110 protein-coding genes, 1 tRNA gene, 1 other RNA gene and 1 pseudogene (2 of these 113 only partly in view) are annotated in these 112,292 nt (G+C 64.3%); 68 read left to right on the forward strand and 45 right to left on the reverse strand.

What is annotated here, in order from left to right:
* The 7 genes in view from KTQ36_RS06590 to KTQ36_RS06620 are tightly spaced (at most 39 nt apart) and all read right to left on the reverse strand, a layout consistent with a single transcriptional unit that may run on beyond the window.
* Positions 1-536: the 5' portion of a TrmH family RNA methyltransferase gene (locus KTQ36_RS06590; RefSeq protein ID WP_218632908.1), read on the reverse strand. The gene continues 268 nt to the left of window position 1, outside the view; 536 of the gene's 804 nt are visible here — the first part of the coding sequence; its start codon is at positions 534-536; the stop codon falls past the left edge of the window.
* Positions 536-823, reverse strand: a complete 288-nt coding sequence (locus KTQ36_RS06595; protein WP_218632909.1) for an HPr family phosphocarrier protein — start codon at positions 821-823, stop codon at positions 536-538. Before KTQ36_RS06595 ends, KTQ36_RS06590 begins: the two co-directional genes overlap by 1 nt.
* Positions 820-1,227 carry a PTS sugar transporter subunit IIA gene (locus KTQ36_RS06600; protein ID WP_218632910.1) on the reverse strand — a complete coding sequence of 136 codons (408 nt, stop codon included), beginning with the start codon at positions 1,225-1,227 and terminating at the stop codon, positions 820-822. Before KTQ36_RS06600 ends, KTQ36_RS06595 begins: the two co-directional genes overlap by 4 nt.
* Before the next feature lie 39 nt (positions 1,228-1,266).
* Positions 1,267-2,109, reverse strand: a complete 843-nt coding sequence (rapZ, locus tag KTQ36_RS06605; protein WP_218632911.1) for an RNase adapter RapZ — start codon at positions 2,107-2,109, stop codon at positions 1,267-1,269.
* A complete protein-coding gene (locus KTQ36_RS06610) occupies positions 2,106-2,540 on the reverse strand; it encodes an HPr kinase/phosphorylase (protein ID WP_218632912.1) in 435 nt (144 codons plus the stop codon). The genes rapZ and KTQ36_RS06610 overlap by 4 nt, the downstream gene beginning before the upstream one ends.
* Positions 2,537-4,108, reverse strand: a complete 1,572-nt coding sequence (locus KTQ36_RS06615; protein ID WP_218632913.1) for a sensor histidine kinase — start codon at positions 4,106-4,108, stop codon at positions 2,537-2,539. Before KTQ36_RS06615 ends, KTQ36_RS06610 begins: the two co-directional genes overlap by 4 nt.
* Entirely contained in the window at positions 4,077-4,790 is a 714-nt protein-coding gene (locus tag KTQ36_RS06620; protein WP_218632914.1) for a response regulator transcription factor, read from the reverse strand. The genes KTQ36_RS06615 and KTQ36_RS06620 overlap by 32 nt, the downstream gene beginning before the upstream one ends.
* 163 nt (positions 4,791-4,953) lie before the next feature.
* On the opposite strand from KTQ36_RS06620, the gene KTQ36_RS06625 reads away from it, so the two are divergent.
* Together KTQ36_RS06625 and KTQ36_RS06630 are read left to right on the forward strand one after the other, a co-directional pair.
* The gene (locus KTQ36_RS06625) at positions 4,954-6,552 is read left to right on the forward strand and encodes a phosphoenolpyruvate carboxykinase (RefSeq protein ID WP_218633859.1); all 1,599 of its coding nucleotides are present in this window, start codon (positions 4,954-4,956) and stop codon (positions 6,550-6,552) included.
* Positions 6,553-6,640: 88 nt separating this feature from the next.
* Complete coding sequence (locus KTQ36_RS06630) at positions 6,641-7,174, forward strand: lipocalin family protein (RefSeq protein ID WP_218632915.1); 534 nt, start codon at positions 6,641-6,643, stop codon at positions 7,172-7,174.
* On the opposite strand, the gene KTQ36_RS06635 is transcribed toward KTQ36_RS06630, so the two are convergent.
* The 3 genes from KTQ36_RS06635 to KTQ36_RS06645 form a co-directional block, all read right to left on the reverse strand.
* Positions 7,171-7,563, reverse strand: a complete 393-nt coding sequence (locus KTQ36_RS06635; RefSeq protein WP_218632916.1) for a DUF3597 domain-containing protein — start codon at positions 7,561-7,563, stop codon at positions 7,171-7,173. The two genes, KTQ36_RS06630 and KTQ36_RS06635, sit on opposite strands and share 4 nt — an antisense overlap.
* 89 nt (positions 7,564-7,652) lie before the next feature.
* Complete coding sequence (locus tag KTQ36_RS06640; protein ID WP_218632917.1) at positions 7,653-8,117, reverse strand: NfeD family protein; 465 nt, start codon at positions 8,115-8,117, stop codon at positions 7,653-7,655.
* A 6-nt stretch (positions 8,118-8,123) separates the two neighbouring features.
* A complete protein-coding gene (locus tag KTQ36_RS06645; RefSeq protein WP_218632918.1) occupies positions 8,124-9,083 on the reverse strand; it encodes an SPFH domain-containing protein in 960 nt (319 codons plus the stop codon).
* Positions 9,084-9,141: 58 nt separating this feature from the next.
* Between KTQ36_RS06645 and KTQ36_RS06650 the strand changes: the two genes are divergently transcribed.
* The 5 genes from KTQ36_RS06650 to KTQ36_RS06670 are packed head-to-tail and all read left to right on the forward strand — an operon-like array spanning position 9,142 to position 14,656.
* Complete coding sequence (locus KTQ36_RS06650; RefSeq protein WP_345777680.1) at positions 9,142-9,987, forward strand: HpcH/HpaI aldolase/citrate lyase family protein; 846 nt, start codon at positions 9,142-9,144, stop codon at positions 9,985-9,987.
* A 1-nt stretch (position 9,988) separates the two neighbouring features.
* A complete protein-coding gene (locus tag KTQ36_RS06655) occupies positions 9,989-11,482 on the forward strand; it encodes a M28 family metallopeptidase (protein ID WP_218632919.1) in 1,494 nt (497 codons plus the stop codon).
* 43 nt (positions 11,483-11,525) lie between these two features.
* Positions 11,526-12,989 carry an IMP dehydrogenase gene (gene guaB / locus KTQ36_RS06660; protein WP_218632920.1) on the forward strand — a complete coding sequence of 488 codons (1,464 nt, stop codon included), beginning with the start codon at positions 11,526-11,528 and terminating at the stop codon, positions 12,987-12,989.
* A gap of 9 nt (positions 12,990-12,998) precedes the next feature.
* Positions 12,999-14,153, forward strand: coding sequence for an RsmB/NOP family class I SAM-dependent RNA methyltransferase (locus tag KTQ36_RS06665; RefSeq protein ID WP_218632921.1), 1,155 nt, complete (start codon positions 12,999-13,001; stop codon positions 14,151-14,153).
* A 26-nt stretch (positions 14,154-14,179) separates the two neighbouring features.
* Complete coding sequence (locus KTQ36_RS06670; RefSeq protein ID WP_218632922.1) at positions 14,180-14,656, forward strand: hypothetical protein; 477 nt, start codon at positions 14,180-14,182, stop codon at positions 14,654-14,656.
* Here KTQ36_RS06670 and rsmA read toward each other — a convergent pair.
* The 4 genes from rsmA to KTQ36_RS06690 all read right to left on the reverse strand — a co-directional run bounded on the left by rsmA (position 14,653) and on the right by KTQ36_RS06690 (position 20,109).
* The gene (gene rsmA, locus KTQ36_RS06675; protein ID WP_218632923.1) at positions 14,653-15,474 is read right to left on the reverse strand and encodes a 16S rRNA (adenine(1518)-N(6)/adenine(1519)-N(6))-dimethyltransferase RsmA; all 822 of its coding nucleotides are present in this window, start codon (positions 15,472-15,474) and stop codon (positions 14,653-14,655) included. The two genes, KTQ36_RS06670 and rsmA, sit on opposite strands and share 4 nt — an antisense overlap.
* On the reverse strand, positions 15,471-16,502 hold the full coding sequence (gene pdxA, locus KTQ36_RS06680; protein ID WP_218632924.1) for a 4-hydroxythreonine-4-phosphate dehydrogenase PdxA: 1,032 nt from the start codon (positions 16,500-16,502) through the stop codon (positions 15,471-15,473). The genes rsmA and pdxA overlap by 4 nt, the downstream gene beginning before the upstream one ends.
* Positions 16,503-16,511: 9 nt before the next feature.
* On the reverse strand, positions 16,512-17,846 hold the full coding sequence (locus tag KTQ36_RS06685; protein ID WP_218632925.1) for a peptidylprolyl isomerase: 1,335 nt from the start codon (positions 17,844-17,846) through the stop codon (positions 16,512-16,514).
* A gap of 67 nt (positions 17,847-17,913) precedes the next feature.
* The gene (locus tag KTQ36_RS06690; RefSeq protein ID WP_255554404.1) at positions 17,914-20,109 is read right to left on the reverse strand and encodes an LPS-assembly protein LptD; all 2,196 of its coding nucleotides are present in this window, start codon (positions 20,107-20,109) and stop codon (positions 17,914-17,916) included.
* 147 nt (positions 20,110-20,256) lie between these two features.
* Between KTQ36_RS06690 and KTQ36_RS06695 the strand changes: the two genes are divergently transcribed.
* From KTQ36_RS06695 to ndk, 3 genes are all read left to right on the forward strand, one after another.
* Positions 20,257-21,720, forward strand: a complete 1,464-nt coding sequence (locus KTQ36_RS06695) for a leucyl aminopeptidase (RefSeq protein ID WP_218632927.1) — start codon at positions 20,257-20,259, stop codon at positions 21,718-21,720.
* A 12-nt stretch (positions 21,721-21,732) separates the two neighbouring features.
* Positions 21,733-22,164, forward strand: a complete 432-nt coding sequence (locus KTQ36_RS06700; RefSeq protein WP_218632928.1) for a DNA polymerase III subunit chi — start codon at positions 21,733-21,735, stop codon at positions 22,162-22,164.
* Between the two features lie 69 nt (positions 22,165-22,233).
* On the forward strand, positions 22,234-22,656 hold the full coding sequence (gene ndk, locus KTQ36_RS06705; RefSeq protein WP_218632929.1) for a nucleoside-diphosphate kinase: 423 nt from the start codon (positions 22,234-22,236) through the stop codon (positions 22,654-22,656).
* A 91-nt stretch (positions 22,657-22,747) separates the two neighbouring features.
* Here the strand turns inward: ndk and purN are convergent, their stop codons facing one another.
* Together purN and purM are read right to left on the reverse strand one after the other, a co-directional pair.
* On the reverse strand, positions 22,748-23,707 hold the full coding sequence (gene purN, locus KTQ36_RS06710) for a phosphoribosylglycinamide formyltransferase (protein ID WP_218632930.1): 960 nt from the start codon (positions 23,705-23,707) through the stop codon (positions 22,748-22,750).
* Entirely contained in the window at positions 23,697-24,761 is a 1,065-nt protein-coding gene (gene purM / locus KTQ36_RS06715; protein ID WP_218632931.1) for a phosphoribosylformylglycinamidine cyclo-ligase, read from the reverse strand. Before purM ends, purN begins: the two co-directional genes overlap by 11 nt.
* A gap of 67 nt (positions 24,762-24,828) precedes the next feature.
* Here purM and KTQ36_RS06720 point away from each other — a divergent pair, with 67 nt between their 5' ends.
* The 4 genes from KTQ36_RS06720 to KTQ36_RS06735 are packed head-to-tail and all read left to right on the forward strand — an operon-like array spanning position 24,829 to position 30,281.
* The gene (locus tag KTQ36_RS06720; RefSeq protein WP_218632932.1) at positions 24,829-26,061 is read left to right on the forward strand and encodes a heavy-metal-associated domain-containing protein; all 1,233 of its coding nucleotides are present in this window, start codon (positions 24,829-24,831) and stop codon (positions 26,059-26,061) included.
* The gene (locus KTQ36_RS06725) at positions 26,058-26,669 is read left to right on the forward strand and encodes an HdaA/DnaA family protein (RefSeq protein ID WP_218632933.1); all 612 of its coding nucleotides are present in this window, start codon (positions 26,058-26,060) and stop codon (positions 26,667-26,669) included. Before KTQ36_RS06720 ends, KTQ36_RS06725 begins: the two co-directional genes overlap by 4 nt.
* Before the next feature lies 1 nt (position 26,670).
* Positions 26,671-28,815, forward strand: coding sequence for an RNA degradosome polyphosphate kinase (locus KTQ36_RS06730; RefSeq protein WP_218632934.1), 2,145 nt, complete (start codon positions 26,671-26,673; stop codon positions 28,813-28,815).
* Positions 28,815-30,281 (forward strand): Ppx/GppA phosphatase family protein, encoded by a 1,467-nt coding sequence (locus tag KTQ36_RS06735; RefSeq protein ID WP_218632935.1) that lies wholly within the window; start codon positions 28,815-28,817, stop codon positions 30,279-30,281. Before KTQ36_RS06730 ends, KTQ36_RS06735 begins: the two co-directional genes overlap by 1 nt.
* Here KTQ36_RS06735 and KTQ36_RS06740 read toward each other — a convergent pair whose 3' ends face one another.
* Positions 30,282-30,623 carry an I78 family peptidase inhibitor gene (locus KTQ36_RS06740; protein ID WP_218632936.1) on the reverse strand — a complete coding sequence of 114 codons (342 nt, stop codon included), beginning with the start codon at positions 30,621-30,623 and terminating at the stop codon, positions 30,282-30,284.
* A 13-nt stretch (positions 30,624-30,636) separates the two neighbouring features.
* Positions 30,637-31,806 (reverse strand): ribonuclease D, encoded by a 1,170-nt coding sequence (gene rnd / locus KTQ36_RS06745; protein ID WP_218632937.1) that lies wholly within the window; start codon positions 31,804-31,806, stop codon positions 30,637-30,639.
* A 116-nt stretch (positions 31,807-31,922) separates the two neighbouring features.
* On the opposite strand from rnd, the gene aspS reads away from it, so the two are divergent.
* From aspS to KTQ36_RS06760, 3 genes are all read left to right on the forward strand, one after another.
* Positions 31,923-33,737, forward strand: coding sequence for an aspartate--tRNA ligase (aspS, locus tag KTQ36_RS06750; RefSeq protein ID WP_218632938.1), 1,815 nt, complete (start codon positions 31,923-31,925; stop codon positions 33,735-33,737).
* 124 nt (positions 33,738-33,861) lie between these two features.
* Positions 33,862-34,629: a polyphosphate kinase 2 family protein gene (locus KTQ36_RS06755; protein WP_218632939.1), complete on the forward strand. Its 768-nt coding sequence runs from the start codon at positions 33,862-33,864 to the stop codon at positions 34,627-34,629.
* 4 nt (positions 34,630-34,633) lie between these two features.
* Positions 34,634-34,786 carry a DUF2256 domain-containing protein gene (locus KTQ36_RS06760; protein ID WP_218632940.1) on the forward strand — a complete coding sequence of 51 codons (153 nt, stop codon included), beginning with the start codon at positions 34,634-34,636 and terminating at the stop codon, positions 34,784-34,786.
* Here KTQ36_RS06760 and greB read toward each other — a convergent pair.
* Both greB and KTQ36_RS06770 read right to left on the reverse strand, forming a co-directional pair.
* Positions 34,771-35,262, reverse strand: a complete 492-nt coding sequence (gene greB, locus KTQ36_RS06765) for a transcription elongation factor GreB (protein WP_218632941.1) — start codon at positions 35,260-35,262, stop codon at positions 34,771-34,773. The genes KTQ36_RS06760 and greB overlap by 16 nt on opposite strands.
* Positions 35,262-37,256 carry a lytic transglycosylase domain-containing protein gene (locus KTQ36_RS06770; RefSeq protein ID WP_218632942.1) on the reverse strand — a complete coding sequence of 665 codons (1,995 nt, stop codon included), beginning with the start codon at positions 37,254-37,256 and terminating at the stop codon, positions 35,262-35,264. Before KTQ36_RS06770 ends, greB begins: the two co-directional genes overlap by 1 nt.
* A 96-nt stretch (positions 37,257-37,352) precedes the next feature.
* Between KTQ36_RS06770 and dapA the strand changes: the two genes are divergently transcribed.
* From dapA to recA, 7 genes are all read left to right on the forward strand, one after another.
* Entirely contained in the window at positions 37,353-38,231 is an 879-nt protein-coding gene (dapA, locus tag KTQ36_RS06775; RefSeq protein ID WP_218632943.1) for a 4-hydroxy-tetrahydrodipicolinate synthase, read from the forward strand.
* Positions 38,228-38,698, forward strand: a complete 471-nt coding sequence (gene smpB / locus KTQ36_RS06780) for an SsrA-binding protein SmpB (protein ID WP_218632944.1) — start codon at positions 38,228-38,230, stop codon at positions 38,696-38,698. The genes dapA and smpB overlap by 4 nt, the downstream gene beginning before the upstream one ends.
* Positions 38,691-39,245, forward strand: a complete 555-nt coding sequence (locus KTQ36_RS06785; RefSeq protein WP_218632945.1) for a DUF2062 domain-containing protein — start codon at positions 38,691-38,693, stop codon at positions 39,243-39,245. The genes smpB and KTQ36_RS06785 overlap by 8 nt, the downstream gene beginning before the upstream one ends.
* 18 nt (positions 39,246-39,263) lie before the next feature.
* Positions 39,264-41,351: a M13 family metallopeptidase gene (locus tag KTQ36_RS06790; RefSeq protein ID WP_218632946.1), complete on the forward strand. Its 2,088-nt coding sequence runs from the start codon at positions 39,264-39,266 to the stop codon at positions 41,349-41,351.
* A 9-nt stretch (positions 41,352-41,360) separates the two neighbouring features.
* The gene (locus tag KTQ36_RS06795; RefSeq protein WP_218632947.1) at positions 41,361-43,781 is read left to right on the forward strand and encodes a hybrid sensor histidine kinase/response regulator; all 2,421 of its coding nucleotides are present in this window, start codon (positions 41,361-41,363) and stop codon (positions 43,779-43,781) included.
* A gap of 37 nt (positions 43,782-43,818) precedes the next feature.
* Complete coding sequence (locus KTQ36_RS06800) at positions 43,819-44,175, forward strand: response regulator (protein ID WP_218632948.1); 357 nt, start codon at positions 43,819-43,821, stop codon at positions 44,173-44,175.
* 105 nt (positions 44,176-44,280) lie between these two features.
* A complete protein-coding gene (gene recA, locus KTQ36_RS06805) occupies positions 44,281-45,351 on the forward strand; it encodes a recombinase RecA (RefSeq protein ID WP_218632949.1) in 1,071 nt (356 codons plus the stop codon).
* A gap of 73 nt (positions 45,352-45,424) precedes the next feature.
* On the opposite strand, the gene KTQ36_RS06810 is transcribed toward recA, so the two are convergent.
* Complete coding sequence (locus KTQ36_RS06810; RefSeq protein WP_218632950.1) at positions 45,425-46,672, reverse strand: multidrug effflux MFS transporter; 1,248 nt, start codon at positions 46,670-46,672, stop codon at positions 45,425-45,427.
* A gap of 65 nt (positions 46,673-46,737) precedes the next feature.
* Here KTQ36_RS06810 and KTQ36_RS06815 point away from each other — a divergent pair, with 65 nt between their 5' ends.
* Genes KTQ36_RS06815 through KTQ36_RS06830 form a run of 4 tightly spaced genes read left to right on the forward strand, consistent with a single transcriptional unit; the run spans position 46,738 to position 50,782 of the window.
* The gene (locus KTQ36_RS06815) at positions 46,738-48,000 is read left to right on the forward strand and encodes a M24 family metallopeptidase (RefSeq protein ID WP_218632951.1); all 1,263 of its coding nucleotides are present in this window, start codon (positions 46,738-46,740) and stop codon (positions 47,998-48,000) included.
* On the forward strand, positions 47,997-48,614 hold the full coding sequence (locus KTQ36_RS06820) for a glutathione S-transferase family protein (protein WP_218632952.1): 618 nt from the start codon (positions 47,997-47,999) through the stop codon (positions 48,612-48,614). The genes KTQ36_RS06815 and KTQ36_RS06820 overlap by 4 nt, the downstream gene beginning before the upstream one ends.
* 57 nt (positions 48,615-48,671) lie before the next feature.
* On the forward strand, positions 48,672-49,991 hold the full coding sequence (locus tag KTQ36_RS06825) for a dicarboxylate/amino acid:cation symporter (RefSeq protein ID WP_255554405.1): 1,320 nt from the start codon (positions 48,672-48,674) through the stop codon (positions 49,989-49,991).
* Positions 49,991-50,782 carry a TIGR01459 family HAD-type hydrolase gene (locus KTQ36_RS06830; protein ID WP_218632953.1) on the forward strand — a complete coding sequence of 264 codons (792 nt, stop codon included), beginning with the start codon at positions 49,991-49,993 and terminating at the stop codon, positions 50,780-50,782. Before KTQ36_RS06825 ends, KTQ36_RS06830 begins: the two co-directional genes overlap by 1 nt.
* Here the strand turns inward: KTQ36_RS06830 and KTQ36_RS06835 are convergent.
* The 3 genes from KTQ36_RS06835 to KTQ36_RS06845 all read right to left on the reverse strand — a co-directional run bounded on the left by KTQ36_RS06835 (position 50,779) and on the right by KTQ36_RS06845 (position 54,904).
* Positions 50,779-52,827: an elongation factor G gene (locus tag KTQ36_RS06835; protein WP_218632954.1), complete on the reverse strand. Its 2,049-nt coding sequence runs from the start codon at positions 52,825-52,827 to the stop codon at positions 50,779-50,781. The genes KTQ36_RS06830 and KTQ36_RS06835 overlap by 4 nt on opposite strands.
* A gap of 141 nt (positions 52,828-52,968) precedes the next feature.
* On the reverse strand, positions 52,969-53,886 hold the full coding sequence (rpoH, locus tag KTQ36_RS06840; RefSeq protein ID WP_255554407.1) for an RNA polymerase sigma factor RpoH: 918 nt from the start codon (positions 53,884-53,886) through the stop codon (positions 52,969-52,971).
* Between the two features lie 67 nt (positions 53,887-53,953).
* On the reverse strand, positions 53,954-54,904 hold the full coding sequence (locus KTQ36_RS06845) for an RluA family pseudouridine synthase (RefSeq protein ID WP_218632955.1): 951 nt from the start codon (positions 54,902-54,904) through the stop codon (positions 53,954-53,956).
* Between the two features lie 82 nt (positions 54,905-54,986).
* On the opposite strand from KTQ36_RS06845, the gene KTQ36_RS06850 reads away from it, so the two are divergent.
* From KTQ36_RS06850 to KTQ36_RS06890, 9 genes are all read left to right on the forward strand, one after another.
* Complete coding sequence (locus tag KTQ36_RS06850) at positions 54,987-55,637, forward strand: histidine phosphotransferase family protein (protein WP_218632956.1); 651 nt, start codon at positions 54,987-54,989, stop codon at positions 55,635-55,637.
* 80 nt (positions 55,638-55,717) lie between these two features.
* On the forward strand, positions 55,718-58,090 hold the full coding sequence (locus tag KTQ36_RS06855; RefSeq protein ID WP_218632957.1) for a chemotaxis protein CheA: 2,373 nt from the start codon (positions 55,718-55,720) through the stop codon (positions 58,088-58,090).
* The gene (locus KTQ36_RS06860) at positions 58,087-58,530 is read left to right on the forward strand and encodes a chemotaxis protein CheW (protein ID WP_218632958.1); all 444 of its coding nucleotides are present in this window, start codon (positions 58,087-58,089) and stop codon (positions 58,528-58,530) included. Before KTQ36_RS06855 ends, KTQ36_RS06860 begins: the two co-directional genes overlap by 4 nt.
* Before the next feature lie 60 nt (positions 58,531-58,590).
* Positions 58,591-58,956: a response regulator gene (locus KTQ36_RS06865; protein WP_218632959.1), complete on the forward strand. Its 366-nt coding sequence runs from the start codon at positions 58,591-58,593 to the stop codon at positions 58,954-58,956.
* Positions 58,957-58,969: 13 nt separating this feature from the next.
* Positions 58,970-60,070 carry a chemotaxis-specific protein-glutamate methyltransferase CheB gene (gene cheB, locus KTQ36_RS06870; RefSeq protein WP_255554409.1) on the forward strand — a complete coding sequence of 367 codons (1,101 nt, stop codon included), beginning with the start codon at positions 58,970-58,972 and terminating at the stop codon, positions 60,068-60,070.
* Positions 60,071-60,099: 29 nt separating this feature from the next.
* Positions 60,100-60,924: a CheR family methyltransferase gene (locus KTQ36_RS06875; protein ID WP_255554410.1), complete on the forward strand. Its 825-nt coding sequence runs from the start codon at positions 60,100-60,102 to the stop codon at positions 60,922-60,924.
* Between the two features lie 51 nt (positions 60,925-60,975).
* Positions 60,976-61,656, forward strand: a complete 681-nt coding sequence (locus KTQ36_RS06880) for an N-acetylmuramoyl-L-alanine amidase (RefSeq protein ID WP_218632961.1) — start codon at positions 60,976-60,978, stop codon at positions 61,654-61,656.
* Positions 61,657-61,673: 17 nt separating this feature from the next.
* Positions 61,674-62,051: RNase P RNA component class A (gene rnpB / locus KTQ36_RS06885), an RNA gene on the forward strand.
* A 43-nt stretch (positions 62,052-62,094) separates the two neighbouring features.
* Positions 62,095-62,643 carry a J domain-containing protein gene (locus KTQ36_RS06890; RefSeq protein ID WP_218632962.1) on the forward strand — a complete coding sequence of 183 codons (549 nt, stop codon included), beginning with the start codon at positions 62,095-62,097 and terminating at the stop codon, positions 62,641-62,643.
* On the opposite strand, the gene KTQ36_RS06895 is transcribed toward KTQ36_RS06890, so the two are convergent.
* From KTQ36_RS06895 to pspA, 9 genes are read right to left on the reverse strand one after another with little or no spacing between them, the layout of a single operon-like run.
* The gene (locus KTQ36_RS06895; protein WP_345777681.1) at positions 62,640-63,098 is read right to left on the reverse strand and encodes a PaaI family thioesterase; all 459 of its coding nucleotides are present in this window, start codon (positions 63,096-63,098) and stop codon (positions 62,640-62,642) included. The genes KTQ36_RS06890 and KTQ36_RS06895 overlap by 4 nt on opposite strands.
* Positions 63,095-63,505, reverse strand: a complete 411-nt coding sequence (locus KTQ36_RS06900) for a SufE family protein (RefSeq protein ID WP_218632963.1) — start codon at positions 63,503-63,505, stop codon at positions 63,095-63,097. Before KTQ36_RS06900 ends, KTQ36_RS06895 begins: the two co-directional genes overlap by 4 nt.
* Positions 63,465-63,797 carry a hypothetical protein gene (locus KTQ36_RS06905; protein ID WP_218632964.1) on the reverse strand — a complete coding sequence of 111 codons (333 nt, stop codon included), beginning with the start codon at positions 63,795-63,797 and terminating at the stop codon, positions 63,465-63,467. The genes KTQ36_RS06900 and KTQ36_RS06905 overlap by 41 nt, the downstream gene beginning before the upstream one ends.
* 11 nt (positions 63,798-63,808) lie before the next feature.
* Positions 63,809-64,081 (reverse strand): hypothetical protein, encoded by a 273-nt coding sequence (locus tag KTQ36_RS06910; RefSeq protein ID WP_218632965.1) that lies wholly within the window; start codon positions 64,079-64,081, stop codon positions 63,809-63,811.
* A gap of 5 nt (positions 64,082-64,086) precedes the next feature.
* Entirely contained in the window at positions 64,087-64,365 is a 279-nt protein-coding gene (locus KTQ36_RS06915) for a hypothetical protein (protein WP_218632966.1), read from the reverse strand.
* A 14-nt stretch (positions 64,366-64,379) separates the two neighbouring features.
* Positions 64,380-64,697, reverse strand: coding sequence for a hypothetical protein (locus KTQ36_RS06920; RefSeq protein WP_218632967.1), 318 nt, complete (start codon positions 64,695-64,697; stop codon positions 64,380-64,382).
* 27 nt (positions 64,698-64,724) lie between these two features.
* Complete coding sequence (gene pspC / locus KTQ36_RS06925; protein ID WP_218632968.1) at positions 64,725-65,114, reverse strand: envelope stress response membrane protein PspC; 390 nt, start codon at positions 65,112-65,114, stop codon at positions 64,725-64,727.
* A gap of 5 nt (positions 65,115-65,119) precedes the next feature.
* Positions 65,120-65,440 carry an envelope stress response membrane protein PspB gene (pspB, locus tag KTQ36_RS06930; RefSeq protein WP_218632969.1) on the reverse strand — a complete coding sequence of 107 codons (321 nt, stop codon included), beginning with the start codon at positions 65,438-65,440 and terminating at the stop codon, positions 65,120-65,122.
* Positions 65,441-65,471: 31 nt separating this feature from the next.
* The gene (gene pspA / locus KTQ36_RS06935) at positions 65,472-66,143 is read right to left on the reverse strand and encodes a phage shock protein PspA (protein WP_218632970.1); all 672 of its coding nucleotides are present in this window, start codon (positions 66,141-66,143) and stop codon (positions 65,472-65,474) included.
* Positions 66,144-66,298: 155 nt separating this feature from the next.
* Between pspA and pspF the strand changes: the two genes are divergently transcribed.
* Positions 66,299-67,342 (forward strand): phage shock protein operon transcriptional activator, encoded by a 1,044-nt coding sequence (pspF, locus tag KTQ36_RS06940; RefSeq protein WP_218632971.1) that lies wholly within the window; start codon positions 66,299-66,301, stop codon positions 67,340-67,342.
* Positions 67,343-67,432: 90 nt separating this feature from the next.
* Positions 67,433-68,062: a superoxide dismutase gene (locus KTQ36_RS06945; RefSeq protein ID WP_218632972.1), complete on the forward strand. Its 630-nt coding sequence runs from the start codon at positions 67,433-67,435 to the stop codon at positions 68,060-68,062.
* Between the two features lie 48 nt (positions 68,063-68,110).
* Here KTQ36_RS06945 and KTQ36_RS06950 read toward each other — a convergent pair whose 3' ends face one another.
* From KTQ36_RS06950 to dapF, 6 genes are read right to left on the reverse strand one after another with little or no spacing between them, the layout of a single operon-like run.
* Positions 68,111-68,872: an ABC transporter permease gene (locus KTQ36_RS06950; protein WP_218632973.1), complete on the reverse strand. Its 762-nt coding sequence runs from the start codon at positions 68,870-68,872 to the stop codon at positions 68,111-68,113.
* Complete coding sequence (locus KTQ36_RS06955) at positions 68,869-69,798, reverse strand: ABC transporter ATP-binding protein (RefSeq protein WP_218632974.1); 930 nt, start codon at positions 69,796-69,798, stop codon at positions 68,869-68,871. The genes KTQ36_RS06950 and KTQ36_RS06955 overlap by 4 nt, the downstream gene beginning before the upstream one ends.
* Positions 69,795-70,403 (reverse strand): septation protein A, encoded by a 609-nt coding sequence (locus tag KTQ36_RS06960; RefSeq protein ID WP_218632975.1) that lies wholly within the window; start codon positions 70,401-70,403, stop codon positions 69,795-69,797. The genes KTQ36_RS06955 and KTQ36_RS06960 overlap by 4 nt, the downstream gene beginning before the upstream one ends.
* Positions 70,400-71,317, reverse strand: a complete 918-nt coding sequence (gene ftsY / locus KTQ36_RS06965; RefSeq protein ID WP_218632976.1) for a signal recognition particle-docking protein FtsY — start codon at positions 71,315-71,317, stop codon at positions 70,400-70,402. The genes KTQ36_RS06960 and ftsY overlap by 4 nt, the downstream gene beginning before the upstream one ends.
* Entirely contained in the window at positions 71,314-72,525 is a 1,212-nt protein-coding gene (gene mtaB / locus KTQ36_RS06970) for a tRNA (N(6)-L-threonylcarbamoyladenosine(37)-C(2))-methylthiotransferase MtaB (RefSeq protein ID WP_218632977.1), read from the reverse strand. Before mtaB ends, ftsY begins: the two co-directional genes overlap by 4 nt.
* On the reverse strand, positions 72,522-73,322 hold the full coding sequence (gene dapF, locus KTQ36_RS06975; protein WP_218632978.1) for a diaminopimelate epimerase: 801 nt from the start codon (positions 73,320-73,322) through the stop codon (positions 72,522-72,524). Before dapF ends, mtaB begins: the two co-directional genes overlap by 4 nt.
* Positions 73,323-73,374: 52 nt before the next feature.
* Between dapF and KTQ36_RS06980 the strand changes: the two genes are divergently transcribed.
* The 9 genes and pseudogenes from KTQ36_RS06980 to KTQ36_RS07015 all read left to right on the forward strand — a co-directional run bounded on the left by KTQ36_RS06980 (position 73,375) and on the right by KTQ36_RS07015 (position 80,279).
* Complete coding sequence (locus tag KTQ36_RS06980) at positions 73,375-73,863, forward strand: DUF2165 family protein (RefSeq protein WP_218632979.1); 489 nt, start codon at positions 73,375-73,377, stop codon at positions 73,861-73,863.
* Positions 73,864-73,867: 4 nt separating this feature from the next.
* Positions 73,868-74,869 (forward strand): amidohydrolase family protein, encoded by a 1,002-nt coding sequence (locus KTQ36_RS06985; RefSeq protein ID WP_218632980.1) that lies wholly within the window; start codon positions 73,868-73,870, stop codon positions 74,867-74,869.
* On the forward strand, positions 74,866-75,468 hold the full coding sequence (locus tag KTQ36_RS06990; RefSeq protein ID WP_255554413.1) for a DUF924 family protein: 603 nt from the start codon (positions 74,866-74,868) through the stop codon (positions 75,466-75,468). Before KTQ36_RS06985 ends, KTQ36_RS06990 begins: the two co-directional genes overlap by 4 nt.
* Positions 75,469-75,656: 188 nt before the next feature.
* Entirely contained in the window at positions 75,657-77,099 is a 1,443-nt protein-coding gene (gene ffh / locus KTQ36_RS06995) for a signal recognition particle protein (RefSeq protein WP_218632982.1), read from the forward strand.
* 27 nt (positions 77,100-77,126) lie between these two features.
* Positions 77,127-77,663, forward strand: a complete 537-nt coding sequence (gene rpsP / locus KTQ36_RS07000; RefSeq protein WP_218632983.1) for a 30S ribosomal protein S16 — start codon at positions 77,127-77,129, stop codon at positions 77,661-77,663.
* 5 nt (positions 77,664-77,668) lie between these two features.
* Positions 77,669-78,178, forward strand: a complete 510-nt coding sequence (rimM, locus tag KTQ36_RS07005; RefSeq protein ID WP_218632984.1) for a ribosome maturation factor RimM — start codon at positions 77,669-77,671, stop codon at positions 78,176-78,178.
* A gap of 3 nt (positions 78,179-78,181) precedes the next feature.
* A pseudogene (locus KTQ36_RS11385) lies at positions 78,182-78,445 on the forward strand (nitrilase-related carbon-nitrogen hydrolase); the annotation flags it as partial.
* Positions 78,446-78,531: 86 nt separating this feature from the next.
* Positions 78,532-79,134 (forward strand): nitrilase-related carbon-nitrogen hydrolase, encoded by a 603-nt coding sequence (locus KTQ36_RS11390; RefSeq protein ID WP_255554414.1) that lies wholly within the window; start codon positions 78,532-78,534, stop codon positions 79,132-79,134.
* A gap of 86 nt (positions 79,135-79,220) precedes the next feature.
* Positions 79,221-80,279, forward strand: a complete 1,059-nt coding sequence (locus tag KTQ36_RS07015) for an alkane 1-monooxygenase (protein WP_218632985.1) — start codon at positions 79,221-79,223, stop codon at positions 80,277-80,279.
* Positions 80,280-80,300: 21 nt separating this feature from the next.
* Here the strand turns inward: KTQ36_RS07015 and KTQ36_RS07020 are convergent, their stop codons facing one another.
* Positions 80,301-81,233 carry an NAD(P)/FAD-dependent oxidoreductase gene (locus KTQ36_RS07020; protein WP_218632986.1) on the reverse strand — a complete coding sequence of 311 codons (933 nt, stop codon included), beginning with the start codon at positions 81,231-81,233 and terminating at the stop codon, positions 80,301-80,303.
* A gap of 56 nt (positions 81,234-81,289) precedes the next feature.
* Here KTQ36_RS07020 and trmD point away from each other — a divergent pair, with 56 nt between their 5' ends.
* From trmD to KTQ36_RS07035, 3 genes are all read left to right on the forward strand, one after another.
* A complete protein-coding gene (gene trmD, locus KTQ36_RS07025; protein ID WP_218632987.1) occupies positions 81,290-82,024 on the forward strand; it encodes a tRNA (guanosine(37)-N1)-methyltransferase TrmD in 735 nt (244 codons plus the stop codon).
* A gap of 4 nt (positions 82,025-82,028) precedes the next feature.
* Positions 82,029-82,421 carry a 50S ribosomal protein L19 gene (gene rplS, locus KTQ36_RS07030; RefSeq protein WP_218632988.1) on the forward strand — a complete coding sequence of 131 codons (393 nt, stop codon included), beginning with the start codon at positions 82,029-82,031 and terminating at the stop codon, positions 82,419-82,421.
* A 138-nt stretch (positions 82,422-82,559) separates the two neighbouring features.
* A complete protein-coding gene (locus tag KTQ36_RS07035; protein WP_218632989.1) occupies positions 82,560-84,782 on the forward strand; it encodes a S9 family peptidase in 2,223 nt (740 codons plus the stop codon).
* On the opposite strand, the gene KTQ36_RS07040 is transcribed toward KTQ36_RS07035, so the two are convergent.
* Positions 84,779-85,636, reverse strand: a complete 858-nt coding sequence (locus KTQ36_RS07040) for an alpha/beta fold hydrolase (protein ID WP_218632990.1) — start codon at positions 85,634-85,636, stop codon at positions 84,779-84,781. The two genes, KTQ36_RS07035 and KTQ36_RS07040, sit on opposite strands and share 4 nt — an antisense overlap.
* Positions 85,637-85,714: 78 nt before the next feature.
* Between KTQ36_RS07040 and KTQ36_RS07045 the strand changes: the two genes are divergently transcribed.
* The 4 genes from KTQ36_RS07045 to KTQ36_RS07060 all read left to right on the forward strand — a co-directional run bounded on the left by KTQ36_RS07045 (position 85,715) and on the right by KTQ36_RS07060 (position 89,784).
* A complete protein-coding gene (locus tag KTQ36_RS07045) occupies positions 85,715-86,740 on the forward strand; it encodes an aspartate-semialdehyde dehydrogenase (protein ID WP_218632991.1) in 1,026 nt (341 codons plus the stop codon).
* Positions 86,740-87,078, forward strand: a complete 339-nt coding sequence (locus KTQ36_RS07050; protein ID WP_218632992.1) for a hypothetical protein — start codon at positions 86,740-86,742, stop codon at positions 87,076-87,078. The genes KTQ36_RS07045 and KTQ36_RS07050 overlap by 1 nt, the downstream gene beginning before the upstream one ends.
* Positions 87,075-87,839 carry an alpha/beta fold hydrolase gene (locus KTQ36_RS07055; protein ID WP_218632993.1) on the forward strand — a complete coding sequence of 255 codons (765 nt, stop codon included), beginning with the start codon at positions 87,075-87,077 and terminating at the stop codon, positions 87,837-87,839. The genes KTQ36_RS07050 and KTQ36_RS07055 overlap by 4 nt, the downstream gene beginning before the upstream one ends.
* 61 nt (positions 87,840-87,900) lie before the next feature.
* Positions 87,901-89,784 carry a M2 family metallopeptidase gene (locus KTQ36_RS07060; RefSeq protein ID WP_218632994.1) on the forward strand — a complete coding sequence of 628 codons (1,884 nt, stop codon included), beginning with the start codon at positions 87,901-87,903 and terminating at the stop codon, positions 89,782-89,784.
* 79 nt (positions 89,785-89,863) lie between these two features.
* Here KTQ36_RS07060 and KTQ36_RS07065 read toward each other — a convergent pair whose 3' ends face one another.
* Together KTQ36_RS07065 and KTQ36_RS07070 are read right to left on the reverse strand one after the other, a co-directional pair.
* Positions 89,864-90,193: a hypothetical protein gene (locus KTQ36_RS07065; protein ID WP_218632995.1), complete on the reverse strand. Its 330-nt coding sequence runs from the start codon at positions 90,191-90,193 to the stop codon at positions 89,864-89,866.
* Between the two features lie 99 nt (positions 90,194-90,292).
* Positions 90,293-90,772: a peroxiredoxin gene (locus KTQ36_RS07070; RefSeq protein WP_218632996.1), complete on the reverse strand. Its 480-nt coding sequence runs from the start codon at positions 90,770-90,772 to the stop codon at positions 90,293-90,295.
* Positions 90,773-90,868: 96 nt separating this feature from the next.
* Between KTQ36_RS07070 and KTQ36_RS07075 the strand changes: the two genes are divergently transcribed.
* The 7 genes from KTQ36_RS07075 to KTQ36_RS07105 all read left to right on the forward strand — a co-directional run bounded on the left by KTQ36_RS07075 (position 90,869) and on the right by KTQ36_RS07105 (position 100,381).
* Positions 90,869-91,429 carry a YqgE/AlgH family protein gene (locus KTQ36_RS07075; RefSeq protein WP_218633865.1) on the forward strand — a complete coding sequence of 187 codons (561 nt, stop codon included), beginning with the start codon at positions 90,869-90,871 and terminating at the stop codon, positions 91,427-91,429.
* A 62-nt stretch (positions 91,430-91,491) separates the two neighbouring features.
* A complete protein-coding gene (gene ahcY / locus KTQ36_RS07080) occupies positions 91,492-92,889 on the forward strand; it encodes an adenosylhomocysteinase (protein WP_218632997.1) in 1,398 nt (465 codons plus the stop codon).
* Between the two features lie 117 nt (positions 92,890-93,006).
* Positions 93,007-95,343, forward strand: a complete 2,337-nt coding sequence (locus KTQ36_RS07085; RefSeq protein ID WP_218632998.1) for a sensor histidine kinase — start codon at positions 93,007-93,009, stop codon at positions 95,341-95,343.
* Positions 95,340-95,768 (forward strand): tRNA (adenosine(37)-N6)-threonylcarbamoyltransferase complex ATPase subunit type 1 TsaE, encoded by a 429-nt coding sequence (gene tsaE, locus KTQ36_RS07090; protein ID WP_218632999.1) that lies wholly within the window; start codon positions 95,340-95,342, stop codon positions 95,766-95,768. Before KTQ36_RS07085 ends, tsaE begins: the two co-directional genes overlap by 4 nt.
* Entirely contained in the window at positions 95,768-96,751 is a 984-nt protein-coding gene (locus KTQ36_RS07095) for an aminoglycoside phosphotransferase family protein (protein WP_218633866.1), read from the forward strand. Before tsaE ends, KTQ36_RS07095 begins: the two co-directional genes overlap by 1 nt.
* A 2-nt stretch (positions 96,752-96,753) precedes the next feature.
* Complete coding sequence (locus KTQ36_RS07100) at positions 96,754-97,512, forward strand: nucleotidyltransferase family protein (protein WP_218633000.1); 759 nt, start codon at positions 96,754-96,756, stop codon at positions 97,510-97,512.
* Positions 97,505-100,381 carry a PD-(D/E)XK nuclease family protein gene (locus KTQ36_RS07105; protein ID WP_218633001.1) on the forward strand — a complete coding sequence of 959 codons (2,877 nt, stop codon included), beginning with the start codon at positions 97,505-97,507 and terminating at the stop codon, positions 100,379-100,381. The genes KTQ36_RS07100 and KTQ36_RS07105 overlap by 8 nt, the downstream gene beginning before the upstream one ends.
* A 5-nt stretch (positions 100,382-100,386) precedes the next feature.
* Here the strand turns inward: KTQ36_RS07105 and KTQ36_RS07110 are convergent, their stop codons facing one another.
* Positions 100,387-100,533: a hypothetical protein gene (locus tag KTQ36_RS07110; RefSeq protein WP_218633002.1), complete on the reverse strand. Its 147-nt coding sequence runs from the start codon at positions 100,531-100,533 to the stop codon at positions 100,387-100,389.
* Positions 100,534-100,613: 80 nt separating this feature from the next.
* Between KTQ36_RS07110 and addA the strand changes: the two genes are divergently transcribed.
* From addA to KTQ36_RS07135, 5 genes are all read left to right on the forward strand, one after another.
* Entirely contained in the window at positions 100,614-103,982 is a 3,369-nt protein-coding gene (gene addA / locus KTQ36_RS07115; protein WP_218633003.1) for a double-strand break repair helicase AddA, read from the forward strand.
* 58 nt (positions 103,983-104,040) lie between these two features.
* On the forward strand, positions 104,041-104,361 hold the full coding sequence (gene trxA, locus KTQ36_RS07120) for a thioredoxin TrxA (protein WP_218633004.1): 321 nt from the start codon (positions 104,041-104,043) through the stop codon (positions 104,359-104,361).
* Positions 104,362-104,457: 96 nt separating this feature from the next.
* Positions 104,458-107,208, forward strand: coding sequence for a preprotein translocase subunit SecA (gene secA / locus KTQ36_RS07125; RefSeq protein ID WP_218633005.1), 2,751 nt, complete (start codon positions 104,458-104,460; stop codon positions 107,206-107,208).
* An 81-nt stretch (positions 107,209-107,289) separates the two neighbouring features.
* Entirely contained in the window at positions 107,290-110,421 is a 3,132-nt protein-coding gene (gene putA / locus KTQ36_RS07130; protein WP_218633006.1) for a bifunctional proline dehydrogenase/L-glutamate gamma-semialdehyde dehydrogenase PutA, read from the forward strand.
* Positions 110,422-110,484: 63 nt separating this feature from the next.
* Positions 110,485-110,559, forward strand: a tRNA-Asn gene (locus KTQ36_RS07135).
* A gap of 125 nt (positions 110,560-110,684) precedes the next feature.
* Here the strand turns inward: KTQ36_RS07135 and KTQ36_RS07140 are convergent.
* On the reverse strand, positions 110,685-111,461 hold the full coding sequence (locus KTQ36_RS07140) for an NAD kinase (protein ID WP_218633007.1): 777 nt from the start codon (positions 111,459-111,461) through the stop codon (positions 110,685-110,687).
* A gap of 201 nt (positions 111,462-111,662) precedes the next feature.
* Between KTQ36_RS07140 and KTQ36_RS07145 the strand changes: the two genes are divergently transcribed.
* On the forward strand, positions 111,663-112,292 hold the 5' portion of the coding sequence (locus KTQ36_RS07145) for an EAL domain-containing protein (RefSeq protein WP_218633008.1). It continues 138 nt past the right edge of the window; the window shows 630 of its 768 coding nt (coding positions 1-630); the start codon lies at positions 111,663-111,665; the stop codon falls past the right edge of the window.

A 112,292-nucleotide genomic window follows, 5' to 3' on the forward strand; every position in this document is an offset into this window, starting at 1 on the left:
CAGCTTGCCTGCGCGAGCGACTGGGTGAATAGCGCCCCCATTGAGGCGCGAACGGTCTCGACCGCAAACGGATCGGCACTGTCGTCGATCAGGATCAGCCCGCCTGCACCCACTGCATCGCCGGTGCGCAGGATGGTGCCGATATTGCCCGGATCGCGCAGCTTCTCGCCGACGACCCAGAGGTCCGACTTGCCGCGATCGAGCGCGGCGAGCGAAGTGTCGGGCTGCCGGTAGGCGCCGAGCAGCATCTGCGGATTGTCTTTGCCGCTCATCTTCGACAGCAGGTCGGGCGGACATTCGATGCAATCGCCGCCGGCAGCCTCGACCGCCGCGATCATCTCCTGCGCCAGCGGATGCTGCGCGCCCTGGAGCGCGAAGGCGAGAATCTCGGGAAGGCGGCCTTCCTCGCGCGCTTCGGTGAGAATGCGCAGGCCTTCGGCTAGGAAGAGTCCCGACGAGCGGCGCGCTTTCTTGTCGCGCAGCGAACGCAGCAGCTTGACGGTGGAGTTGGAGAAGGCGGTGATCTGCCGGGGCATCACTCTTCCCCGAAACGTGCCTTGATCAGACCGCACAGCTGGTCCAGCGCGTCATTGGTGGCCGCTTCGTCGTCGCTGTCGACATGGACGATGACGCAATCGCCCATCGCGGCGCCGAGCATCATCAGCCCCATGATCGACTGACCGGTGACCTTGTTGCCGTCCTTTTCCACTTCGACGGTGACACCGTCGCCAAGCTCGGTCACGAGGTTGACGAACTTGGCGCTCGCACGCGCGTGGAGTCCGCGGCGGTTGCGGATCTGGATTTTGCGCTGGACGTGGCTCAAGCCGCTGCTTCCCCGAGGATCTCGGAAGCGACCGAGATATATTTGGTGCCCGCTTCGCGTGCGGCGGCGACGGCCTCGGACACGGTCATCGTCTTGCGCGCGCCGTCGAGGCGGATGAGCATGGGCAGGTTGACGCCCGCAATCACTTCGACGTCGCCCTGGTCCATCAGGCTGATGGCAAGGTTCGACGGGGTGCCGCCGAACAGGTCGGTGAGGATGATGACGCCCTGGCCCTGGTCGACCGACTTCATGGCCTTGGCGATATCCTTGCGCCGCGCCTCCATGTCGTCATCGGGGCCGATGCAGACGCAATCGATCGCTTCCTGCGGGCCGACGACATGCTCCATGGCGTGCACGAACTGGGTCGCCAATTGCCCGTGGGTGACCAATACCAAACCGATCATTGACTGCTTTCCGCTCACTGATTCTCTTCTTCGGCCGGATCAATCGACCAGGTCGCGATGGCGGATCGAAATGGTTCGATCCTCCCCCTTCAGTCGTCCCGCCATTTCTTCCGCGGCGGCAACCGAACGGTGCCTTCCCCCCGTGCAACCGAACGCGACCGTTAGAGTATTTTTGCCCGCGGCCCAATAGCGCGGAATAAGCCCTTCCAGCAATGCCTCGATCCGATCGAGCGTCTCGCCATAGGCAGGATCGGCCTCGACATAGGAGCGCACGTCGCGGTCGCGCCCCGTCAGCGAGCGCAAATTTGGCTCCCAATAGGGATTTTTGAGGAAGCGCATGTCGAAGACGAGGTCGGCCGAACGCGGCACGCCGTCGGAAAAACCGAAGCTCAGGAATTGCACCACCGGCGGCTTCTTGTCCGCGCCGTAGCTGGTTTCGAGCCGCTCGCGCAGCTCCGCGGGCGAGCATTCGGTCGTGTCGATGATCGAGTCGCTGACTTCACGTAGAGGCGCCAGCAGTTTGCGCTCGCGCTCGATCCCCGCCTCCGCGTCCGCATCACCGGCAAGCGGGTGACGCCGCCGCGTCGCATCGTATCGCCGGACAATTTCGTCGTCGCTGCAGTCGAGAAAGAGAAGCTCAGGATCCACGCCCTCGATCTCGGCCACGCGCTTGGACAGCTCGTTGGGGTCGAATTCGCGAGTGCGCGAGTCGATGCCGACCGCAAAGGGGCCGTCGCTGCGGGCATGGCCGACGAAATCGGACAGGAGATCGACGGGCAGCTTGTCGACAATCTCCCAGTCCCAGTCCTCGAGCGTATGCAGCACGGTCGAGCGACCTGCGCCCGAAAGGCCGGTGACGATCAGGAGCCGCTTCTTGCTCATTTCTCTTCCAACCCCAGTCGGTCGAGCGCCATGTCGACGCGAATGGCAGCCGAAGGGCTCGACCCCGCCAGCCGGATGCGCGGGATCTCGATCCCGAAGAAGCTCTCGGTCTCGCCTTCGGGCAGGCGCTCCGGCTGCTCACCGAGCGAGACGAACAGGCAGACGGGCACGTTTTCCTTCACCGGCAATTCGACGATGCCGAGACCGCGCACTTCCATCTTGCCGCTGATCGAGGGCGGTGCTGTGGCGATGACCCGGCCTTCGTCGACGCTCAGCAAGGTCTGGTCGTCCGCGACCAGCTTGAAATCGCGGTCGATTAGCTGGAGCGCGAGGTCGGACTTGCCGCTGCCCGACGGGCCGGCGAGCATGACGGCCCTGCCGCTGCGACAGACGGTAGTGGCGTGGACTGTTTCGGAAGAGAGCTGGGTCATCGGCCTTTCAACGCTGGCAACAGGATCGTGAAACAGGCCCCCGAACCTGCGCCCTGACGAGGGGCCACGTCAATCGTTCCGTCATGGCCTTCGACGATCGCGCTGGCGATGGCGAGCCCGAGCCCAGAATGGCGACCGAAATCCTCGCCTTGCGGCCGCAGCGAGTGGAAGCGGTTGAAGATCGTCTCGCGCATGGCCTCGGGGACGCCCGGTCCTTCATCCTGCACCTGGACCCGAACCTTGTCGCCGACGCGCTGCGTCGTGACCTCGACCAGCCCGTTGGCCGGCGAGAAGCTGATCGCATTGTCGAGCAGATTGTCGATCGCGCGGGCGAGGCGCGAACCGTCACCCTCGACCATCACCGTGCCGCTCTTGGGGCGGGCATAAGCGATCCGCGCATTGCCGGTCTCGCGCCGATCCTCCCATGCCGAGACCAGCTGTCCGACCAGCTTGCCCATGTCGACGGGCTCAAACTGGGTACGGGCAAGTTCAGCATCGGTGCGCGCAGCTTCGCTGATCTCGGTGATCAGGCGGTCGAGACGCACGACATCCTGCCGCACCACGTCGAGCAATTGCTTCTTGAGCCCCGGATCGTCGATCCGCTCGAGACTGTCGACCGCGCTGCGCAGCGAGGCGAGGGGATTCTTCAGCTCATGCGCGACGTCGGCCGCGAAGGCCTCGGTCTCGTCGACGCGGCGGCGCAGCGTATGGCTCATGTCGCTGACCGCACGGGCGAGCGTGCCGATCTCGTCGCGGCGGTCGGGAAGCCGCGGCACGTTGATCTCGGGGCTGCGCCCCAGCCGGACACGATGCGCGGCAATGGCGAGATGGCGCAGCGGACGCACGATCGTTTTCGAGAGCAGCGAAGAGAAATAGATCGACAGGACGAGCGCGACCCCGAGCGCAATGGCGAGATTGCCCCGCTGCCTCCGGACGGCACGCGTGTAGCTGCGGTCGTTGATGGTCGCGAGCAGCACCAAATCCTCGCCCGGCACGGGCGTCGCGGCGGAAAAGACCGGCGTGCCGTCGGGCGCATCGCGCGTCTGGGTGACCGACCGGCCCGTGCCCGCCGCATCGACGACTTCCTGCCACGAGGTGCGGTTGTCGGTCTCGGGTTCGACGAAGGGCGCGAACGGGTCTTCGCCGGTAATCGCGTTAAAGCCGCGGTCGATCGCGCGCGCGACCTGTTTCGCGATGCCCTGTGTCTCCGGATCGCGCAGGTCGTAGGTGGCGGGTCCCACGCTCCAGCTGTCCGCGACCCTTGCACCGTCAGACGCATAGAGCCGCAAACGCGGCCCGTCGCTGCCAGCCTGCGCTGCGAGTAGCGCAGCGCGGTCTTCGGCATCGATCGCGGGCAGGGTGGCAGCCGCCGCGCGCGCCTGCGCCGAGAGATGCGCGATCCGCTCGTCGCGCAGCTGATTGCGATAGGCGTCGAGGAACAGGATCGCCGCCGCGAACAGGACAAGCGTGAAGATGTTGACCGCCAGGATGCGGTAGCGGACCGTCCACTTGCCTCGCCATCCGACGGGCGGGAGGTCACTCTTCTCCGAAACGGTATCCGACGCCATAGAGGGTCTCGATCGCATCGAAGTCGGGCGCGATGGCGCGGAACTTGCGACGGATGCGCTTGATGTGGCTGTCGATCGTGCGATCGTCGACATAGACATCGTCATGATAGGCGACGTCGAGCAGCTGGTTGCGCGATTTCACGACGCCCGGACGCTGCGCAAGCGTCTCGAGGATCAGGAATTCCGTGACCGTCAGCGTGACCGGCTTGCCGTCCCATTCGACCTTGTGCCGCGCCGGGTCCATCGTCAGGCGGCCGCGCACCATCTTCTCCTCGCGCGGCGCATCGGCATCGCCGTCGACCGGCTTGCCCGAGGCAAGGTCCTGCCGACGCAGGATGGCGCGGATGCGCGCGATCAGCAGGCGCTGCGAGAAAGGCTTCGCAATATAATCGTCAGCGCCCATCGCCAGGCCCAGCGCCTCGTCCAGCTCATCGTCCTTCGAGGTCAGGAAAATGACGGGAAGCGCGGAAAATTCACGCAGTCGGCGCAGCAACTCCATCCCGTCCATCTGCGGCATCTTGATGTCGAACACGGCGAGGTCGGGCTCGTCGTCCTGAAGCGCCTTCAGTGCCGATTGTCCGTCCGTATAGACGCGGGTGATGAAGCCTTCCGCCTGCAGAGCGATCGACACGCTGGTCAGGATATTCCGGTCGTCGTCGACGAGCGCGATCACATGAGCCATGGATGTCGGCTTGCCGACCCCGTCACCGCTTGGCAAGAAAAGTTTCATGATGTGAGCGTTCACGGCGTTGCCCCGAAGCCCCTCGGGTGCCTATAGGCGCAAGGGAAGGAAGGACGACCCGGAACCGTCCTTTCCAACAGGAGACAATGTTGTGACCGAGCGTATGCCCGCATACGGGCTCGACGATCAGGGTATTTCCACCAAGGCGAAAATTCACTGGAATCTGACCACCGGACCACTGGTAGAAGAGGCCATCCAGCGCGGCGAAGGCAAGCTGGCCAAGAACGGCCCGCTGGTCGTGAAGACCGGCAAGCACACCGGCCGCTCCGCGAAGGACAAGTTCATCGTCAAGGACAGCGTCAGCGACGGCGCGGTCTGGTTCGGCAAGACCAACGTGCCGATGAGCGAAGAGCATTTCGCCGCGCTCAAGGATGATTTCCTGGCGGCGGTCGCGGACAAGGACGAGCTGTTCGTCGCCGACCTCTACGGCGGTTCGCAGCCCGAGCATCGCGTCAAGGTGCGCGTGGTCAACGAATATGCCTGGCACAACCTCTTCATCCGCACGATGCTGGTCCGCCCCGAGGCGCAAGACCTGCCGGGCTTCGAGCCCGAATACACGATCATCGACCTGCCGAGCTTCCGCGCCGATCCCGAGCGCCACGGCACGCGCAGCGAAACGGTCATCGCGGTCAGCCTCAAGGAAAAGATGATCCTGATCGGCGGCACCGAATATGGCGGCGAGATGAAGAAGTCGGTCTTCGGCCTTCTGAACTTCCTGCTCCCCGAAAAGGGCATCATGCCGATGCATTGCTCGGCCAATATCGGCAAGGACGGCGACACGGCGGTCTTCTTCGGCCTGTCCGGCACGGGCAAGACGACGCTGTCGGCCGACCCCAACCGCACGCTCATCGGCGACGACGAGCATGGCTGGTCGGATGAAGCGGTCTTCAACTTCGAGGGGGGCTGCTACGCCAAGATGATCCGCCTGTCGGAAGAGGCCGAGCCGGAGATTTACGGCACGACCCGCAAGTTCGGCACGATCCTCGAGAACGTGGTCATGGACCCCGTGACCCGCGAGCTCGATCTCGACGATAACAGCCTCGCGGAGAATAGCCGCGGTGCCTATCCGATCGACTATATCCCCAACACGAGCGACGAGAATCTGGGCCCGGTACCCAAGACGATCGTGATGCTGACCGCTGACGCCTTCGGTGTGCTGCCTCCGATCGCGCGTCTCACGCCCGACCAGGCGATGTATCACTTCCTCTCGGGCTACACCGCCAAGGTGGCTGGGACCGAGATCGGCGTGACCGAGCCCGAAGCGACCTTCTCGACCTGCTTCGGCGCGCCCTTCATGCCGCGCCACCCGACCGTCTACGGCAACCTGCTCAAGGAACGGATCGCCAAGGGCGGCGTGGACGTCTGGCTGGTCAACACGGGCTGGACCGGCGGCAAATATGGCGTCGGCAACCGCATGCCGATCAAGGCGACGCGCGCGCTCCTCAATGCCGCACTCGATGGCTCGCTCAATGATGCCGAATTCCGCAAGGACCCGAACTTCGGCTTCGAAGTGCCGGTCGCGGTGCCGGGCGTCGACACGGCGATCCTCGATCCGCGCGGCACGTGGGACGACAAGGACGAATATGACCGCACCGCGGCCAAGCTCGTCGACCTTTTCAACGAGAATTTCGCGCAGTTCGCGGAGCATGTCGATCAGGGCGTCCGTGACGCCGCACCGGTCAAGCAGACCGTCGGCGCATAACCACCATGTCACGCAAGGAGGGGCGCTTCCGCAAGGAGGCGCCCCTTTTTCGTGGGAACTGCCCGGGCTCGCGGCGCATTGCGCGAGCATGAGAACCATCGCCTTACTCGTCGCTGCGCTGTCGCTCTCCGGTTGCGCCACAATCTTCGACAAGCACCCGGTCGGCAATCCGGACGTGCCCGAGCCCGCCAAGTCGGTCGACCTCGAACGCTATGTCGGTACCTGGTACGAACTCGCCCGCTACGAGCAGGGATTCCAGAAAGGCTGCGAAGGCGTCACCGCAACCTATACGCTACGCGACGACGGCAAGATCGGGGTGGTCAACCGCTGCCGCGAGCCTGACGGGGACATCGACACCGCAACCGGCAAGGCCAAGGTGGTCGACGCCGCCACCAATGCCAAGCTGAAGGTCAGTTTCTTCGGCCCCTTTTACGGCGACTATTGGGTGCTCGATCGCGGCGACGACTATGACTGGGCGATCGTCGGCGACCCGTCGGGCCGCTATCTCTGGATCCTGTCGCGCTGGCCCGATCCGGGCGAAGACGTCTTCCAGAATCTGAAAGCCCGCGCTGCAGCCTTGGGCTACGACACGGGCTATCTCAGGAAAACGGCGCAGCCTTAGGTGCGCAGTTCGGCAGAAATCCTGCCGCCATTCTTTTCCAGCTCGTCCATGACGCGGCCATGGAGCCAGATATTGTCCTCGGCCGTACCCGAATAATCGCTGCGACCCATTTCGACCGCCAGCTCCTTGCGGTTCTCGTAGCTGGGATCGAGGTCAAGCAGCTTCATCAGGTCGACGATCGACGTTTTGTAGTTGAGGTCCTGGCCGGCGCGTTCGTAACGGTCGGCTAGCACGGCATCGACATCGACGGTGGTCGTCGTGCCGCTGGTCGCACCGCTACCGAACCCTGCACCCGAGGGGGCCTGGTCGCGCTTGAAAATCGTGTCGTTGGTTTCGGCGCGCGCCTTCTTGCCGAAGATGGCGTCCTTGATCTTGCTGAAAATACCCATGCAGTCCTCCTTTTCGCTTGGGGATCAAGCGCATGGGGAGGGGCGGGCGTTCCGGAGCGTCGGACGAACTGTGCCGTTTCGGGGCTGTATCAGTTGCCGGGCAGCGCGGGTGCACGCTCGACGATCAGGCAATTGCCCTGGATGCCCGAGATGACGACCTTTTCGCCGGCCTCCGCAGTAAAGTCGCCGCGCGCATTCCATTCGCTGTCGCCGACCTTCACGCGGCCTTCGCCATCGCCGATGGCGCGCACGACCGTGACCTTGCGCCCGACCAGCTGCGCTGCGCGCTCGTTAAGCAGGCCGTCGCTTTCGTCATGGACCGGGCGTGCGTAAATCTTCTTGCCGATATAGACCGACACCGCGGTGTAGAGCGCGAACAGGCCGAGCTGCGCGGCGAGGCCGAGGTCGAACATCAGCGTGAAGGCACCGGTCGCCAACGCCGCGGCGCCGATGAAGACCAGGAACACGCCGGGCGCCAGCAGCTCGAGCGCGAGCAGCAGGACGCCTGCGATCAGCCACCAGGTTCCGGCATCGAGATCGGCGAATTCGAACATGGCGGCTTAGTCCTTCTTGGTACCCGGAACCGACGAGCCGACCGCGCTCGCCTTCACGACATGGTCGCCGAGCGCTTCCTTGGCGATCTCGCCAATGCCGCCGAGAGAGCCGATCAACTGGGTTGCTTCGACCGGGAAGAGGATAGTCTTGGCATTGGGCGAGGTCGCGAACTTGCCGACCGCCTCGACATATTTCTGGGCGACGAAGTAGTTGATTGCCTGCGCATCGCCCTTGGCAATGGCCTTGCTGACAAGCTCGGTGGCCTTGGCCTCCGCTTCGGCAAGACGTTCGCGCGCCTCGGCTTCGCGGAACGCGGATTCGCGTTCACCCTCGGCCTCGAGGATCGCAGAAGCCTTGTGGCCTTCCGAACGCAGTATTTCCGATGCGCGATGTCCTTCGGCCTCGAGGATCGCGGCGCGCTTTTCGCGCTCGGCCTTCATCTGGCGCGTCATCGCGTTGACGATGTCGGCGGGCGGACGGATGTCAGCCAGCTCGACGCGGGTGATTTTCACGCCCCAGGCCTCGGTCGCATTGTCGACCACGGCGAGCAGGCGGGCGTTGATTTCGTCACGCTTCGACAGCGTTTCGTCGAGGTCCATCGAACCCATCACGGTACGCAGGTTGGTGGTCGAGAGCGCCATGATGGCGCTGTAGAGGTCGGCGACTTCATAGGCGGCTTTCGAGGCGTCGAGCACCTGGAAGAAAACCACACCGTCGACCGACACCATCGCATTGTCCTTGGTGATGATCTCCTGGCCGGGAATGTCGACGACCTGCTCCATCATGTTGATCTTGTGACCGACGCGATAGAAGATTGGCGGAACGAAGTTGAAGCCGGGGGTCGCGGTCCGCGTGAAACGACCGAAATGCTCGATCGTGTAGCGATAACCCTGTCGCACGATCTTGATCGCCGAAACGACGTAGAGGATCGTGAAGAAAACGATGGCGGCGAGTACGTATTCCATGACTAGTCATTCCCCCGGGAGTGAGCTTTATGGGACCATGATGTTCTAAGGAGAGGGTGTGACACAAGCAAAATGCGCCAATCGTGCAGCGCTGTTCGACCGTCCGGCGGCACTTTTCCTCCCCGCGTCACGCCCGGGAGCGATCGAAAAGGCACGCGCGAGCGATGCCGATCTGTGCATTCTCGACCTCGAAGACGCGGTGAAGACCGAGGACAAGGACGAGGCGCGCGAGGCGGCGATCGCGGCCGTCGCGCAGGACTGGTCGATGCCCGTGGGCATTCGCATGAACGCGCCGGGCACGCGCTGGCATGCTGCAGACCTTACTGCGCTCTCCACCTCGGCGGCGGACTTTCTCGTGGTGCCGCTGGTCGGCAGCGCCGAGCAGGTCGATGCGGTGGCGAGCCGTGCGAAACAGCCCGTTGCAGCCATGATCGAAACCGCACGCGGCGTGCTTGCTGCCGACGAGATCGGACGGGTGGCCGCCGCCCTGATCGTCGGCACCAACGACCTTGCCGCCGACCTGCGCCTGCCGGTCGGGGCAGGGCGCGGAGGGATGCGCCACGCCATCGAGCGGGTCGTGCTCGCAGCGCGCGCCTGCGGCATCGCGGCTTATGACGGCGTCTATAACGGGCTCGAGGATGACGAGGGCTTTCGCGCCGAAGCGGCCGAAAGCCACGCGCTCGGCTTCGACGGCAAGACGATCATCCATCCCAAGCATATCGCTTCGTGCAAAGCCGCCTTCGCGCCTGCCGAGGCGGATGTCGAACGCGCGCGCCGCTTGATCGAAGCGTCCGGCGAGACCGACGGGGTGGGTGCTATCAATTTCGAGGGAGAAATGGTCGAGGCGATGCACGTCGCGGCGGCCCGGCGGCTGATCGAGCGCGCTGAACAACAGGGAGAATGACATGACCAAGTTCGCAGCCTTGCTGGCCGCCAGTGCCGTAATTGCGGTGCCCGCCTGGGCCGACCCGGTCGAGGAAGCCGAAATCCGCGAAGTGCTCGAAGTGCTCGCCAGCGACGAGTTCGAAGGTCGCGAACCCGGCACCGAGGGCGGCCGCAAAACCCTACACTATCTCGCGACCCAATGGGCCGAGGCCGGCTTGGTCGGCGGCGCGCGCGATGGCGGGTGGTACGAGCCGGTCATACTCGTTTCCAGCAAACCGACGGTGAGTCCGGTCGCCGCCCGTGACGGCGACAAGCCTGTCGAACTGGCAGGCCGCTCCGCGCTAATCGTGGGCGGCAGCGAACCGACCGCCTTGTCGGATGTCCCGATCGTTTATGGCGGCTATGGGGTCACGCCCGAAGGCGCCCCTTTGCCCGATATAGCAGGCAAGCTCGTCCCGATGCTGGCAGGACCCGCCCCCTTCGAAGGGATCAGCCCGGCAAACAACAATCCGCTCGGCCGTGCGATGGGTCTTCTTGGCGCCGGTGCTAATGCTGTTCTCGCGATCCTCCCGTCCGGAATGCCCTTCGACGGTATCGTGGCCCAGATGTCGGGCGGCCAGCCGCGGCTTGAGGGCACGTCGGGAGGTGGCGGCGGCATGCCTGACGGGGCGGTAATCGGCGTGGCCAATGATGCGTTCGTCGATGCCATCGCCCAACACGCCGGAAGCGACGGCGCGCAATGGGCGGAGGCAGCAGCAACCGAGGACTTCTCCGCCGTCGACACCGGTCTCGTGACTGACATCGAAGCCGCAGCCAGTGCGCCGAGCCGGTCCGTCTATTTCAACGTCGTCGGCAAACTGCCCGGCACCGACCCGTCGCTAGGCGCGATTGCAGTGGGTGGCCACTGGGACGGGTACGGCATTTGCCGCCCCGAGGGAGCCGAGGACCGCATCTGTAACGGCGCGGTCGACAATGCCTCGGGCCTTGCCGCAATGACGGCATTCGCCGATGACCTGGTCGAAGACGGACCCTATCTGCGCGACATCCTCGTTGTCGGCTTCACGATGGAGGAAAAGGGCCTGTGGGGTGCGCGTGGCATGGCCGCAAACCCGCCGCAGGATATCGACCTGCTGTTCAACATCGACACCATCGCCACTACCGACAACACCGACCGCGTCGCAGTGATCGGGCGCGGGGTCTTCGCGATGGACGAGGAGGTGCTGGCCGCGGTCGAACCCCACGGATACACACTCAACGACACGCAGAAATATTCGAACCGGCAGGACGGCCACGCCTTCGTGCAGGCGGGCATCCCGGCCTATGTCGTGTCGGTCAATTGGGGCGATATGGAGAATTTCGACCGCTACGTCGACGAGGGACCTTATCACCAGCCGGGCGACGACATGAGCGAGGTCCGCCTCGGTGCGACGGTCGCCGATGCCAACCTCAACCTTGCGCTCTTGCAGCACTTCGCGGACAAAGCGGCGCTGCCTGAAGGAAAATCGGAGGAGTAGCCAAGGGCTTGGCGAATCGGGGCCGTTTCTGCCAAGGGGCGGGATGGCCCACGATATTCCTCTCGGACTGACGTTCGACGACGTCCTCCTCCAACCGCTCGAATCCTCTGTCCTGCCCAGCCAGGCGGACACGTCGACCCGGCTGACCAACGCGATTTCGCTCAACATCCCGCTGCTCAGCTCGGCGATGGACACGGTCACCGAGGCCGACATGGCGATCGCGCTCGCGCAGATGGGCGGGATCGGCGTGCTCCATCGCAACATGAAGGTGAAGGAGCAGGCTGCCGCAGTTCGCGCGGTCAAGCGGTTCGAAAGCGGCATGGTGGTCGAGCCGATCACGATGCGTCCCGAGCAGACGCTCGCCGAAGCGCTCGAGACGATGAAGGCCAACAAGATTTCGGGCATTCCGATCGTCGATGGCTCGGGCAAGCTGGTTGGCATCCTGACCAATCGCGACGTTCGCTTCGCCGACAATGCGCAGCAGCCCATTTCGGAACTGATGACCTCGGACAATCTTGCCACCGTGTCCGTCGGGACGGGTCAGGAAGAGGCGCGCAAGATCCTGCACCAGCGGCGGATCGAGAAGCTGCTCGTCACCGATCGCGACGGGATGCTGGTCGGACTGATCACGGTCAAGGACATCGAGAAAAGCGTCGCCAGCCCCAACGCGACCAAAGACGAGGGCGGCCGCTTGCGCGTCGCTGCGGCCTCGACCGTTGGGGACAAGGGCTTCGCGCGTGCCGAGGCTTTAATCGATGCTGGCGTCGACTGCGTAGTGATCGACACCGCCCATGGCCACAACAAGGATGTCGGCGCTGCGGTCGAGCGGCTCAAGAAATTGCGCGAAAGCGTTCAGGTCATTGCCGGCAACGTGGCGACCGGCGAGGCCGCGGAAGCGCTCATCGGCTCGGGCGCGGACGGGATCAAGGTCGGTATCGGCCCCGGCTCGATTTGCACCACGCGCGTTATCGCGGGTGTCGGCGTGCCGCAGCTGACTGCGGTCATGCAGGCATCCGAAGCCGCCGACAAGCACGGCATTCCGGTGATCGCCGACGGGGGCATCCGCACCTCGGGTGACATCGCCAAGGCGCTGGCCGGCGGCGCATCGAGCGTCATGGTCGGCTCGCTGCTTGCGGGCACCGAAGAAGCGCCGGGAGAGACGTTCCTGTACCAGGGGCGCGCCTACAAGGCCTATCGCGGCATGGGCAGCGTCGGGGCAATGAGCCGCGGCAGCGCCGACCGCTATTTCCAGCAGGATGTCTCGGACCAGATGAAGCTGGTGCCCGAGGGGATCGAGGGGCAGGTGCCGTACAAGGGGCCAGCGCGCGATATCGTCCACCAGCTGGTCGGCGGCGTGAAGGCGGCGATGGGCTATACCGGGTCGACCACCATCGAAGAGCTCAAGCAGCGTGCGCGCTTCGTGCGCATCACCAACGCCGGGCTCTCCGAAAGCCACGTCCACGACGTCTCGATCACGCGCGAGGCGCCCAACTATCCGACGCGTTAGGGGTTCGTCATGACTCCCGCTGCCCGCGTTCAGGCCGCTATCGAGATCCTCGATGCAGTGATCGCGTCCGCGCGCGACAACGGTCCGCCCGCCGACCAGCTAGTGCGCGACTATTTCCGCACGCGGCGCTACGCGGGCTCGAAGGACCGGCGCGCCGTTCGCGAACATGTGTTTGCCGCGATCCGCATGCTGGGCGAGCGGCCCGAGAACGGGCGCTCGGCGATGCTGGCGCTGGTCGGACCGGACCTCTTCGACGGTAGTCCGCATGGCCCTTCTGTCGTGGGCGAGGGCGAGGCGCCTGCAATCGCTTCATATGTGCCGGCATGGATCGAAAGCCAGCTTTCACCCCTGTTGGGCGAACGTGACGCTCTTCTCGAACGCGCGCCGCTCGATCTGCGCGTCCATGCGATCAAGGGCGATCGTGAGGCGCTTGCGGACGCGCTGGGCGCGGCGCTTACGTCGCATAGTCCCTGGGGCCTGCGGCTCGAGCCCGACACGCGGATTGACGACCATCCCGCCTATCGCTCGGGCGTGGTCGAGGTGCAGGACGAGGGGAGTCAATTGGTCGCGTTGGCCTGCGCGCCCGCCGATGGCGAGACGGTGCTCGACCTGTGCGCAGGGGCAGGGGGCAAATCGCTGGCGCTGGCCGCGATGGCGCCGGGGGCAAGGATCATCGCTTCCGACGTCAACCGGCAGCGCCTTTCTCAATTCGCGCCGCGTGCCGAGCGGGCGGGGGCGGAGATTGAAGCCTTGCTGCTCGATCCGCCGCGCGAACTTGAAGGGTTGATGGATTTGCACGGGCAGTGCGATCTCGTGCTGGTCGATGCGCCGTGCAGCGGTTCGGGAACGTGGCGGCGCAATCCCGAGGGTCGGTGGCGCCTGACGCCCGAACGGCTCGATAAGTTGACTGAATTGCAGGACCGCGTGCTCGATCTCGCTGCGCCCTGCGTGTCACCCGGCGGACGGCTCGTCTTCGCGACCTGCTCCATCCTCACGCGAGAGGGCGCCGACCGCATCGACGCTTTCCTCAGCCGCCATTCAGATTTCGTGAGCGAAGATGCGCTTCCCGATGTCGGTCGCAAGGCGGGGCAGGGGCGCTTGCTCACCCCCGGCCATGACGGGACAGACGGGTTTTTCGTCGCAAGGCTGCGGCGTTCATGCTAGCCGACAGGTCAGCAACGGAGATTTTGATGCGCACGACACCCCTCGCTTTGGCCCTCGGCCTGTTCGCTTCCACCCTTGCGGTGCCCGGCGTGGCGCAGGAACGGGCAATCGATCCGGCATCGATCGCGCTGGTTGAGCAGGGCAAGGCCGCGCTTGAAGCCGGCAATCTCGACGCGGCCGACGACGCGTTCGAAGCTGCGCTTGTCGCGGATCCCGCCAACCGGGCGGCGTTCGTTGCCATGGGCCGCGTGGCGATCGAGCAGGAGCTCTACGGACAGGCGGTCGCCATGACGCGCAAGGCTTTGAAGCTCGAGCCGACCGACCGCGACGCGTTGGCGGTGCAGACCGAAGCGCTGGTGGCGATGGGCGCGATCGAACGCGCCAAGGCCAACCGCGCGAAGCTCGCCAAGCTGTGTCCGACGGGCTGTGCCCAACTGACGGCAAGCGATGAGCGGATCTCGCTGGCAGCAGCAGCGCCTGCGACGGGCGAACGCGCCAACTAGGCGATTGCGCGCGCGAGCGCGACGAATTCATCGACTGAAACCGTCTCGGCGCGACGCGTCTCTTCGATTTCTAGACTTTTAAGTGCTTCAAGCGCTTGAGGCAGGCTCTTGAGAGACTGTCGCAACATCTTTCGCCGTTGGCCGAACGCGGCTGCGGTGACCTTGGAGATGGCTTGTGGCGTTACGCCCGCGGGCGGATCGGGATTGGGCGTGACGTGGACGACGGCCGAAGCGACCTTGGGTGGCGGGACGAAGGCCGAACGCGACAGCGTCATCGCAATCTTTGGCGTCGAGCGCCACTGCGCCAGGACCGCCAGCCGCCCGTAAGCCTTGTCGCCTGGACTGGCGACGATCCGCTCCGCGACCTCCTTCTGGAACATCAGTGTCAGGCTCTTCCAGAATGGTGGCCATTCCTCGCTGTCGAGCCATCGGGTCAGCAGCGCCGTCCCGACATTATAGGGCAGGTTGGCGATGATATGGGCGGGCGCGTTCAGCAGTTTGGGCTCGTCGATCGCCATCGCGTCGCCCTCGATATAGTCGAACTGACCCGGAAATTCGGACTTCAGTTCTTCCAGAACCGGCACGCATCGGCGGTCCATTTCGACCGACGTGAGTGAGACTCCGCGATCGAGGATCGCACGGGTAAGGCCGCCGGGGCCAGGGCCGACTTCATAGGCGACGTCGCCCTCTTCCAACTCGGGAATTGCCGCGATCCTTGCGAGAAGCTGGCGATCGAGAATGAAATTCTGGCCCAGCGCCTTGGAAGCGCTCAGCCCGTGCCGGGCGATGACCTCGCGAAGCGGCTCGGGCCCGCTCACTTGCCGATGGCCATGCCCGTGCGCCCGGCCTGGGCGAGTGCCTTGCGGCAGTTGGCGGCATCGCGCGCGCAAATCAGCGCTGCGGCCATTGCCGTCGGTTCCGCCTGATCGGTGCCCGCAATGTCGAAAGCGGTGCCATGATCGGGGCTGGTGCGCACGATCGGAAGGCCGAGCGTGATGTTCACGCCCTCGTCGAAGTGCAGCGCCTTGAGCGGGATAAGCGCCTGGTCGTGGTACATGGCCAGCGCGGCGTCATATTTGGCGCGGGCACGGTCGTGAAACATCGTGTCGGCGGGAAGGGGGCCCACTACGTCCCAGCCTTCGTCGCGCAGCTGGTCGATCGCAGGCCCGATGATCTCGATTTCCTCGGTGCCGAGCGCGCCATTCTCTCCGGCATGCGGGTTGAGCCCGGTCACTGCGAGGCGCGGCTTCTCGATCCCGAAATTGCGGATCAGGCCGCGAAGCGCGGCGCGACCGCGCGAGGCGACGAGGTCGACGGTTAGTGCCTCACTGGCTTCGGAGAGGGGAATGTGCGTCGTTACGGGCACCGCGCGAAGGCTCGGTCCGGCCAGCATCATGGCAACGTTCGACTTTGACACGCCGCAGCGTTCGGCAACGAACTCGGTCTGCCCTGGGTGTGTGAAGCCGATCTCGTACAGCTGCTTCTTGCTGACGGGCCCGGTGACGACGGCGGCGGCGGCACCTTCGCGGGTAAGTCCGACCGCCATCTCCAGACTGTCATAGGCGCAATGCGCGCCGGCCCCGTCAGGCTGCCCGGGCGTGATTTCGCCGCCCGAACGGATCGGGATGACCGGCAACCCTTCGTCGAAGCGCTCGAACCCGTTTTCCGGACTGTCCACGACCGCGATCGGTCCATCCCAGACGGCTTCGACCGACCTGGGATCGCCAATCGCGACGAAGGCGGGAAGGTCGAGCTCGTGCCTTCCCGCCCAGCATTTCGCGATGACCTCAGGACCGATCCCGGCAGGATCGCCCAGCGAAACCGCAATGGGCCGGGTCGCCGTCATCGTCGCGATTTAGCGATAGTCGATCACGGCATCGCGGCGCAGGTCGCGAAGATAGCGGCGCGCACGCGAGTTGATCCGCTCGGCCCGCTTCTGCTGCTGCACTTCGGCGAAGCTGGGCAGGCCGGGCGTCGCTTCCTCGCGGCCGCACAGGACGAGCACGCGCACGCCTTCCTCAAGCGATCCGAACGGACGCGTGGCCTGGCCGACCTGCATCGGGATCATCATCTGCTGCAGTTCGGGCGGAAGTTCGCGCATCGAGACGTCGTCACGGCTCAGAACCTGGCCTCCAAAGTCGCTCGCAAGCTTCTCCGCGCCGCCACATCCGCCAAGATTGGTCGCGGCCTCGGCAAACCGATCGACGATGGCGTTGGCGGCCTCGACCGAGATCCCCTGCTGCAGCGGGATGGCGACCTGCTTGAGCGACAGCTGCGCATCGCGCGGATCGGCGGTGAGGATCGTGCGACGGTCCTGGACCGCGAGGATCGAATAGCCGCCCGGGATCTTGATCGGGACCGAGACCGAGCCAAGCTGGATTTGCGGGAGTGCCTGCGCCAGTTCGGCAGGCAGCTGTTCGGGCCGGATCCAACCGAGATCGCCGCCGACGGCCGCGTGGCTCGCCTCGCTATACTGACGCGCGACCGCAACGAAGCTTGCACCCTGACGGATCAGGTCGAGCACACGCAGCGCATTTTCGCGAACCTGCTGGTCGTTGGCGGGGGTCGCCGACAGGAAGATCTCGCCAACGCGATATTCGGTCGTCCCCTTGGACGCTTCAAGCTTCGCCAGGACAGCGCGGACTTCGTCATCGTCGACCGACACGAAATTCTCGATCTTGTACTGCTGCAGGCGCGACCAGGCGATCTCGCCACGAATTTGCTGGCGCATCGTTTCGAGCGACGCGCCATTCTGCTCGAGCAGCGCCGCAAGCTCTTCGACCGTACGGCCCGAATCTTCGGCGACGGCTGCAAGGGTGCGCGCAACTTCCTCGTCCGAGATATTGATCTCTTCCGCGGCGGCAGCCTGGATCTGCAACGTCTCGTCGATGAGGTTGGCGAGCACCTGCTGGCGCATGTCGGCGACCTGCTCGGGCGGGATTTGCTGGCCCGACGCGACCAGCATGAAGTTCATCCGCTCATTGATGTCGGTCTGCGTGATCACCGCGCCGTTGACGATCGCAGTGGCTTTGACCACCGGCGGGATTTCGCGGCCGAAGATCGTGATGGTGTCGGGGATATCGAACACGGGGCGCTGCGCCTGGGCGGCGTCCTGCGTCATGGCCGCAGGGGCGGCGGTGACGGCCATCGCGGCGGTGGCGGTGGCGAGGAGGGCGTTCTTCCAGTTCATCGGCAACATGGTCCTTGTCATTCGAATCATTCGGCTTTTTGTAGCATATCGCAGCCTGAACGGCGGCTTAGCGGCCCAACCCCTTCAACGAGAATTGGATGGAGAATGTCGACCCCTTCCGGAAGTCGCCAATCTGCTCATAGTCGCGCTTCCAGCTCGCGCCAAGCTCGATCGAGTCATCTTCGTAGAGAATGCCGATACGGTGCCGCGCCGGCTCGAACCCGTCGGCCAGGGAAAGCGGGTCTTCATCGGTCGACGTGAGGTCGAGAACGGTCGCCCCGAAGATCGAATAATAGCGCGAGAACTTGATTCGCGCCGCGACACGCAGCTCTTCTTTGTCGCGCAAATCTTCGATCGTCGTGTCGATGTCGCGATCGAGGCGCAAATAGCCGATCTGCGCATAGGTCTCGGTCGTCCCGAAGACGAGATCGAGCTCGTTGCGCCGGATCGCGAGGTTGTCCTTGTCCAGCCGGAAGCGGTGGGTGAAGTCGATCATGCGCCCGAAACGAAGGCGCGTGCGGCCAACGAAGTCGGACCACTTGTCGGTCAGCCCGGTACCGTCGGGCAAGATGTCGGGCGCGCGGGTCAGTCGATAGCTCTGACCGATATTGGTCCGAATCGACATGTTCGGACGGTCGAGCAGATATTCGAGCCCGTAGGTGATGCGACTGCCATCCTCCCAGCGGTCATATCCGGGGAAGCGGTTGAGAGCGAACAGGTTGCTGTCCTCGAGGTCGATGGCACGCGCATCCTCGTTGGGGATCTTGAGGTTCTCGGTGTCGGGCGTCACCACTAGCTGGATCCGCGGGACGAGCCGCTGTGTGCCGCCGAAACCTTCGCCGATCAGCGGCATGCGCAGATCGACCGCACCCGCAACGATGGCGCGCGTGTGCCAGCCATCCTCTCCGCGGTAGATGACGGTGTCGGTCAGGGCGGAATCGTTCGTGTGGTAGACGTCGCCGCGCCCATAGGCGGTAAAGGTGATTTCCTGCCCCATCGAGGTCAGCATGCGCCGATCCCAGCGCGCCGAGGCGAAGGCACGCTGCGTATCCTGTCCGTCGATCCTCAGGATGGCGAGGCTGTTCGCCTGGAGCTCGACACGGCCGCCCGCGATTGGATCGTCTAGACGGAGGCGCGCGTCGATCGCGGGCAGGGCGATCGGGATCTCTTCCTGCACATCGTTGACGCGCAGCCCCTGGAATGCCCAGCCGGCGATCGAGACATAGCTGTCTTCGCCGATCCGCTCGGTGCGGATGAAGTTCCGGAGCCGATCGTCGCGGGTAATATCGTAGCGGCGGGTGACGGTCTTATCGGTCGCGACGCGGAAGTTGGCAGTCGTGCGCCACCACGGATCGTGCTGGAAGCGGCCATTGCCTTCAAAATAGCCGCGAATGTCTTCGGACAGCATCTTGTTGGGCGCATCGGGATCGGGATTGTCGATGTCGCCGTAGGTCAGGAAGGCGCCGGCCTGCCACGCCCCGCTTTCGCCCAGATGCCTGTATCGGCCCTCGATGGCGGGCAAGGCTTCGGTATAGACGTGCGGCGTGATGGTGAAATCGCGATTTTCCGCGATCCGCCAATAGTAGGGAAATGCCAGCTCGACCCCGTTAATGCCGCTGATCGAAATGTCGGGGACGAGTGCCCCCGTCGCACCGCCCAGCTGGGTCGGATCGCCCACCTTGAAGGCCGGGAAGAGCGGTACCGAAAGCTTAAAGATGTGCAGCTGCCCGCCCTCGAAGCGGATCGAGCCGGTCTCGTCGTCGCGAACGATGCGTGCGGCGGTAATGCGCCAGCTGGAGGGTTTGGAACAGCCGCCTGGCCCCACCGTGCCACAAGGCGAATAGATCGCGTCCCTGAGTACAAGGTCGCCGTCGACGCGGTTGGCGCTCCGTGCGGCAATCCGGCCACCGCTTTCCAACGCGACGAGCAGATTGTCGATCGCACCGGTGGCGAGGTCCTCGTCCAGCTCGACGCGGTCACCCATGATGCGGTCGCCGACCGGACCGAGGGCAACCACGTTGCCGGTGGCGACGACGATCCCGGTCTTGCGGTTCCAGCTGACCTCGTCGGCCGCCAACCAGTATCCGTCGCGGTTCATGCGTACCTGCCCGCGGGCGGTGACGATTTCGTCTTCCGCCTGATATTCGATCACGTCGGCGCTGAATTCGATGGCGGCGTCTGGGTCTGCAGGCTGGTCCAGGACGACCGCGTCCTGCGCCAGCGCAGGGGCGGCCCATGCCGCGCTTAGCGCGACCCCCGCCATAAGGAAAACCCTTGCTCGCATCGTCCCTCTCACCGGCCCAGCCTATGGCAGTATGGACCCAGTGGGGCAATCCGCCTTTGCATTTTCACATGAGAGGGCCTTAAGAAGCCCCACGACCTATTCACGCCAATTCAAAAAGGTGTTTCCATGAAGATTAAGTTCGCTTCGTCCCGTCCCGAAGGGGATTATGCCCTCGTGCTTCCGGCCGACGGCCCCGATTGCAAGCGGCTCGACAGCCTAACGGGGGATGCGGCGGCCGCGCGCAAGGCGCTCGAGCGCCAGCGTTTTGAGGGGAAGAAGGGAACGGCTGCAGAGACTTATCTCGCGGGCGAAGACGGGCGCCGCCTGCTGGTCGTCGGACGTGGCGACGGCAAGGCGATCGACGCCGAAGCCGCCGGTGCGCGCGTGGCGGCACGCTTGATGATCTCGGGTGAGAACCATGCCGTGATCGACCTGTCGGATGCCGAGTTCGACGCCGAGGGAGCGGCGCGTGCGGCACTGGGCGTGGCGATGCGCGCATGGCGCTTCGACGAGCATCGCACCAAGATGAAGGACAAACAGAAGATCACGCTCAAGAAGGTCACCATCGTCGGTGCCGCCAAGGGCGCGGAGAAGCTGTGGAACGACCGTTACAAGGCGGTCTACGAAGGCACCTGCCTAACCCGCGAACTGGTCACCGAGCCGCCCAACGTCATCTACCCCGCCACCTTCGTCGACCGGGTCAAGAAGTGGAACAAGGGCAACGGCCTCGAGATCGAAGTCCTTGGCCAGAAAGAGATGGAAAAGCTCGGCATGGGCGCGCTGCTGGGCGTTGCGCAGGGCTCGGTGAAAGAACCCAAGCTGCTCGTGATGAAATGGATGGGCGGCAAGAAGGGCGAAAAGCCCACCGTGTTCATCGGCAAGGGCGTGACCTTCGACACGGGCGGCATATCGTTGAAGCCCGGACCCGGCATGGACATGATGAAGTGGGACATGGGCGGTGCCGGTGCGGTCGCGGGTGCGATGCACACGATGGCGCAGCGCAAGGCCAAGGCCAACGTTATCGGCGTGTGCGGCCTGGTCGAGAACATGCCCGACGGCAATGCGATCCGCCCGGGCGACGTGCTCAAGACGATGAGCGGTCAGACGGTCGAAGTGCTCAATACCGACGCCGAAGGTCGCCTCGTCTTGTGCGACGCGATCACCTGGACGCAGGAAAAGCTGAACCCGGCTGCGATGATCGATCTCGCGACACTGACCGGAGCGATGGTCATCACTTTCGGTCACGAGCATGCCGGCATCTTCTCTAACAATGACGATCTCGCCGACAAGCTGCTCGAGGCGGGCAAGGAGACGGGCGACCTGCTCTGGCGCCAGCCCTTGTCGGACGCCTATGACCGACTGATCGACAGCCCCATTGCCGACATGAAGAATATCGGCCCGCGCGAGGCCGGTTCGATCACGGCGGCGCAATATCTCCAGCGTTTCGTTGAGAACGACACGCCGTGGGCGCATCTCGACATTGCCGGCATGGCTTGGTCCGACAAGGACAAGACAACCTTCGGCAAGGGCGCGACCGGCTATGGCGTGCGCCTGCTCGACGAATATATCGCCGACGAAGTCGAAGGCTAGGGACGACCTCCGATGCGGGTGGATTTCTACCAACTGGCCGGCGATCCACCCGCCTCGATCCTTGCAAAACTCGCGGCCAAGCTGCTCGACGATGGTGGACGGCTGCTCGTCGTCAGCGAAGATGAAAAGGCGCTCGCTGCCATCGACCGGCAACTCTGGGACGAGCCGGGCTTTCTCGCCCACGGGCGTGAAGGCGGGGCGGACGACCAGCACCAGCCCATCCTGCTCTCGACGCGCGACGTCGCGGCCAATCGCGCGCGCAATATCGCGATCATCGATGGGAAGTGGCGACCGACCGCATTGAGCTTCGACCGGGCCTTTTTCCTGTTCGACGAAGACCATCTTGATGCAGCGCGCGAGGCCTGGAAGTCGCTCAAGGGCAGCGACGAGGTCGAGCGGCACTACTGGGCGCGCGAAGAAGGGCGCTGGACGCAAAAGGCGTGAGGCTTGCGCTGCCGTCCCGACGGGGTTAGGGGGCGCGGCAAATCCAAACCCCCCACAGGAGCATCCATCATGGCGGTCACCCGCACCTTCTCGATCATCAAGCCCGACGCCACCCGTCGCAACCTGACCGGCGCGGTCACCAAGAAGCTTGAGGAAGCCGGCCTTCGCGTCGTCGCCTCCAAGCGCATCCACATGACCCGCGAACAGGCCGAAGGCTTCTACGCGGTCCACAAGGAACGCCCCTTCTTCGGTGAATTGGTCGAGTTCATGATGAGCGAACCGGTCGTCGTGCAGGTGCTCGAAGGCGAAGACGCTGTGAAGCGCAACCGCAACATCATGGGTGCGACCAACCCGGCCGAAGCCGACGAAGGCACGATCCGCAAGGAATATGCACTCTCGATCGGCGAAAACACGGTCCACGGTTCGGACAGCGACGAGAACGCCAAGATCGAAATCGACTTCTTCTTCGATGAAGACGAAATCGTTGGATAAAACTGTCTGGGAGACAGTTTTGCCGACGATTGGCGGCTAATCGGGTCGATATCGACCAACCGAGGGCGTCCGGAAACGGGCGCCCTTTTCATTAGAACTCCGCGGCCACCTTATGCAGCTTAGCCACTCGCGCCGGCGCGCATTCGATCCAGCTGCGCTGGAGCCAGTGCTCGACATGGTCCCAATCGGTATCGGGGCGATCGAGGCGGATGCCGATCCAGTTGGACGGTCCATAATATTGGGGACGGAAATAGAGGTCGGGGTCGGCTTCGATCAGGCCCGCCATTTCCTCCTGCCCGCTACATTTGACCAGGAGGCCGACATGGTCTTCGCCATGGTGGCGGACCCACATGATCGCGAAAAGCTTGCCCGTGCTTTTGCTGCCGACGCGCCAGGCGGGAGCACCGTGGCTTGTCTTGAACATCGTCTCGGGTAGCGCCAACGCGCGCCTGCCAACTTCCTCCGTGATCCAGTCGGGATCGAGCGCGCGCCCGAGATAGTCGCTGAGCACGCGCGGGTAGAGTTGGTGCTCGGCGATCAGCACACGATCGGCCAGCGTTTCGGGCGTATCGCCCTCGACGATTGCAACCTCGACCTGGCCCAGCACTTCGCCGGAATCGAGTTCGGGAATGACGAGATGCACGGTCGCGCCGGTCACCTTGTCGCCGGCGTCGATCGCCGCCTTGTGCGTGCCGACGCCTTTATATTTGGGGAGCAGGGACGGGTGGATGTTGACGATCCGGCCTTCCCATTTGGCGAGAAAATCGTCGGGGATGATGCGCATGAAGCCGGCGAGCGCGACCATTTCGACCTCGTGCGCGCGCAGTGTCTCGTCCAGCTGCGTCCAGAAATCCTTGGCTTTGCCGTCAAGCTTTGCGGTCGTGACGCCCTCGGCATGCGCCAGAGCAAGGCCCGGCGCATCGGGCTTGTTGCCCGTAACTAGCGCTGGCTCGTAGGGGCAGTCTTCCGCCCTCGATGCATAGATCAGCGCGGCCATGTTCGACCCGCGTCCGGAAATCAGGATGGCGAGGCGGGTGCGCCTAGCCGTCATGGCTCGCCGACCAGCCGTCGCCGATGACGGTGCAGCCCTTGGCGCCTTGCTCGATGCGGCCGATGACCGTCGGGGTTTCGCCGGCGGCGGTCAGAGCGTCGGTTACCTGATCGAGGTCGGTGTTGGAAATGACCAACACCATGCCGATGCCGCAGTTGAAGGTGCGGACCATCTCCTCGTTGGCGACATTGCCGCCTTCGCGCAGCTTGGCGAAGAGGGCCGGGAGTTCCATGTCGCTGACGTCGACGATGGCGCGGGCGCCGTCGGGGAGGACGCGGGGGAGATTTTCGAGCAGTCCGCCGCCGGTAATGTGGCTCAGCGCCTTGACCTTGCCCGACTGGACGAGGGGGAGCAGCGGCTTGACGTAGATGCGGGTCGGTTCGAGCAGCGCCTCGCCGAGCGTGCGCCCGTCCTCGAGCGTATCGGCGAGCGTCCAGCCGGCATGGTCAATGATGCGGCGGACGAGCGAGAAGCCGTTGGAATGGACGCCCGAGCTGGCCAGGCCGACGAGCAGGTCGCCGGGCGCGACCGCATCGCCGGTCAGCACCTTGGCGCGATCGACGGCGCCTACGCAAAAGCCCGCGAGGTCGTAATCGTCCTCGGCGTACATGCCCGGCATCTCAGCGGTTTCGCCGCCGATCAGCGCGCAGCCGGCCTGCTTGCAGCCCTCGGCAATGCCTTTGACCACATCGGTCGCGACCGCATTGTCGAGTTTTCCAGTGGCGTAATAGTCGAGAAAGAAGAGCGGCTCGGCGCCCTGTACGATGAGGTCGTTGACGCACATCGCGACGAGGTCGATGCCGACCGTGTCATGCTTGCCCAGGTCGATGGCAAGCTTGAGCTTGGTCCCGACCCCGTCATTGGCAGCGACGAGCAACGGATCGTCATAACCCGCGGCCTTGAGGTCGAAGAAGCCTCCGAAGCCGCCCAGTTCGGCGTTGGCACCGGGGCGCGCAGTCGACTTGGCGAGCGGTCCGATCGCCTTCACCAGCGCATTGCCGGTATCGATCGACACGCCGGCATCGGCATAGGTGAGGCCCTGATCCTTGGTCATGTCTGGCTTGCTAGTCACAACGCGCTTGGATTTCCACCGAAGAAACGCCAAAAGCGGGTTCGAAACCATGACGCGCATGCTCTTTCCCCTGATTGCCGCGATTCACGTCGGCGCGATGCTGTCGCTTTCCGCCTCGGCGCAAATGGCCGACGGCGACCGTGGTATTCTGCCCATCGACAGCGAAGGCCTGCTGGAAATCACCGGTATCGAAGTCGATGTCGAAGCGGAGAGCGCCGAAGCCGCGCGCTATGCGGGCTGGCAGATCGCGCAGCGCGAAGGGTTCGCCAAGCTATGGGCGCGCAACAAGGGCCGTCCGCAATCGCAGGCGCCACGGCTCAACGATGCGACGCTCAACTCGATGGTCTCAGCGATCGTGATCGAGAACGAGCAGATCGGTCCGACCCGCTATCGCGCGACACTTGGCGTGCTGTTCGATCGCGCGCGGGCGGGATCGCTGGTGGGCCAGTCGAGCGTGGGCCGTCGCTCGCCCCCAATGCTGCTTATCCCGCTGACGGTGAGCGGCGGCACGGTGACCTCGGTCGAGACGCGCAATCCGTGGCAGCGGGCGTGGGCACAGTTCCGCACGTCGGAAAGCCAAATCGATTATGTCCGGCCCTCGGGCCTCGGCGTCGACCCGCTGCTGGTCAACGCAGCAGTCACCCGTCGTCCGGACGCGCGCTGGTGGCGCGGCGTTGCCGACTATTACCAGGCCGCCAATATCCTGATCGCCGAAGTCACGCTCCACCGTGCCTATCCCGGCGGACCGGCACGAGCGCGCTTCGTCGCACGCGCCGGGCGCGACCGCGAAGTGCTGGGCCGGTTCGAGATGACCGCGCCCGACAGTGAGGCGTTGCCCGCGATGATGGAACGGGCGGTTGCGCGGATGGACGAAATTTACGAGCGCGCGTTCCGGCGGGGCGACCTGCGCGGCGACCGCGCGCTGATCATCCGCCGCGCGCGCCCGGTGGTCGAGGAAGTCGCCGAGGCTCCGCTCTCCATGTATCGCGTTCGGCTGATTTCGACCGACGGCGCCGCGCTTTCCGACGGGCTCGACGGCTTGCGCTCGGTGCCGGGTATCGAGGCGGTGGTCGAGAACAGCCTTGCCATTGGCGGTGTGTCGACGGTGACGATCACCTATCGCGGCGACGTCGATGCCTTGCGCCGTGCGCTTTACGCACGCGGTTGGAATGCGGCCTATGCCGGCGGAACGCTGACCATGTCGCGGCGCAATGACGGGCCGCCGCCCAGCGCGCCCGTGACCCAGATCGAGCTGCCGCCGCCGACCCCGCAGGGCCAATGAAGCCCGCACCCCAAATCGCCTTGCCCCTCGATTTCCCGCAGGGGGAAGATCGCTCGCGCTTCATCGCCGGAGACGGCAATGCCGAAGCGCTCGACGTGCTCGAACGCTGGCCTATGTGGCCGGTCAAGGCGGTAATCGTGACCGGTCCGCGCCGGTCGGGCCGCAGCCTGCTCGGCCGAATTTTTGCGCAGAAGACTGGCGGGCGCCTGTTCGACGATGCCGAGCGGCACGACGAAGAGGATCTTTTCCACGCCTGGAACGAAGCGCAGGAGACGGGGTTGCCGCTGGTGATGGTAGCCGACGAAGCGCCCCCCAACTGGCAGCAGGAACTGCCCGACCTGCGCACGCGGCTTGCCGTCACCCCGATCGCGCGGATCGAAGAGCCCGACGATGCGCTGTTCGAGCAATTGCTGACGCTGCATTTCGCGGATCGCGGGCAACATCTTCCCCTGGAAGTGGCGCGCTACATCGCGGCGCGGGTCGAGCGCAGCTACTGGAATGCGGAGCGGATCGTCGACACGATCGATCGTGAAGCGCTGGCTTCACATTCGCGGCTCACCATCCCCACGGCGCGTCGCGCGCTGGGACTGGTCGAGGAGCAGGAGTGAGATGGGCGGCGTGACCCTCAAGTCGATCGCAAAGCGGGGTCCGTCGCGCTTCTTCAACCGCGAGCTGTCGTGGCTGGCCTTCAATCGCCGCGTGCTCGACGAATCGCACAATCCCGCGCACCCCGTGCTAGAACGGTTGCGCTTCCTCTCCATCTCCGGCTCCAACCTCGACGAATTCTTCATGGTGCGCGTCGCCGGCCTCAAGGGCCAGCAGCTGCGCCTGGTCGAGGGGCGATCGACCGATGGGATGACTCCAGGCCAGCAGCTCGACGCCATCGCCAAGGAAGCCGACGAACTGGGCACCGAGCAGCAGGCACGCTGGATCGAATTGCGCGAAGCTCTCGCCGAACAGGGGCTGACCGTGGTTTCGGGCGAGGAGCTGACCGACGACGAGCGAGAATGGCTCGGCCACAAGTTCGAGAGCGAGATCATGCCCGTGCTCACGCCGCAGGCGATCGATCCCGCGCACCCTTTCCCGTTCGTGCCCAACGGCGTGCTGGGTCTCGTCTTCGACCTGAAACACGAGAAGAAGGCCGAGCGGGTCGTCGAACTGTTGCTGATCCCGCCGAGCCTGCCGCGTTATCTAGAGTTGCCGCGCGACAACGGAACGGTCCGCGTGATCCGCATCGAGTCGGTCATCCGCGCCTTTTTCGACCGGCTCTTTCCCGGGTTCGAGACGATCAGCGCGGGCGTGTTCCGCGTGCTGCGCGACAGCGATATCGAGATCGAGGAAGAAGCCGAGGACCTGGTGCGCCACTTCCGCTCGGCCATCCTTCGCCGCCGTCGCGGGCGCGTGATCCGGCTCGAACTGTCGACCGACATGCCCGACGAGCTGATCGCGCAGGTCGTCGACGGGCTCGAGGCGCACGAGGCGCTGACCGTCGAGAGTTCGGGGCTGATCGGGATTGCCGACCTGTCGCAGATCGTCGACATCGACCTGCCCGAATTGAAGTTCGAGCCGTACAGCCCGCGCTTTCCCGAACGGATCGTCGAATATGGCGGCGACGCCTTCGCGGCGATCCGCGCCAAGGATTTCGTGGTCCATCATCCCTATGAGAGTTTCGAGGTTGTGGTCGCCTTCCTGCGCCAGGCCGCCAACGATCCCGATGTCGTCGCGATCAAGCAGACGTTGTACCGCGCGGGCAAGCAGTCGGAGATTATCGACGCGCTGGTCACCGCGGCGGAAAACGGCAAGTCGGTGACGGCGGTGGTCGAGTTGAAAGCGCGGTTCGACGAGGAGCAGAATTTGTTCTGGTCCAACCGGCTCGAACGCGCGGGCGTGCAGGTGGTCTACGGCTTCATCGACTGGAAGACCCACGCGAAAGTGTCGATGGTGGTCCGCCGCGAAGGCGGGCGCATGCGCACATACTGCCATTTCGGCACCGGCAATTATCACCCGACGACGGCGCGCATCTATACCGACCTCAGCTTCTTCACGGCCTCGACGCGCGCCGCGCGGGACGCGAACAAGCTGTTCAATTTCGTCACCGGCTATGTCGAGCCCAAGAAGCTCGAGCTGATCTCGCTGTCGCCGGTCAATATGCGACAGAAGCTCAATCGGCTGATCGATGCGGAGATCGCCAATGCCAAGGAGGGCAAGCCCTCGGCGATCTGGGCGAAGATGAACAGCCTGGTGGACAGCAAGATCATCGACCGCCTCTACCTCGCCAGCCAGCAGGGGGTGTCGATCGACCTTGTGGTGCGCGGGATTTGCTGCCTTCGCCCGGGGATCGCGGGCCTGTCGGAGAATATCCGGGTGAAATCGGTCGTCGGCCGATTCCTCGAACATGCGCGCGTATTCGTGTTCGCCAATGGCGAGCGGCTGCCGCATCGCGGAGCGAAGGTGTTCATCTCGTCGGCCGACTGGATGCCGCGCAATCTCGATCGGCGGGTCGAATATATGATCCCGGTCGAGAATCCAACGGTGCACGCGCAGGTGCTCGACCAGGTGATGATCGCCAACCTGATCGACAACGAGCAGAGCTGGATGCTCGACGGGGACGGCTATTATTACCGGCTCGAACCGGGCAAGCGGCGCTTCAACCTGCACCAATATTTCATGAACAACCCTTCGCTGTCGGGGCGCGGTCAGGCGCTGGCGGGCAAGGCGGTGCCCAAGCTCAAGCTGGTGCAGCGCGGCGGCTGATGGGCAGGGCACCAAATTTCGGTCCGGTCGGCATCATCGACATCGGCTCCAACTCGGTGCGTCTCGTCGCTTATGCTGGTTCGGAGCGGGTACCGAGCGCGCTCTACAACGAGAAAGTGATGGCGGGGCTCGGCCGGACGACGGGCGAGGATGGCGAATTGTCCGAGGAAGCGATGGCCGCCGCGCTCGACACGCTCAAACGCTTTCGCCCGATCATCAAGGAAATGGGGCTGATCCGCGTGCGCGCGGTTGCGACGGCGGCAGTGCGCGATGCGCCCAATGGCGACGAATTCCTCAGGCAGGTGCGCAAGCTGGGGCTCAAGCCGCGCATCCTGTCGGGGGTCGAGGAAGCGACGATGGCGGCGCGCGGCGTGTTGTCGGGCATTCCCTGGGCGAAGGGGGTCGTGGCCGATCTGGGCGGTGGCAGCCTCGAACTGGCCGGCGTCGCGCGCGGCGCGGTGGGCGAGGGGGTGAGCATGCCGCTGGGGGTGCTCAAGGTCGGACCGGAACCCGATCGTGAGAAGTTGCTTGCCGACATCGAGGCGGGGATTGCGGGCACGAGGCTGCACTCTGCGGCGAAGGGGAATACGCTGTACCTGGTCGGCGGTTCGTTCCGTGCGCTGGCGCAGCTGGAGATGGAGCTGATCGAACATCCGCTCCCGATCGCGCACGAATATCGCCTGCATGCCGACCAGCTCGGGCCGCTGGGCGACTATGTCGAGGTGTCCAAGAAGCGCGAGATCAAGGAATATGACCGGGTCTCGAACCAGCGGATTCCGCACTTGCCGGCCGCCATCGCGATCCTCGAGACGCTGATTGAAGTGCTCGAGCCGAAGAAGGTGATCGTGTCGGCCTACGGGCTGCGCGAAGGGCTGCTCTACGCCGATCTCGACGAGCGGGTGCGGGGGCAGGACCCGCTGATGGCGGCGGCGTTCGAGATCGGGCACAAATTGGGGCGGTTCGGCGACCATGGCGCGCTGCTCGACCGCTGGATCGCGCCGCTCTTCCCGGGAGACCCGGCCAAGCTGGCGCGATTGCGGCGGGCGGCGTGCTTGCTCGCGGACATCGCCTGGAATGCGCATCCCGATTTCCGGGCGGAGCGTGCGCTGGACCTGGCGACGCACGGCAATTGGGTCGGGATCAACGCGCGGGGGCGGGCGATCCTCGGGCGCGCATTGTTTATCGCCTTCGGGGGCGATCCGTCGACGCCGAGCCCTTACGACGCGCTGATGAAGGACGGCGATGCCGAGCGCGCGCATCATTGGGGGCGCGCGATCCGCCTGGCGCAGCGTTTTTCTGCGGGAACGGCCAAGCCGCTGCGCAAGTCGGAGCTGTCACTCGAAGACGGGAAGATCGTGATGTCGCTCGCGAAGCGGCGCGAGGCGCTCTACTCGCCAGCGGTCGAGAAGCGTCACCACCAGCTGGCCGACGCGATGGGGATGGAGGCGGACCTCAGGCTCGACTGATCAGCCGCACGTGTGGCTGGTGATGACGTTGTTTTCGTCGAGCTGCACGCGCAGGCGGTCGGGGCGATAGTCCATCGTCACTGCGCTGTCCTTGGGCACCCACTGGAATTTGGTGGCGCCCGAAAGCTGCATCATCTCGCCTGCGAGTTCGGTGCTGGCGGTGCGGCCGACGAAGCCGTCGGCGGCCATCAGCGCGTCCTGGTTGCAGACCCCGCCGTCACCGCCGCGCACGCGGGGTTCTTCCTTGCCGACATTGGCGTAGACCGGGCGACCGTCGGTGCCGACATTCGCCATGCAGGCGGTCAGGACGAGGGGCAGGGCAGTCAGCATCACGATACGCATGTCGGGTCTCCTATCAGGCTTCGATCCGGCTCATCTTGAGTTTGCCATCTTCGGTCGCGAAGGCCAAGCGGCCCTCCACGAGGTCGAGCGCATCGCGCCCGAACTCCTCGAACCGCCAGCCCGAGAGGATGTCGAGATCCTCGCGCACCCCGGCGGCCAGCATCTCGAGATCCGAGGCGCGCGCGATTAGGCGGGGCGCGACACCGGCTTCCTTCGAGCGGATCTTGAGCAGCAATTTGAGCAAGTCGCTGACCAGCGCCGCGTCCTTGGTCAGGCCGGGACGACGCGGCTTTTTCTTGGGCATTTCGTCGGGCGAGAGCGGCTCGGCATTCTCGATCGCCTCCATCAGGCGTGCGCCGATATCATTGTCGCGCCAGCCCTTCGACAGGCCGCGGACCTTGACGAGATCCTCCTGCCGCTTGGGCGGGTGCGAGGCGAGTTCGCCCAGCGTATCGTCCTTGACGATGCGACCGCGGGGCAAATTCTTGCCGCGCGCTTCGACCTCGCGCCACGCGGCGATGGCCTTGAGGCGACCGAGCACGGCGGGATTTCGCGAAGGCTGCTTCAGGCGTTTCCACGCGTCTTCGGGCTCGAAGGCGAAGCTCGACGGATCGGCAAGCCGCGCCATTTCTTCGTCGAGCCAGGCACCGCGCCCCGTCGCTTGTAGTTTTTCCAGCAATTGCGGGAAAATCTCGATCAGGTGGGTGACGTCGGCGATCGCATAGTCAAGCTGGCGCTTGTCAAGCGGGCGGCGCGACCAGTCGGTGAAACGCGCGCCCTTGTCGAGCGTGATGCCGAGCACTGCCTGCACGAGGTTGGCGTAGCCGACCTGTTCACCATATCCCAAGGCCATCGCCGCGATCTGCGTGTCGAATAGCGGGGCCGGGACCTTGTCGGTCAGGTTGTGGAAGATTTCGAGATCCTGCCCGCCGGCATGGAAGATCTTGAGGACTTCACGGTTTTCAACCAGCAAGTCGAGCAAGGGTTCGAGATCGATGCCGTCTGCGAGCGGATCGACCGCCGCGGCTTCCTCGTCGCTCGCGATCTGTACAAGGCACAGCTCGGGCCAATAGGTGTTTTCGCGCATGAACTCGGTATCGACGGCAACCCATTCCTTGGTTGCCAGCCGTTCGCATAATGCTTCGAGTTCGTCGGTTTTCGTAATTAACGGATGAATTTTCATGTGAGGGGCGCCCTAGCGCGTTTCATCGCCTTGACAAAGGGGCTTCGCGTCCTGAAAGCGCGCCCGCACGAATTTTTCTTCCGCACAACATATTCAAGCACACGGGTTTTTCCATCATGCACGCCTATCGTAGCCATCATTGCGCAGCGCTGACCAAGGACAATATCGGCGATACCGTTCGCCTGTCGGGCTGGATCCATCGCAAGCGCGACCATGGCGGCGTGCTGTTCGTCGACCTGCGCGACCATTTCGGCATCACCCAGATCGTCGCCGACGAAGACAGCCCGGCACTGCCGATCTTCGAGAAGCTGCGCGTCGAGAGCGTGGTGACGATCGACGGCGAGGTGAAGGCGCGCGCCGAAGGGACCACCAACGCCAACCTGCCAACCGGCGAAATCGAAGTGTTCGCTCGGTCGGTGAACGTGCAGTCGGAAGCTGCCGAGCTCCCCATGCCGGTCGCGGGCGAGCAGGACTATCCGGAAGAAATCCGCCTCCGCTATCGCTACCTCGATCTTCGTCGCAAGACGATGCACGACAATATCATGCTGCGTTCGGCGGTCATCGCCTCGATCCGCAAGCGCATGATCGAGCAGGGCTTCACCGAATTCCAGACGCCGATCCTGACCGCATCGTCGCCCGAAGGTGCGCGCGATTACCTGGTGCCGAGCCGCGTGCACCCGGGCAAATTCTACGCGCTCCCGCAGGCGCCGCAGATGTTCAAGCAGCTGATGATGGTCGCGGGCTTCGACAAATATTTCCAGATCGCACCCTGCTTCCGCGACGAAGACGCGCGTGCCGACCGCAGCCCCGGTGAATTCTACCAGCTCGACTTCGAGATGAGCTTCGTGACGCAGGACGACGTGTTCAACGCGATCGAGCCCGTGCTCGCCGGCCTGTTCGAGGAATTCGCCAACGGCCGCAAGGTGACGCCCGCGGGTGAATTCCCGCGCATCCCCTACAAGGAAGCGATGCTCAAATACGGGTCGGACAAGCCCGACCTGCGCAATCCGATCATCATTTCCGATGTCGGCAGCCATTTCGAGGGCTCGGGCTTCGGCCTGTTCGCCAAGATCGTCGATGGCGGCGGCGTGGTACGCGCGATCCCCGCGCCGGGGACCGCGGAAAAGAGCCGCAAATTCTTCGACGAGATGAACGATTGGGCGCGCGGCGAAGGCTATGCCGGCCTCGGCTATGCCACCCGCAAGGGCGGCGAGTGGGGCGGTCCCATCGCCAAGAACCATGGTCCCGAGAAGATGGACAAGCTGGCCGACGAACTGGGCCTCGGACCCGATGACGGCCTGTTCTTCGCTGCCGGCAAGGAAGGCGAGGCCGCCAAGCTCGCCGGCGCGGCCCGCACCCGCGTCGCCGAAAAGCTCGATCTGATCGAGGAAGGCGAATTTAAGTTTTGCTGGATCGTCGATTTCCCGATGTTCGAACTGGACGAGGATACGGGCAAGATCGACTTCTCGCACAATCCCTTCTCGATGCCGCAGGGCGAGATGGAAGCGCTGGAGACCAAGGACCCGCTCGACATCCTCGCCTGGCAGTATGACATTGTCTGCAACGGCGTCGAACTCTCCTCGGGCGCGATCCGGAACCACCGTCCGGACATCATGTACAAGGCGTTCGAAATTGCCGGCTATTCCAAGGACGAGGTCGACAGCAACTTCCCCGGCATGATCGGGGCGTTCAAGTTCGGCGCGCCGCCGCACGGTGGCTCGGCCCCGGGCGTCGACCGCATCGTCATGCTGCTCGCCGACGAACCGAATATTCGCGAAGTCATCCTCTTCCCGATGAACCAGAAGGCCGAAGACCTGATGATGAACGCGCCGTCGCCGGTGACCGCTCAGCAGCTCAAGGAGCTGAGCCTCAAGGTGGTCGAGCCGCCCAAGGCGAAGGTCAATCCGGCCGAGGTCGTCGAAAAGAACTGACACTATTAACGAAGATTGCTGTAGATCAACATTCTGCGGCAAGTCTGCAACAGCTAATCGCGAACCAAAGCCCTTTCGTGCCAAAGGGCTAGCGCAATTGGCGACAGGCGGTTAATTCCGCCTTGTGCCGATCGAATTAACCGAGGCCGGACGGGGGGCGCCGTTCACGGGCGATTATGAAGCAGAGCTGTTTGCGCTGCAGACCCGGTTGGCGCGCCTGCAACGCGCGCAGCTTGTCTATCGCCGTCGCGCACTCGTGATCTTCGAAGGTTGGGAAGGCTCGGGGCTCCGCGCCACGCTGAAGCGGCTCGTGGGCGCCCTGGACCCATGCTTCGTCGCCACGCACCATATCGAGGCTGATGACGAGTTCGACCGCGACCGCCACTGGCTCGCGCCCTTCTGGACCAAGCTGCCGAGCGGCGGCAACACGTCGCTTTTCCTGCATAGCTGGCACCGCCAACTGGTCGATGCGAGTGTCGCGGGGCAGGTCGACGAGGACCGTTTTGCGCGCCGCTGCGACGAGGTGAACGAGTTCGAGGCGCAGCAGGGCGATCACGACACGATGGTCATCAAGATGTTCTTCGACGTGACCGAGGAAGTGCAGGCCGACCGCCTTGCCGAGCGTCGTTCGGATCCGTGGAAAGCCTTGCTGACGACCGACGATAACCTCTCGGGCGACGAGCGCGCGGCCTATCGCGAACGGTGGAACGCGCTGTTCCGCCAGACCGATACGCGCTGGGCGCCGTGGCTGCTGATCGACGGCAACGACAAGCGCGGATCGCGCATCGCGGCGCTGACCGCCATCGCCGACACGCTGGAGAAAGCCCTGCCGGGGGAGCCCCCGCGCGCAGAGGATAACGTCGTCGACTTCCCCTCCAGCGCGTCGCGCTGACCCCGTGCGCAAGAAGCGCGACCTCCCGACCAAGGACTGCGCGACCTGCGGGCGCCCGTTCGCATGGCGAAAGAAATGGGCGAAGGTCTGGGACGAGGTAAAATATTGCTCCGAGCGCTGTCGCAAGGAGCGGGGGCGGCGTCAGGCCGACGGGTAGGTGATGTCGATCACTTCGTAAAATTTCTCGCCCGAGGGCAGGCGGACGCCGCGCTCGTCTCCGACGCGGGTGCCGATAAAGGCGCGCGCGATCGGTGCGGACCAGCCGACGCGGCCCTGTCCGGCGTCGGTCTCATCGTCGCCGACGATGGTGATAACGCGTTGCGTATCATCCTCATCGACAAGCGTAACGGTGGCGCCGAAGCGCACTTCGTCGCGCCGCTCGCACCTGGCCGGATCGACGACCTTGGCGTCCTTCATGACCTTCGAAAGATAGCCGATGCGGCGGTCGATCTCGCGCAACTTCTTGCGCCCGTAGATATAGTCGCCATTTTCAGAGCGGTCGCCATTGCCGGCTGCCCAGCTGATCACTTCGACCAGCTTGGGGCGTTCGTCGCCTAACAACTCGTCATATTCCTTGCGGATCGCCGCGAAGCCGTCAGGCGTGATGTAGCGCGGCCGCTTGCTGACGCTCATCAGCCGGGGCGGTTGGACTTGCCGAGATGGCGCGAGACGTGGACCGGGCCGTAGCGCGGGACATACGGGTTGAGCCGGTCGTAGACCGCCGCATTTTCCACCACGCGCTGGACGTAACCGCGGGTTTCGCCGAACGGGATCTGCTCGATCCACTCGAGCGTGTCGACGTTGTTCGTGCGCGGGTCGCCGTAGCGGTTCACCCACTTCTGCACATTGCCCATGCCGCCATTATAGCTTGCCGCCGCCAGCGGGACGTTGCCGTCCCAGTAGCGGATCAGCCAGTCGATATAGGCAGTGCCGATGGTGACGTTGTAAGTCGGGTCCTGCGTCAGGCGCGCGGTGCTGTAGGGCAGGCCGACCTTGCGCGCCCATTCGCGGCCGGTCGAGGGGATGATCTGCATCATCCCGTGCGCGTTGGCGTGGCTGACGACCGAGCGGTCGAACGAGCTTTCCTGGCGCGTAATGCCGTGTGCGACCGACCAGATTTCGCCCCCGCGCACGCCCGCCGGGTGCACCGGGAAGGCTTCGCGATAGTAAAAGGGCGTGCCGGCGTTGCGCGCCGAGCGGGCGATCCAGACGCCGATGTCGGGCCGGTCGATGCGGCGGCCCAGTTCGAAGGCGAGCAGGCGCTCGTCACGCGAATCGAGCGATTCCGACATGGCGCGAACGAACTTGGTCGCGGTGTCGCGATCGTTGACCAGGCGCGGCAGCGCGGCGACGATCGGGCGCGTGTAGAAGGCCTGGCGCGCCTCGGGCGAGACCGTGGCGATGGGCGCGCTCGGCGGCACCGGGATCTCGCGGCCCAGTCGCTCTAGCGCGAGCTGGCCATAAAAGAGGTCGGGATAAGCGGCGGCGCGCTCGAAATAGGCATTGGCGCGTTGCGGCTGTCCAGCTTCGGCAAGTGCGCGGCCGGCCCAATAGAGCCCCTTCGATTCGACCTGGAGCGATCGACCGCCCTGCGAATAGGCGTCGAACATCTTGGCGGCCCAGTCCTTGCGGTCGAGCTTGTCCATCGCGGTTCGCCCGGCGAGCCAGGCGAGCGAGGTGAACTTGTCGCGCACGCCATAAGGCTGGAGCTTGAGATCGGTGCCCAGCGGGTAGGCATCGTCCAGCTGTCGCGAGATGTTGAAAGCAGTGGTCCACGCCCCGCGATCTGCCGCCTCGTTAGCCGCGAGCAGGAGCATTTCGTACCACTTGTCGAGATCGGTCGGCAGGATTTCGAAGCGATGTTCCTGCGCCAGCAACGACTGCGCGGCCATGTTCTGACCTGTCGAGCGCAGGTAGCGCGCGCGGTCCATCATGAGGCCGGCATCGCTGGTCACGCGGTTGCTGACGGCGTTGTAGCGCGACGCATCGCGGCGCTGGAGTGCGACACGGGCTTCGAATACGGCACGGCGCGCGGGCGAGGCCAGGGGGATGAGCCCTTCGGCTCGCGAGACTTCCTTCTGGAACAGTAGGGCGTCGATGCGCTTGTCATGGTCGGCCGAGGTCAGCTGGTTTCCGAATAGCTGACGGACGTCGTTATAGGCGTTGCCGTCGAGATCGGGATGCGCCCAGGCGTTGCGCGCGGCGGACAGCGCCTCGCTTTCGCGTCCCTCGGTGCGATAGGCGCGCGCCAACACGGCCCAACCGTTTGCGGTCTGGGGCGCGCGGATCTTGAAGAAATCGGTGACGAGACGCGGCGGGGTCGAGGTCGTGAACGCGCGCTCGGTCCGCAGACGCAAGCTGTCTCCGCCATTCTCGTTATAGATGCCGGGCCAGTCGGGATAAGCGAGCGCGAACTGCGCTGCGCGCACCGGATCGGAAATGGTCCGCATCTGCGTCCACACGCGCCAGTCGGCGATCGCCCGGTCGATGACACGGGCGTCGGGCGGACGGACGTTGACGACCTGCTGGCTAGCGGCTGTACTGCTAGTGGGCGCAGGCGTGACTTGCGAGGAGACTGCCGTCGAAGACAGCAGCAAGATGGTGGCGGTAGTGAGGGCGCGTCTCATGCTGGACATCCTATGCAACTGGTCCTTATCAGGCGCTGAACGATACCACTTGGCGACGGTTCAATCGCTGAAGTGTTCCATGAGAGGGATGAATTCATGTTTTTCGGCTCGATTCCGGCCCTGGTAACCCCGTTCAAGGACGGTGAGGTCGATGAAGCCGCATTCCGCGATTTTGTCGAGTGGCAAATCGACGAGGGCTCGAACGGGCTGGTTCCGTGCGGGACGACCGGCGAAGTGGCGACCCTGTCGAGCGCGGAGCAGCGCCAGGTCATCGCGGCGACGGTCGAGGTCTCTAACGGCCGTGTTCCCGTCATCGCGGGATGCGGCGGGTATAATACGGCTTCGGTGATCGAAGCGACCAAGGCGGCGGGCGATGTCGGTGCCGATGCCGCGCTATGCGTCGTGCCCTATTACAACAAGCCGAGCCAGGCGGGCCTTGTCGCGCATTATGCGGCAGTCGCTGACGCATCGCCGATCCCGATCGTCGTCTATAACGTGCCGGGCCGGACCGTGGTGGACCTGCAGACCCCCGCGCTGGCGGAGATTGCAAGGCACGAGAAGGTCGTCGCGATCAAGGACGCGACCGGCAATGTCGGACGCGTCACCGAACAGCGCACGGCGTGCGGCGAGGAATTCATCCAACTGTCGGGCGACGATCCAACCGCGCTCGGGTTCAACATTTCGGGCGGCGTTGGGTGCATTTCGGTCACGGCAAACGTCGCGCCCAACTTGTGTTCGCAGTTGCAGGCTGCCATGCGCGATGGCGATTGGGACCGGGCGCGTGACCTGCAAGGGCGGCTCTACGCGCTGCATCTTGCGATGTTCGCCGACGCGTCACCGGGGCCTGCGAAATATGCGCTCTCGAAGGTGCGTCCCGGCTTTTCGACCGAAGTGCGCCTACCGCTGACCGAGCCGTCGGATGCGGCGAAGAAGGCGGTCGATGCCGCGATGGCGACTGCGGGGCTAGCTGGATGAGCAAGGCCTTCAACAAGGTCAAGATCGTCGCCGACAATCGGCGGGCTTTCTACGAGTATGCGGTCGAGGAGCGTTTCGAGGCCGGGATCGAGCTGCGTGGCACCGAGGTAAAATCACTCCGCAATGGCGAGGCGAATATCGCCGAAAGCTATGTCGCGGTCGAGGATGGCGAGGTCTGGCTGATCAACGCGCATGTCCCCGAATATTCGCACGGCAATCGGCTCAATCACGACCCGCGCCGCCGTCGCCGGCTGCTGCTACACGCACGCGAGATCAACAAGCTGTTCGGCGCGGTCGGGCGGCAGGGCCTGACGATCGTGCCGCTATCGATGTATTTCAACGGCGACGGACGCGCCAAGCTCGAGATTGCGCTGGCCAAGGGCAAAAAGGCGCACGACAAGCGGGCAGCGATCAAGGAACGCGACTGGAAGCGGGAGCAGGGACGGTTGTTGCGTAACCATGGATAAGAAGTTCCTGAAATGGGTTCATCGCAACTCTCCCACGCGCCATGAGCTGGCCGAAAGCCGCTGGCTGCGTCCGGTGCGCAAATATATCCTGGCCTCGGAATATTGGCGCTTCACGCGGCGCAGCGTCCCGCGCGCCATCTGGGCGGGTACGTTCATCGGCATCTTCCTGATGATCCCGGGGCTGCAGATGATCGGCGCGACGATGATGTCTATCCCGCTACGCGCCAACATCCCGGTGGCGGCCGCGATCACCTGGATCTCCAACCCCTTCACCACGCCGTTCTTCCTCGTCGCCGCGCTCGAGGTTGGCGGGATGCTCGGTTTTCCGACCGACTTTGCCGCCTTCATGGACCTGTTCGGTGAAGAGGCGAGCGTGCAGCGCTGGATCGACTGGCTCTATTCGGCGGCCGCGCCGTCGATGATCGTCGGCCTCTTCATCATCGCCTTCATCTCGGCTTGGGTGGCCTATTTCCTGTCGTTGGTCGGATGGCGCTTGTGGGTGGCGCGCAAATGGCGTCAACGTCCGGCAAGCGACAATATCGTTTAGAATTTCAAGGAGCTTTCGATGACCCGTTTCCTTCCCGTCCTACTTGCCGGCACTGCGCTAAGTGCCTGCGCCACCACCTATGACAGCGCGACCGCAACGACGGCCGAGATTGAAACGGAAAATGAGGTGGTCGAGCAGTTGTCCGACGATCCGGCAGGGCAGGCGGAGCTGGGCAATTACGGGTTCGATATCGCCGGTATGGACAGCAGCGTCGATGCCGGCGACGACTTCTATGCCTACGCCAACGGCGTCTGGGCGGCGAATACCGAGATCCCCGACGACAAGACCAATTACGGCATGTTCACCGCGCTCTCCGACCTGTCGGAAGAACGCACGCAAGGGATCATCGACGAGATGATCGCCGATCCGTCGAGCCGCGTGGGCATCGCCTACCGCGCCTATGTCGACACCGACACGATCGACGCCAAGGGCCTCGCCCCGATCCAGCCGATCCTCGACAAGATCGACGCGATCGAAAGCTTCGACGACTATGCGCGCGTCATGGCCGAGCTCGACATTATCGGTATCGGCGGCAAGCCGTTCGGCGTATTCGTCGGGCAGGATCGCGGCAATTCCGAGCGCTACCTGACCAGCGTCTACCAGAGCGGCACGAGCCTTCCCGATCGCGACTATTATCTCGACCTCGAGAATGAGCGTTTCGCCAAGGTTCGCGAAGCGCTGGTCGACACGGGCGCGAAGCTGCTGACGATGATTGGCGAAGACAATGCGCGCGCACGCGCCGAGGCCATGCTCGCTTTCGAAACCGAGCTCGCCAAGATCCACTGGGACCGCAACAAGCTGTCCGACAGCGAGGCGACCTACAACCTTTCGAGCTTCGCCGAGCTGAAGGCGCTGGCGCCCGAATTCGACTGGGACACCTATGTCGCGGTCAACATGCCGGGCAAGTCGGTCGACGAGCTCAACATCGGCACGCCGGATTCGATCGCTGCAGGCGTCAAGCTGGCCGCCGAGGCCGATCTCCAGGTGCTCAAGGACAAGGCGCGCCTGTCGGCGATCACCGGCTACTCGTCGGTGCTGCCGACCGAAGTCGACGACACCGTCTTTGCCTTTCAGAGCGTGCTGACCGGTCAGCCGTCGCAGCGCGAGCGCTGGAAGCGCGGCGTCAGCTTCGTCTCGGGTAACCTGCGCGACGATCTGGGCAAGGTTTATGCCGAGCGCTACTTCCCCGCCGAGACCAAGGCCGAGATGCAGAAGCTGGTCGACAATGTCGTCGTCGCGATGCGCGACCGCATCCTCACCGCCGACTGGATGGCCGAGCCGACCAAGGCGCAGGCGATCGACAAGCTCAACCGCTTCACGGTCAAGATCGGCTATCCCGACAAGTGGATGGACTATGACGGGCTGACGATGGTCGAGGGCGACGCGTTCGGCAATGCGGTGCGCGCCAACGAGTGGGGACATTGGGACAGCGTCAACCGCCTCGGCGGTCCAATCCAGCGCTGGCGCTGGGGCATGGCGCCGATGACGGTCAACGCCTACGCGAACTTCGGCATGATGGAGATCGTCTTCCCCGCCTCGATCCTGCAGGCGCCTTTCTTCGACCCCAACGCAGACGCGGCCTACAATTATGGTGGCATCGGCGCGGTGATCGGCCACGAAATCAGCCACCACTTCGACGACCAGGGCGCCAAGTATGACAGCAATGGCAACCTCAACAATTGGTGGACCGAAGAGGATTACGCCAATTTCGAAGCACGCGGCAAAGCGCTGATCGAGCAGTACAACACCTACGAGATCTTCCCCGGCGAATATGTCGACGGTGAATTCACTTTGGGTGAGAATATCGGCGACCTCGCGGGACTCTCGATCGCTTACGATGCCTACAGGGCGTCGCTGGGCGGCGAGGAAGCGCCGGTGCTCGACGGGCTGACCGGCGACCAGCGCTTCTTCCTCGGTTGGGCGCAGGTCTGGCGCCGCAACTATCGCGACGAAGAACTCAAGAACCGGCTCAAGACCGACAGCCATTCGCCCTCGATCCAGCGGACCTGGGTCGTGCGCAACATGGATGCGTGGTACGATGCCTTCAGCGTGGACGCGGACGATGCGATGTATCTCCCGCCCGAAGAGCGCGTCACCGTCTGGTAGGGAGCCTCAATGCTCGAACGGCATACACCGCTTCTCGAAGCTCTGCCCGAAGACGAAGGGTCGCGCTGGCTGGTGCCGGGGCTGACCGCGGCGGCGGTGCTTTCGGGAGCGGTGTTGCTGTTGGCGGCGGGCAAGCCGCTGATTGCGCTCGGCTTCGTCGCCTTCCTGTTGCTCGTGATGGGCATCGCGTGGTGGATCGACCGGCGCGACGATGACGGCTTCGCGCCGTCGAGTGCCGAAGTGCTCCCGCTGACCCTCGGCGCGCCGCCCGACCTGGTGGTTGTGGCGGCGACGATGGCGTTGACCGACGATGCCGCGGCGCTGACCGATGGCGAAGGGCGCGCGGTCTCGCTCAACCCGGCGTGGCGTAAGCGTTTCGGCAGCGATGCCAATGCGTTCGACATCGTCGAGGACGAAAAGGCGCGCGAGAAATTCGTCCGCGCCCGCGACAAGGCGCTGCGCGAAGGCGAGGCGGTGGCGCAGCGGGTCGGCGGCGACGGACCGCCGCTCGACCTCGTCATCCGCCGCGTAGGTGACGGTGCGCCGATGCTGCTGCTGCACGTGCGCGGCGCGACCAAGCCCGACCTTCTGCAAGTGGCTGCCAAGCGCATTGCCGGCGCGACGGGCTCGCGGCTCGCCAATGCCGGTGTGCTGGCAGCCCTGGTCGACGATCGCGGATACTTGCTGGCGGCCAACAAGCCATTTTCGGTGCGTGCGGTGGGCGAGCGCCCGCGCAAGCGCCCCCGCTTTTCCGACCTCGTCAGCACAACCGAAGACGGGCTGATCCGCCTCAATGCCGAGGGCGAGAACGGGTCGCAATTGCGCGCTGTCCATGTGCCGATCGATCCCAGCCAGGATGGCGGGGCGGGCACGCTCCTGATGTTCGAGGGCGGCGAGCAGGCAGGGCTTGCGACCAGCGACAACGTGCAGGTCCTGCTCGAAATGTTGCCGCTCGGTCTCGCCTTGGTCGATCGCGACGGACGCTTCCTGACCATGAACGGCGCGTTTCGGACGGCCGCGGGGATAGGCGAGGAAGGCGCGCCGAGCTATCCCGGCGATCTCGTCGTCAAAGAAGACAAGGGCGCCGTGGCCGATGCGGTGCGGCGCCATGTGCGCGGTCCCTCGATGAGCGCCGACCTCGCGGTGCGCCTGTCGAGCCAGCCCAAAGAGCCGGTCGCGCTGACCGTGGCGGGGCTGCGCGGGATCGGCGATGCGGCGGTGCTGCTGCTGCTCAAGGACAATAGCGAGGAAGCCAAGCTCAAGCGCCAGATCGCGCAGGCGACCAAGATGCAGGCGGTCGGCCAGCTCGCGGGCGGCGTCGCGCACGATTTCAACAATATCCTGACCGCGATCCTGGGTCATTGCGACCTGATGCTGATGCGGCACACGCCCGGCGACAGCGATTATGACGATATCCAGCAGATCAAGTCGAACGCCAATCGCGCTGCCGGCCTGACCCGACAGCTGCTGGCCTTCTCGCGCCAGCAGACGTTGCGGCCCCAAACGCTGCAGCTGCCCGACGTGGTCAGCGAAGTGTCGCATCTCCTGAAGCGCCTGCTGGGCGAGACGGTCGAGCTCAAGGTCAAGCATGGGCGCGAACTGGGGGCGGTTCGGGCCGACCCGGGGCAGCTCGAACAGGTCATCGTCAACCTCTCGGTCAACGCGCGCGACGCAATGGCGGAGAAAGGCGGCGGGACGCTGACCATCCAGACCTATGCCGTGCGCGCCGACCAGGTCGCCGATATCGGCAGCGAGATCCTGCCGGTGGCGGACTATAGCTGCCTGTCGATCGCCGACACCGGATCGGGCATCCCGCCCTCGGTGCTGGGTAAGATTTTCGAGCCTTTCTTCACCACCAAGGAGGTCGGCAAGGGCACCGGGCTCGGCCTGTCGACCGTTTACGGCATCGTCAAGCAGTCGGGTGGCTTCATCTTTGCCGACAGCAAGGTCGGCGAGGGGACGGAGTTCGTCATCTACCTCCCCGTGCACGAAGTGGGCGAGCAGGAAGCCAAGCAGCGCGCGATCAAGGCGCCTGACGAGGATAGCGAATTGTGGGGCTCGGGCACTATCCTGCTGGTCGAGGACGAGCCGATGGTGCGCACCGTGGCGCAGCGCGCGCTCACGCGTCACGGCTACGAAGTGCTTACCGCGACCAATGGCGAAGAGGCGCTCGAGATCATCGACAAGGGCGAGGAGATCGTGCTGCTTGTTTCCGACGTCGTTATGCCGCTGATGGATGGCCCGACCATGGGTCGCAAGGCGCGCGAAACGCGGCCGGGCATGCCGATCCTCTTCATGTCGGGATACGCCGAAGAGCAGCTCAGGAAATCGATCGACATCGACCAGGTCGACTTCCTGCCCAAGCCTTTCTCGGTCCAGGAACTGGCCGAGAAGGTGAGGAGCGTCTTAGCAAAGGATGGTGACGAATAGGGTTGGCGAGACCGGACCGCATGCGTAAGGAGTTCGCATGGCCGGTGAGCGTATCCTGATCGTCGAAGACGAACCGCTAATCGCGATGATGCTCGAGGATTTTCTCGAATCGCTGGGCTACGTCGTGCACGCGACGTGCGAGACGCTCGCCGAGGCGCTGGCCGCGGTCGAAGGCGGCGGGTTCGATCTCGCCGTGCTCGACGTTAATTTGCAGGGCGAAAGCGTGTGGCCCGCGGCCGAGAAACTGCGCGAGCGTGGCGTGCCGTTCCTGCTTGCGAGCGGAGGGCATGTCGATGCGCCTCCGTCCGATTTCGCCAATGCGCCGATGCTCGCCAAACCCTATACGATCGGGCGGGTGAAACCGCTGGTCGAAGAAGTGCTGGCGACCGCCTAGAAACTTTTTTCGTTCCCTACTTGTTCTACGAGAACAGATGCGGTACATACGCATCAGCTCGGGAGGCTTTCGACGAAGCCTTTGATTGACGAAAGGGGACAGAAGATGGCAGCGCAGTTGAAAGTCGTGAAGTCGGACGGAGACAAAGTGAATAGTGATCGCCAGAAGGCATTGGACGCCGCGCTAGCCCAGATCGACCGGGCGTTCGGCAAGGGCTCGGCCATGAAGCTGGGCAGCCGCGAGAAGATCGAGGTCGAAGCCATTTCCACCGGGAGCCTCGGGCTCGACATGGCGCTGGGCGTCGGCGGCCTGCCGCGCGGCCGCGTGATCGAGATTTACGGCCCCGAAAGCTCGGGCAAGACCACGCTCGCGCTCCACGCTATCGCCGAGGCGCAGAAGGAAGGCGGCACCGCTGCCTTCGTCGACGCCGAGCATGCGCTCGATCCCGTCTACGCCAAGAAGCTGGGCGTCGACATTGACGAACTGATCGTGTCGCAGCCCGACACGGGCGAGCAGGCGCTCGAAATTACCGATACGCTGGTCCGTTCCAACGCGGTCGATGTGCTGGTGGTCGACTCGGTCGCGGCGCTGGTGCCGCGCGCGGAAATCGAGGGCGAGATGGGCGACAGCCATGTCGGTCTCCAGGCCCGCCTGATGAGCCAGGCGCTGCGCAAGCTGACCGGCTCGATCAACCGGTCCAAGACCACGGTCATCTTCATCAACCAGGTGCGCATGAAGATTGGCGTGATGTACGGCAATCCCGAAACCACGACCGGCGGTAACGCGCTCAAATTCTACGCCTCGGTCCGCCTCGACATCCGCCGCACGGGCGCGATCAAGGATCGCGACGAGATCGTCGGCAACGCAACCCGCGTGAAGGTCGTGAAGAACAAGGTCGCCCCGCCGTTCCGCCAAGTCGAATTCGACATCATGTATGGCGAAGGCGTCTCGAAGATGGGCGAAATCCTCGATCTCGGCGTCAAGGCCGGCCTCGTGGAGAAGTCGGGCAGCTGGTTCAGCTACGACTCGACCCGAATCGGCCAGGGACGCGAGAACGCCAAGACGTTCCTCAAGGAAAATCCCGAGATCGCGCAGCAGATCGAAGATGCGATCCGCGGTAAGACCGAGGAAGTCGAAGAAGCGATGATGACCGGGCCCGAGCCCGAAGACGCCTGACGGCGTAGCGCCAAGTCCACTTGACGCATTTAACATCAAAGGGCGGTCCGGACGCGGGCCGCCCTTTTTGCATTCAGGCGCTCGCTTCGTCCTGCTCTTCGGGCGGCGTGTGGAACAGCCTCCCGCGTTCGGTCACCAGGACGATGGCCAGCGCCACCATACCGCACGCCGCGCTGGCGGCGATGAAGGGCAGCACGCTTCCGTCATAGGCCTGCCCGATCAGTGCGCCGATGCTCGCGCCGCCGATGGTGCCGATGGTCCCCTGCACCGAGCTGGCGGTACCCGCGATCGGGGCCATGTTGGTCATCGCCAGCGTCCCGAAATTGGCGGCGCTGAAGGCAAACGCCGTCAGCGTCACCGCCATGAAGGCGATGAACGAGGTCAGCGTCGACCCGAACGCGACGTGCCATCCCAGATGCGCGACCGACGAAACGGCAAAGACGAGGATGCCTGTATGCCCGACCCGGCGCAGCCCGAAGCGAGTAACGATGCGGCTGTTTCCCCAGCTGGCAACGCCCATCGGCGCCGCGATCGCGGCAAAAACCCAACCGAGCGCTTCGGGCCGTTCGAACACCTGACCGAGAATTTGCTGGATCGAGGCGAGGTAGCCGATCAACACCGAGAAGACGAAGGTGAGGGCAAGCGTGTAGCCCATCGACAGACGGTCTTTCATCGCCCGCTTGCTCGCGCGCCAGATCGCCCCGGCATCGAGCGCGCGGCGCCATTCGGGGTGGAGCGTTTCAGGTAACCGGACCTGTCCCCACAAAAGGACGAACAGCCCCCACAGGCCGAGGAAAGCGAAGATCCAGCGCCAGCTGCCGACCTGCAGGATCGCGATGCCGACCGTGGGCGCGATGACCGGCACGACCATGAACACCATGAAGGTGAGGCTCATGACCCGTGCCATCTCTTCCTTCTCGAACAGGTCGCGGACGATGGCGATGACCAGCACGCGGCTGACCGCGCCCGCCGCGCCCATCATGAAGCGACTGGCGACCAGCACGTCGAAGTCGCGCGCCAGTGCGCAGGCCATGGCGAACAGGAAGTAGAGCGCGACCCCCCATGCCATTACCGGCTTGCGCCCGAAGCGGTCGGCAAGCGGGCCCCAGAGCATCTGGCTGAAGCCGAAGCCGAACGTGTAGGCGACGATCACCCATTGCCGCTGATTGTCGACCAGCGCGCCCAGATCGTCGCCGATCGCGGGCAGCGCGGGCAGCATCGCGTCGAGCGCGAAGGCATTGATCGCCATAAACGCGGCAAGCAGCGCGACGATCTCGCGGGTGCTGGTTTCACGACGTACGGGAGGGGTGGGTGCGTCCATCGAAGCCTGCTGGCGCAAAGCCAAGTCACATGCAACAAGCGTCTCGACCAACGAAGGGGAACACGATGCACGTCAACAGGCGCGAATGGCTGGCCGGGGCAGGGGCCGGCATGATGGTCGCGACGAACGGGATCGCGTTTGTCGCGCCGACCGCGTCGGCGGGCGATAGCGCATTGCCGCCTCCCATCACCCGGCAAGAGCGCCTGGCGCGGATCGCCAAGGCGCAGGCGTTGATGGCCGAGCACGACATCGGCGCGGTGCTGATCGAATCCGGGCCTAGTCTCGACTATTTTACCGGCGTGCGCTGGGGGCGGTCGGAGCGTCTTACCGGCACGGTCATTCCGGTCGAAGGCGATCCGATTATCGTCACGCCATTCTTCGAGAAGCCGTCGGTCGAGGAAAGCCTCGCCGTTCCCGCCGAGGTGCGGACGTGGCACGAAGATGTCGAGCCGCTCGGCGTCGTCGCCGATTTCCTGCACGAGAAGCGCCTCGCCGACCGCCCGATCGGCATGGAAGAGACCAACCGCTATTTCATCCACGACCGGCTCAAGGCCGAACTGCCCGGTGCCCGGGTCGTCAGCGCCAATCCGGTTGTGCGCGGGTGTCGCATGGTCAAGACTGCGTCCGAGCTAGCGCTGATGCAGGCGGCCAACGACATCACGCTGGCGTCGATCGGCGCGGTCATGGGCAAGGTGCGGCCGGGCATGTCCGAACGCGACGTCAGTGACATGCTCCGTGAGGAGCAAATCAAGCGCGGTGGGAGCGGCCCCTGGGCGCTGGTCCTGTTCGGTGCAGCCGCGGCGCTGCCCCACGGCACCGGCAAGCCGCAGAAGCTCGAGGCCGGGCAGGTCGTGCTGGTCGATACGGGCTGCTCCGTCCACGGGTACCAATCCGACATCAGCCGGACTTGGGTGATGGGCACGCCAACTGCCAAACAACGCGAAGTCTGGAACCATATGGCCGAAGGGCAGCAGGTCGCGCGCCGCGCCTGCATCGTGGGCGCAACCTGTGGCAGCGTCGATGATGCGGTTCGGACTTATTACGAGAGCCTCGGATACGGGCCCGATTACGCGCTTCCCGGCCTCTCCCATCGCACCGGCCACGGGATCGGTATGCAGGGCCACGAACCCGTCAACCTCGTCCGCGGCGAGACCGAACCGCTGGCCCCCGGCATGTGCTTTTCCAACGAACCCGGCCTCTACTTGCCAGGCGAGTTCGGGATCCGTCTGGAAGACTGTTTTCACATGACCGAAGGCGGGCCACGCTGGTTCACGATCCCGCCGACCAGCATCGACGAACCCCTCGGCCGATCGGGAGCAAGCGCATGATTATCATCCACCATCTCAACAACAGCCGTTCGCAGCGCCTGCTCTGGATGCTCGAGGAATTGCAGCTCGACTATGAGATCAAGCGCTACGAGCGCGAAAAGGACATGAGCGCGCCCGCATCGCTGCGCGCCGTCCACCCGCTCGGCAAGTCCCCCGTGCTCGAGGAAGACGCGGTGACCTATGTCGAGAGCGGCGCGATCATGACGCACCTGGCAGACAAGCATGGTCGTTTCGGCCCGCCGGAAGACCCCGAGGGTGCGCGACGCTGGCACCAGTACATGCACTATGCCGAGGGTTCGCTCATGCCGCCCTTGTTCGGCAAACTGATCGTCATGAAGCTCGGCTTTCTGGGCATGCCCGCGCGAAAGCCTGTCCAGTCCCGGCTCGACGATCATTTCCGCTACCTCGACGACGAGCTTTCAGGGCGCGCCTGGTTCTGCGGAGATGAGCTGACCGCAGCCGACATTATGATGAGCTTCCCGCTGGAAGCCGCACAGGCACGCGCCGGGCTCGACGAGCGCTATCCCAACATTCTCGCCTGGCTGAAGCGCTGCCACGACCGCCCCGCCTACGCCCGCGCGCTCGAACGCGGTGGCGAATATGCCTATGCGTAGTTGACGCGGGCGGCTTGGCCCGCAACAGCTAGGCGCGCAACCAAGGGGAGGGACTGAATGGACGTCGCGACGAAGAAAGAGGGCATCCCGCTGTGGGGCCAGATGGCGATCGGCTTTGCCATCGGGCTTGCCTTCGGTCTCTACGCGAACCTGGCCGCCGAGGGCGCCGCGTGGGTCGAATTCCTGCGCACCTATATTACCGGCCCGATCGGCACGATCTTCCTCCGCCTGCTCTTCATGCTCGTTATCCCGCTGCTCTTCTCGGCGCTGGTCGTCGGGGTCGCGGAGATGGGCGATGCCCGCTCTCTCAAGCGCGTGGGCCTGAAGACGCTCGCCTTCACGGTCATCGTCTCGGGTATTGCGGTGGTGCTGGCGCTCACCGTCACCAACCTCTTCAAGCCGGGCGCCGGCGTCGACCGCGCGCTCGCCGACCAGCTGCTGGCCGATGCGGCAGAAGGTGCCGGCGCGATCATCCAGCGCAATGCCGAACAGCCCTCGGGCATCGATGCGCTGATCAACATCATCCCTTCCAACGTCATCACCGCGATGAGCGCCAACGACATCCTCGCGGTCATGTTCTTCGCGCTGATGTTCGGCATCGGACTGCTGTTTACCGACACCAAGGCCGCCGATCACCTGCAGAAGGGGATCGAGGGTATTTTCCACGTTGCGATGAAGCTGATCATGTGGGTCATCCGCCTCGCACCGATCGCCATTGCCTGCTTCATGTTCAACCTTGCCAGCGTGTTCGGATGGGACGTCCTCATCCGCCTCGGCGCCTATGCCGGGGTCGTGCTGCTGGCGCTCGGCGTACACATGTTCATCGTCTATCCGATCGTCCTGCGCGTCGCAGGCGGGGTCAGCCCGATCTGGTTCTTCAAGAACGTCAAGGAGGCCATGCTGATGGCCTTTTCGACCGCCAGCTCGAACGCCACGCTGCCCTACGCGCTCAAGGTCGCCGACGAGAACTTGAAGCTCCCGCGTGCGCCCGCGCGCTTCGTGCTGACCATCGGCGCGACCGCCAACCAAAACGGCACCGCGATTTTCGAGGGCGTGACCGTCCTCTTCCTCGCGCAATTCTTCGGGGTCGAGCTGTCGATCGGCCAGCAGGTCGTGGTGCTTCTCATGTGCATTCTCGGCGGTATCGGCACGGCGGGCGTCCCCGCGGGCTCGCTCCCGGTCGTGGCACTTATCTTGGCGATGGTCGGCGTGCCGCCCGAAGGCATCGGCATCGTGCTGGGCGTCGATCGCTTCCTCGACATGTGCCGCACCACGCTCAACGTGACGGGCGATCTTGCCTGCGCGACCGTGGTTAGCCGCGGCGAGGGCGATGACGAGGTTGCCCAGGGCGAGATCCCCGAACCGCAACCAGCCTAGTGCACAGCCTCGACGACCTACCGGATCGCTACACGACCGTCCTGTGCGACGTGTGGGGCGTCATCCACGATGGTGGCGAGATGTATCCGGGCGTTCGCTCGCGCTTCCGGCGCTGGAAGGACGAAGGGCGGCGCGTCGTCATCCTGACCAACGCCCCGCGCCCCGCCGACCGGGTCGAGCGGGAGCTGCAGCGGCTCGGTCTCGATCCCTCGCTATGGCATGCGCTGACGAGCAGCGGGCAGGCGGGCATCGAGGCGCTGACCCATCCCCCGCGCGCGGTCGGCTTTTGCGGGACAAAGTGGGACTTCGAGGACATGGAAGCGCATGGCGTTCGCTTCGCTGCCGCGCAGGAGCCGCATGACGAAATCTGCATGACCGGGCTCGACGAGTATCGCTCCACGGTTGCCGAATATGAAGCCGACCTCGCGGCGTGGCACGAGCGCGGCATGCTCATCCACTGTCTCAATCCCGACCGGATCGTCGAGCATCGCGGCGACATGGTGGTATGCGCGGGCGCGCTTGCCGACCGTTACGAGGAAATGGGCGGCGAGGTGCGCTGGTACGGAAAGCCCGAAACGCCGATGTTCGAGCATGCGCTCAAGCTCGCCGGCGATCCGCCGCGCGAAAGTGTTATCATGGTGGGCGATGGCCCCGCGACCGACATGGTCGGCGCCAAGCGCATCGGCGTCGATGGTGTGCTGGTCCGCGCGGGCGTTTCCGGACGCGGCGAGATCGAATGGGACGCCGAGCTTGGCGACTGGCGCCCCATCATGATCGTCCCGGGTCTCTAGGCCGTCTCTTCCTCATGTTCGCGCGCGACGATCTTGTCGGCGAGGCTGCCGTTGAGTTCGGCGAGATGGTCGTACTTTGCCTCATAGGTCGCCAGCCCCTGGCTCAGCGCGCGTAACTCGGCCTCCAGCCCGTCCAGCTCGGCAGTGGGCAACATCATGTCGATGCGGTCCCATCCATCCCAGCCATCGCGCGGGACCATGCCGAGCATCTGGCCGCGTCGGCTCGCCAGCGCGCTCGAGACCTTGCTCGAAGCGCTGTTGGGGCAGACGACGGTCAGCTGGTGCATCGGTTCGAGTAGATGCGGACTGGCCTTTTGCAGCGCTTCCTGCATCGCGATCCGGCCTGCCGTCTTGAAGGCGAGTTCGGAGCTGTCGACGCTGTGATAGCTGCCGTCGAGCAACGTCACCGCGACGTCGACCACCGGGAACCCTAATGGTCCCTTGAGCATCGCTTCCTTCACCCCCGCTTCGACCGCGGGGATATATTGCTTGGGAACGTTTCCGCCTTTGACCTTCTCGTCGAACTGGAAGCCCGAGCCGCGCGGGAGGGGGGCGATACGGATGACCACGTCGCCATATTGCCCGTGACCGCCCGACTGCTTCTTGTGCCGACCGCGCACCTCGGCGGGTTTGCGAATACTCTCGCGATAGGCGATCTGCGGACGCTTGGAATTGACCTTCACGCCGAACCGGTTTTCCAGCCGCTGGAGGGCGGTGCGGACATGATCGTCCGACACGCCGGTGAGGCGAATTTCATGCCCGTCCTGTTCCACGCCGAGTCCGGCATCCTCCTCGACCACACGCGCCAGCGCGCTGGTCAGGCGGACATCGTCCTTGCGATCGACCGGTTCGATCGCGAGCGCGGCATTCTTGGCGGGGAACTCGATATCGATGGAGGGCGGGAGCTTGCCCTCGCTGCCGATCCATTCGCCTGCCCGCCAGCCTTCGGTCTTGGCGACGGCGATGATTTGTCCGGGTGCCGCCGACCCGACCTTGTCGGTCTTTTCGCCCTGCACCGTCAGGATCGCGCCGACCTTGATCGGCTTGCCGCGCGCGTTCGCGAGTTCGTCGCCTTCGCTGAAGCTGCCATCGCCCAAGGCCCGCGCATACATGACGCGGCCGACGGCGCTCCCGTTGGTGACCTTGAAGCCATAGAGGGCAGGGGCCTCGACCCCGAGCCGAACTTCGGTGGCTTCGCGCGTCGGCCCGTCATGCCGGAGCGCCTTGAGCAGGCGGCGCACGCCCCACTCGCCTGTCGCCGATCCGAACAGCACCGACACGCCCAGATTGTCCTCGGTCTCGTGGTGCAGGTCGGCGAAGATTCGACTCTCTTCGGGCGTTTCGTCCATCAGCAGCTGTTCGAGCAGCGTATCGTCATGGTCGGCCAGTTGTTCGAGCATGTGCGTACGCGCATCCTGCTCGTCCGCCTTGAGATCATCGGGGATGTCGACCTGGCTGGAGGCCTTGCCGAGCTGATATTCGAAGGCGCGTTCCAGCGCGAGGTCGACGAAGCCAGTCACCTGGTCGCCATCCATGATCGGCAATTGCCGCGCGATCAGCGGCGATACGCTCAGCGGCTGCAAAGCTTCGAGAATCTCCTGGATCGGACCGTGCGCATTGTCGATCCGGTTGACGAAGATGATATGCGGGACGCCCTGCTCGTCGAGCATGCGTAGCGCAGGAGCCGCGAGCGGTGCGCGCGCAGGGTCCGGATCGACGACCGCGATCGCGAGGTCGGCGACGGTCACCGCGCGGGTGGCGTCGGCGGAAAAACCCGTCGTCCCGGGTGCATCGACGATGCTAAAGTCGTCACCCAAATAGTTGAAGTGCATGAGGTTCAGTTCGGTCGATCCGCCGCGTGCCCGCGCCTCGGGGCTGCTGTCGCCCACGGTGTTGCCATCGTCGATCTTACCGAGGCGATTGGTTTCGCCGGCTGCGTGCAGCAGCGCCTCGGCCAGGCTGGTCTTACCCGAACCGGCTGGCCCGACGAGCGCGATCAAGCGATGGCCAGCTTGAGCGCCGGCGGTGGGTTTCCTGTCTGACATGGTGTGAGATCTCCCTGCTCCGTGTGGGCACGAAGCGCGGGAGTCGCGGGTCGAAGAAGCGCGGCTCGGCGCTTCGGCAAAGACGGCAGGGTCTGCCTCCCCGGCCCTTTTGGCAAGGGGTGCGAGGCAAATTTTTTGGGTTTAGTCGTCGCTTGGCGGCAGCAGCCGCTGCTCCTCGGCCATCTTGACCAGCGCGGCCTGCAATTTCTCGAAGGCACGGACCTCGATCTGGCGAATGCGCTCGCGGCTCACGCCATAGACCTGGCTAAGGTCTTCCAGCGTCTTGGGGTCTTCCGAAAGGCGACGCTCGGTCAGGATATGCTTCTCGCGATCGTTTAACGCATCCATCGCCGCCATCAGCAGCTCGTGACGAACCTGCGCTTCCTCATTGTCGGCGATGATCTCGTCCTGCAGCGGTTCGTCCGCCTCGAGCAGGTCCATCCACTGGCTTTCGCCCTCACCGTCGGCTGCGCGCAGCGGCGAATTTAGCGAGCTGTCGCCACCGCGCGCCATGCGGCGGTTCATCGAGATGACGTCGGCTTCGGAAACGCCCAGCTCGGTCGCGATCTTGGTGACGTCCTCGGGCTTGAGGTCGCCCTCTTCGAAGGCTTCGATCTGGTTCTTCATCCGGCGCAGGTTGAAGAACAGCTTCTTCTGCGCGGCGGTGGTGCCCATCTTCACGAGGCTCCACGAGCGCAGGATAAATTCCTGAATCGAAGCACGGATCCACCACATGGCGTAGGTGGCCAAACGGAAGCCGCGTTCGGGCTCGAACTTCTTCACGCCCTGCATCAGGCCGATATTGCCTTCGGAAATGAGTTCGGAAACGGGCAGGCCATAGCCGCGATAACCCATCGCGATCTTGGCGACGAGGCGCAGGTGCGAATTGACCAGCTGCGCGGCGGCGTCAGTGTCCCCATGCTCCTTCCAGCGCGTGGCGAGCATATATTCTTCCTCTGGCGAGAGGATAGGGAACTTCTTGATCTCCGCCAGATAGCGGTTGAGCCCGTCCTCACCCCCGGTTGCGGGGATCGAGAGGGCTCCCTTGGCCTTTGCCATTTGGTCTCCTTTGCTCCCCATGCGGCGAAGGGGAGAATTGCGGTCGGCCTTCATAGCCGCCTAAGTCCTATACTTCCAGTTTTTCCACCAGTTCCGCCATGTCCGACGGAAGGGCGCTAGAAAACGACAAACGGTCCTTAGTGACCGGATGGGTAAAGCCTAGCTCGGCAGCGTGGAGCGCCTGTCGTTCGAAACCCAGTTCTTTCAATAGATTGCGATGCGTCTTTTTTGTTCTTCCGTAAGTCGGATCGCCGACCAGCGGGTGGCCCAGCGACGCCATGTGGACACGAACCTGGTGCGTGCGCCCGGTTTCCAGCCGGCATTCGACCAGGCTCGCATCCTTCAGGTTCGCCAGCTTGGCCCAATGGGTTACAGCGCGCTTGCCTCTGCCTTCGGCCACCACCGCCATCTTCTTGCGGTTTTGCGGGCTGCGGGCAAGCGGGGCGTCCACGGTGCCCTTGCCCTGCAGGATCGTGCCCGAGGCGACTGCCAGATAGCGCCGGTCGATGCTGTGGGCTGCGAATTGCTTCGCGAGCCCTTCATGCGCTACATCGGTCTTTGCGACGACCAGCAGGCCGGACGTGTCCTTGTCGATACGGTGGACGATCCCGGGCCTCGCGACGCCACCGATACCCGATAGCTGGCCCGCGCAATGATGGAGCAGCGCATTGACCAGCGTCCCGTCGGGGTTACCTGCTGCTGGATGCACGACCAGCCCGGCGGGCTTGTCGACGACGAGCAAATGCTCGTCTTCGTGCACGATCGTCAACGGGATATCCTGCGGCGTCGCGTGGTGCGGCGTCGGTTCGGGGACGTCGAGCGTGTAGCGTTCGTCGCCCTTCACCTTGGTCGCGGGATCGCGGACGAGCTCTCCTTGGCCGTCGGTCAATTGGCCGTCCTTGACCAGCTTCTTGATCCGTTCGCGCGAGAGGGTGGGGATGGCCTGCGCGAGCGCACGGTCGAGCCGCCAGCCCGCCTGTGCCGCTTCCAGCGCGACGCTCATCTTCCCCCCACTCATTGCACCGATATAGGGGGGCAATACGGCGCTTCAATGGCTTCGGGGTTGCAACCCGGAATCGCTTGGCCCACTACACGGACCCATGACCGATACCGATTTCGCGAGCCTGCTGTGCAGCCGCCTGTGCCACGACCTCCTGTCGCCTGTTGGCGCCCTCAATAATGGCCTCGAATTGCTCGCCGACGAAGACGATCCGGCGATGCGCGACCAAGTGCTCGAGCTGCTTGCCGACAGCGCGCGTGCGACGGCGGAAAAGCTCAAATTCTTCCGTCTCGCCTTCGGCGCTGCAGGCGGATATGGCGCGATGATCGAGACCGACGAGGCGAAGCAGGCGCTCGCGGGCGTGTTGGCCGAGAAGAAGGTCGATCTGGGCTGGATGGTGGCAGACGCCAAGCTACCCAAGGATGCGGTCAAGTTGCTGCTCAACCTGTCGTTGATCGCGGGCGACGCGCTGGTGCGTGGCGGGCGGCTCGACGTCGGCGCCGAACGCGGTGAGGGCGGCATCGAACTGGCCGTGCGAGCCGAGGGGCCTCGCCTGCTGCTCGACCCGAACCTGCGCGCCATGCTGGTAGACGGTCCCGCGGGCAAGGAAGGCGAAGCGCGCACCGCCGCCGCGCAATTGGCGCACGCACTCGCCGCCTCATCGGACAGCAGCATTCGCCTGTCCGATCCCGACGACGGCCTGCTCGTCATGGGCGTGAGTCTGCCCCAGCCCGATGGCATGATCGGCTAAAAAGCGCACATCGCTAACGCGGCCTTAACCCTTCCGCGTCATGAAGGACCCTGACTGAAACTTGTTTTCGCAGGGGCCTCATGGACGACCTGATTGCAGATTTTGTCGCGGAATGCCGCGAAATGCTCGAAAGCCTGGGGGGCGAGATCGTCGCCTGGGAAGCCGAGCCGCACGACCGCGCGCGCCTCGACAGCATCTTCCGCTTTGTCCACACCGTGAAGGGCAATTGCGGCTTTTTCGACTTTCCGCGCCTCGAAGCGCTGAGCCATGCCGCCGAGGATGCCTTGGCCGATTGCCGCGCCGATCGCCGCAAGGCCGATGCCAAGCTGGTCAGCGCCGTGCTCGCCGTCATCGATCGCATTGGCGAGATGATCGAGCTGATCGACCAAGGCCAGGATATTCCCGACGGCGACGATGGCGACCTGATCCATGCACTCGAGGAAGGCGCCGAGATCATCGTCGAGAACACGCCCGTCTTCGAGAAATCGGACGGTGACAATGCGCCCGCCGCGGTGGGCCATGCCGCGCCGCGCACGATCCGCCTGTCGGTCGACCTGCTTGATCGCGTGATGAGTGGCGTGTCCGACATGGTGCTGGCGCGCAACGAGCTCGCCCGGCGCCTGCGCGAGGCCCCCGAGGACGTTGCCGTCGCCGGCGCCTTCGAGCGACTGTCCGGCATTATCGCCGAGATGCGCGACAGCATCACCCAGACCCGCATGCAGCGGATCGAGAACTTGTTCGTCGCGCTGCCGCGCATGGTGCGCGACCTTTCGAACGACCTCGACAAGCAGGTCATGATCGACATCGATGGCGGAGACGTCGAGCTGGACCGCGAGATGATCGAGATGATCCGGGATCCGCTGACCCACATCATCCGTAATGCGGTCGATCACGGGATCGAGGCGCCCGCCGATCGCCTCACCGCCGGCAAGCGCGAAATCGGCATGCTCAAGGTGTCGGCGCGCCAGTCGGGCAACCAGATCCTCATCGACATCGTCGACGACGGCAAGGGCATCGATCCCAAGAAGCTGGTCGAGAAGGCACTGGCCAACGGCGTCATCGACCGCGCCGAGATGGAAGAGATGACCGAGCGCCAGAAGCTCAACCTGATTTTCGCCGCCGGCCTGTCGACCGCATCTGAAGTGACGTCAGTCTCGGGCCGCGGTGTCGGCATGGATGTCGTTCGCTCCAATATCGAACGCATTGGCGGCGTCGTCGAAGTCGACAGCAAGATCGGCGAGGGCACCCGCATGACGCTGCGGGTGCCGTTGACCCTGACCATTATCCCCGCACTGACCGTATCGATCGGCGACCAGCATTTCGCGATCCCGCGCTCGGCGATCGAGGAAATCGTGCGCGCCAACGGTTCGTCGGTGACCTTCGAACGCGTCGGCGGGGCAGGGGTCGCCACCATCCGCGGCAAGCGCGTGCCCGAAATCGCGCTTGCCGACGTGCTCGAACTGCCGAGCGACCTGCATGACGAGGATCGAACCTTGGTCGTCATCCGTCCGGCGGGCGGCGATACCTATGCGCTCGCGGTGGACAAGATCCACGATCATGAAGAGCTGGTCGTCAAGCCGGCCGCGCCAGCGGTCATGGCCACCGGCCTCTACGCCGGCACGACGCTCGCGGACGATGGCAGCCCGATCCTGTTGTTCGACCCGGCAGGGCTCGCCGAAGTCGGCGGGGTCAAGCTGGGCGAAGTCGATCGCAATGCCGAAGAGGAAGTCGACGCGGCCAACGACGATCATGTCGAAGTGCTGCTGTTCCGCTCGCTCGGTGGCGAACGCCGCGCGATCCGCCTGGGATTGGTCGACCGGATCGAGGAAGTCGATGTCGAGCAATTCGGCGTCTCAGCCGGACAGCTGCGCGTGCAGCTGGGCGAACAGATCCTGCCGCTTGCGGGCATCGACAGCCTCTCGGCACTGCCGAAGTCGGGCAAGGTTCGAGTCTTCCGCCTCGGCGATGGCGAGCGCGAGCTCGGCTATGTCTTCGACGCGGTCGCCGAACTGGCCGCGCTTGACTACGAAATCACGCCTGCCGAAACCCAGGGCGAGGTCGAGGGCGTTACCCTGATCGCGGGCAAGCCCGCCGAGCTGGTCGACGTCCACTGGCTGTTCACCAACCTGCTGCGCGCCACCGCCGGCAAACCGCAGCGTCGTCCGGTCTGCTGCCTGCCGAAGGACGACGTCTGGATGCAGAACATGCTCCGCCCGATCGTCGAGGCCGCGGGTTATCGCGTCGTCGATGTCGGCAGCGAAGAAGAAAAGATCGCCGAACTGGTGGTTGCCACCGAAAATGCCGAATGGCCGCTGCCCAAAGAACCTGGGGATGCCACCATCCTTCGCCTGCGCAACAGCGCCGAGGGCGATGACGAAAGTGTCTACCGTTATGACCGTGCAGGGCTGCTGATGGTGCTCAAGTCGGTCACTGCCGCTGGAGGCGCGAAATGAACGAACTGCTGCTGATCGTGACGATCGCGGGTGACCGCGTCGCCCTGCCTGCCGCTGCCGTCGAGAGCGTGATCGAGCTCGATGCGCTTATTCCCGTTCCGCGCGCGCCCGACCATCTTGCCGGGCTGTCGGCGCTGCGCAGCCGCGTGTTGACCGTGATCGATTGCCAACGCGCGCTGGGCATGGGCGCGACCAGCTTTGGCGACGGGCAGATCCACGAAGCCGCAGTGGTCGAAATGGACGGTCATCATTACGCGCTGAGCGTCGATGCCGTCGAGGACGTGATCGAGGCGCTGAGCGAGCCCAAACAGGTTCGTGCCGCGATGGGCGAGGGCTGGGAGCGCGTGTCGGCCGGCATGGTCGAAACCCAGGAAGGGCCACTGCTGCTCGTATCGATCGAAGCGATTGTCGAGGGCCGCCAGGAAATGGCTGCTGCTTAAGACCTTATTACCTATTTCAAGCTAACAGTTGTCACAGCAACGCAAATTCAAGGGCCGGTTATGAAAACCTGTTTGATCGTCGATGACTCCAAAGTGATCCGCAAGGTTGCGCGTCACATCCTCGAAACGCTCGAATTCAACGTCGAGGAGGCCGGTGACGGTCGCGAGGCGCTGTCGCATTGCGAGAGCGCCATGCCCGACGTCGTCCTGCTCGACTGGAACATGCCGGTCATGAGCGGCATGGAGTTTCTCAAGCTGCTTCGCCAGTCGGGTCATGGCGACCAGCCCAAGGTCGTCTTCTGCACGACCGAGAACGACATGGCGCACATCCGCGCCGCGCTCGAAGCGGGTGCGGACGAATATGTCATGAAGCCGTTCGATCGCGAGACGCTGCACGTCAAGCTCCAACTCGTCGGCGTCGCCTAAGAGGAGCCCGCCCATGGCCGGGCTCGCCCACCAACTTCCGCCGGACACGACCGGAGGCGACCAAGTCACCCGCGTAATGCTGGTCGACGACTCGATGGTCGCGCGCGCCGTGCTCTCGCGCATGATCGAGATGTCGCCCGATTTCGAGGTCGTCGGCGTCGCCGGCACCGCCGAAGACGCGCTCGTCGCGCTTCGCGAGACCAACGTGCCTGTCGACATCGTCATTCTCGATCTCGAGATGCCGGGCATGGGCGGCCTCAAGTCGCTCCCCGAAATTCTGGAAGCCGCCTCCGGCGCGCAAGTATTGGTGGTGTCTTCGCTTGCCGAGGAAGGCGCCGAGGCGACCGTCAAGGCGCTCGCCATGGGCGCGGCGGACACCTTGCCCAAGCCGGGCACGGGGCGCTTTAACGGCAAATTCTCGGATATCCTGCTCGAGCGGCTTCGTGCGCTTGTTCCGGCACCTACGGCTTCGCGCGAAAACGTCGTGCCGCGCAAGTCGACTCCCGCCATTCCGGCCAATCGCGAGATGCCAGATAGCGACATCGGTGTCTTGGCCATCGGATCGAGCACGGGCGGCATTCACGCGCTGGCGAGCTTCTTCGAGACGCTGGAAGGGCCGATCGGTGCGCCGATCCTGGTGACCCAGCACCTCCCGGCAGCTTTCATGACCGTGTTTGCACGCCAGCTGTCGATGGCCTCAGGGCTGCCCGCGTGCGTCGCCGAAGACAATATGCTGCTCAAGCCTGACCATATCTTCGTCGCGCCCGGTGACCGCCACCTGACAGTGAAGGGCCGCAAGAATGGGCTCTATGTCAGACTTCTCGAGGGGCGCCACGCCTCGGGGTGCCTCCCGTCAGTCGATCCGATGTTCGAAACGGCCGCCGAAGCGCTCGGCGATAAGGCGCTGGGCGTCATCCTGACCGGCATGGGGCGCGACGGTCTCGAAGGCTCTCGCACGATGGTCGCAAAGGGCGGCGCTGTCATTGCACAGGACGAAGCGAGCTGTGCCGTCTGGGGCATGCCGCGCGCGGTGGCGGAAGCCGGACTGGCTTGTGCGGCGCTGCCGCCGGCCGACATCGCCCGTCTCGTGGTTGAGCGGGCGCGGGGGAAATAATGCAGGTTTCGGATAGTACGTCGCGTATCTTGGCAGGGCTCCTCGAAGCCCGCACCGGTCAACAGCTCACCTTGTCGCGCCGTTGGCGGATCGAGACCGCATTGTCCGCGCTGCTGCGCGAGCGGCACATCGCGACGATGGACGAGTTGATCACGATCCTGGTCGCCAACAAGGACACCAACCTGTCCGACCAGGTCGTCGAGGCGCTGCTCAACAACGAGACCTATTTCTTCCGTGATCGCACGCCGTTCGACATGCTCGAACAGGAGGTGCTTCCGCGCCTGCATGCCGCGCGCAAGGACCAGCGCCGGCTGCGCGTCTGGTCCGCCGGCTGTTCATCGGGGCAGGAGGCCTATTCGATCGCCATGCTGCTCGCCGAAAATCCGGCCAAGTGGGATGGTTGGACGGTCGACATCATCGGCACCGACGTGTCGCAAGCCGTCGTCGAACGTGCTCGCAAGGCGCATTATTCGCAGTTCGAAGTCCAGCGCGGGCTGGGCATCCAGCAGACCATCCGCTGGTTCCGCGAGAACGAGAATGGCTGGCAGGCGAACGAGGCGCTCAAGCGCAAGGTCCGCTTCGAACAGCGCAACCTGCTCGAACCGGCACCGTCGGGCGGCCCGTTCGACATCGTGTTGTGTCGCAACGTGCTGCTGTATCTCAACAACGAACGCCGTCGCATCGCCTTCGACCGGATCGCCGAGGCGATTGCCGAGGACGGCGCACTGCTGTTGGGTGCTGGCGAGACCGTGATCGGTCAGACCACGCGTTTCGAAGCCGACCCCACGGCCCGTGGCATCTACCGCCCGAGCGGTGTTGCCGAGGGACAGCAACCCGTTAGATTCGGCACCTGATCCGACCACTTGCCCTTGACGGGGCATCCCCGAAAATGGCCAAGAGCGGCCATGGACATGATCGACCTTCCGTCACCCAACCATGACGAGCGTACGCTGCCCGTTTCGGTCATCGTCCTTCACTATACCGGCATGCCCAACGCGCAGGTCGCGCTCGACAAGATGACGAGCAAGGAAGGCGGCGTCTCGGCGCACTATACGGTCGATGAGGACGGCACGGTCTACAAGCATGTCGATGAAGAGCGGCGCGCCTGGCACGCCGGCGTCAGCTACTGGCGCGGCATGACCGATCTTAACAGCGCGAGCGTGGGCATAGAAATCGTCAATCCGGGGCACGAGTTCGGCTATCGCCCGTTTCCCGACGAGCAGATCGCCTCGGTGATCCCGCTGGTGGCCGACATCAAGAACCGTCATGGAATTTCGCGTGGTAATGTCGTCGGCCATTCAGACATCGCGCCGGCACGCAAGGAAGACCCCGGCGAGCTGTTTCCCTGGTGGGAGTTGGCCAAACGACGCCTGGCACTGCCGAGCCCCACGCGCGACCTGATGGACCCGTTCTGGACCGACGCAGGGTTCCTGCTGGCGCTCGAGCGGTTCGGCTATGACGTCAAGGACCCCGAGAAGGCCGTGATCGCCTTCCAGCGCCGTTTCCGCCCCGACATGATTGACGGCATCATCGACGGCGAATGCCGCGCCAAATTGCTCGCCCTCTTGCTACCGCGCCCGCAATAAACCATATCGCTGTCACGCCAGGGGGCCGGGCGACCGCGAGTGCTTCAAACATTCGAGGAAAGTCCGGGCTCCACGGAACGACGGTGCCGGGTAACGCCCGGCCACTCCTTTTCAGGGGTGAGGGACAGTGCCACAGAAAGCATTCCGCCCATCTTCGGGTGGGTCAGGGCGAAAGGGTGCGGTAAGAGCGCACCGCGCGCTCGGCAACGAGGGCGGCACGGTAAACCCCACCGGGAGCAAGACCGAATAGGGGTGTCATTTGGGCCAGTTCCGGCCCGACGCCCGGGTTGGTTGCTCGAGCCGTGAAGCAATTCACGGCCTAGACGAATGGTCGCCTATTCCCCGCGTTTGTTCGTGGGGATGGACAGAACCCGGCTTACAGGCCTCCTGGCGCTTTGATGACTGGAAGTGGCGGCATGCCCCGCCTAAGGGAGTAGAATGCCGCGTCGCCAACGATCCGATGACTGGGGATTCCCCCGCTGGCGTCCCTATGGCGACAAGGGTCGCGAAGCGGCGAAGGTGCGGCTGTGCGACCGCGTGGGTTGCAGCGAGGCTGGCGACAAGCCTGCGCCCAAGTCACCCAACAGCCCCGAACGCTGGATGTTCTGCGAGAAACACGCCGCGGAATATAATCGCAACTGGGACTATTTTGCCGGCCTGTCCGAAGAGGAAAAGGCCAAGCGCAAGGCCGACGAGCAGCGCGATGCCGGCGGCTTTCGTCAGTCGGCGCATTATCAGTGGGCAGGGCCCGGCGACGGCAGCTGGAGCCGCGAGGAAATGCGCGCCTTCGAAATTTTGGGCGTCGATCCCGGCACCGATTTTGCCGAAGTGCGCAAGGCCTTCCGCGCGTTGGCGAAGGAGCTGCACCCGGACGTGAACCCGGGTGACGAGAAAGCAGCGGACGAGTTCAAAAAGGTGCAGGCGGCCTACGACGTGCTCAAGCGCGCGGAATCGATGCGCCAGGCGCTGGGTGACGCCGAGGACTAAGGCCTCAGGATGAAGGTGCCGGTCACGTGCGCGACGGGGCGTTCGGGATCGCCCGTGTGCGCGATGCCGCGCGTAAAGGCGATCGCCTTCGTCATCTTGTAGCATTCGCAGCGGGCCACCAGCGTATCGCCCTTGAAGGCGGGGCGCAGATAATCGAGCCGCAGGTCGATCGTCGCGATCGGCTCGAAACGATCCAGTTTCTGCCAGACGGCCGCGCCGCTGCACGTATCGACAAGGCTGACGATCGCGCCCGAGGCGACGATGCCGTCGGCTGGGACACCGACAAGCTCGTCGCGCGCTTCCATCGTCAACTGCGCCCAATCGGGACCGCTCTGGTCGTAGGCGATGCCCAGCGCCTTGCCGTGTCCGACGGCGCGCGCAATCTGGAAGAAGCGCTCGATGTCGAAACCGTCGCGATTGATCGCGTCGATTTCGGGCGGAACAGGGTCGGTCACTTCAGCCGCTCGGCGGTTTCGCGGATCAGCGCGATCATGTTGGGCACGCCCTGGGTGCGGTTGGACGACAGTTCGCGGGTCAGGTCGAACGGCTCCAGCTTGGCGGCAATGTCCGTCTCGGCGACTTCGGCCGCAGGGCGGTCCTGAACGCTGGCCACGACCAAAGCGACGACACCCTTGGTGATCGCGGCATTGCTGTCCGCGAGCCAGTGGAGTGTTCCTTCATCGGTGATCGTCGGATAGACCCACACGCTTGCCGAACAGCCGCGCACCTTGGTGGCGTCCGTCTTGAGCGCGTCGGGCATGGGTTCGAGTTGCCGACCGAGATCGATCAGCAGGCGATAGCGGTCCTCGCTATCGAGGAATTCATACTCGGTTTCGAGATCGCTGAGGGGCGGTAAGGTCATCGGCGCCGCCATAGCCAAGCTGTTCGGGCTCGCGCAATCGTTCGATTTCGGCGGCCAGGCTGTTGCCGTCCTCGACGGTGATCTTTTCGAGCACCTTCACGCGATCGGTGAGCATGGTCACCTGCTGCCGAAGCTCCTTGATCTGTGCGTCGTCGATCCCGGCGGTATGGCGCTTCTTCCTGTTGGTGCCCATCCGGTCGGCGCCGACGACTGCCGTCAGCAGGTAGCGCAGCATGAACAGGCCGAGCACGATCCAGATCGTGATGAAAATGCTTTCGGTGAAGGCGTCCATGCTAACTGCTCCTAGGCGCGGTCTGCAGTCTTGGTCTTGCCCGCCGACAATTCGTCAAGTGTCGGCCCGCTGCGATCTTCGAGCGCCGCGATTTCCGCGGCGAGGCTATTGCCTTCCTCCACCGTGATGCGCTCGAGCACCCGGACCCGCTCCTTGAGCGCCTCAAACTCTTCCTGCTGGATATTTGGCCCGTCGGCATCCTTCTTCAGGCGCGCAAGCATGTTGATGAGCACCAAGGTGAAGATCATCGAAGCGACGACGATCATGACGATTTCAATGGGCATGGGGCCTAGTCCTGCTTTTCGCGCTGGTCGCTGAGCGTCTTGAGCGCGTCGATTTCCGCCTCGAGGCGAGAGGGCTTGTCGGTCACGATCCGCTCGAGCGTTTCGAGCCGATCGTGCACGGCGGTAAGTTGCTGCGTGAGCTGCTCGTTCTCTTGCGTTAGTTCACGCACGCGCTCGTCTGCCTCTGGCGACCCTGGCGCGGCTTTCTTCTTTCCGAAGATCGCAATCAGGACCTGCGCGAACATCACGATCGCAACGATCGCGACCACGAACGCGAAAATCATTGCGAGGCCCTGCATCAGCTGGTCTCGCGGGTCTTGAAGCGCGGCGTCGAGAGCGCGTCGCTAAGGTCATCTTCGCGAGCATCCTGCAACGCTTCGATCTCGCTGGCGAGCCGGGCGCCCTCGTCGGTCGCAATCCGCTCGAGCACGCGAACACGCTTTTCCAAAGCCTGGATCCGCTTTTCGGTCGCGGGGTCCTCGACCGGCGCGATCTTCTTCATCGTGTCGGTCTCGTCCTCATATTCATAGCCATGCTTGGCCGCGATCCAGCGGTTGATGATCGATGCGGCGGTGCCGATCAGCACCACGCCGACGATCATTTCGAACACACCCAAAGTCCTGCCCCTTCCTAAGACCGCCGTTTAGCGGAGGTCGTCAATCTGTTGTGCCAATACCCGATTTTCGGTCGTGACATAATGTTCGATGTCGGCAAGCCGCCGGTCGATATCGCGAAACTGGCTGTTGATCTGCTTGGTCGAACGCGACGGATTGGCGCGCACGCCCTGCCAGAATTTCTTCTCTTCATCGTCGACCGGGTTGAGGTCGGGCGGACGCTTGGGCGTGATCATCGCCGCGAGGAAGTAGAAGAACAGCATCGCGCCGCCCGACAGGATGACCGAGGCCAGGAACATCAGGCGCACGATCGTGACGTCGAGCCCGGTATAGTCGGCAATGCCGGCATTCACGCCGAAGACCTTGCCGTAATAGGGGTCGCGGTAGAATTTGGTTTTGCTCGATTGGTTCGAAGCCATGGTCCTTAGCGCTCCTTCTTCATCATCCGGTCATGCTTGGCGAGCAGCTCGTCGGTGCGATTGAGAAGGTCTCGATCTTCCTTGTAGTCGAGCTGCGGCCGCGCGGGCATGCACTTCTCTTTCCAGTCCGGATTTTCGGCGGTCATGATGCGTTCGATCGTGCACAGGCGATCGTCTAGTCGACGCGCAGCCTCATGCAGATCGTCTAGCAACTTCTCGTCCGGCTCGGTCAGCGTCGCCTGGCTCTTCCACTTCGTGATGTAGTGAAAGATGATCCATGGCAGCGCCACGAAAATGAAAAATAGCGGAATGACTTCGTCGCCCATACCTTAAAATCCCCTTTGCCGCGTCGTGCGGTCAGTCTTTCTTGCGTTCGGCCATCTTGGCCTTGAGTGCGGCGAGCTCTTCGTCGACCTTGTCGGACGAGCGCAGCTCGTTGAGTTCTTCCTCGAGCCCCTTGGGGCCTTCAAGCGCGAGCGCGTCGGCCTGTCCCTCGGCGAGGTCGGCGCGGCGTTCGAGCATCTCGAAGCGCGAGAAGGCATCTTCGGTGCGATTGCCGTGGAGCAGTTCGCGCGCCTTGGCTCGGCTGACCGCGCTTTCCAGACGCGATGCGATGGCGTTCTGGCGGGCCCGGGCTTCACGCAGCTTGGCCTGCAATTTCGCGATGTCGGCTTCGTAGCTGCGCAGTGTCGCGTCGATCTGCTCGATCTCTTCGCGCAGCCCCTCGGCCATGTCGGTCGCCTTCTGGCGCTCGATCAGCGCCTGCTTGGCGAGGTCCTCGCGATCCTTCGACAGCGCCAGCTCGGCCTTCTCGGTCCAGCTGTTTTGGAGCGCTTCGAGGCGGGAGAGGGCGCGGCGCATCTCTTTCCCGTCCGCGATCGCACGAGCGGCCGAGGCGCGAACCTCGACCAGCGTTTCTTCCATTTCGAGAATGATCATCCGGATCATGCGTGCCGGATCTTCGGCGCGATCCAGGATCTCGGTCATGTTGGCGGCGAAAATGTCCCTGACACGAGAAAATACTGCCATTGAAAACTCCAAACCCGATTCCGTTGCAAAATCCTATGCTAGGATCATGCCAATATGTCCGATAAGTCACTATAGCGGGATTTTCTTCGTTTTTCGACGAAAATCGGTGCGAAAATTCTTGCCAAGTGGTGGGAAATGCCACCAAGGGTTGGCGTATGGAGCGGGCCAATCAATTTGTCGGGTCGAGCCTGGCATTCCTCGACGCGGTCGAGCGAGCGAGCCGGGCTGCGCCGTTAAACCGTCCGGTGCTCGTGATCGGCGAGCGCGGGACGGGCAAGGAACTGATTGCCGAGCGACTGCACCACCTGTCGACCCGCTGGTCGGGTCCGCTGGTGACGATGAACTGCGCCGCATTGCCCGAGACGCTCATCGAGGCCGAGTTGTTCGGCCACGAGGCGGGGAGCTTCACCGGCGCCGCCAAGACCCGCGCCGGCCGCTTCGAGGAGGCCGATGGCGGCACGCTCTTCCTCGACGAGCTTGCGACGCTGAGTTCGCCGGCGCAGGACCGGCTACTGCGCGCCGTCGAATATGGCGAAGTCACGCGGATCGGTGCCTCCAAGCCAATTTCGGTCGACGTGCGCATCGTCGCGGCGACCAACGAACATCTTCCGACCCTTGTCCAACAGGGGCGTTTCCGCGCCGACTTGCTCGACCGGTTGAGCTTCGAGGTCGTGACCCTGCCGCCGCTTCGCGCTCGTGAAGGCGATATCGCGCTGCTCGCGGATCATTTCGGCCGGCGGATGGCGGTCGAGCTCGATTGGCCCAACTGGCCAGGATTTGGCAAGGAAGCGCTGCAACGCCTTGAAAACTATGACTGGCCGGGCAATGTCCGCGAGCTTCGCAATGTCGTCGAACGTGCCGTCTATCGCGCCGAAGATCCCGAGCGCGAAGTGACCAAGATCAACTTCGACCCGTTCCGCTCGCCCTGGTCGCCTTTGTCGGTCAGGCCGGTCAGCGAGGAGCCGCCCGAGGATGACGAACCCGTATCGACCGCGCCGACCGAAACGGTCGAGCCGGCAGTGACGCTGGAGACGGACGACTTCAAGGGCAGTGTCGCGGATTATGAGGCGCAGCTGATCAAGGCCGCTCTCGAGAAAAACCGCTATAACCAGCGCGCGACCGCGGAGGCGCTTGGACTCAGCTACGACCAGCTCCGTCATGCGATGAAGCGGTTGAAGCTCAACGCCGACGCCAGCTAGCCCTCGTTCCGCACCGCGAACGACATTGACTTGCAACGGTCAGCCGTTAGGCGCGTTGGCCAGACGAACCTTCAACAGGAGATACCCCCGATGGCTTTTGAACTTCCCGCCTTGCCCTTCGCCAAGGACGCGCTGGGCGATCACATGTCGGCCGAAACGCTCGATTATCACCATGGCAAGCACCACAACGCCTATGTTCAGAAGACCAATGGCATGCTCGACAATCACGAGCACGACCTGTCGGGCGCCAAGCTCTCCGAAGTGATCAAGCATGCCGCTGACAAGGGCGAGAAGGGCCTGTTCAACAACAGCGCGCAGATCTGGAACCACACCTTCTTCTGGCATGGCCTTGCGCCCGAGGGCTCGACCAAGCCGTCCGAAAAGCTCCAGTCGATGATCGATAGCGATTTCGGGTCGACCGACAAGCTGCTCGATGCGCTGTCGACCGAAAGCGCCAACCACTTCGCCAGCGGATGGGGTTGGCTGATCCTCAACAACGGCAAGCTCGAAGTGACCTCGCTGCACGATGCCGACAGCCCGGTCGCGCACGGCATGACGCCGCTATTCACCGTCGATGTCTGGGAGCATGCTTATTATATCGACTATCGCAACGCGCGCCCCGACTATCTCAAGAGCGTGCTTCACAACATCGTGAACTGGGACTTCGTCAGCCAGAACCTCGATGGCAACGGCGTCGCCCGCGCCGACCAGGACGGCTAGGGCCGGCCGAAGTCGAGAAAATGAGGGCGGTGCCTGCGGGTGCCGCCCTTATTGTTTGAGCTTCTTGCCCGTCTTGAAGATCCAGGCGATCGCGACCAGCGGGATGGCGATGGCGAGGGCCATGGCGAGGATGCTCGTCCACAGCGGCACGTCCTCGACGCCGTAGAAGGTCCAGCGATAGCCCGAGACGAGATACACAATCGGATTGAACAGCGTGACCGTGCGCCAAGGTTCGGCAAGCGCGGAGACGGCGTAGAAGATGCCGCCGAGGAAGGTGAGGGGCGTCACGATCAGCAACGGCGCGAACTGCAGCTGCTCGAAGCTGTTGGCGAGCAGGCCGATGAAGAAGCCGAGCAGGCAGAAGCCGACCGCGATCGCGATCAGGAAGAGAAGCATCATCAGCGGATGTTCGACGCGCACGTCGACGAACAGGGTCGCGGTCGCAAGCGTGATGAGCGCCAGCAGCACCGACTTGGTCACCGCCGCACCGACATAGGCGGTGACGGTCTCGATAGGCGACAAGGGCGCTGAGAGTATTTCGTAGATCGTGCCGGTAAACTTCGGAAAATAGATGCCGAAACTGGCATTGGCGATTGATTGCGTCAGGACCGAGAGCAGGATCAGGCCCGGGACGATGAAGCTGCCATAATCAATGCCTGCCATGTCGCTCATCCGGCTGCCGATCGCACTCCCGAAGACGAGGAAATATAGCGCGGTGGTGATGACCGGCGCCACCACGGACTGCCACAGCGTTCGCTTCCAGCGCGCCATTTCGAAGCGATAGATCGCGCCGACGCCGCGGGGGTTCATGCGCGGCCTCCCTTCACGAGGCTGACGAAAATGTCCTCCAGGCTCGACTGGCGGGTAGTAAGGTCGCGCCAGGCGATCCCAAGCTCGTCGAGCTTGCGCATCAGCTGCGGGATGCCGGTCTCGGCCGCGTAGCTGTCAAAGTCGTAGCAGAGCGTATTGCCGTCATCGTCGAGGCGCAGCGCCCAGCCTTCGAGGCCTGCCGGAACTGCTTCAAGTGGCTGTTCGAGGAAGAGCTTGAAGGTGCGCTGGCCAAGCTGGCTCATCAGCTCGTCTTTCCGGCCCATCGCGACGAGTTCGCCATTGCTGATGACACCGACGCGATCCGCCATTTCCTCGGCTTCCTCGATATAGTGAGTGGTGAGCACGATGGTGGTGCCGTCGCGCTGGAGGTCGCGGACAAGGTCCCACATGTCGCGGCGCAACTCGACGTCGACGCCGGCAGTCGGCTCGTCGAGGAAAAGCAGCTCGGGTTCGTGCGCGAGCGCCTTGGCGATCAACACGCGCCGCTTCATGCCGCCCGACAGCTCCATGATCTTGGCCTTGCGCTTGTCCCACAGTGTCAGGCGCTTCAGCAGCGTCTCGAGATACGCATCGTCGGAAGGTTTTCCGAACAGGCCGCGCGAAAAGCGCACCGTATCCCAGACCGTCTCGAAGGCTTCGGTCGTCAATTCCTGCGGCACCAGTCCGATCATCGAGCGGGCGGCGCGATAGTCGGTCTCGATATCATGTCCTTCGACAGTGACGGTGCCGCCGGTCTTGGTGACGATGCCGCAGACGATCGAGATCAGCGTCGTCTTGCCCGCGCCATTGGGGCCGAGCAGCGCGAAAATCTCGCCTTTGTCGAGCTCCAGACTGACGCCCTTGAGTGCTTCGGTCCCGCCAGCATAGGCCTTCCGGAGGCCGTCAATGGCGAGGATCGCGCTCACTCGCTCTTGTCCGGTTCGGCGTTGAAGCCGTGGCGCATCAGCATCGGCATGTGCGCGAACACGAAGATGAAGGTGACCGGGATGAAGAACCACATCTTGAACGCGATCCAGAAGTCGGTGCTGGTGCTGCGCCAGACCGCCTCGTTGAGGATCGCCTTGAAGGCGAAGAAGAAGACCCAGTTGCGCGTAAAGAGATACCAGCCGCGATCGTCGAGCCCCGGGAAAGCGCTACCGAGCAGAGCCTTCAAAAGATTGCGACCCGTCAGCAGGCCGAATGCCAGGAGGATGCCGGCGAAGGTGTAGAGGATCGTCGGCTTCATCTTGATGAAGGTTTCGTTCTGTAGATAGATGGTCAGCGCGCCCATCACGCCCACCAGGACGGCAGAGAAAATCTGGATGCCGGTCACGTGACGGGTGAGGGCGTAGCTGAACCCCATTGCAGTGAAGATCGCGGCCATGAAGACGCCGGTGGCGACGAAAATGCCCCACTGGCTGTTGGCGACGAAAAAGAGGATCAACGGCCCGAGGTCGAGCAGAAGCTGCATCCCGCCCGAGGGCTTTTTCTTGCCGGTCTGCGGGGTGGGGATGGGCTTTACGTCACTCATGCGGGCGGCAGTCCTGCAATAGCGCGGGCGACCGCGCGGGGGTCGAAGGGGCGGAGGTCGTCGACGCCTTCACCGACGCCGATGGCATGGATGGGCATGCCGAATTTCTCGGCGGCCGCGACGAGGACGCCGCCGCGGGCGGTGCCGTCGAGCTTGGTCATGATCAATCCGGTCACGCCGGCGGTTTCCTGAAACACCTCGATCTGGTTGAGGGCGTTCTGGCCGGTGGTGGCATCCAACACGAGCAGAACGTCGTGGGGGGCTTCCTCGTTGAGTTTGCCCAAGACCCTGCGGACCTTGGTGAGTTCTTCCATGAGGTGCGACTTGTTTTGGAGGCGTCCGGCGGTGTCGACGATGAGAACGTCGATGCCCTGCGCAGTGGCCTGCTTGACGCCGTCCCAGACGAGACCGGCGGCGTCGCTGCCTTCTTTGCCAGCGATGACGGGTGCGCCGATGCGCTGGCCCCAGACCTGAAGCTGTTCGATGGCGGCGGCGCGAAACGTGTCGCCCGCGGCTAGCAGGACGCCATAATCCTGTTCCTGGAGCAGGTGTCCGACTTTGCCGATGGTCGTGGTCTTGCCCGAACCGTTGACGCCGATCACGAGGATGACGTGGGGCCGGGGAAAACCGTAAATATCCAGCGGCTTGGCGACCGGAGCCAAGATCTTCTCGATCTCTTCGGCGAGGATGGTGCGCAGCCCGCGCTCGTCGATCTGCTCGAACTTGCGCGCGGCGATGGCGTCGCGAATGCGCTTGGAGGCTTCGGGGCCGAGATCGGAGGCGATCAGCGCTTCCTCGATATCGTCGAGGGTGGCGGTGTCGAGCGCAGCCTTGGAGGTAAGGCCCGAAAGATTCTCTGCCACCCGGTCGGAGGTCTTGCGAAATCCGCCCGTCAGGCGCTCGAGCCAACTCATGAAGCGATCAATCCCTTTTCATTAGCGTGCGCTACGATCGCTTCGACGTAGGCGCCGCGTGCCGCGCCTTCAACCGTGATCGGCGCGAAAGTGTCGGTATGGCCCTTACCGTGATTTTCGATCAGCGCCCCGACGGTGGTGTCGATGTGCGAGCGGAGCCAGGCGAGGCGCCGCTCGGCAGCCTTTTCGCGAAGGCGCGCGGCACGCTCCTTGATGACGGCGCGGTCGACTTGCGGCATCTTCGCGGCGGGGGTCATTTCGCGTGGGCTGAAGGGGAAGATATGTGCCGCGACGATGTCACAGTCGTCCAACAACTTCAGTGTGTTGAGCGCCATCTCGTCAGTCTCGGTGGGAAACCCAGCGATGAGGTCCGCGCCGATGGTCGCCTCGGGGCGAACCGCGCGGATCTTCTCGACGATCTCGACTGCCTGCGCCCGGCTGTGGCGGCGCTTCATGCGCTTCAGGATCATGTCGTCCCCCGCCTGGAGCGAGAGGTGGAAGTGCGGGAGCATGCGCGGCTCGGAAATGAGTTCGTAGAGCGCGCCGTCAATCTCGATGCTGTCAAGGCTCGAGAGGCGTAGGCGCTTGAGCTCGGGAAGATCGGCAAGCAGCTTCTGCAGCATGTCGCCAAGCTTCATCCCGGCGCGGTCGTAGCTGGTGATGTCGACCCCGGTAATGACGATCTCGCGCGCGCCGCGATCGAGCTCGGCAGTCACCGCGCGCTTGACCTCGTCGTACGCGAGACTGCGGCTATTCCCACGTCCGTAGGGGATGGTGCAAAAGGTGCAGCGATGATCGCAACCATTCTGGACCGCGACGAAACTGCGCACGTTGTTGCCGAAGCCGGCTGCGACCTTTTCGACCTCTGACGTCATGACGTCAGTCGGCAAGCCCTTGGACGCGCTGGTGATTTTTGCGAGCGCCAGCTTGTCGGCATTGCCGAGGATCGCATCCACCTCAGGCATATCCCGGAAGGTTTCGGGTTCGATCTGGGCGGCGCAGCCAGTGACGAGAATGCGCGCCTCGGGGCGGTCGCGGCGGGCGCGGCGGATCTTCTGGCGCGTCTGGCGCACGGCCTCGGATGTCACCGCGCAGCTGTTGACGATGACCGTATCGCCATCGCCGCCTTCGCGCTCGAGCGCGCGCTTCATCGTGGCGCTTTCTGCGAAGTTGAGGCGGCAGCCGAGCGTGATCGTCTCGACGCTCATGCGAGTGTCTCCAGGTCGATCTCGCCCGAGAAGACGTGGGTGGCGGGGCCCTGCATTACGATCGGCTCGCCGGGCGCCCAATCGACCACCAGCGCTCCGCCCGCCATTTCGACGGTGACCGGACTTTTGACGAGCCGACGACGGATCGCAGCGACGGCGGTGGCGCAAGCGCCGGTGCCGCAGGCCTGGGTGAGGCCCGCCCCACGCTCCCAGGTCCGCAGTTTCAGGCCGTTTTCGGTGACCCCGGCGATGTTGACGTTGATGCGATCGGGAAAGGCAGGATCGGTTTCGATGGTCGGGCCGAGCTCGGCCAACGGGACGTCATCGACGTCGTCGACGAAGAAGACGAGGTGAGGATTGCCGACATTGACCGCATCGGGCGCTTCGAGCGCATCCCAGCCCAGCGGCGCAGGTGCGGTGTCCATGGGATCGGCGATCGGGATCTCGTCCCACTGGAACTTGGGCGCGGGCAGCTCGACCCGCACATCGTCATAGTCGCCGCCACCCGTCAGCAAGCCGCCGACCGTCTCGACACTGCCCGCGCCGGTGAGCGCCATGACGCAGCGCGTGGCGTTGCCGCAGGCGCTGGCTGGTTCGCCGTCGGGATTCCAGATGTCCATGCGGATGGCGGCCTTGTCGGACGGGCCGATACGGATGAGCTGGTCGCAGCCGACACCCTCACGCCGATCGCACAGCGCGCGCACCTGTTGCGCAGTCACCTCTACCGGCGCCTCACGTGCGTCGAGCACGACGAAGTCGTTGCCCAGACCGTGCATCTTGTGAAACAGTGTCGCCATTGTTGGTGCGACTTAGGGGCAGGGGCGCAAGAGGGCAACAAACAAGGGGGATATGATGGTTCGCTGGATCAAGATCGCATTGGTGGCGTGCATCGGGCTGCAGGCGCTGTTCTACGTTCTTCATAATCTGGCGAACCTTGGCGCGGCGCATGGCGCGCTATCCTACGTGCTCAGCGGGGCGGATCATGTCGTCTATCCCGACACGGCATTCTTCCATGTCGGCAATTCCACGCTCGCGTGGTTGCCATTAGCAATGGTCTTTGCTGGCGAATTCCTGGTCGGCATCTTCGGGTTGAAAGGCGCAGTCCGCATGTTTCGAGCGCGCAATGCCGAGGCCGAGGTGTTCCATGAGGCCAAACGTGACGGGGTGATCGCGGCGGGGCTGGCGCTGCTCGTCTGGTTCGGGCTGTTCATGACGTTTGGCGCCGCCTTCTTCCAGATGTGGCAGACCGAAGTCGGGGCGGGGTCGATGGAAGGCGCCTTCATGTATGCGGTTGTCAGCGCGGTAGCGATGCTGTTTGTATGCCTGACGGAGGACTGAGGCCATGTTTGAGTTGATTGCGGCCGCCGCGCTGGCAAGCGAGCCGATCCCGATGTTCGACATGCACCTCCATGCCTTCAAGGCGGACGAGAACGGACCGCCGCCCAATCCCTTGTGCCTGCCCGGGGCGGGGAGCATGCCCGCGCCCGACCCCGCCAAGCCATGGCCGCAGCAGTTCATGTCGGCGCCCAGCCTGCCGACCTGCACCGATCGCGAAACGGTGCCGATGGATGACGCGGCGTTGGTCGAGCAGACTGTCGCCATGCTCGAGGCCAACCACGCAGCCGGGGTGGTCGGTGGATACGATCCGCAGCTGATCGCGCGGTTCGTAGAATCGGCCGGCGGTCGGCTGCTTCCTGCCATCCAACTCAACGCCGCTTATGAAGACCCCAATATAGACGAGGTTCGCGCGCTGCTTTCTGACGGCGGCTACGTCATGCTGGGCGAGGTCACAAACCAGTATGGCGGGGTCGCCCCCGCCGACGAACGGATGGCGCCGTGGTGGGCGATGGCCGAAGAGCTGGACGTTCCCGTCCTTTATCACATGGGTGGCGGTCCGCCGGGCACGACCGCCTTCTTTCCCGATTTTCGCGCCGGGCTTGCCGATCCGACCCTGCTCGAACCCGCACTGGCCAAACACCCGCGCTTGCGCATCGCCATCGCGCACATGGCCGAGGGCTATGAGGGGCAGCTGGGCCTGATGCTCTACGCCTATCCGCAGCTCTACGTCGATATTGGCGGGATCATGTGGATGTATGACCGGGCGCATCTCGATCACAAGCTCAAGCGCCTGGTCGACATGGGGTTCGCCAACCGCGTGATGGTCGGGAGCGACCAGATGGTGTGGCCCGGGATGATCGGTCGAGCGCGCAAATTCGTGATGGAAGCCGACTATCTGACCGACGAGCAGAAGCGGATGATCCTGTTTGACAACGCCATGCGCTTCATGAAGCTGGACGGCGAGGAATGGGCGCGGATCGCGCTGGGCGAGAAGGACGAAAATTGAACGACGACCGGGGATTTGGGGCCAGTAGCGGAGCGTTCGCGCCGATCGACAGTGAGATCCGGCAGAAGTCGCAGGACGTGCTCGACTATTGGTTCGACGAGGTCGGGCCGTCGCGATGGTGGAAGAAGGATCCCGAGCTAGACGCCGAGATCAAGGAGAAGTGGGGTGCGCTTCGCCGGGAGGTGCTCAAGTCTGATGGTGATGTCTGGCGCGGAGGGCCGCGGCGCATCCTGGCGGCGGTCATCATGCTTGACCAGTTCTCGCGCAATATCCATCGCGGCAAGGCGAAGGCGTTTGAGGGCGATGCGCTGGCGCGAAGGCTGACCCGGCGCGCCATCGCGAAGGAATGGGACAAGCGCATGACGGTAGAGCAGCGGCGCATGCTCTACATGCCGCTCATGCATAGCGAGGACATGGACGACCAGGACGAGAGCGTGCGGCTGTTCGATGCGCTGTCCGAGGAAAGCCACAGCAAGTTCGCGCATTTGCATCGCCAGCAGATCGAGGACTTCGGACGCTTCCCCGGGCGCAACAAGGCGCTGGGGCGCGAGAGCACGCCCGAGGAACTGATCGCACTCGAGGGTGGGGCGGCCTTCTGAGCTTGACCTAGTCCTCGCTCGCGCGTAGAGGCGCGCACGTCCCAAGGGATGACATATCTGCAAGCGCTGCGGCGCACGCTGGCCGACGAGGTTTCGTCCGCCGGCGTCGTTTGCGTTTTGCAGGTGTCATATCCATTTAGGGCACGCGTCCACGGCTCGGGCGCGGACAAGCATTTGAGGAGAAGTGCGTGTTTGACAGTCTGAGCGATCGCCTGTCCGGCGTTTTCGACAAGCTTCGCGGTCGCGGGGCGCTGTCGGAGGCGGACGTGCGTGCCGCGATGCGCGAAGTGCGCGTCGCGTTGCTCGAGGCTGACGTCGCGCTTCCCGTTGCACGCGAATTCGTCGAGGACGTCACCGAGCGTGCGGTCGGCGAAGAGGTCGTCCGCTCGGTCACGCCGGGGCAGATGGTCGTCAAGATCGTCAACGACGCGCTGGTCGAGCTGCTGGGTGCAGAGAGCGCCGAATTGGAGCTCAACACCGCGCCGCCCGCCGTCATCATGATGGTCGGCCTTCAGGGCTCGGGTAAGACGACGACGACCGCCAAGATCGCCAAGCGGCTGACCGAGAAAGACCGCAAGAAGGTCATGATGGCCAGCCTCGACGTCGCGCGTCCCGCGGCGCAGGAGCAGCTGGCGGTGCTGGGCGAGAAAGCGGGCGTCGACACGCTGCCGATCGTCGCGGGCCAGACGCCAACCGACATTGCCAAGCGCGCGCTGCAGGCGGCCAAGCTCCAGGGCTATGACGTCCTGATGCTCGACACGGCGGGTCGCCTCCACGTCGACACGCAGCTGATGGACGAGATGAAGGCGGTTGCGGGCGCGTCGAACCCGACCGAGACGCTGCTCGTCGTCGACAGCCTGACCGGCCAGGACGCGGTCAACGTCGCCAAGGGGTTCGGCACCGAAGTGCCGCTGACCGGTGTCGTGCTGACGCGGATGGACGGCGATGCGCGCGGTGGTGCTGCGCTGTCGATGCGCAAGGTAACCGGCAAGCCGATCAAGTTCGCCGGCACGGGTGAGGGGCTCGATGCGCTCGAGCCGTTCCATCCCGACCGCGTGGCGGGCCGAATTCTGGGCATGGGCGACGTCGTGTCGCTGGTCGAAAAGGCTGCCGAGACGGTCAAGGTCGAGGACGCCGAAAAGCTCGCCAAGAAGATGGAGAAGGGCAAGTTCGACCTCGACGACCTGCGTCTCCAGATCAAGCAGATGAAAGCGATGGGCGGGCTGGGCGCGCTGGCCAAGATGATGCCCGGCATGAAAGGCATGAAGCAGGCGGGCGACGTTGACGACAAGGCGCTGACGCGTCTCGAGGCGATGATGAGCTCCATGACTGCCGAGGAACGGCAGAAGCCCAAGCTGATCAACGCCAAGCGCAAGATTCGCATCGCCAAGGGCTCGGGCACGACCGTCCAGGAAGTGAACAAGCTCCTGAAGATGCACCAGCAGATGGAAACCGCGATGAAGAAGCTCAAGAAAATGGGCGGCTTCAGTAAACTCGCGGCCATGTTCGGAGGGGGCGGCGGCCTCCCGGGTGGAATGCCCGGCGGTGGCCAGATGCCCGGTGGCTTACCCGGCCTGGGAGGCGGCGCGCCGCAACTCCCGCCCGGTTTCGATGGTTTTTCAAAGAAATAAACTGATTACTCAAGAAGGAATATTATCATGGCAGTTGCAATTCGTCTCGCCCGTGGTGGCGCCAAGAAGCGGCCTTATTACCGCATCGTCGTGGCCGACAGCCGCAAGTCGCGCGACGGCAAGTTCATCGAGCGCGTGGGTTCGTACAACCCGCTGCTCGCCAAGGACGACCCCGAGCGCGTGAAGATGGACCAGGACCGTATCCGTCACTGGCTGTCGGTTGGTGCGCAGCCGTCGGACCGCGTGCTTCGCTTCCTCGACGCCGCCGGCATCGTGGAGCGTCCGGCCCGCAACAACCCGCAGAAGGCGGAACCGGGCGAAAAGGCCAAGGAACGCGCCGAAGAGCGTGCTCAGAAGGAAGCCGACGCCAAGGAAGCTGAAGAAGCCGCCAAGGCCGAAGCCGAAGCCCCGGCCGAGGAAGAAGTGAAGGCTGAAGACGCGCCTGCTGAGGAAGCGGCTGCTGAAGAAGCGAAGGAAGAAGCCCCGGCCGAGGAAGCCAAGGCCGACGACGCTGAAGAAGCCAAGGCGGACGACGCCGACAAGGCCGAAGAAAAGGCCGGATAATCGCCATGACGTCACCGGAGACGGCGGATCAGAAGCGCGTGGCGCTCGCCGCCGTCGCCGGTGCGCACGGCATCAAGGGCGAACTGAGGCTGAAACTGTTCGCCGAGGGGCTCGACAGCCTCAAACGCCTCAAGACCGTCACGCTGGACGGGACCGAGCGGAAGCTGGTTTCCGTGCGCGAAGGCGGCAAGTTCGTCGTCGCGAAGCTCGAAGGCGTCTCGGACCGCAGCGCGGCCGAGGGCTTGCGCGGCCAGCTCATCGAAGTGACCCGCGACCAGCTCCCCGACCTCGACGAGGGGGAGTTTTACTATTCCGACCTCGTCGACCTGCCCGTGGTGGACAGCGAGGGCGCGTCGATCGGCAAGGTCGTAACCGTCGAGAATTTCGGCGCGAGCGACGTCATCGAAATCGAAAAGCCGAACGGCAAGCGCTTCATGGTGCCGCTGATCGAAAAAGCCGTTCCCGAGTGGGACGAGGAAAGACTGGTCGTCTCGCCCGATTTCGTCGAAGGCTAGGCCATGACCCGGTTTCCCGTCGCCATCTGCCAGGCCGCGCCCGTCCCGCTCCACATCGATAGCGGGATCGAGAAAGCGGTCGGGCTGGCGCGCGAAGCGATCGAGGCGGGCGCGAAGCTCGTCGCATTCGGCGAGACGTTCCTGGGTGGGTATCCGGTATGGCTCGACGAGGCGCCGGGCGCTGCGCTGTGGGATCATCCGGGTTCGAAAGCGCTCCATGCAATCCTGATGGACCAGGCGATCGTCGCCGACGATCCGCGGCTCGCGCCCTTGCAGGCGCTGTGCGACGAGCATGGCGCGATGATCTCGATCGGCGCGCATGAGCGGGTGCGTTCAGTCTCTATAACAACCAGTTGCTGCTACGCCCGAGTGAAGCGCCGCTCGACCATCGCAAGCTGGTGCCGACGCATGGCGAACGGCTTGTGTGGATGCGAGGCGACGGGTCGACGCTGGGCGTCCACGATGCGGGCGCGGCGAAGGTCGGCAATCTCATCTGCTGGGAACATTGGATGCCGCTCGCGCGCGCGGCGATGCATAATCTCGAAGAGTCGATCCACGTCGCCGCCTGGCCGACGGTACGCGAGACCTATGCCATCGCCTCGCGCCATTATGCGTTCGAGGGGCGCTGTTTCGTGCTGGCGGCAGGGCTGGTCCAGGACAAGGCCGACGTGCTCGAAGGGCTGGACGCCTGCGGCGGCAATGACGCGGCGCGCAACCTCATCGAAGCGATCGAGGGTGAAACGCTCAGTCGCGGCGGCAGCATGATCATCGCGCCCGACGGGTCGGTGATCGCGCAGGCGGGCGAGGGGGAGGAGATTCTCCATGCCACGCTCGAGCTGGCCATGGCCGACGCCGAACGCGCGAGCCTCGACACGGACGGGCATTATAGCCGTCCCGATATCTTCACACTCGATGTGAACACCGCACCCCAACAGGGCGTCCGCTGGACCGATTAGCGCCTCCGTCGGCGCAGGGGTGAGCATCGTCACAAACTGACGGCAAAGCTGGCGCGTGCGGCAGCCTGCCCCTATGCTGAGCATGCATGCGTTATCCGCTCGCCTATCTGACCGGCGTCTTCGCCGCGTTGCTGGTCGTCCCAAGCTTTTACGCTGGCGGACTCTGGCTGCTTGCGATGCCCGTCATCATCTACCTCGTCTTGCCGGTCGTCGATCAACTGATCGGCTATTCGCGCTGGCCCTCCGAACACCGGGTGGCGCGGTTCGATGCGATCACGGAGCGCAGCTACGATCGTGTGATGACCCTCGCGGCGTGGTCGATCATCGCCTTCCTCGCCTGGGCGCTCTGGGCAGTGTCGGTGACGCCGCTTCTATGGTGGGAATTTGCCGTCTTCGCGCTGGTGATCGGCGAATTCGGAGGTCTCATCGGGATCGTCACCGCGCACGAGCTCATGCATCGATCCTCCCCCGGCCATAAAAGGATCGCATTCCTGCTGATGGCGCTGACCGGCTATGCGCATTATTGCATCGAGCATGTTCGCGGCCACCATAAGCGCGTCGCGACACCCGAAGACCCGGCGACGGCCCGCGCGGGCGAAACGCTCTACGCCTTCCTTCCGCGTTCGATCATCGGTGGTTTTCGCAGCGCGTGGCAGATCGAGGCCAAGCGATTGGAACGCGCCGGTCAGCCGCTCTGGTCACGCCATAACGCGATCCTGGTCTGGCATAGCTTTACGATCGTCCTGATGATCGCCATCACTTTGCTGCTCGGGCCGCTCAGCCTCGCTTTGTTCGTCATCCAGGCCTCGGTTGCCGTGCTGTTGCTCGAGACGGTCAACTATCTCCAGCATTACGGATTGGTGCGCGCCAAGGACGCCACGGGGAGATATGAGCGCATCCGCCCCGAGCATAGCTGGAATTCGAGCCACCTGCTGACCAACGTCAACCTGTTCAATCTCGGGCGCCATTCGGACCATCACCGCGAGTCGATCCGGCCTTATTACAAGCTTCGCCATTATGACGACGCGCCGCAAATGCCGTTCGGCTATTCGGCAATGGTCATGCTGGCCATGGTCCCGCCGCTCTGGTTCCGCGTGATGGACTCCAGGCTCGATGACTATCGGAGGCGCAGGCAGACCGCCTGAGGCGCGCGAGCCGATCGCTGGCTAGCGCCAGATCTTCTTGGACTTGCTGAGGTCGTTGCGGATGGTGGTGCTGGCCACGCCACCCTGGCCCATGGCATTCGAAATCTGGTCTAGTCCGAGGACGACGTCGCCTGCCGCGTAGAGGCCGGGGACACTGGTGCGCATATGTTCGTCGACCACCACACATTCGTTGTCGCCCTTGAGGTCCGCGCCGACCATTTCGGCGAGACCCGTGTGCGTGTCGCTGCCAAGCGCGGGGTAGAGGCTGTCGAAGCTGCGCATCTTGCCACCCTCGACCGCCACGCAGATCTCCTTGTCGCCCGCGACCAGCTCGGTGATCGGCCCGTCGACCAGTTCGACACCGGCCTCGGCAAGCTTGAGCCGGTCTTCCTCCTCGATCTCGTGCGGGCCGTCGGGGGCGATCAGCGTGAGGTGAGGGGTGTATCCGCGGATGAAGAGCGTTTCGGCCGCGCCGTGTTGCCCGGTGCCGACGATGGCGACCTCCTTGTCGGTGACTTCGTAGCCGTCGCAGATCGGGCAGTAGCGGATGAGCCCCTTTGCCATCGCCTCGTCATGATCCTCCCGCTCGATCATCGGCGGGCGGCGGTTGGTGACTCCGGTGGCGAGCAAAACGGTGCGAGCCTCGAACGTGCCCGACCCCCATTCGACGCAGAACAGGCCGCTTTCCTCGTCGCGGGTCATCTTCGTGACGCGCCCGTCGATGATCTCGGCGCCATATTTCTGCGCCTGCTCCTTCATCCGCTGGATGAGTTCCTTGCCGTTGATGCCGTCGGGAAATCCCGCATGGTTGTGGCTGGTCGGAATCCACGACGCGCGGCTGTCGCCCGCATCGACGATGATCGTGTCGAGATAATAGCGGGCGAGATAGATGGCGGCGGTGAGCCCCGCAGGGCCAGCGCCCACCACGAGGCAATCGAAGGGTTTGTCACGCATGATAGGGACAATGGCGCGCTTGGCCATTCGTTCCCGCTGGGCTAGGCGTGCGCGCCATGACGTTTCGCGCTTCCGTCCTGACGCTCTACCCCGACATGTTTCCGGGGCCGCTTGGCCATTCGATGGCGGGGCGGGCGCTGGAGGAGGGGAAGTGGGCGCTCGACGTCACCAATATTCGCGACTTTGCGACCGACAAGCATAAGACTGTGGACGACACACCTGCCGGTGGCGGCGCGGGCATGGTGCTGCGCTGCGATGTTGTCGCAAGTGCGCTCGATGCGGTGTCCTATGGGACGCGTCCGGTACTCGCCATGACGCCTCGTGGAAAGCCGCTGACGCAGGCCCGCGTGCGCGAGTTGGCGGCAGGGCCGGGAGCCGTTATCCTGTGCGGGCGGTTCGAAGGTTTCGACGAACGATTGTTCGAGGCGCGCAACATCGAGGAAGTGTCGATCGGCGACTATATTCTCTCGGGCGGAGAGATGGCCGCTTTGGTGCTGCTCGACGCTTGCATTCGCCTGCAGGACGGGGTAATGGGCGCGGCCTCCAGCGGAGAGGAGGAGAGCTTCGAAGAAGGGCTCCTGGAATATCCGCACTATACCCGACCGGTAGAATGGGAAGGGCGCACGATCCCCGAAGTGCTGCGATCTGGGGATCATGCGAAGATTGCCGAGTGGAGAAAGTCCAGGGCGATCGACGATACAAGGGCACGGCGGCCCGATCTATGGGAGGCTCATGGGGAGCATCCGGATCAGTCGCCCTCTGCTGCGCGGCGGAAAAAGAAGAGAGATTAGGTCCATGAACCTCATCCAGACGCTCGAAAAAGAGCTTATCGATGGCCTGACCGCCGAGAAAAAGGTCCCCGAATTCCGTCCCGGCGATACGCTGCGCGTTGGCGTGCGCGTCGTCGAAGGCGAACGTACCCGTATCCAGAATTTCGAAGGCGTCTGCATCGCCCGTTCGAACAAGGGTGCCGGTTCCAGCTTCACCGTGCGCAAGATCTCGTTCGGCGAAGGTGTCGAGCGTGTCTTCCCGCTTTACTCGCCCAACGTCGACAGCATCACTGTCGTGCGCAAGGGCGCCGTGCGTCGTGCCAAGCTCTACTATCTGCGTGGCCGCACCGGTAAATCGGCGCGTATCGCCGAGCGCAAGGACAACCGTCCCGCCAAGGGTGCCAAGGCCGACGCCTAAGCATCTGCGCGAACCGAACAAGAGGAAAGGGCGTCCGGGAAACCGGGCGCCCTTTTCGTTTGTCGAAGCCGTGCTTGCCAGTTGGCTATCGGTGCGGCACACCTCGCGGCGACATGATCCAACGAGGAACCTCTCTCCATGCGTCTTTCCAGTCTTCTCCTTTCCGCCGCCGCGATGGGCATCGCTAGCCCCGCCATGGCCGAGCCGCTCACTCTCGAACGCATCTTCCAGTCGCCGAGCCTGAACGGGTCAAGCGTGCGCGGTGTGCAATTGTCGCCCGACGGCAGCCTGCTGACGATGCTGCGCGGGCGTGAGGACGACCAGACGCGCTACGACCTGTGGGCGCTCGATACGACCAGCGGTGAATGGCGCATGCTGGTCGACAGCGAGAAAGTCGGCACCGGCGCCGAGCTGACCGAGGCGGAGAAGATGCAGCGCGAACGGGCGCGCATCGGCAGCCTCAAGGGCATCGTCTCCTATCAGTGGTCGGACGATGGCAGCCAGATCCTGGTGCCGCTCGACGGGGACCTCTACCTCACCGATCTCGAGGGTAACGTCACGCGTCTGACCGAGAGCAAGGAAGGCGAGCTCAACCCCAAGATCAGCCCCGAAGGCAATTATGTGTCGTTCGTGCGCAAGGGCCAGCTGTTCGTCGGCAAGATCGGCGAAGAGCCGCGCGCGATCACGCCCGACGAGCTGGAGAAGAATGTCCGCTGGGGCGAGGCAGAGTTCGTCGCACAGGAAGAGATGGGTCGCCTGACCGGCTACTGGTGGTCGCCCGACGATCGCAAGCTGGCGGTGCAGCGCTTCGACGAGACGCCGGTGCGCATCGTCACGCGCACCTCGATCGGCGGTGGCGGGACGACGACCTACGACCAGCGCTATCCGCTGGCGGGCACCGATAACGTGCTGGTCGACCTGTTCATCGTCGACCCCGACACGGGCGAACGGGTCGAAGTCGACCTGGGCGAGGAGGAAGACATCTATCTCGCCCGCGTGAACTGGGCGCCCGACGGCAGCGCACTCTACGTGCAGCGCCAGAACCGCGCGCAGACCGTGCTCGACATGCTCAAGGTCGATCCCGCCACGGGGAAAAGCGAGATTTTCTTCACCGAGAAAGCCGCAGAAGGTCATTGGACCAACCTCAGCAAGGACTACAAATTCCTCGACGACGGATCGCTCCTCTGGTGGTCGGAGCGTGACGGCTACGGCCACCTCTACCTACGCAACACTGATGGCAGCTGGCGCCAGCTTACCAAGGGCGAGTGGGTGGTCAAAGGCCTCGATGGCGTCGACCAGGACAAGGGCATCGTCTACTTCACTGCCAACCGAGAGACGCCGCTCGAGGGGCATGGCTATTCGCTCGACTATCGCACGCCGGGCGCCGAGCCGGTCCTGCTGACGACGCCCGGCTATGCGCACGGCATCTCGATGGACAAGAAGGCGCAGCGGATGATCATCTCGCGCTCGAACGACATGACACCGGGCCAGTCCTTCCTCGCCGATACGAACGGTCAGCGCATCGCGTGGATCAACGAAAACGCGCTCGACGAGGATCATCCCTATCATCCCTATCTCGATAGCCACGAGCCTGCGGAATACGGCACGTTCACGGCGAGCGACGGGACCGAGCTCGATTACATGATGATCAAGCCGGCCAACATGGAGCCGGGCAAGAAATACCCCGTCTTCTTCCAGCATTATGGCGGCCCGCACGCGCAGCAGGTCGCGCAGGGCTGGAAGGGTGCGCTGTGGCAGTGGATCGTCGACCAGGGCTATATCTTCTTCGAGATCGAAAACCGTGGCGGCAACTATCGCGGGGTCGAATTCGAGAAGCCGATCTATCGCGCGATGGGCGGCATCGAAGTCGACGACCAGCGGGACGGCGCGAACTTCCTTAAGACGCTCGATTATGTCGATGGCGACCGGATCGCCACCAACGGATGGAGCTATGGCGGATACCTGACGCTCAAAAAGCTGGCGGCCGATCCGGGGCTGTGGGCTGCGGGCATCGCCGGCGCGCCGGTGAGCATGTGGGAGCTGTACGACACCCACTATACCGAGCGCTACATGGGCGATCCGCGCGAGGTGCCCGAGGCTTATGAGAAGAGCTCGACGCTCTACAAGGCCGAGAATATCTCCGATCCGCTGCTGTTGATCCACGGAATGAGTGACGACAATGTCGTGCTCGACAACTCGACCGCCATGGCGGCCAAGCTTCAGGAAGCGGCGATCCCGTTCCAGATGATGTTCTATCCCGGCTACACGCACCGCGTGGGCGGGGAGAAGATCTCGGTCCACCTGTGGACGACGATCATGAACTTCCTAAAGCAGAACGGCGTCGAGGGCGGTCCGCGCTAAGCGAGCCACTCCAGCACGGTCGAGGCCACCCGGTCGGGGGCCTCGACCTGCGGGTAGTGACCGACATCCTCGAGCAGGTGCGCCTTCGCATTCGGAAGTGCATCGATCCAATGGTCGTAGACATGGCGGCCCGAAATGGGATCGAGCGCGCCGTTGATGTGCCCGATCCGGCCCTGCACGTCCTTGAGCGCGCCGACCCAGCGATCCTTGTGCGCAGTCCGCTCGTGCATGTAGCGCAGCAGCTGGTGAAAGCGGCGATGCCCGTCCTTGTGCGCGATCATGGCCCAGTAATCCTGTAGCTCGTCCTCGCTCGGCTGCGTGTCGGGGCCGAAGACGGGCGGGCAGCTTTTGCGGAATTGGCCGTAGCCAAGCAGGCGGCTGATGATGAAGCCGATCGGCGATGCACCAAGATGCTGGATGAGTCGAGGGCGGTGTAGCCCCGGGAAAATGCCGCCATTGAGAAAGATCATTCGGCCGATGCCTTGGGGTGCTTGCCCCTCGGCCTGACGGGCAAGCAGCTCCTGCCCGACCGATACGCCATAGTCGTGCACGAGCGCGTCGAAGCGTTCGATGCCGAGATGATCGAGCAGATTAATCTGCAGGTCGGCCTGCCGGAAGAGCGAGTAACGAGCGTCGGGTTTGTCCGAGAGGCCGAAGCCGAGCATGTCGCAAGCGATGACACGGCGTTGGGCAGTCAGCGTGTCCCAGATGGCGTGCCAATCCCAGCTCGAGGTCGGGAAGCCGTGGATCAGGAGCAGCGGATCGCCGTCACCCTCGTCCCAATGGGCGATCTCGTGTTCACCGAAGGATAGACGCTTCGCGCGGGCCGAAAATCGCTTGAGCGCTGGAGACATTGGGAAAGCTCCTTCATGGCGGCTTGAGACTGGCGCTCCTTGTCCCTACATCCGCCGCAAGCCATCAGGAGCATTACATTGGGATATCGAATTGTCGTCGTCGGGGCCACCGGCAATGTCGGGCGCGAAATTCTCGCCATCCTCGACGAGCGTAAATTTCCTGCCGACGAGATCGCGGCAGTCGCCTCGTCGCGTTCGGCGGGCGAACGGATCACGATCGGAGAGAGCGACAAGGAGCTCAAGGTCCGCAACATCGAGCATTTCGACTGGGCGGGCTGGGACATCGCGCTGTTCGCAGCGGGCTCCGAGGTATCGAAGAAATATGCGTCGGCCGCGGCCAAGGCGGGCTGTACCGTGATCGACAACAGCTCGCTGTTCCGCATGGACCCGGACGTGCCGCTGATCGTGCCCGAGGTGAACCCGGAAGCGATCGACGGCTACAAGGCCAAGAACATCATCGCCAACCCCAACTGTTCGACCGCGCAGATGGTGGTGGCATTGAAGCCGCTTCACGACAATTCGAAGATCAAGCGCGTCGTCGTCGCGACCTATCAGGCGGTATCGGGCGCGGGAAAATCGGCGATGGACGAGCTGTTCCAGCAAAGCCGCGACATCTTTGTCGGCGACCCCGCATCGCCCGAAATCTTTACTAAGCAGATTGCCTTCAACGTCATTCCGCACATCGACAGCTTCCTCGAGGACGGGTCGACCAAGGAAGAGTGGAAGATGGTCGCCGAGACCAAGAAGATCCTCGACCCGAAGATCAAGGTCGCCGCGACCTGTGTGCGCGTGCCCGTGTTCGTGGGGCATAGCGAGGCGATCAATATCGAATTCGAGGACGAGATCACGGCCGAGGAAGCGCAGGACATTTTGCGCGAGAGCCCCGGCATCATGCTCGTCGACAAGCGCGAGGACGGAGGATACGTGACCCCGGTCGAATGTGTCGGCGACTATGCCACCTTCGTCAGCCGCGTGCGCGAAGACTCGACCGTCGATAACGGCATCCAGCTGTGGTGCGTTTCGGACAATTTGCGCAAGGGCGCGGCACTGAACGCCGTGCAGATCGCCGAACTTCTCGGCCGCCGCCACCTGCAGAAAGCCTGATGGCCACCGAACGCTACGAGGCGCCGCACCGGACGGTTGAGGCTGCGGACGCGGCGGTGAAAACCATCGCGGCGGTGCAGTTCGCTCGCTGGCTCAAGCGCTGGGCGATCTGGCTGCCGGTCCTTATCCTCTTTTCCTATCTCGATCCCGTGCTCAGCCCGCTCAAGTGGGTCGCGCTGGTGCTGGCGGGGCTGGGCCTCTTGCCGATCCTGTTTTTCCGTTTCTTCCTGGGTCGAAAGACGCGGCAGGCGAAAGCGAACATCATCGATGCGGAGGCGACGATCCATGCCTACGAGGACGAAATCGAGCTGAAGTCGATCCCCAAGGATCCCGAATGAGCGAGATCGAGAGCCATTTCTGGACAGCCTCGGACGGGGTGGAACTGCATTATCATGCGATGGGCGAGGAGGGCGCGCCAACCGTCGTCCTGATCCATGGCCTGTTCTCCGACAGCCTCGTCAACTGGATCAAGTATGGCCATGCGGCCAAGGTCGCGGCGCAGGGATATCGCGTCGTCATGCCCGACCTTCGCGTGCACGGGCAGAGCGAGAAGAGCCACGATCCGGCGCACTATCCGCACGGCGTGCTCGGGCGCGACCTCGAAGAGCTTGTGGCCTATCTGAAGCTCGATTATTACGATCTTGGCGGCTTTTCGCTCGGCGCGCGCACGACGGTGCAGGCGGTGGGCGAGGGGCTTCGTCCCGGGCGCGCCATGCTGATGGGAATGGGGTTGCAGGGCCTGACCGGATGGGATGCGCGCCAATCCTTCTTCATCGATGTCATCGACCGGTTCGACGAGATCAAGCGCGGCGACCCGGCCTTCATGGCCGCGAGCTTCATGAAGACGATGAAGATCGACCGGGCGGCGGCGCGCCTGCTGCTTCCCAGTTTCACCGATGCCAAGACCCAATGGCTCGATGCCTTCACCATGCCGACAGCGGTCATTTGCGGCACCGAGGATCGCGACAATGGCGATCCGCATGCGCTGGTCGAGGCCTTGCCCGACGGCGAACTGGTCGAGGTACCGGGTACGCACATGTCCTCGGTCGCGAAGCCGGAATTGGGAGAGGCCATCGCGGCCTGGCTGGGCAGGGCTTGATTTCGCTCTCGGAACGGAGGAGTGTCGCGCCCGACTTTCAGTTCGTCACGAGAGGACCCCCATGAAAAAGCTTCTTTGCGCCGCCTCGCTCTCCGCGATTGCACTTTCCGGCTGCACTACAACCGAAACTCCGGCACCGGCCGCCTCACCTGCGGGGCAAGTCTCTGAGATCCCAGCCGGCGACGAACTTCCTTATCCGATGACGCCCGCGGGGGCGAAGGCGTTTGTCGAAGCCGCCGAGGCCGACCTGTTCGAACTGCTCGACATTGCAGGGCGCGCGGCGTGGATCAATTCGACCTACATCAACGACGACAGCGACCGGCTGAACGCCTATTTCGGCACGATCCTGACCGAAAAGGGCGTCGATTACGCCTCGACCGCCGCCAAGTACGCAACGATCGACGGGCTCGATTACGACACGCAGCGCAAGCTCAACATCATGCGTGGTAGCCTGGTGCTCGCCGCCCCGAGCCGCGATGGCGCTGCCGCCGAGCTCAACGAAATTTCGACCAAGCTCAATTCGATGTACGGCAAGGGCCAGGCCGAGCTGAACGGCGAGATGATCCCCGGCGTCGACGCCGAGGCAATGATGGGCACGTCGCGCGACCCCGAAGAGCTCAAGCAGCTGTGGCAAAGCTGGCACGAGAATGTCGGGCGTCCGATGAAGGACGACTATACCCGCATGGTCGCCATCGCCAACGAAGGCGCGCAGGAACTCGGCTATGCCGATACCGGCACGATGTGGCGCAGCCAGTATGACATGAGCCCCGAAGAATTCTCGGCCATGTACGACCGGCTGTGGGCCGAGACCAAGCCGCTCTATGACGAGCTGCACTGCTACGTTCGCGGCGAGCTCAACGACTATTATGGCGACGACGTGCAGCCCGACACGGGCCCGATCCGCGCCGACCTGCTCGGCAATATGTGGGCGCAGGAGTGGGGCTCGATCTACGACATCGTCGCGCCCGAGGGGGCAGGCGACGTCGGCTATGACATCACGGAGTTGCTGGCCGAGAACGACGTCGACGAAGTCGAGATGGTGCGCATCGCCGAACGCTTTTTCACCTCGCTCGGCCTCGACCCGCTGCCCGACAGTTTCTGGGAGAAGAGCCAGTTCGTGAAGCCGCGCGACCGTGAGGTCGTGTGTCACGCAAGCGCCTGGGACGTCGACAATGTCGAGGATCTGCGCATCAAGATGTGCATCAAGCGCAATGCCAACGACTTCGTGACGATCCATCACGAACTCGGGCACAATTACTACCAGCGCGCCTACAACCAGCAGCCCTATCTTTACCTCAACGGCGCCAATGACGGCTTCCACGAAGCCATCGGCGACACGATCGCGCTGTCGGTGACGCCCGAATATCTGGTGCAGATCGGCATGCTCGACGAGAGCCAGGTGCCGAGCGCGGACAAAGATATCGGTATCCTGCTGCGCCAGGCGATGGACAGCATCGCTTTCCTTCCGTTCGGCCTGCTGGTCGACAAATGGCGCTGGGGCGTGTTCGACGGTTCGGTCACGCCCGACGGCTACAACGACTATTGGGTCGGCCTGAAGTATGAATATCAGGGCATTACGCCGCCGGTGCAACGTGACAGCCTCGTCGATTTCGATCCGGGCGCCAAATATCACATCCCGGGCAACACGCCCTATGCGCGCTATTTCCTCGCGCGGATCCTGCAGTTCCAGTTCTACGAAGCCGCATGCGAAATGTCGGGCTGGGAAGGCCCGCTCCATCGCTGCAGCTTCTACGGCAATAAGGAAGTCGGCACGCGCCTCAATGCGATGCTCGAGATGGGGGCGTCGCGCCCGTGGCCCGACGCGCTCGAAGCCTTCACCGGCACGCGCGAAATGACCGCGCGCCCGATGACCGAATATTTCGCTCCGCTGCAGGCGTGGTTGAAGGAGCAGAACGCAGGCAAAAACTGCGGGTGGAACGCGTAGGCAAACGGCGAATGCGCAAAAGGAAGGGCCGCCGGAGATTGTCTCCGGCGGCCCTTCGCTTTTTCAGTCGTGGTCTCGCTTAGTAAGCGACCGAACCGACCTTGGTATCGGTTTTGATGTCTTCGCTCAGCCCGTCCTTGCGGGGCTGCTGCGCCATCTCGACGGCATCGTTGTTCATTTCGCTGACTTCCTGCTCGACCGCTTCGCGCTGCTGGCGATTGCGGTTCCAGAGGAAGGCACCTGCGCCCGCGGCAGCGGCGGCAACGCCCGTGGCGATGGCGGCGCTGGTCTTGGGGTTGTCGCGAATGGTGCGATAGGTCGTGCCGGCGAAATCGTCACGCTGGGCAAGGCTCTGCTTGATACGCGTGGTTTTCGACGTTTCGGCAGTGGTGTCGGTCGTCTTCGTCATGTCGTGTCTCCCTCTGGAATGATGAATTCACGGCACCAACGAATGGAGGCACGAAACGACCCTCGGCTCGTCGCAGATCGAGGGTCGTTTCGGCGCTGGCTAAAGCTGTTCGAGCAGTGTTTCCGCGCCTGACACCGAATAGTCGCCAGGCTCCTCGACGTTCAGCTGGGTGATTTCGCCATCCTTGACGATCATCGAGTAGCGCTGCGAGCGCTTGCCCATCCCGAAACCGCTGGCGTCCATGGTGAGGCCGAGCGCTTCGGCGAAATCGCCATTGCCGTCGGCGAGGACGGTGATGTCGCCCGACCCCTGGTCGCGGTTCCAATGGCCCATTACGAACGCGTCGTTGACCGAAGTCACGGCGATTTCATCGACGCCCTTGGCCTTCAGCTCGTCGGCTTTCTCGACATAGCTGGGGAGGTGCTTGACCGAACAGGTCGGGGTGTAGGCGCCGGGCACGGCGAACAGTGCGACGGTCTTGCCCTCGAAGAAGCTGCCGCTGCTCACGGGCACGGGACCTTCGGGGGTGGCAAGCATCAATTTCACGTCTGGGATCTTGTCGCCAACGGATACGGGCATCGTCTTATTCTCCTTTTTCGGGGGAACGGTCCGCTGCCCCCTTCGTCATGCCAACAGGCCTTGCGCCACATGGGTTCCGACTGCGACAAGGACAAGATGGACCAACCGCCTTTCCTGACCGGCCAACTCCTGCTCGCCATGCCGGGCATGAGCGACGCGCGCTTCGAACAGGCGGTGATCGTCATGGCCGCGCACGACGAGGAAGGCGCGATCGGAGTCGGGATCGGGCACGAGCGCGCGGGCGTGACCCTGCGCGACCTCCTCAAACAGCTCGACATGGATCCAGGCGATGCTCCCGCTGCGCCCATCCACCATGGCGGCCCGGTCGAACCGGGCAGGGGCTTCGTCCTCCATTCGCTCGACTGGTCGGGGCAGGACACGGTCCAGATTGGCGGGCTGTGTGCGCTGACAGGCACGCAGGACGTGCTGCAGGCGATCGCCGAAGGGAAAGGCCCGTCGCAATTTGTCGTGTCGCTGGGCTATGCGGGTTGGGAGCAGGGCCAGCTTGAAGGCGAACTCACCCAGCATGGCTGGTTCACCGCACCCGCGAGCCCCGAGATCCTGTTCGATACGGGAAGCGAAGACCGCTGGGCCGCCGCGTTCAAATCGGTAGGCGTCGATCCGTCGCTGCTAGTCGGAGAAGGCGGCGAAGCCTGAGCTCCACATTGCACCCGCTGCCGCCTTCGGTTAGGGCAGCGGCGAATTGATACATCCCCCCAATGGAGACCCAAGTGGCTGACTATATCGTCAAGGACATCTCGCTCGCCGATTACGGGCGCACCGAAATCGACATCGCCGAAACCGAAATGCCGGGCCTGATGGCAACGCGCGAGGAATATGCCGCCTCGCAGCCGCTCAAGGGCGCGCGCATTACCGGCTCGCTGCACATGACGATCCAGACCGCCGTGCTGATCGAGACGCTCGTGGCGCTGGGCGCCGACGTTCGCTGGACGACCTGCAATATCTACTCGACGCAGGACCATGCCGCGGCCGCGATCGCCGCGCAGAACATCCCTGTCTTCGCCGTCAAGGGCGAGACGCTCGCCGAATATTGGGACTATGTCGGCCGCACCTTCGATTGGGGCGGCGAGACCTGCAACCTGATCCTCGACGATGGCGGCGATGCCACCATGTTCGCGCTTTGGGGCGCGCGGGTCGAGGCGGGCGAGAGCCTCCCCGAGCCGACCAACGAGGAGGAGCGCGAGTTCAACAAGGCGCTGACCGCCTTCCTCGAGAAGAAGCCCGGCTACCTCACCGAGACGGTCAAGAACATCAAGGGCGTCAGCGAAGAAACGACCACGGGCGTCAATCGCCTCTACCAGCTCGCCAAGAAGGGCCTGCTTCCCTTCCCGGCAATCAACGTCAACGACAGCGTCACCAAGTCGAAATTCGACAATAAATATGGCTGCAAGGAAAGCCTGGTCGACGGCATTCGCCGCGGCACCGACGTGATGATGGCGGGCAAGGTTGCCTGCGTGGCGGGCTATGGCGATGTCGGCAAGGGTTCGGCGGCGTCGCTGGCCGGTGCCGGTGCGCGCGTCATCGTGACCGAAATCGACCCGATCTGCGCGCTCCAGGCGGCGATGGACGGGTTCGAGGTCGTGACCATGGAAGAGGCTGCCCCGCGCGCCGATATCTTCGTCACCACGACCGGCAACAAGGACGTGATCACCATCGACCATGTTCGCGAGATGAAGGACATGGCGATCGTCGGCAACATCGGCCACTTCGACAACGAGATCCAGGTCGAGGCACTCGAGAATTTCAAGTGGACCGAGGTCAAGCCGCAGGTCGACCTGATCGAGAAGCCCGACGGCAAGCGCATCATTCTTCTCTCGAAGGGGCGCCTGCTCAACCTCGGCAATGCGACGGGGCATCCGAGCTTCGTGATGTCGGCCAGCTTCACCAACCAGGTGCTGGCGCAGATCGAGCTGTGGAAGCGCGGCCACGAATATGAGAACACCGTCCACGTGCTGCCCAAGCATCTCGACGAAAAGGTCGCCAAGCTGCACCTCGACAAGCTCAACGTTTCGCTCTCGAAGCTGTCGGACGAGCAGGCCGACTATATCGGCGTGCCGAGCGAGGGCCCCTTCAAGCCGGAACATTATCGCTACTAACCCCCGTTCCGGCGGCAAAACATCGAGCGGGAGCGGGTCAAACCGCTTCCGCTTTTTGTTTGCGCATCCTATGACTTGCCGCGTGAGAGCGTGCGCGGACATTGAGGCGAGGGGGGCATGGACGGTCTGCTGCTGATCATTGCCGCCCTCTGGATGGGGATCGCGGCGGCACTGCTGGTGGTCGCGGGCCGTCGGATGGACCGTGCGCGCAAGACCATCGATGCTGCCCGTTCGCTCGCCGGGATGATGGGTGCGGCGCCCGTCCGACCTGCCATGATCGATGCCGACGGCAAGCTCGACGCCGATCCCGAACTCCTACGCCAGCTCGCCGTGTCGGGCCGCCCGTCGACGCTGGCTGAGCTGGGAGCAGGCGCGGGTATTTCGCGCGATACGGTCAAGGCGCTCGAATCGCGCATCGCCGAAGCGCGCCTGTCCGGGGAGCGCTTTTCGCTCCAAGTCGAGGCCGAGCAGTCGGGCAAAATCTTCGACATTTCGGTAATGCCTGCCCCGCGCCCCGCTGCCGACGGCACGATGCTGTCATGGTGGGCGGACACCAGCCAGCAAGAAGAAGAACGTGGACGGTTGGGCAAGAGGCTTGACCAGACTGAAAGCGCGCTCGACAGCCTGACGCAGCTGATCGAAAGCGCGCCGTTCCCGATGTGGTATCGCGGCCCCGATCTCGCGCTTGGCCTAGTCAATGCCGCGTTCGTTGCGGCGGTCGAAGGCGATACGGCCGCCGACGTCATTGCGCGTGGCGCTGAGCTGATCGACGGGACGGGCGACGAAAGCGCGCGCGCCGGCGCGATGACCGCGCTCGAGAATGGCAAGCCTTACAGCCGGACGCAGCCCGCCACGATCGGCGGCGAGCGGCGCATGCTGCGCATCGTCGACGTGCCGCTCGCCACGGGGGCGGTCGCGGGCTTTGCGATCGACGTGCAGGACATCGAGGACGCGCGCTACGAGCTGGCGCAATATATCCAGTCGCAGCGCGACCTGTCCGACCGCATGACTGCGGGCGCTGCACAGTTCGATTCCGACAAGCGTCTGAGTTTTTACAACCAGCCCTTTGCGGTGATGGCGGGGCTCGATGTCGAGGAACTGGACGCCAAGCCCGAATTCGACCGGCTGCTCGAACAGATGCGCGACAAGGGGCGCACGCCCGAAACGCGGGACTTTCCTGCCTGGAAGGCCGAACGGCGCGCCTGGTTCACCGCGACCGACGAGCTGATCGAAGAAGACTGGATCCTCGCCAATGGCGACCACCAGCGGGTCGTCGGCCAACCGCTCCCCGATGGTGGACTGCGGCTGATCATCGAGGACCGGACCGAGCAGGTCAGGCTTGCCTCTGCCCGCGACACGCTGCTCCGCGTGCGCGCGGCGACCTTCGACAATCTGTTCGAAGTCATCTCCGTCTTCGCCTCGGACGGGCGGCTGTACCTCTGGAACAAGCTGTTCACCGACCTGTGGGAGCTCGAGGATAGCTGGCTGTCCGAACATCCGCGCATCGACGAGCTGGTCCCGCTCATGGCCAAGAAGCTCAAGGACCCCGAGGATGCGACACGGATTCGCGAACTGGTCAGTTCGACCACGAGCGGACGCAAGGAGAATGCCGGACGGCTTCAGTTCGCAGACGGTCGCAGCTTTGCCTATTCTTCCGTACCGCTGCCCGACGGCAATGCGCTAGTCACGCTCGTCGATGTCACCGACAGCACCCGCATCCAGGCCGCGCTTCGCGAGCGCGCCGAAGCGCTCGAGGAAGCGGACCGGGTCAAGACCGACTTCGTCGCCAATATGAGCTACGAGCTACGCACGCCGCTGACCTCGATCGGCGGGTTCGCGGAGATGCTTCAGCAAGGCTATGCCGGCACGCTCGAGGACAAGGCGAAGGGCTATGTCGATGCGATCATGGAATCGGTCGAACGACTGTCGCGGCTGATCGACAATGTGCTCGACCTGACCCGCACCGAGGGAGGCGAGCTCAAGATTGATCGCAAGCGGGTCGACATGGCGGGCCTGTGCCGCAATGCGGTTGCCGCGATGACGGTGGATGCGGCGGCCAAGGACCAGTCGATCGAGGAAGAGATTGCCGACAGCACCGGCGACGTCACCGGCGACGCGAAGCGCCTGCGCGAGGCGATCGATCACCTGTTGCGCAATGCCATCGCCTATGCCGGTCCGGGCGGCAGGATCGAATTGTACGCCCATGGCGATGAAGACGCGGTGACGGTGTCGGTTGCCGATGACGGGCCGGGCATTCCGGTCGAGGAGCAGGAAGAGGTCTTCAACCGCTTTCACAAGGTCCACGATGCCGCGTCGCGATCGGAGACCGCGCTGGGCCTCGGCCTGCCATTGACCCGCCAGTTCGTCGAGGCGCATGGGGGCAACGTGTCGCTCGATTCCACGCCCGGCAGGGGGACGACGGTGACGCTGCGAATTCCGCGAGGCGCGCAATGATCCTCGATGGAGAGGCGGCGAGCCTCGCATTCGGCGTCAGGCTTGCAGACGTTGTCGCCCCCGGCGACGTGATCACCCTGTCGGGACCGCTTGGCGCGGGAAAGACCAGCATTTCGCGAGGTCTCATCGCGGCGCTCGGCCACGAGGGCGAAGTGCCCAGTCCCACCTTCTCGATCGTCCAGCCCTATGAAAATCTCGATCCGCCGGTCTGGCATGTCGATCTTTATCGGCTCGAGGAAGAGGGCGAACTCGACGAACTGGGTCTGGAGGCTGCCGAGGAAGGCGTGTTGTTGGTCGAATGGCCGAGCCGCGCCGGGCGCTGGGCGCATGCGTTACAACTCACCCTCGAAATCGATGAACGGACCGGCGCGCGTCGCTTGACAGCCGAGGTGCCGCAAGCTTGGAAAGAGCGATGGCCCCTGTGATGATTCCGCCGCCCGCGGCGCCCGATTTTCTTGCCGAGTCCGGATGGGGTGGAGCCGAAATCCTGCCGCTTGCGGGCGATGCCAGTTTCCGGCGCTATTTCCGTGTCGAACATCCCGAACTGGGCCGCGCCGTCCTGATGGATGCGCCGCCCGAACATGAAGACGTGCGCCCGTTCATTGCCATTGCCGAGCATCTCGATGCGCAGGGATTACGTGCCCCGCGTATCCTTGGTCGAGATCTTGAAAAGGGCCTGTTGCTGCTTGAGGATTTCGGCGACGACCGGGTCGGGCCGGTGCTTGCTGACGACCGGAGCCGCGAGCGCGCCATCTACGAGGCTGCGGTCGACACGCTCGTCGACCTCGTCCGGCGACCCTTGCCTGACGACCTGCCGCCCTATGACGAGGCGGCGCTCAAGCGAGAAGTCATGCTGTTTCCCGAATGGTACGCGCCTGCGCTCGAATTGGAGGTGGATGTCGACGGGTTCGTCGCTGCATGGCAGGCGAGCTGGGGAGGGCTGCTTGAGCGGACCGCCGACAAACCGGTCCTCGTGCTACGCGACTACCACGCAGACAATCTGATGCTTTTGGCCGAAGGAGGGTTGGGACTGCTCGATTTCCAGGACGCGCTTGCCGGCCATGCTGCCTACGATCTGGTTTCGCTGTTGCAGGATGCGCGCCGCGACGTCGACCCTGCACTCGAGCGCGCGATGCTCGACCGTTTCATCGACGCGCTGGAAATTGCGGATCGCGAAGAATTCGAAGCTGACTATGCGCTGCTCGGTGCGCAGCGGAACGTAAAAATCCTCGGCATCTTTACGCGCCTGTGGAAGCGCGACGGCAAGGATCATTATCTCGCGCTGCAGCCACGCGTCTGGGGCCTGCTCGAACGCGATCTCGCGCATCCGGCGCTGGCGCAGGTGAAAGCCTGGTTCGATGACAACGTGCCGATCGAAAAGCGCGCTGCAGCGTGGGAGGGACGCTAGTCATGGCCGCCGTCAAACGCGCTTTGTCGCTCCGCCCCGGCATCGAGGCAAAAGTGCCCAAATGCGCCATGGTTATGGCCGCCGGGCTCGGCAAGCGCATGCGGCCGCTGACCGCGACGCGCCCCAAGCCGATGGTCGAGTTGGCGGGCAAGCCGATGATCGACCATGTCTTCGACAAGTTGAAGGCCGCAGGCGTCGAGAAAGCAGTGGTCAACGTCCATTATCTGGCGGATTCGCTCGAGGGCCATCTGGAGACTGTCGAAGGGATCGACATCGCCATATCGGACGAGCGCGAACAGCTGCTCGAGACGGGCGGCGGATTGGTCAAGGCGCTGCCCGAAATTTCGAGCGACCCGTTCCTTTCTCTCAATAGCGACAATTTCTGGATCGACGGGCCGGCCGACAGCCTGCGACTGCTGGCGCGGCATTGGGACGACGAGAAGATGGACGCGTTGCTGCTGCTGGTCCCGCACGCGCGGGCCTACTGCCATGCAGGCAAGGGCGATTTTCATCTTGATCGACAGGGCCGCGTGCGCCGCCGCGAAGCGCGGAAGGTTGCGCCTTATGTTTTTACCGGGATCCAGATTGTCTCGAAGCGGCTGCTAGAAGGCGCGCCCGACGGCAAGTTCTCGACCAACATCCTTTGGGATCGTGCGATCGAGCAGGGGCGGCTCTACGGCACTGTCCATCAGGGCCTCTGGTTCGACGTCGGCCGGCCGCAATCGATCACGCAGACTGAAGCGGTGCTGAGCGATGAGTGAGGGCCACGCGCCGGACACTCGCCCTACCGTCTATTCCATCGCGGCTCACCGCAGCTTTGCCGACGCGCTCGCGATCGGGCTGATCCGTGAGCATGGTAAAGATCCGCTTGCGCTGGCACGCGGGCGCATACTCCTGCCCACCAACCGCGCCGTGCGCGCGGTGCGCGAGGCGTTCGTCCGCGCGTCGGGAAGCGGTCTGCTGCTCCCGCGCCTCATTCCGATCGGCGATCCCGAACTGGTCGAGCGTATCGGCGCCGCGCTCGATCCCGCCGATCACGACGATCCGCTTCCCCCTGCCATCGCCCCGCGCGAGCGACAGTTGGCGCTGGCGAAATTACTGGCCGAGGGCGGCGCAGGTGCGGTCGAGGCGATGCGCAGGGCGCAGGATCTCGGCGCGCTTCTCGACCAGCTCGAAGTTGAACAGGTCAGCCCGCTTGCGCTTCGCGAACTCGCGGCCGATCACCCCGATCTTGAAGACCATTGGGAGCGATTGCTCGGGCAATTGGCGCTGCTCTTCGATCGTTGGCCAGCCTTGCTGGAAGCGCGTGGCCAGACGAGCCTCGCGACGCGGCGCAATGCGCTTCTGGGCAGCCTGGCCGAACGCTGGCGCAAGGCACCGCCCGAGGGTTTCACCATCGCCGCCGGGATCACCACCGCCGCGCCGGCCGTGGCCGGACTGCTGTCTCGTGTCGCGCGGTTGCCCGAGGGAGCGGTCATCCTGCCCGCGCTTGCGATGGAACGGGAGATGCCGACGGCCGAGTGGGACGCGCTGCGTCCGGAAGGCGCCGCGCCGCAGCTCACCCATCCGCAATATCATTTGCGCCTGCTTCTCGATCGCATGGGTGTGGCTCGGGACGAGGTGGAGCCATGGCGCCACGGAGGACGCGCCGCCGCGCCGGCCGTACGCGCCCGCGCGGTTGCGCACGCGATGGCGAGCGCGGCCTTTTCGGACAAATGGGTAGGACTCGCGCCGCCCGAGCGTCGCCTAACTGGTGTGCGGGTCATGGAACTGCCCGACCCGGCGATCGAAGCGACCGCCATCGCCATCGCGATGCGCGAAGTGCTGGAGACTCCGGAAAAAACCGCCGCGCTTGTGACGCCGGATCGCCAACTCGCGCGGCGTGTGTCGCAGCAGCTCAGACGCTGGGGCATCCATGCGGACGACAGCGCCGGGACGCCGCTTTCGCAAACGCCGCTCGGGACGCTCTTGCTGGGGATCATCGACGCGGTGTCGGAGCGGTTTGCGCCGGTGCCGCTGCTCGGTCTAATCAAGCATCCGCTTGTCGGACGGGGCGATCGCGGCACGTGGCTTCGCCATGCCCGCAAGCTCGACGGTAAGCTGCGCGGGCCGCGTCCGCCTGAGGGGATCGAAGGACTCGATCGCCATTTCGGCGACCTCGACGCATGGAGCGCCGTGCGGCCCAAGATCGTCGAGATCGACGCGCTTTTCTCGGACAAGATGGCAGTGGGCGAAGTAGCAGGCGCGCTCCGCCGTTCGGTGGAAATCCTTGCCGGTGAGCAGGCCTGGGCCGGGCAGGCAGGACGCGTCGCAGGTGAGTTGATCGCGGGGCTGGAACAGGACGACACGCAACTGTTCGTCGAGCGCCGCGAAATGGCGACGCTGTGGCGCGACCTGCTCGATCAGGAAGCGGTGCGGCCTGTCTATGGCGGGCATCCTCGGCTCAACATTTGGGGCCTGCTCGAAGCGCGGTTGCAGCAGGCCGACGTGATGATCCTCGGCGGGCTCAACGAAGGAAGCTGGCCCGCAGCACCCAAGCCCGACCCTTGGCTGGCGCCACGGCTACGGCGCGAACTCGGGCTACAAGGACTCGATTATCGCACCGGGCTGGCCGCGCACGACCTGATCAGCGCGCTCGGTGCGCCACGTGTCATCCTGACCCGTGCCGTTCGCGACGGGCGCTCGCCGACGGTCGCATCGCGCTTCCTCTTGCGGCTCCAGGCGATGACGGGCGGACTGGCGCGCGATCATCGCATCGAGCGCCTGGCCACCTCGATCGACAACCATCTGAAATTGAAGCCCACCGAACGCCCGCGTCCGACCCCGCCGCCCAAAGATCGACCGCGCGATATCTACGTCACTGCGGTCGACCGGCTGAAGGGCGATCCGTTTGCCTTCTACGCGCAGGCCATGTTGCGGCTGCGGGCGCAGGACCCGGTCGACGGCGATCATCATGCCAAGTGGAAAGGCGACGCGGTCCACAAGGTGCTCGAGGACTGGCTGGAAAAGGATCGGTGCGATCCCGCCAAGCTCCGCGATCGCGTGCTGGCGATGCTTGATGACGAGGCGCTCCATCCCATGCTGCGCGCGCTGTGGGAGCCGCGCTTGATGGAAGCGATCGACTTCATGGGCGCGAAGGTCGAGGAGGGACGCGCCGAAGGACGCGAACCGCTCGCCGCCGAACGGCGTGGCAAGCGCATGATTGGGGACGTCACACTTCACGGCATCGTCGACCGGATCGACCGCATCGGCGACAAGGGGCTGGCAATTGTGGACTACAAGACCGGCAAGCCGCCGTCGCTGACCGCGGTGCGCGAAGGCTTTGCGCTGCAACTCGGTCTGCTCGGCCTGATTGCCGAAGCTGGTGGTTTCGAGGGTATCGAGGGCGCACCGAGCGCACACGAATATTGGTCCCTCGCCAAACGCTACGGCAAGATCGGCTTCGTCATGGGCGTCGACGACGGGGCGGCAGGCGATTTTCTCGACACAACGCTCGCCCATTTCATCGACTTGGCCGACGACTATCTCACGGGAAACAAGCCCTTCACCGCCAAACTCAACCCGGCCTATGCGCCCTATGGCGACTATGACCAGTTGATGCGGCTCGACGAATGGTACGGCCGCGAATGAGCAACCTAGTCTTCCGACTTGCCCGGCTTTGGCTTGGACTTGCGCTTCGACGCGTAGAGAAGCGCGGCGGCGAGGGCTGCGGATCCGATGCCGACCGCAACGGTCTTCTTTCCGATCAGCGGCTTCTTGTCGGGGCTCTGCTCGTCGCTCATGCTTATCCTTCGGGGTTGGGTGTTTCCCGCGATGTAATGATCGCGGCGCGTGGTGCAAGGGCGAATGTGGGAGGGGCGCGATGAGCCGTCGCTTCAAACCGCTCGACACCTTGCTCGGCAACCAGGCTGCGGCTTCCGACCCGTCCGCGCATGCTGCGCTTTCGGCTTCGGCGGGAACAGGCAAAACCCATGTCCTGACCGCGCGTGTGCTCCGACTGCTGCTGCAGGGCGTCCCGCCCGAGGCGATCCTGTGCCTGACTTTCACCAAGGCGGCAGCGGCGGAAATGGCAAACCGGATCGGTGGCCGCCTGGCGAGCTGGGCGCGGCTCGACGATGCCCGTCTGGGCCTCGAGCTGGCAGCGCTCTACGAGCCCAACGATCCTCCCACCCGCGAACGTGCCCGCCGCCTGTTCGCGACCGTCCTCGAAGCGCCCGGCGGGCTCAAGATTCAGACCATACATGCCTTCAGCCAGGCGCTTTTGTCGTCATTTCCCGCAGAGGCGGGGATCGCGCCCGGTTTCGAACCGCTCGACGAACGCGGTGAGGAAGAGCTGGCGCGCCAGGTGCTGGCCGATGTCGCATCGGAGGCAGCGGCATCGCCCATGCCGCAGGACCGTCAATTCCTCGAAGACCTGAAGACCCTGTCACTGCGCCTCGGCGAGCAGGGGGCGGTTGACTATTTGCGCAGCGCCGCGCGCCATCCTGCAGCGATGCGCGACCTGCCGGACGACGACGCGATCGACGAGCGAGTGCGCCTGCTGGTCGGGCTGCCCGAGGGCGAAATTGACGCCTACCTTGCCGAGCAGTGCAACGACTTCCGTTTCGACCGGCGGCTGTGCGACGCGCTGATCGAGGTCAATCGCGCCTGGGGAACGAAGACGGGCAGCGCGGTCGTTGACCGGCTGAAGACGTGGCTCGAGTTACCTGACGGCGAGCGAATGGACGGGCTGTCCGAGATGGCCAAGGATATCGTTACCCAAAAGGGCGAGCCATCTAAAAAGCAGAAAGACCAAGCGCTTGCCGCCCGACTTGCCGACCGCGTGGCAGAGTTGAGCGGCCTGAAGGCCCGCGCGGCCATGGCCCGGGCGCAAGCTGCCGCGCTGCGAGCAGGCAAGCGGTTTTCGCGCGCCTACGAGGCTGCCAAACGCGCCGCCGCCGTCGCCGATTTCGACGACCTCATTCGCTGGACGCGCGGGCTGCTCGATCAGCCGGGCGTGGGCGACTGGATTCGCTTCAAGCTCGATCACCGCATCGACCATGTCCTCGTCGACGAGGCGCAGGACACGAACGGCCGGCAATGGGCGATCATTCGCGCGCTGGTCGACGAATATTTCTCGGGCGCGGACGAGGCCGAGGATCGCTGGCGCACGCTCTTCATGGTCGGGGATTTTAAGCAGGCCATCTATCGTTTCCAGGGCGCCGACCCCAAGGAATTCGTCGCCGTCCGCAAGCTGTTCGACGAGAAAAGCCGCGAGCTGGCTGCCGTCGCGGGCGATGCCGATCGACCCCGCGCGTTCCGCGATCTCGACATTTCGAAGAGCTTCCGCTCGGCCGGGGCAATCCTCGACGTCACCGATCAGGTGATCGAGGAGGTCGGCGCGGAGGCGATGGGCCTGCCGCGCCACCCGCCGCCGCACGAGACCGCCCATCCGAATGCGCACGGGCAGGTCGAATGGTGGCCCGCTTTCTCGGTGGCGGACGCCGAAAACGGGGAGGAAGAGGGCGAGGAAAGCTGGGTCGAGCTGCGCGACCGCCTCTATGCCGATGCGCTCGCCGATGCAGTCGCGGGGATGGTCGGGGAGGGGACGGCGCCGGGCGACATCCTGATCCTGCTGAGGCGGCGCAGCGAGCTGGCCTCGCTGATCGTCGCCCGGCTCTATAGCGCCCATGTCCCGGTTGCAGGGGTCGACCGCCTATTCCTGTCGCGTCCGTTGGCAGTGCGCGACCTGATCGCGGCAATGGCCTTTGCCAGCCAACCCGACGACGACCTGACGCTCGCCTGCTTGCTCACCTCTCCGTTGGTCGGGTGGGATCATGACAAGCTATACGGGCTGGCGTTCGGCAGGGGCAACGACGTGTCGCTATGGCGTGCGTTGCGCGACCGGCGAGAGGATTTTGCCGACGCTCACGCCACTCTCTCGCAATTGCTCGCCGACGCCGATTACCTGCTTCCCTCGGCTTTCCTCGAAAAAATCCTGTCGGGGCCCATGCAGGGACGCGCCAAGCTGATCGGTCGACTGGGGCTCGAAGCGCGCGATCCGATCGAGGAACTCGTCAACAGCGCGTTCGATTTCGAGAGCGACGCCACACCAAGCCTCGACGAGTTCCTCGCGGCGATGAGGCGGGGCGAGGTCGAGGTGAAGCGCGAAGCGGGCGAGGCGGGCAATGCGGTGCGCGTGATGACGGTGCACGGCGCCAAGGGCTTGGAGGCGCCCGTCGTCATCCTCGCCGACGCCACCGCCGATCCAGAACGGATGGGCGGCGTGCGGTCGACGGTCGAGGTCGCGACCGACGAAGTCGAACGCACTCCGTTCCTGCGACCACGCAAGGACGAATTGTGCGAACCCTTCACCTCGATCATCGAGCAAGAGAAAGAAGAGGAGCGCGAGGAGCATTGGCGACTGCTCTATGTCGCGCTGACCCGGGCCGCGAGTCGCCTGATCGTGACCGGCACGGCGCCGAAGAACGACAAACCCGTTGCAGGCGAAAGCTGGCACGCGATGGTCGCCCGCGCGATGGTTTCGCTGGGCGCCGCCTCGCTCGACGCGCCCTGGGGCGAGGGCGGGCTGATCCACCAGACGGGAAGCAAGCGGATGCGCCCTGCGCGTCGCAAGCGCGCGGCAGAACATCCGCCGCGGCCCGCCTGGATCGACGCGCCGGCACCGCCCGAAGCGCGCCCGCCCAGGCCGCTTGTCCCGTCGGCCGTCGAGGGTGAGGAGGAATTGCTCTTTCCGCCGCCATCCGCCGGTGATCGCACTGCAGCACGCCGGGGCATCCTGATCCACGCGCTCCTTGAACGCCTGCCACCTGTCGCCGCTGCGCAGCGACGCGCGACCGCCGACCGCTGGCTCGCAACGGCCATGGGTGTCGGAGATGCGGATCATCGCCGCGACATGATCGATGCGGCGCTGTCAGTGATCGACGATCCGGTCCATGCTGCCCTGTTCGGCCCTCACGCGCTGGCCGAGGCGCCCATTGCGGCGACCCTTCCGGACGGACGCGTCGTTGCGGGTACCGCCGACCGCCTGCTGGTGGAAACGGACCGGATCCTCGTCGTCGACTTTAAGACCGGCCATCAGGTGCCCGGCGGCGCAGCAGACGTCCCGACTGCCCACCGTGCGCAGATGCGCTCCTACATCGACGCGCTGCGCGTCATTTTTCCCGATCGCACAGTCGAAGGCGCGCTGCTCTATACGGCGGGACCGACGCTAATTCGCCTCGACGCTTGAGGTTCGCAGGCACGCACCCCATATCCCTTCGCGAACAAGAATTTCTGAAAGGAACACCATGGCTACCAAAGCTGTCACCGATGCCGATTTCCAGTCCGATGTGCTGGGCGCGGACAAGCCCGTCCTCGTCGATTTCTGGGCTGAATGGTGCGGTCCCTGCCGCATGATCGGCCCGGCGCTGGAAGAAATCAGCGACGAAATGGGCGACAAGGTGACCATCGCCAAGGTCAATATCGACGAAAATCCCGAAGCCCCCGCCAAGTATGGCGTGCGCGGTATTCCGACCATGCTGCTGTTTAAGGACGGCGAAGTGGTCGCGCAGAAGGTCGGCGCAGCGCCCAAGGGCGCGATCCAGCAGTGGCTCGAAGGCGCGCTCTAAACCGGCTTAACGTTTGATTTTTCGGGGCGCGCTTCCTAAACGCGCCCCGAACTATTTTCGCGCACGCAGACGCGCACGACACCCCAAGGGAAACTCATGGTATCCAACCTCGTCAAGACGCTGTTTGGCTCGTCCAACGACCGGCATGTCGCCAAGCTCATGCGGACGGTCAACGTCATCAACGACCTCGAGCCGCAGATGCAGGCGATGTCCGACGAAGAGTTGCAGGCGCAAACGGAGAAATTCCGCGCCCGTCTCGACAATGGCGAAAACCTTGACGACCTCCTTCCCGAAGCCTTCGCGACGGTCCGCGAAGCGTCGGTCCGAACGCTCGGCATGCGACACTTCGACGTGCAGATGGTGGGCGGCATGGCGCTCCATCGCGGCGAAATCGCCGAAATGCGCACGGGTGAGGGCAAGACGCTGGTTGCGACGCTCGCCTGTTACCTCAACGCGCTGCCCGGTAAGGGCGTGCACGTGGTCACGGTCAACGACTATCTGGCCGCGCGTGACGCGGAGTGGATGGGCGAGATCTACAAGTTCCTCGGCCTCCAGGTCGGGGTCGTCGTCCCCAACATTCCCGAGCAGGATCGCCGCGCGGCTTATCAGGCCGATATCACCTACGCGACCAATAACGAGCTCGGCTTCGATTACCTGCGCGACAATATGAAGATGAGCCGCCGACAGATGGTGCAGCGGCCGTTCAATTTCGCGGTGGTCGACGAGGTCGACTCGATCCTCATCGACGAGGCCCGCACCCCGCTGATCATCTCGGGCCCGACCGAAGACAAGTCGGAGCTCTACATCTCGGTCGACAAGCTCGTGCGCGAGCTGGGCGAGGAAGATTACGAGAAGGACGAAAAGCAGCGCAGCGTCGTCCTGACCGAAGAAGGCACCGAAAAGGTCGAGCGCCTCCTCGAGGAAGCGGGCCTGATCGAGGGCACCAACCTTTACGACGTCGAGAACACGCAGGTCGTGCACCACGTCAACCAGGCGCTCAAGGCCAATGTCCTGTTCAAGCGCGACACCGATTACATCGTGAAGGACGACAAGGTCGTCATCATCGACGAATTCACGGGTCGCATGATGGACGGACGCCGCTGGTCCGACGGCCTGCACCAGGCGGTGGAGGCCAAGGAAGGCGTCGACATCAAGCCCGAGAACCAGACGCTCGCCTCGATCACCTTCCAGAATTATTTCCGCATGTATCCGAAGCTCTCGGGCATGACCGGTACCGCGCTCACCGAAGCGCCCGAATTTTTCGATATCTACAAGATGCACGTCACTTCGATCCCGACCAACAAGCCGGTCGGCCGCGTCGACGAGGACGATGTCTTCTACAAGACGATCCAGGACAAGTTCGCCGCCATCGCTACCGAAATCCGTGAAAAGCAGGAGCTCGGCCAGCCCGTACTGGTCGGCACCGTGTCGATCGAAAAGTCGGAGATGCTGAGCGAATATCTCCAGAAAGAAGGCATCGAGCACAGCGTCCTCAACGCCCGTTTCCACGAAACCGAAGCGCACATCGTGGCGCAGGCGGGCCGCATCGGCGCGGTGACCGTGTCGACCAACATGGCGGGCCGCGGCACCGACATCCAGCTGGGCGGTAACGTCGATTTTCGGATCGAGGACGAGCTCAAGGACATGCCCGAGGGCCTCGAGCGCGACAAGGCGATCGAGAAGATCAAGGCCGAGGTTGAGGAAGAGCGCCAGCGCGTGCGCGACGTCGGTGGTCTCTACGTGCTCGGCACCGAACGTCACGAAAGCCGCCGCATCGACAACCAGCTACGCGGCCGTTCGGGTCGTCAGGGCGACCCGGGCCTGTCGAAATTCTATTTGTCGCTCGACGACGATCTGCTGCGCATCTTCGGACCACAGACCGCTTTCGCGCGGCTGATGAACAAAAATCTCGAAGACGGGGAGGCGATCACCCACCCGTGGCTCTCGAAGGCGATCGAGACTGCACAGAAGAAGGTCGAGGCGCGCAACTACGACATTCGTAAGCAGGTCGTCGAATATGATGACGTTATGAACGACCAGCGCAAGGTGATCTATGCCCAGCGCGAGGAAGTCATGGACGCCGACCAGGTCAGCGACGTGGTCGAGGACATGCGCCACGACACGGCCGCGGGTCTCGTCATCCATTACTGTCCGCCGGGCAGCTTCCCCGAACAGTGGGACCTTGCGGGCCTCAAGGAAGGCATTGCCGACATCTTCGAACTCGACATGCCGATCGAGGCTTGGGCCGAGGAAGAGGAAGTCGAGCAGGAGCTCTGGATCGACCGCATCGACGACGCTGCCAAGCAGAAGATGGACGCCAAGATCGAGGGTCTTGACGAGGAACGCTGGAAGCAGATCGAAAAGCAGGTCCTGCTCCAGTCGATCGACAGCAACTGGAAAGAGCATCTCTCGACGCTCGACGCATTGCGCCAGTCGATCGGGCTGCGCAGCTATGCCCAGCGCAAGCCGATCGATGAATATAAGCAGGAAGCCTTCATGCTGTTCGAGCGGCTGCTGGTGACCATCCGCGAGGAAGTGACCAAGGCGCTGACCCGACTGCAGATCCAGATCGAACAGCCGGCAGCGCCGCCGCCGGGCACGCTTCCCGATTTCATTACCAGCCACTTCGACCCGCTGTCGGGCGACGACAATAGCGCCGACATCGATGCGGAAACCGGTACGATCCGCTCAAGCCTGCCGCCGCGCCAGAGCCCGCGTCCGGGTGCGCCGCAGGCGGTGCTCGACGCCGCGCCCGAAGGCGAATTCACGGCACCGGGCAACCGCAACGCGCCATGCCCATGCGGGTCGGGGCGCAAGTATAAGCATTGCCACGGCGCGCTGGCGTAGGCCGCACGTTCACAAAGCTTGCAAATTAAGTGCGCCTCGGCTTCACGCCGGGGCGTATTCATTTGTGCCTGAGAGACTCGCATGATCGATCGCAACGCGCTGCGTCACGCCTACCGCCCCGAAGAAAACGCGCTCGTTTCGGAGCGCCTCAACCAGGCGCGGTTGAGCAAGGCGCAGGCGGGCGAGGCCGAGGCGATGGCACGCACGCTCGTCTCGGCAGTGCGCGAACACAAAGCTGCCGGGATCGACGCCTTCATGCAGGCCTATGACCTCGGGTCGGACGAGGGCATCGCGCTGATGTGCCTTGCCGAAGCGCTGCTGCGCGTGCCCGATGCGGAAACCGCCGACGACCTGATCGCCGACAAGTTGGCCGGTCCCGACTGGGCGGAGCGCCTTGGCGGGTCGAAGTCGACCTTCGTCAACGCCGCGACCTTCTCGCTGCTCTTGACCGGCGAAGTGCTCGAAAAGGCCAATGACCGGTCGGAAAACTGGCAGGCCGCCATCGGCCGTGCCGTGGGTCGCCTCGGCGAGCCCGTCATTCGCACTGCGGTCAACCAGGCGATGAAAATCCTCGGCAAGCAATTCGTCTTCGGCCGCACCATCGGCGAAGCGCTGCGCCGCGCCAAGCCCGAGCAGCGCAAGGGCTGGAGCCACAGTTTCGACATGCTGGGCGAGGCGGCCAAGACCTATGCTGACGCCGAGCGCTACGCCCAGGCCTACGAGAGGGCGATCGAGGAAATCGCCAAAGTTGCCAAAGGCGGGGTTCGCGAAGCGCCGGGCATTTCAGTCAAGCTCTCCGCGCTCCACCCGCGCTACGAATGGAGCCATGGCGAGGAAGCCAAGGCAGCGATCCTGCCCGTGCTCAAGAAGCTGTGCGCCAAGGCTGCGGCGGCCGACGTCCACCTAACCATCGACGCCGAGGAAGCCGACCGGCTCGAGCTGCAGCTCGACCTGGTCGAGGCCATCGTTGAGGCCGACGAGATCTTCGCCAGCGGCTGGGAAGGCTTCGGCCTCGCGATCCAGGCCTATCAGAAGCGCGGCCTCGAGGCGTGCGACTGGATCATCCGCCTCGCGCGCCAATATGACCGCAAGCTGATGGTGCGCCTGGTCAAGGGCGCCTATTGGGACACCGAGATCAAGCTCGCGCAGGTCGCAGGCCTGACCGACTATCCGGTCTTCACGCGCAAGCTGGCGACCGACGTCTCCTATCTCGCCTGCGTGAAGCTGCTGATGACCGCGCAGGATTGCATCTATCCCGCCTTCGCGACCCACAACGCCAATACCATCGCACAGGTGAAGGCGATTGCTGGCCCGCGCCAGGGCCGCCCCGGCTTCGAATTCCAGCGCCTCCACGGCATGGGTACCGAGCTCTACGAAGAGCTGCACAAGCTCGAGGAAGGCATCGGCGAAGAGCATACGCCGATCCGCCTTTACGCGCCCGTGGGGAGCCACAAGGAACTGCTCGCCTATCTCGTCCGCCGCCTGCTCGAAAACGGCGCCAACTCAAGCTTCGTCAACCGCGTCGCCGACGAGAACGTGCCGGTCGAGGAACTGGTCCGCAACGCCGTCGAGGAGCTCGAAAAGCTCGAACCCAAGCGCAATCCAATGATCCCGCTGCCCGACCAGATTTTCGGCCCGGGGCGCAAGAATAGTGCGGGTGTCGACCTGACCGACCCGCTGGTGCGCGTGCCGCTGATGGAACGGCTCAACCAGATGCGCGAGCTGACCCACGAGGCGCAGCCGACCGAGCGCGCCAAGGGCGAACACCCCGTTCGCCGCATCACCAGCCCGCATGACGACCGCATCGAGGTCGGCGTGGTCCACGAAGCCACCGAGGGCGCGATCGACCGCGCGATGGAGGCCGCTGCCGACGCGCAGCCTGCCTGGGACCAGCTGGGCGGCAGAGCGCGTGCCGACATGCTCGACAAGGCCGCCGACCTGTTCGAGCGCGATGCCGAGCTGCTCTTCTCCATGTGCATTCGCGAAGCGGGCAAGACGCTCCCCGACGCCGTGCTCGAAGTGCGCGAGGCGGTCGACTTCCTGCGCTATTACGCCTCCGAAGCGCGCGCTAAGTTCACCCACGCCATCCCGCTGCCCGGGCCGACCGGAGAGACCAACGAACTGCGCCTGCACGGCCGCGGCGTCTGGGTCACGATCAGCCCGTGGAATTTCCCGCTCGCCATCTTCACCGGCATGCTCTCGGCCGCGCTGGCGGCGGGCAATGCGGTACTGGCCAAGCCTGCCGAGCAGACCCCGCTGATCGCCGCGCATGCTATCCGGCTGATGCACGAAGCGGGCATCCCGGAAAACATCTGCCAGCTCATGCCGGGCGACGGCAAGGTCGGGGCCGAACTGGTCGCGCATCGCCTGACCGCCGGCGTCGCCTTCACGGGCTCGACCGAAACGGCACGGATCATCGCCCGCACGCTCGCGGAAAAGACCGATGGGCCGATCGTGCCGCTGATCGCCGAGACGGGCGGCCAGAACGCGATGATCGTCGATTCCAGCGCGCTCCCCGAGCAGGTGACGCGCGACGTCGTCTCGTCGTCGTTCCAGTCGGCGGGCCAGCGCTGCTCGGCGCTCCGCGTGCTCTACATCCAGGACGATGTCGCCGACGAGATGCTGCGCATGATCGCGGGCGCACTCGAAGCGCAGACCATCGGCGATCCGCGCGACCTGCGCACCGATGTCGGCCCGGTGATCGATGCCGGCGCACGACAGGCGCTGCGCCGCCATCTCGACTGGCTCGAACATCACGCCAAGCCGATCATGGTCCGCGAGCTGCCCACGGGCACCGAACATGGCTATTTCGTCCCGCCCGCAATGTACGAGATCGAGCATCTCTCGCAGTTGACGCAGGAGAATTTCGGGCCGATCCTCCACGTCATCCGCTGGAAGGCGGGCGACCTGCCCAAGGTCGTCGAGGCGATCAATTCGACCGGCTACGGGCTCACGCTCGGCCTCCAGAGCCGCATTGACACGACCCGCCGCTACGTCGAGAAACATGCCCGCGTCGGCAATCTCTACGTCAACCGCAACCAGATTGGCGCAGTCGTGGAATCGCAGCCCTTCGGGGGCGAGGGCCTGTCGGGCACGGGTCCCAAGGCAGGCGGCCCCAACTATGTCGAGCGCTTCGCCACCGAACGCGTCACCTGCATCGACACGACGGCCGCGGGCGGCAACGCATCGCTGATGGCGGCGATCGAGGGGTAGGCGCAAAAGTCACTTGAAACGCGTGACGAGCGCGCTATACGGCCTCCCACGCCTTCGGGTTGCTCCCCGATAGCTCAGCGGTAGAGTAGGTGACTGTTAATCACTTGGTCGTTGGTTCGAATCCAACTCGGGGAGCCATTTTTCGCAAAGCACCGAATGAAAGAGCGTGAACGCAGTGAGCGTTCTTGCATGAGAGATGCTGCGCGCGGACGGCCAGCGCGCAGCGACTGGTCCGACGGGGTCAGGCCGCCCTGACCCCAGCCTTAGCTCACAGCGAACTGTTCGAGCGCGATCCGCTCGTCGAGCGCGTGATCGGGATCGAACAACAGGGTCAGCTGCCGCTCGCGATCAAGCGTGACCGACACCTTGGCGACGTCGCGCACCTCATAATAGTCGGCAACCGCCGCCACGCGCCGGTCCTCGGGATCCTTGACGGTAAAGTTCACCGCCGTGTCCTCGGGCAGGATCGCGCCGGGCCAGCGACGCGGACGAAACGGCGAGATCGGGGTCAGCGCCAGCATATTGGCCGACAAGGGCAGGATCGGCCCCCCGGCGCTGAGGTTGTAGGCGGTCGAACCGGCAGGGGTCGCGACCATCACCCCGTCGCAGACCAGCTCGTCGAGGGCAGGGCGCCCTGCGACATCGATGGAAATCTTCGCGGTCCGCCCGGTCTCGCGCAGCAGCGAGACCTCGTTGATCGCGGCGCGATGGTCCTTCTTGCCGTCGGTGGTCGTCACGTCCATGCGCAGGGGCGCGATCTCGATCGCTTTTGCGGCGGCGACGCGCTCGTGCAGATCGTCGTCGCGCAGCGGATTCATGAGAAAGCCGACCGTTCCCCGATTGATGCCGAAGACCGGGCGCTCGGGAATGTCGCCTTCGAGCATCGAATGGAGGGTGCGCAGCATGAACCCGTCGCCGCCCAGCGCGACGATGACCTCGGCCTCGTCATTGGCGACGAAGTCATAGGCGCTCGAAAGCTGGCGCAGCGCTTCCTGCGCCGGTGCTTTCTGCGAGGCCAAGATTCCCAGTTTTCCGCTCATCTGCGTCCTTTCGCCCTGTCGGCGAGGGCACCATAGGCATTTTCGGCGCGCAATCCACTGTCCCATCGCGGGGCATCGGTCGATCTGCCCCTGCAACAAACGGCACTTTTGCGCCACACCGGCGTCATGTTGAGTAGCTGGACACGGGGCGCGAAGGGCGCATGGGGACGACGGGCTTCGGATGGAGCGAAGCCGGTCACGGTGGCGCCGAAGCGCGACCGGAAGCTGGAAGCCGCGATCGCCGGGGACGAGATCGGCCTGCGCTACCAGCCCCAGCTCGATCCGATGACGGGTGAGGTCGTCGGGGTCGAGGCGCTGGCGCGGTGGAGCGGGGAAGAGGATGCCGGGGACCTCTTCCGCCGCGCCGCCGACGCCAGGCTCGACGAGCGCCTGTCGCGCCAGGTCGCCGAAAAGGCGATCCGGCGGGCGGCCCGGTGGAGGGGTTCGCTCGCCACCGTCTGTCTCTCGATCAACCTGCTTCCCTCGGACCTCGCGCATGACGACTATCCCGACTGGCTGCTGACCCAGCTGGAACGGCAAGGCTTCGCGCCCGAACGGCTGACGGTGGAAATCGTCGAGAGTGACTTGCTGAGCGACAGCGGCGCCGCGGCGGCCCGGCTACAGCGATTGCGCGATGTCGGCATCCGGGTGGCGATCGACGATTTCGGCACGGGCTATGCCAGCCTGGCGTGGCTCACGGGACTTCCCATCGACACGCTCAAGATCGACCGTGAACTGATCACCGACATCGTCGGCAAGGACCGCGACCGCATCGTCGTGCGTGCGATGCTGCGGCTCGCGCAGGACCTCGAGATGAAGACTATCGTCGAG

The sequence above is a fragment of the Sphingomicrobium clamense genome (assembly GCF_019264355.1).
Taxonomy (GTDB): domain Bacteria; phylum Pseudomonadota; class Alphaproteobacteria; order Sphingomonadales; family Sphingomonadaceae; genus Sphingomicrobium; species Sphingomicrobium clamense.

Coding starts and splice junctions, on each gene's coding strand:
- KTQ36_RS06600 (WP_218632910.1), bottom strand. CDS start 1,227: ATGATCGGTTTGGTATTGGTCACCCACGGGCAATTGGCGACCCAGTTC.
- rapZ (WP_218632911.1), bottom strand. CDS start 2,109: ATGAGCAAGAAGCGGCTCCTGATCGTCACCGGCCTTTCGGGCGCAGGT.
- KTQ36_RS06610 (WP_218632912.1), bottom strand. CDS start 2,540: ATGACCCAGCTCTCTTCCGAAACAGTCCACGCCACTACCGTCTGTCGC.
- KTQ36_RS06615 (WP_218632913.1), bottom strand. CDS start 4,108: ATGGCGTCGGATACCGTTTCGGAGAAGAGTGACCTCCCGCCCGTCGGA.
- KTQ36_RS06620 (WP_218632914.1), bottom strand. CDS start 4,790: ATGGCTCATGTGATCGCGCTCGTCGACGACGACCGGAATATCCTGACC.
- KTQ36_RS06625 (WP_218633859.1), top strand. CDS start 4,954: ATGCCCGCATACGGGCTCGACGATCAGGGTATTTCCACCAAGGCGAAA.
- KTQ36_RS06630 (WP_218632915.1), top strand. CDS start 6,641: ATGAGAACCATCGCCTTACTCGTCGCTGCGCTGTCGCTCTCCGGTTGC.
- KTQ36_RS06635 (WP_218632916.1), bottom strand. CDS start 7,563: ATGGGTATTTTCAGCAAGATCAAGGACGCCATCTTCGGCAAGAAGGCG.
- KTQ36_RS06640 (WP_218632917.1), bottom strand. CDS start 8,117: ATGTTCGAATTCGCCGATCTCGATGCCGGAACCTGGTGGCTGATCGCA.
- KTQ36_RS06645 (WP_218632918.1), bottom strand. CDS start 9,083: ATGGAATACGTACTCGCCGCCATCGTTTTCTTCACGATCCTCTACGTC.
- KTQ36_RS06655 (WP_218632919.1), top strand. CDS start 9,989: ATGACCAAGTTCGCAGCCTTGCTGGCCGCCAGTGCCGTAATTGCGGTG.
- guaB (WP_218632920.1), top strand. CDS start 11,526: ATGGCCCACGATATTCCTCTCGGACTGACGTTCGACGACGTCCTCCTC.
- KTQ36_RS06665 (WP_218632921.1), top strand. CDS start 12,999: ATGACTCCCGCTGCCCGCGTTCAGGCCGCTATCGAGATCCTCGATGCA.
- KTQ36_RS06670 (WP_218632922.1), top strand. CDS start 14,180: ATGCGCACGACACCCCTCGCTTTGGCCCTCGGCCTGTTCGCTTCCACC.
- pdxA (WP_218632924.1), bottom strand. CDS start 16,502: ATGACGGCGACCCGGCCCATTGCGGTTTCGCTGGGCGATCCTGCCGGG.
- KTQ36_RS06685 (WP_218632925.1), bottom strand. CDS start 17,846: ATGAACTGGAAGAACGCCCTCCTCGCCACCGCCACCGCCGCGATGGCC.
- KTQ36_RS06690 (WP_255554404.1), bottom strand. CDS start 20,109: ATGGCGGGGGTCGCGCTAAGCGCGGCATGGGCCGCCCCTGCGCTGGCG.
- KTQ36_RS06695 (WP_218632927.1), top strand. CDS start 20,257: ATGAAGATTAAGTTCGCTTCGTCCCGTCCCGAAGGGGATTATGCCCTC.
- KTQ36_RS06700 (WP_218632928.1), top strand. CDS start 21,733: ATGCGGGTGGATTTCTACCAACTGGCCGGCGATCCACCCGCCTCGATC.
- ndk (WP_218632929.1), top strand. CDS start 22,234: ATGGCGGTCACCCGCACCTTCTCGATCATCAAGCCCGACGCCACCCGT.
- purN (WP_218632930.1), bottom strand. CDS start 23,707: ATGACGGCTAGGCGCACCCGCCTCGCCATCCTGATTTCCGGACGCGGG.
- purM (WP_218632931.1), bottom strand. CDS start 24,761: ATGACCAAGGATCAGGGCCTCACCTATGCCGATGCCGGCGTGTCGATC.
- KTQ36_RS06720 (WP_218632932.1), top strand. CDS start 24,829: ATGACGCGCATGCTCTTTCCCCTGATTGCCGCGATTCACGTCGGCGCG.
- KTQ36_RS06725 (WP_218632933.1), top strand. CDS start 26,058: ATGAAGCCCGCACCCCAAATCGCCTTGCCCCTCGATTTCCCGCAGGGG.
- KTQ36_RS06730 (WP_218632934.1), top strand. CDS start 26,671: ATGGGCGGCGTGACCCTCAAGTCGATCGCAAAGCGGGGTCCGTCGCGC.
- KTQ36_RS06735 (WP_218632935.1), top strand. CDS start 28,815: ATGGGCAGGGCACCAAATTTCGGTCCGGTCGGCATCATCGACATCGGC.
- KTQ36_RS06740 (WP_218632936.1), bottom strand. CDS start 30,623: ATGCGTATCGTGATGCTGACTGCCCTGCCCCTCGTCCTGACCGCCTGC.
- rnd (WP_218632937.1), bottom strand. CDS start 31,806: ATGAAAATTCATCCGTTAATTACGAAAACCGACGAACTCGAAGCATTA.
- aspS (WP_218632938.1), top strand. CDS start 31,923: ATGCACGCCTATCGTAGCCATCATTGCGCAGCGCTGACCAAGGACAAT.
- greB (WP_218632941.1), bottom strand. CDS start 35,262: ATGAGCGTCAGCAAGCGGCCGCGCTACATCACGCCTGACGGCTTCGCG.
- KTQ36_RS06770 (WP_218632942.1), bottom strand. CDS start 37,256: ATGAGACGCGCCCTCACTACCGCCACCATCTTGCTGCTGTCTTCGACG.
- dapA (WP_218632943.1), top strand. CDS start 37,353: ATGTTTTTCGGCTCGATTCCGGCCCTGGTAACCCCGTTCAAGGACGGT.
- smpB (WP_218632944.1), top strand. CDS start 38,228: ATGAGCAAGGCCTTCAACAAGGTCAAGATCGTCGCCGACAATCGGCGG.
- KTQ36_RS06785 (WP_218632945.1), top strand. CDS start 38,691: ATGGATAAGAAGTTCCTGAAATGGGTTCATCGCAACTCTCCCACGCGC.
- KTQ36_RS06790 (WP_218632946.1), top strand. CDS start 39,264: ATGACCCGTTTCCTTCCCGTCCTACTTGCCGGCACTGCGCTAAGTGCC.
- KTQ36_RS06795 (WP_218632947.1), top strand. CDS start 41,361: ATGCTCGAACGGCATACACCGCTTCTCGAAGCTCTGCCCGAAGACGAA.
- KTQ36_RS06800 (WP_218632948.1), top strand. CDS start 43,819: ATGGCCGGTGAGCGTATCCTGATCGTCGAAGACGAACCGCTAATCGCG.
- recA (WP_218632949.1), top strand. CDS start 44,281: ATGGCAGCGCAGTTGAAAGTCGTGAAGTCGGACGGAGACAAAGTGAAT.
- KTQ36_RS06810 (WP_218632950.1), bottom strand. CDS start 46,672: ATGGACGCACCCACCCCTCCCGTACGTCGTGAAACCAGCACCCGCGAG.
- KTQ36_RS06815 (WP_218632951.1), top strand. CDS start 46,738: ATGCACGTCAACAGGCGCGAATGGCTGGCCGGGGCAGGGGCCGGCATG.
- KTQ36_RS06820 (WP_218632952.1), top strand. CDS start 47,997: ATGATTATCATCCACCATCTCAACAACAGCCGTTCGCAGCGCCTGCTC.
- KTQ36_RS06825 (WP_255554405.1), top strand. CDS start 48,672: ATGGACGTCGCGACGAAGAAAGAGGGCATCCCGCTGTGGGGCCAGATG.
- KTQ36_RS06835 (WP_218632954.1), bottom strand. CDS start 52,827: ATGTCAGACAGGAAACCCACCGCCGGCGCTCAAGCTGGCCATCGCTTG.
- rpoH (WP_255554407.1), bottom strand. CDS start 53,886: ATGGCAAAGGCCAAGGGAGCCCTCTCGATCCCCGCAACCGGGGGTGAG.
- KTQ36_RS06845 (WP_218632955.1), bottom strand. CDS start 54,904: ATGAGTGGGGGGAAGATGAGCGTCGCGCTGGAAGCGGCACAGGCGGGC.
- KTQ36_RS06850 (WP_218632956.1), top strand. CDS start 54,987: ATGACCGATACCGATTTCGCGAGCCTGCTGTGCAGCCGCCTGTGCCAC.
- KTQ36_RS06855 (WP_218632957.1), top strand. CDS start 55,718: ATGGACGACCTGATTGCAGATTTTGTCGCGGAATGCCGCGAAATGCTC.
- KTQ36_RS06860 (WP_218632958.1), top strand. CDS start 58,087: ATGAACGAACTGCTGCTGATCGTGACGATCGCGGGTGACCGCGTCGCC.
- KTQ36_RS06865 (WP_218632959.1), top strand. CDS start 58,591: ATGAAAACCTGTTTGATCGTCGATGACTCCAAAGTGATCCGCAAGGTT.
- cheB (WP_255554409.1), top strand. CDS start 58,970: ATGGCCGGGCTCGCCCACCAACTTCCGCCGGACACGACCGGAGGCGAC.
- KTQ36_RS06880 (WP_218632961.1), top strand. CDS start 60,976: ATGGACATGATCGACCTTCCGTCACCCAACCATGACGAGCGTACGCTG.
- KTQ36_RS06890 (WP_218632962.1), top strand. CDS start 62,095: ATGCCGCGTCGCCAACGATCCGATGACTGGGGATTCCCCCGCTGGCGT.
- KTQ36_RS06900 (WP_218632963.1), bottom strand. CDS start 63,505: ATGACCTTACCGCCCCTCAGCGATCTCGAAACCGAGTATGAATTCCTC.
- KTQ36_RS06905 (WP_218632964.1), bottom strand. CDS start 63,797: ATGGACGCCTTCACCGAAAGCATTTTCATCACGATCTGGATCGTGCTC.
- KTQ36_RS06910 (WP_218632965.1), bottom strand. CDS start 64,081: ATGCCCATTGAAATCGTCATGATCGTCGTCGCTTCGATGATCTTCACC.
- KTQ36_RS06915 (WP_218632966.1), bottom strand. CDS start 64,365: ATGATTTTCGCGTTCGTGGTCGCGATCGTTGCGATCGTGATGTTCGCG.
- pspC (WP_218632968.1), bottom strand. CDS start 65,114: ATGGCTTCGAACCAATCGAGCAAAACCAAATTCTACCGCGACCCCTAT.
- pspB (WP_218632969.1), bottom strand. CDS start 65,440: ATGGGCGACGAAGTCATTCCGCTATTTTTCATTTTCGTGGCGCTGCCA.
- pspA (WP_218632970.1), bottom strand. CDS start 66,143: ATGGCAGTATTTTCTCGTGTCAGGGACATTTTCGCCGCCAACATGACC.
- pspF (WP_218632971.1), top strand. CDS start 66,299: ATGGAGCGGGCCAATCAATTTGTCGGGTCGAGCCTGGCATTCCTCGAC.
- KTQ36_RS06945 (WP_218632972.1), top strand. CDS start 67,433: ATGGCTTTTGAACTTCCCGCCTTGCCCTTCGCCAAGGACGCGCTGGGC.
- KTQ36_RS06950 (WP_218632973.1), bottom strand. CDS start 68,872: ATGAACCCCCGCGGCGTCGGCGCGATCTATCGCTTCGAAATGGCGCGC.
- KTQ36_RS06960 (WP_218632975.1), bottom strand. CDS start 70,403: ATGAGTGACGTAAAGCCCATCCCCACCCCGCAGACCGGCAAGAAAAAG.
- ftsY (WP_218632976.1), bottom strand. CDS start 71,317: ATGAGTTGGCTCGAGCGCCTGACGGGCGGATTTCGCAAGACCTCCGAC.
- mtaB (WP_218632977.1), bottom strand. CDS start 72,525: ATGAGCGTCGAGACGATCACGCTCGGCTGCCGCCTCAACTTCGCAGAA.
- dapF (WP_218632978.1), bottom strand. CDS start 73,322: ATGGCGACACTGTTTCACAAGATGCACGGTCTGGGCAACGACTTCGTC.
- KTQ36_RS06980 (WP_218632979.1), top strand. CDS start 73,375: ATGATGGTTCGCTGGATCAAGATCGCATTGGTGGCGTGCATCGGGCTG.
- KTQ36_RS06985 (WP_218632980.1), top strand. CDS start 73,868: ATGTTTGAGTTGATTGCGGCCGCCGCGCTGGCAAGCGAGCCGATCCCG.
- rpsP (WP_218632983.1), top strand. CDS start 77,127: ATGGCAGTTGCAATTCGTCTCGCCCGTGGTGGCGCCAAGAAGCGGCCT.
- rimM (WP_218632984.1), top strand. CDS start 77,669: ATGACGTCACCGGAGACGGCGGATCAGAAGCGCGTGGCGCTCGCCGCC.
- KTQ36_RS07015 (WP_218632985.1), top strand. CDS start 79,221: ATGCGTTATCCGCTCGCCTATCTGACCGGCGTCTTCGCCGCGTTGCTG.
- KTQ36_RS07020 (WP_218632986.1), bottom strand. CDS start 81,233: ATGCGTGACAAACCCTTCGATTGCCTCGTGGTGGGCGCTGGCCCTGCG.
- trmD (WP_218632987.1), top strand. CDS start 81,290: ATGACGTTTCGCGCTTCCGTCCTGACGCTCTACCCCGACATGTTTCCG.
- rplS (WP_218632988.1), top strand. CDS start 82,029: ATGAACCTCATCCAGACGCTCGAAAAAGAGCTTATCGATGGCCTGACC.
- KTQ36_RS07035 (WP_218632989.1), top strand. CDS start 82,560: ATGCGTCTTTCCAGTCTTCTCCTTTCCGCCGCCGCGATGGGCATCGCT.
- KTQ36_RS07040 (WP_218632990.1), bottom strand. CDS start 85,636: ATGTCTCCAGCGCTCAAGCGATTTTCGGCCCGCGCGAAGCGTCTATCC.
- KTQ36_RS07050 (WP_218632992.1), top strand. CDS start 86,740: ATGGCCACCGAACGCTACGAGGCGCCGCACCGGACGGTTGAGGCTGCG.
- KTQ36_RS07055 (WP_218632993.1), top strand. CDS start 87,075: ATGAGCGAGATCGAGAGCCATTTCTGGACAGCCTCGGACGGGGTGGAA.
- KTQ36_RS07060 (WP_218632994.1), top strand. CDS start 87,901: ATGAAAAAGCTTCTTTGCGCCGCCTCGCTCTCCGCGATTGCACTTTCC.
- KTQ36_RS07065 (WP_218632995.1), bottom strand. CDS start 90,193: ATGACGAAGACGACCGACACCACTGCCGAAACGTCGAAAACCACGCGT.
- KTQ36_RS07070 (WP_218632996.1), bottom strand. CDS start 90,772: ATGCCCGTATCCGTTGGCGACAAGATCCCAGACGTGAAATTGATGCTT.
- KTQ36_RS07075 (WP_218633865.1), top strand. CDS start 90,869: ATGGACCAACCGCCTTTCCTGACCGGCCAACTCCTGCTCGCCATGCCG.
- ahcY (WP_218632997.1), top strand. CDS start 91,492: ATGGAGACCCAAGTGGCTGACTATATCGTCAAGGACATCTCGCTCGCC.
- KTQ36_RS07085 (WP_218632998.1), top strand. CDS start 93,007: ATGGACGGTCTGCTGCTGATCATTGCCGCCCTCTGGATGGGGATCGCG.
- tsaE (WP_218632999.1), top strand. CDS start 95,340: ATGATCCTCGATGGAGAGGCGGCGAGCCTCGCATTCGGCGTCAGGCTT.
- KTQ36_RS07095 (WP_218633866.1), top strand. CDS start 95,768: ATGATTCCGCCGCCCGCGGCGCCCGATTTTCTTGCCGAGTCCGGATGG.
- KTQ36_RS07100 (WP_218633000.1), top strand. CDS start 96,754: ATGGCCGCCGTCAAACGCGCTTTGTCGCTCCGCCCCGGCATCGAGGCA.
- KTQ36_RS07105 (WP_218633001.1), top strand. CDS start 97,505: ATGAGTGAGGGCCACGCGCCGGACACTCGCCCTACCGTCTATTCCATC.
- KTQ36_RS07110 (WP_218633002.1), bottom strand. CDS start 100,533: ATGAGCGACGAGCAGAGCCCCGACAAGAAGCCGCTGATCGGAAAGAAG.
- addA (WP_218633003.1), top strand. CDS start 100,614: ATGAGCCGTCGCTTCAAACCGCTCGACACCTTGCTCGGCAACCAGGCT.
- trxA (WP_218633004.1), top strand. CDS start 104,041: ATGGCTACCAAAGCTGTCACCGATGCCGATTTCCAGTCCGATGTGCTG.
- secA (WP_218633005.1), top strand. CDS start 104,458: ATGGTATCCAACCTCGTCAAGACGCTGTTTGGCTCGTCCAACGACCGG.
- putA (WP_218633006.1), top strand. CDS start 107,290: ATGATCGATCGCAACGCGCTGCGTCACGCCTACCGCCCCGAAGAAAAC.
- KTQ36_RS07140 (WP_218633007.1), bottom strand. CDS start 111,461: ATGAGCGGAAAACTGGGAATCTTGGCCTCGCAGAAAGCACCGGCGCAG.